General features: G+C 56.4%; 104 protein-coding genes, 1 tRNA gene, 5 pseudogenes and 1 riboswitch (1 of these 111 running past the window's edge). Of the genes and pseudogenes, 51 read left to right on the top strand and 59 right to left on the bottom strand.

All coding sequences use genetic code 11. The features are described from left to right. The 3 genes in view from ACI2JR_RS12015 to ACI2JR_RS12005 are tightly spaced (each overlapping or abutting the next) and all read left to right on the top strand, a layout consistent with a single transcriptional unit that may run on beyond the window. Positions 1 to 1,172, top strand: the 3' portion of a protein-coding gene (locus ACI2JR_RS12015; RefSeq protein ID WP_132725371.1) for a nucleoside permease. 112 nt of this gene lie to the left of the window's left edge; 1,172 of the gene's 1,284 nt are visible here — the last part of the coding sequence; its start codon lies off the left edge, out of view; its stop codon occupies positions 1,170 to 1,172. Beyond that, a complete protein-coding gene (locus ACI2JR_RS12010; RefSeq protein ID WP_132725373.1) occupies positions 1,169 to 2,176 on the top strand; it encodes an ADP-ribosylglycohydrolase family protein in 1,008 nt (335 codons plus the stop codon). Before ACI2JR_RS12015 ends, ACI2JR_RS12010 begins: the two co-directional genes overlap by 4 nt. Continuing rightward, a complete protein-coding gene (locus tag ACI2JR_RS12005; protein ID WP_132725374.1) occupies positions 2,170 to 3,123 on the top strand; it encodes a PfkB family carbohydrate kinase in 954 nt (317 codons plus the stop codon). The genes ACI2JR_RS12010 and ACI2JR_RS12005 overlap by 7 nt, the downstream gene beginning before the upstream one ends. On the opposite strand, the gene ACI2JR_RS12000 is transcribed toward ACI2JR_RS12005, so the two are convergent. The 3 genes from ACI2JR_RS12000 to thiM form a co-directional block, all read right to left on the bottom strand. Further along, entirely contained in the window at positions 3,097 to 3,843 is a 747-nt protein-coding gene (locus ACI2JR_RS12000) for a GntR family transcriptional regulator (RefSeq protein ID WP_132725376.1), read from the bottom strand. The genes ACI2JR_RS12005 and ACI2JR_RS12000 overlap by 27 nt on opposite strands. Before the next feature lie 91 nt (positions 3,844 to 3,934). After that, positions 3,935 to 4,735, bottom strand: a complete 801-nt coding sequence (gene thiD, locus ACI2JR_RS11995) for a bifunctional hydroxymethylpyrimidine kinase/phosphomethylpyrimidine kinase (protein WP_132725378.1) — start codon at positions 4,733 to 4,735, stop codon at positions 3,935 to 3,937. Beyond that, positions 4,732 to 5,508 (bottom strand): hydroxyethylthiazole kinase, encoded by a 777-nt coding sequence (thiM, locus tag ACI2JR_RS11990; RefSeq protein WP_462478640.1) that lies wholly within the window; start codon positions 5,506 to 5,508, stop codon positions 4,732 to 4,734. The genes thiD and thiM overlap by 4 nt, the downstream gene beginning before the upstream one ends. A gap of 34 nt (positions 5,509 to 5,542) precedes the next feature. Beyond that, a riboswitch (TPP riboswitch) is annotated at positions 5,543 to 5,639 on the bottom strand. A gap of 194 nt (positions 5,640 to 5,833) precedes the next feature. On the opposite strand from thiM, the gene ACI2JR_RS11985 reads away from it, so the two are divergent. After that, positions 5,834 to 6,256, top strand: coding sequence for a universal stress protein (locus ACI2JR_RS11985; RefSeq protein WP_132725382.1), 423 nt, complete (start codon positions 5,834 to 5,836; stop codon positions 6,254 to 6,256). On the opposite strand, the gene ACI2JR_RS11980 is transcribed toward ACI2JR_RS11985, so the two are convergent. Continuing rightward, positions 6,240 to 7,181 carry a LysR family transcriptional regulator gene (locus tag ACI2JR_RS11980; RefSeq protein WP_462478639.1) on the bottom strand — a complete coding sequence of 314 codons (942 nt, stop codon included), beginning with the start codon at positions 7,179 to 7,181 and terminating at the stop codon, positions 6,240 to 6,242. The genes ACI2JR_RS11985 and ACI2JR_RS11980 overlap by 17 nt on opposite strands. A gap of 124 nt (positions 7,182 to 7,305) precedes the next feature. Here ACI2JR_RS11980 and ACI2JR_RS11975 point away from each other — a divergent pair, with 124 nt between their 5' ends. Both ACI2JR_RS11975 and ACI2JR_RS11970 read left to right on the top strand, forming a co-directional pair. After that, positions 7,306 to 9,117, top strand: a complete 1,812-nt coding sequence (locus ACI2JR_RS11975) for an adenine deaminase (RefSeq protein ID WP_462478638.1) — start codon at positions 7,306 to 7,308, stop codon at positions 9,115 to 9,117. A gap of 2 nt (positions 9,118 to 9,119) precedes the next feature. Continuing rightward, complete coding sequence (locus ACI2JR_RS11970; RefSeq protein WP_462478637.1) at positions 9,120 to 10,463, top strand: NCS2 family permease; 1,344 nt, start codon at positions 9,120 to 9,122, stop codon at positions 10,461 to 10,463. On the opposite strand, the gene ACI2JR_RS11965 is transcribed toward ACI2JR_RS11970, so the two are convergent. Beyond that, complete coding sequence (locus ACI2JR_RS11965; protein WP_132725389.1) at positions 10,436 to 11,386, bottom strand: LysR family transcriptional regulator; 951 nt, start codon at positions 11,384 to 11,386, stop codon at positions 10,436 to 10,438. The two genes, ACI2JR_RS11970 and ACI2JR_RS11965, sit on opposite strands and share 28 nt — an antisense overlap. Before the next feature lie 188 nt (positions 11,387 to 11,574). Here ACI2JR_RS11965 and ACI2JR_RS11960 point away from each other — a divergent pair, with 188 nt between their 5' ends. Beyond that, positions 11,575 to 11,892 (top strand): RcnB family protein, encoded by a 318-nt coding sequence (locus ACI2JR_RS11960; RefSeq protein WP_132725391.1) that lies wholly within the window; start codon positions 11,575 to 11,577, stop codon positions 11,890 to 11,892. Positions 11,893 to 11,994: 102 nt separating this feature from the next. On the opposite strand, the gene apbC is transcribed toward ACI2JR_RS11960, so the two are convergent. Then, positions 11,995 to 13,104, bottom strand: a complete 1,110-nt coding sequence (apbC, locus tag ACI2JR_RS11955; RefSeq protein ID WP_132725393.1) for an iron-sulfur cluster carrier protein ApbC — start codon at positions 13,102 to 13,104, stop codon at positions 11,995 to 11,997. A 153-nt stretch (positions 13,105 to 13,257) separates the two neighbouring features. Here apbC and metG point away from each other — a divergent pair, with 153 nt between their 5' ends. Both metG and ACI2JR_RS11945 read left to right on the top strand, forming a co-directional pair. Further along, the gene (gene metG / locus ACI2JR_RS11950) at positions 13,258 to 15,291 is read left to right on the top strand and encodes a methionine--tRNA ligase (RefSeq protein WP_462478644.1); all 2,034 of its coding nucleotides are present in this window, start codon (positions 13,258 to 13,260) and stop codon (positions 15,289 to 15,291) included. Between the two features lie 167 nt (positions 15,292 to 15,458). Beyond that, positions 15,459 to 15,920, top strand: coding sequence for a YehR family lipoprotein (locus ACI2JR_RS11945; RefSeq protein ID WP_462478636.1), 462 nt, complete (start codon positions 15,459 to 15,461; stop codon positions 15,918 to 15,920). Between the two features lie 144 nt (positions 15,921 to 16,064). Here ACI2JR_RS11945 and ACI2JR_RS11940 read toward each other — a convergent pair whose 3' ends face one another. The 3 genes from ACI2JR_RS11940 to ACI2JR_RS11930 are packed head-to-tail and all read right to left on the bottom strand — an operon-like array spanning position 16,065 to position 18,987. After that, positions 16,065 to 16,532, bottom strand: coding sequence for a DUF1456 family protein (locus ACI2JR_RS11940; protein WP_462478635.1), 468 nt, complete (start codon positions 16,530 to 16,532; stop codon positions 16,065 to 16,067). 53 nt (positions 16,533 to 16,585) lie between these two features. Further along, positions 16,586 to 17,305 (bottom strand): two-component system response regulator BtsR, encoded by a 720-nt coding sequence (gene btsR, locus ACI2JR_RS11935; RefSeq protein WP_132725398.1) that lies wholly within the window; start codon positions 17,303 to 17,305, stop codon positions 16,586 to 16,588. Then, on the bottom strand, positions 17,299 to 18,987 hold the full coding sequence (locus ACI2JR_RS11930) for a sensor histidine kinase (protein WP_132725400.1): 1,689 nt from the start codon (positions 18,985 to 18,987) through the stop codon (positions 17,299 to 17,301). Before ACI2JR_RS11930 ends, btsR begins: the two co-directional genes overlap by 7 nt. 210 nt (positions 18,988 to 19,197) lie before the next feature. On the opposite strand from ACI2JR_RS11930, the gene ACI2JR_RS11925 reads away from it, so the two are divergent. Then, positions 19,198 to 19,929, top strand: a complete 732-nt coding sequence (locus tag ACI2JR_RS11925; protein WP_462478634.1) for a MerR family transcriptional regulator — start codon at positions 19,198 to 19,200, stop codon at positions 19,927 to 19,929. 59 nt (positions 19,930 to 19,988) lie between these two features. Continuing rightward, entirely contained in the window at positions 19,989 to 20,102 is a 114-nt protein-coding gene (locus tag ACI2JR_RS11920) for a protein YohO (protein WP_071844955.1), read from the top strand. On the opposite strand, the gene ACI2JR_RS11915 is transcribed toward ACI2JR_RS11920, so the two are convergent. The 5 genes from ACI2JR_RS11915 to bglX all read right to left on the bottom strand — a co-directional run bounded on the left by ACI2JR_RS11915 (position 20,077) and on the right by bglX (position 26,300). Next, positions 20,077 to 20,814, bottom strand: a complete 738-nt coding sequence (locus ACI2JR_RS11915; RefSeq protein WP_462478633.1) for an ABC transporter permease — start codon at positions 20,812 to 20,814, stop codon at positions 20,077 to 20,079. The two genes, ACI2JR_RS11920 and ACI2JR_RS11915, sit on opposite strands and share 26 nt — an antisense overlap. Further along, positions 20,798 to 21,745 (bottom strand): ABC transporter ATP-binding protein, encoded by a 948-nt coding sequence (locus tag ACI2JR_RS11910; protein WP_462478632.1) that lies wholly within the window; start codon positions 21,743 to 21,745, stop codon positions 20,798 to 20,800. Before ACI2JR_RS11910 ends, ACI2JR_RS11915 begins: the two co-directional genes overlap by 17 nt. After that, positions 21,738 to 22,895, bottom strand: coding sequence for an ABC transporter permease (locus ACI2JR_RS11905; RefSeq protein ID WP_462478631.1), 1,158 nt, complete (start codon positions 22,893 to 22,895; stop codon positions 21,738 to 21,740). Before ACI2JR_RS11905 ends, ACI2JR_RS11910 begins: the two co-directional genes overlap by 8 nt. Positions 22,896 to 22,902: 7 nt before the next feature. Then, positions 22,903 to 23,820: an ABC transporter substrate-binding protein gene (locus tag ACI2JR_RS11900; protein ID WP_462478630.1), complete on the bottom strand. Its 918-nt coding sequence runs from the start codon at positions 23,818 to 23,820 to the stop codon at positions 22,903 to 22,905. Positions 23,821 to 24,002: 182 nt separating this feature from the next. Next, positions 24,003 to 26,300 carry a beta-glucosidase BglX gene (gene bglX / locus ACI2JR_RS11895; RefSeq protein WP_462478629.1) on the bottom strand — a complete coding sequence of 766 codons (2,298 nt, stop codon included), beginning with the start codon at positions 26,298 to 26,300 and terminating at the stop codon, positions 24,003 to 24,005. A gap of 193 nt (positions 26,301 to 26,493) precedes the next feature. On the opposite strand from bglX, the gene dld reads away from it, so the two are divergent. Together dld and ACI2JR_RS11885 are read left to right on the top strand one after the other, a co-directional pair. Further along, positions 26,494 to 28,239, top strand: coding sequence for a D-lactate dehydrogenase (dld, locus tag ACI2JR_RS11890; RefSeq protein WP_132725411.1), 1,746 nt, complete (start codon positions 26,494 to 26,496; stop codon positions 28,237 to 28,239). Between the two features lie 86 nt (positions 28,240 to 28,325). Then, a complete protein-coding gene (locus ACI2JR_RS11885) occupies positions 28,326 to 28,880 on the top strand; it encodes a GNAT family N-acetyltransferase (protein ID WP_132725413.1) in 555 nt (184 codons plus the stop codon). A gap of 40 nt (positions 28,881 to 28,920) precedes the next feature. Here ACI2JR_RS11885 and pbpG read toward each other — a convergent pair whose 3' ends face one another. Further along, positions 28,921 to 29,868, bottom strand: coding sequence for a D-alanyl-D-alanine endopeptidase (pbpG, locus tag ACI2JR_RS11880; protein ID WP_462478628.1), 948 nt, complete (start codon positions 29,866 to 29,868; stop codon positions 28,921 to 28,923). A gap of 235 nt (positions 29,869 to 30,103) precedes the next feature. Beyond that, a complete protein-coding gene (locus tag ACI2JR_RS11875; protein WP_132725417.1) occupies positions 30,104 to 30,691 on the bottom strand; it encodes a Yip1 family protein in 588 nt (195 codons plus the stop codon). A 207-nt stretch (positions 30,692 to 30,898) separates the two neighbouring features. Between ACI2JR_RS11875 and ACI2JR_RS11870 the strand changes: the two genes are divergently transcribed. After that, on the top strand, positions 30,899 to 31,468 hold the full coding sequence (locus tag ACI2JR_RS11870) for a DedA family protein (RefSeq protein ID WP_132725419.1): 570 nt from the start codon (positions 30,899 to 30,901) through the stop codon (positions 31,466 to 31,468). 63 nt (positions 31,469 to 31,531) lie between these two features. Here the strand turns inward: ACI2JR_RS11870 and mdtQ are convergent, their stop codons facing one another. Further along, positions 31,532 to 32,971, bottom strand: coding sequence for a multidrug resistance outer membrane protein MdtQ (gene mdtQ, locus ACI2JR_RS11865; RefSeq protein WP_462478627.1), 1,440 nt, complete (start codon positions 32,969 to 32,971; stop codon positions 31,532 to 31,534). A 123-nt stretch (positions 32,972 to 33,094) separates the two neighbouring features. Here mdtQ and ACI2JR_RS11860 point away from each other — a divergent pair. After that, positions 33,095 to 33,828 (top strand): annotated as a pseudogene (locus tag ACI2JR_RS11860) (class I SAM-dependent methyltransferase). Positions 33,829 to 33,866: 38 nt separating this feature from the next. Here ACI2JR_RS11860 and ACI2JR_RS11855 read toward each other — a convergent pair. The 5 genes and pseudogenes from ACI2JR_RS11855 to ACI2JR_RS11835 all read right to left on the bottom strand — a co-directional run bounded on the left by ACI2JR_RS11855 (position 33,867) and on the right by ACI2JR_RS11835 (position 41,319). After that, positions 33,867 to 35,261 (bottom strand): glycoside hydrolase family 1 protein, encoded by a 1,395-nt coding sequence (locus tag ACI2JR_RS11855; protein ID WP_462478626.1) that lies wholly within the window; start codon positions 35,259 to 35,261, stop codon positions 33,867 to 33,869. A 15-nt stretch (positions 35,262 to 35,276) separates the two neighbouring features. Beyond that, positions 35,277 to 37,246: pseudogene (gene bglF / locus ACI2JR_RS11850) on the bottom strand (PTS beta-glucoside transporter subunit IIABC). Between the two features lie 33 nt (positions 37,247 to 37,279). Then, positions 37,280 to 38,113, bottom strand: coding sequence for a transcriptional antiterminator BglG (bglG, locus tag ACI2JR_RS11845; RefSeq protein ID WP_132725427.1), 834 nt, complete (start codon positions 38,111 to 38,113; stop codon positions 37,280 to 37,282). A 164-nt stretch (positions 38,114 to 38,277) separates the two neighbouring features. Beyond that, positions 38,278 to 39,957: a family 43 glycosylhydrolase gene (locus ACI2JR_RS11840; protein WP_462478625.1), complete on the bottom strand. Its 1,680-nt coding sequence runs from the start codon at positions 39,955 to 39,957 to the stop codon at positions 38,278 to 38,280. A 21-nt stretch (positions 39,958 to 39,978) separates the two neighbouring features. Then, positions 39,979 to 41,319, bottom strand: coding sequence for a glycoside-pentoside-hexuronide (GPH):cation symporter (locus ACI2JR_RS11835; protein ID WP_462478624.1), 1,341 nt, complete (start codon positions 41,317 to 41,319; stop codon positions 39,979 to 39,981). Between the two features lie 198 nt (positions 41,320 to 41,517). Between ACI2JR_RS11835 and ACI2JR_RS11830 the strand changes: the two genes are divergently transcribed. Further along, positions 41,518 to 42,378, top strand: coding sequence for a helix-turn-helix transcriptional regulator (locus ACI2JR_RS11830; protein WP_132725433.1), 861 nt, complete (start codon positions 41,518 to 41,520; stop codon positions 42,376 to 42,378). Positions 42,379 to 42,422: 44 nt separating this feature from the next. Here ACI2JR_RS11830 and ACI2JR_RS11825 read toward each other — a convergent pair whose 3' ends face one another. Both ACI2JR_RS11825 and dusC read right to left on the bottom strand, forming a co-directional pair. Next, positions 42,423 to 43,787: a carbohydrate porin gene (locus ACI2JR_RS11825; RefSeq protein ID WP_132725435.1), complete on the bottom strand. Its 1,365-nt coding sequence runs from the start codon at positions 43,785 to 43,787 to the stop codon at positions 42,423 to 42,425. Positions 43,788 to 44,142: 355 nt separating this feature from the next. After that, entirely contained in the window at positions 44,143 to 45,075 is a 933-nt protein-coding gene (dusC, locus tag ACI2JR_RS11820) for a tRNA dihydrouridine(16) synthase DusC (protein WP_462478623.1), read from the bottom strand. 365 nt (positions 45,076 to 45,440) lie between these two features. Between dusC and ACI2JR_RS11815 the strand changes: the two genes are divergently transcribed. The 4 genes from ACI2JR_RS11815 to sanA all read left to right on the top strand — a co-directional run bounded on the left by ACI2JR_RS11815 (position 45,441) and on the right by sanA (position 48,385). Continuing rightward, positions 45,441 to 45,848 (top strand): CidA/LrgA family protein, encoded by a 408-nt coding sequence (locus tag ACI2JR_RS11815; protein ID WP_132725438.1) that lies wholly within the window; start codon positions 45,441 to 45,443, stop codon positions 45,846 to 45,848. Next, positions 45,838 to 46,533, top strand: a complete 696-nt coding sequence (locus ACI2JR_RS11810; RefSeq protein ID WP_462478622.1) for a CidB/LrgB family autolysis modulator — start codon at positions 45,838 to 45,840, stop codon at positions 46,531 to 46,533. The genes ACI2JR_RS11815 and ACI2JR_RS11810 overlap by 11 nt, the downstream gene beginning before the upstream one ends. Before the next feature lie 127 nt (positions 46,534 to 46,660). Next, positions 46,661 to 47,545: a cytidine deaminase gene (cdd, locus tag ACI2JR_RS11805; protein WP_462478621.1), complete on the top strand. Its 885-nt coding sequence runs from the start codon at positions 46,661 to 46,663 to the stop codon at positions 47,543 to 47,545. Positions 47,546 to 47,671: 126 nt separating this feature from the next. Further along, the gene (gene sanA / locus ACI2JR_RS11800; protein ID WP_132725444.1) at positions 47,672 to 48,385 is read left to right on the top strand and encodes an outer membrane permeability protein SanA; all 714 of its coding nucleotides are present in this window, start codon (positions 47,672 to 47,674) and stop codon (positions 48,383 to 48,385) included. Between the two features lie 184 nt (positions 48,386 to 48,569). Here the strand turns inward: sanA and mglC are convergent, their stop codons facing one another. The 6 genes from mglC to folE all read right to left on the bottom strand — a co-directional run bounded on the left by mglC (position 48,570) and on the right by folE (position 55,608). Then, on the bottom strand, positions 48,570 to 49,580 hold the full coding sequence (gene mglC, locus ACI2JR_RS11795) for a galactose/methyl galactoside ABC transporter permease MglC (protein WP_132725447.1): 1,011 nt from the start codon (positions 49,578 to 49,580) through the stop codon (positions 48,570 to 48,572). A gap of 15 nt (positions 49,581 to 49,595) precedes the next feature. Beyond that, positions 49,596 to 51,116, bottom strand: a complete 1,521-nt coding sequence (gene mglA / locus ACI2JR_RS11790) for a galactose/methyl galactoside ABC transporter ATP-binding protein MglA (RefSeq protein WP_132725450.1) — start codon at positions 51,114 to 51,116, stop codon at positions 49,596 to 49,598. A 179-nt stretch (positions 51,117 to 51,295) separates the two neighbouring features. Beyond that, positions 51,296 to 52,294: a galactose/glucose ABC transporter substrate-binding protein MglB gene (gene mglB, locus ACI2JR_RS11785; protein WP_132725453.1), complete on the bottom strand. Its 999-nt coding sequence runs from the start codon at positions 52,292 to 52,294 to the stop codon at positions 51,296 to 51,298. A gap of 293 nt (positions 52,295 to 52,587) precedes the next feature. After that, complete coding sequence (galS, locus tag ACI2JR_RS11780; RefSeq protein ID WP_132725456.1) at positions 52,588 to 53,610, bottom strand: HTH-type transcriptional regulator GalS; 1,023 nt, start codon at positions 53,608 to 53,610, stop codon at positions 52,588 to 52,590. A 155-nt stretch (positions 53,611 to 53,765) separates the two neighbouring features. Next, entirely contained in the window at positions 53,766 to 54,923 is a 1,158-nt protein-coding gene (gene yeiB / locus ACI2JR_RS11775) for a DUF418 domain-containing protein YeiB (protein ID WP_462478620.1), read from the bottom strand. A gap of 16 nt (positions 54,924 to 54,939) precedes the next feature. Next, positions 54,940 to 55,608, bottom strand: coding sequence for a GTP cyclohydrolase I FolE (folE, locus tag ACI2JR_RS11770; protein ID WP_132725462.1), 669 nt, complete (start codon positions 55,606 to 55,608; stop codon positions 54,940 to 54,942). A 369-nt stretch (positions 55,609 to 55,977) separates the two neighbouring features. On the opposite strand from folE, the gene fghA reads away from it, so the two are divergent. Further along, on the top strand, positions 55,978 to 56,814 hold the full coding sequence (gene fghA, locus ACI2JR_RS11765) for an S-formylglutathione hydrolase (protein ID WP_132725464.1): 837 nt from the start codon (positions 55,978 to 55,980) through the stop codon (positions 56,812 to 56,814). A gap of 238 nt (positions 56,815 to 57,052) precedes the next feature. Continuing rightward, positions 57,053 to 59,035, top strand: coding sequence for a ligand-gated channel protein (locus tag ACI2JR_RS11760; protein ID WP_132725467.1), 1,983 nt, complete (start codon positions 57,053 to 57,055; stop codon positions 59,033 to 59,035). A gap of 360 nt (positions 59,036 to 59,395) precedes the next feature. Here the strand turns inward: ACI2JR_RS11760 and ACI2JR_RS11755 are convergent, their stop codons facing one another. Both ACI2JR_RS11755 and yieE read right to left on the bottom strand, forming a co-directional pair. Further along, positions 59,396 to 60,865 (bottom strand): amino acid permease, encoded by a 1,470-nt coding sequence (locus tag ACI2JR_RS11755; protein WP_132725470.1) that lies wholly within the window; start codon positions 60,863 to 60,865, stop codon positions 59,396 to 59,398. A 191-nt stretch (positions 60,866 to 61,056) separates the two neighbouring features. After that, positions 61,057 to 61,923: a DNA-binding transcriptional regulator YeiE gene (yieE, locus tag ACI2JR_RS11750; protein WP_132725473.1), complete on the bottom strand. Its 867-nt coding sequence runs from the start codon at positions 61,921 to 61,923 to the stop codon at positions 61,057 to 61,059. Between the two features lie 177 nt (positions 61,924 to 62,100). Here yieE and ACI2JR_RS11745 point away from each other — a divergent pair, with 177 nt between their 5' ends. Further along, on the top strand, positions 62,101 to 63,150 hold the full coding sequence (locus tag ACI2JR_RS11745; RefSeq protein WP_132725478.1) for a YeiH family protein: 1,050 nt from the start codon (positions 62,101 to 62,103) through the stop codon (positions 63,148 to 63,150). A gap of 93 nt (positions 63,151 to 63,243) precedes the next feature. Next, on the top strand, positions 63,244 to 64,101 hold the full coding sequence (gene nfo, locus ACI2JR_RS11740) for a deoxyribonuclease IV (protein WP_132725481.1): 858 nt from the start codon (positions 63,244 to 63,246) through the stop codon (positions 64,099 to 64,101). 105 nt (positions 64,102 to 64,206) lie between these two features. Here the strand turns inward: nfo and fruA are convergent, their stop codons facing one another. Genes fruA through fruB form a run of 3 tightly spaced genes read right to left on the bottom strand, consistent with a single transcriptional unit; the run spans position 64,207 to position 67,984 of the window. After that, positions 64,207 to 65,898 (bottom strand): PTS fructose transporter subunit IIBC, encoded by a 1,692-nt coding sequence (gene fruA, locus ACI2JR_RS11735; RefSeq protein ID WP_132725483.1) that lies wholly within the window; start codon positions 65,896 to 65,898, stop codon positions 64,207 to 64,209. 16 nt (positions 65,899 to 65,914) lie between these two features. Further along, positions 65,915 to 66,853, bottom strand: coding sequence for a 1-phosphofructokinase (gene fruK, locus ACI2JR_RS11730; RefSeq protein ID WP_132725485.1), 939 nt, complete (start codon positions 66,851 to 66,853; stop codon positions 65,915 to 65,917). Beyond that, positions 66,854 to 67,984, bottom strand: a complete 1,131-nt coding sequence (gene fruB, locus ACI2JR_RS11725; protein WP_132725488.1) for a fused PTS fructose transporter subunit IIA/HPr protein — start codon at positions 67,982 to 67,984, stop codon at positions 66,854 to 66,856. It lies immediately after the preceding gene. A gap of 330 nt (positions 67,985 to 68,314) precedes the next feature. On the opposite strand from fruB, the gene setB reads away from it, so the two are divergent. Continuing rightward, a complete protein-coding gene (setB, locus tag ACI2JR_RS11720) occupies positions 68,315 to 69,496 on the top strand; it encodes a sugar efflux transporter SetB (protein WP_132725490.1) in 1,182 nt (393 codons plus the stop codon). Here setB and ACI2JR_RS11715 read toward each other — a convergent pair. Continuing rightward, positions 69,493 to 69,747, bottom strand: a complete 255-nt coding sequence (locus ACI2JR_RS11715; RefSeq protein ID WP_132725492.1) for a YkgJ family cysteine cluster protein — start codon at positions 69,745 to 69,747, stop codon at positions 69,493 to 69,495. The genes setB and ACI2JR_RS11715 overlap by 4 nt on opposite strands. Before the next feature lie 149 nt (positions 69,748 to 69,896). Between ACI2JR_RS11715 and yeiP the strand changes: the two genes are divergently transcribed. Further along, positions 69,897 to 70,469, top strand: a complete 573-nt coding sequence (yeiP, locus tag ACI2JR_RS11710; protein WP_004864815.1) for an elongation factor P-like protein YeiP — start codon at positions 69,897 to 69,899, stop codon at positions 70,467 to 70,469. A 106-nt stretch (positions 70,470 to 70,575) separates the two neighbouring features. Here the strand turns inward: yeiP and uxuA are convergent, their stop codons facing one another. Next, on the bottom strand, positions 70,576 to 71,766 hold the full coding sequence (gene uxuA, locus ACI2JR_RS11705; protein WP_462478619.1) for a mannonate dehydratase: 1,191 nt from the start codon (positions 71,764 to 71,766) through the stop codon (positions 70,576 to 70,578). A 206-nt stretch (positions 71,767 to 71,972) separates the two neighbouring features. Between uxuA and ACI2JR_RS11700 the strand changes: the two genes are divergently transcribed. The 9 genes from ACI2JR_RS11700 (at position 71,973) to yejF (ending at position 83,632) form a co-directional block, all read left to right on the top strand. Then, positions 71,973 to 73,439 carry a mannitol dehydrogenase family protein gene (locus ACI2JR_RS11700; protein ID WP_462478618.1) on the top strand — a complete coding sequence of 489 codons (1,467 nt, stop codon included), beginning with the start codon at positions 71,973 to 71,975 and terminating at the stop codon, positions 73,437 to 73,439. A gap of 122 nt (positions 73,440 to 73,561) precedes the next feature. Beyond that, entirely contained in the window at positions 73,562 to 74,539 is a 978-nt protein-coding gene (locus ACI2JR_RS11695) for a CobW family GTP-binding protein (protein ID WP_462478617.1), read from the top strand. 42 nt (positions 74,540 to 74,581) lie between these two features. Then, positions 74,582 to 75,289, top strand: a complete 708-nt coding sequence (locus tag ACI2JR_RS11690) for a phosphatase PAP2 family protein (protein WP_132725502.1) — start codon at positions 74,582 to 74,584, stop codon at positions 75,287 to 75,289. Between the two features lie 425 nt (positions 75,290 to 75,714). Then, on the top strand, positions 75,715 to 76,287 hold the full coding sequence (mepS, locus tag ACI2JR_RS11685) for a bifunctional murein DD-endopeptidase/murein LD-carboxypeptidase (RefSeq protein ID WP_132725504.1): 573 nt from the start codon (positions 75,715 to 75,717) through the stop codon (positions 76,285 to 76,287). 186 nt (positions 76,288 to 76,473) lie between these two features. Next, positions 76,474 to 78,036 carry a cyclic di-GMP phosphodiesterase gene (locus ACI2JR_RS11680; protein ID WP_132725507.1) on the top strand — a complete coding sequence of 521 codons (1,563 nt, stop codon included), beginning with the start codon at positions 76,474 to 76,476 and terminating at the stop codon, positions 78,034 to 78,036. Positions 78,037 to 78,106: 70 nt separating this feature from the next. Beyond that, positions 78,107 to 79,912 (top strand): extracellular solute-binding protein, encoded by a 1,806-nt coding sequence (locus ACI2JR_RS11675; RefSeq protein ID WP_462478616.1) that lies wholly within the window; start codon positions 78,107 to 78,109, stop codon positions 79,910 to 79,912. 9 nt (positions 79,913 to 79,921) lie between these two features. Beyond that, positions 79,922 to 81,016, top strand: coding sequence for a microcin C ABC transporter permease YejB (locus ACI2JR_RS11670; protein WP_132725511.1), 1,095 nt, complete (start codon positions 79,922 to 79,924; stop codon positions 81,014 to 81,016). Continuing rightward, positions 81,016 to 82,041: a microcin C ABC transporter permease gene (locus ACI2JR_RS11665; protein ID WP_132725514.1), complete on the top strand. Its 1,026-nt coding sequence runs from the start codon at positions 81,016 to 81,018 to the stop codon at positions 82,039 to 82,041. The genes ACI2JR_RS11670 and ACI2JR_RS11665 overlap by 1 nt, the downstream gene beginning before the upstream one ends. A gap of 1 nt (position 82,042) precedes the next feature. Then, positions 82,043 to 83,632, top strand: coding sequence for a microcin C ABC transporter ATP-binding protein YejF (yejF, locus tag ACI2JR_RS11660; protein ID WP_132725516.1), 1,590 nt, complete (start codon positions 82,043 to 82,045; stop codon positions 83,630 to 83,632). Between the two features lie 3 nt (positions 83,633 to 83,635). Here the strand turns inward: yejF and ACI2JR_RS11655 are convergent, their stop codons facing one another. The 3 genes from ACI2JR_RS11655 to rsuA all read right to left on the bottom strand — a co-directional run bounded on the left by ACI2JR_RS11655 (position 83,636) and on the right by rsuA (position 86,224). Continuing rightward, positions 83,636 to 83,980, bottom strand: coding sequence for a YejG family protein (locus ACI2JR_RS11655; protein ID WP_132725518.1), 345 nt, complete (start codon positions 83,978 to 83,980; stop codon positions 83,636 to 83,638). A gap of 331 nt (positions 83,981 to 84,311) precedes the next feature. Further along, entirely contained in the window at positions 84,312 to 85,508 is a 1,197-nt protein-coding gene (locus tag ACI2JR_RS11650) for a Bcr/CflA family multidrug efflux MFS transporter (protein ID WP_462478615.1), read from the bottom strand. Beyond that, on the bottom strand, positions 85,505 to 86,224 hold the full coding sequence (rsuA, locus tag ACI2JR_RS11645) for a 16S rRNA pseudouridine(516) synthase RsuA (protein ID WP_132725523.1): 720 nt from the start codon (positions 86,222 to 86,224) through the stop codon (positions 85,505 to 85,507). The genes ACI2JR_RS11650 and rsuA overlap by 4 nt, the downstream gene beginning before the upstream one ends. Positions 86,225 to 86,371: 147 nt before the next feature. On the opposite strand from rsuA, the gene ACI2JR_RS11640 reads away from it, so the two are divergent. Together ACI2JR_RS11640 and rplY are read left to right on the top strand one after the other, a co-directional pair. Continuing rightward, complete coding sequence (locus ACI2JR_RS11640; protein ID WP_462478614.1) at positions 86,372 to 88,129, top strand: DEAD/DEAH box helicase; 1,758 nt, start codon at positions 86,372 to 86,374, stop codon at positions 88,127 to 88,129. Positions 88,130 to 88,266: 137 nt separating this feature from the next. Then, positions 88,267 to 88,551, top strand: a complete 285-nt coding sequence (gene rplY / locus ACI2JR_RS11635) for a 50S ribosomal protein L25 (RefSeq protein ID WP_132725528.1) — start codon at positions 88,267 to 88,269, stop codon at positions 88,549 to 88,551. Between the two features lie 56 nt (positions 88,552 to 88,607). Here rplY and ACI2JR_RS11630 read toward each other — a convergent pair whose 3' ends face one another. After that, positions 88,608 to 89,498 (bottom strand): LysR family transcriptional regulator, encoded by an 891-nt coding sequence (locus ACI2JR_RS11630; protein ID WP_132725531.1) that lies wholly within the window; start codon positions 89,496 to 89,498, stop codon positions 88,608 to 88,610. Between the two features lie 105 nt (positions 89,499 to 89,603). Here ACI2JR_RS11630 and ACI2JR_RS11625 point away from each other — a divergent pair, with 105 nt between their 5' ends. Beyond that, the gene (locus ACI2JR_RS11625; RefSeq protein ID WP_462478613.1) at positions 89,604 to 90,917 is read left to right on the top strand and encodes a serine hydrolase domain-containing protein; all 1,314 of its coding nucleotides are present in this window, start codon (positions 89,604 to 89,606) and stop codon (positions 90,915 to 90,917) included. 282 nt (positions 90,918 to 91,199) lie between these two features. Here ACI2JR_RS11625 and yejK read toward each other — a convergent pair whose 3' ends face one another. Further along, entirely contained in the window at positions 91,200 to 92,207 is a 1,008-nt protein-coding gene (gene yejK / locus ACI2JR_RS11620) for a nucleoid-associated protein YejK (RefSeq protein ID WP_132725535.1), read from the bottom strand. 189 nt (positions 92,208 to 92,396) lie between these two features. Here yejK and ACI2JR_RS11615 point away from each other — a divergent pair, with 189 nt between their 5' ends. The 3 genes from ACI2JR_RS11615 (at position 92,397) to ACI2JR_RS11605 (ending at position 94,558) form a co-directional block, all read left to right on the top strand. After that, on the top strand, positions 92,397 to 92,624 hold the full coding sequence (locus ACI2JR_RS11615) for a YejL family protein (protein ID WP_132725538.1): 228 nt from the start codon (positions 92,397 to 92,399) through the stop codon (positions 92,622 to 92,624). Between the two features lie 19 nt (positions 92,625 to 92,643). Beyond that, positions 92,644 to 94,404, top strand: a complete 1,761-nt coding sequence (gene yejM, locus ACI2JR_RS11610; RefSeq protein ID WP_132725541.1) for an LPS biosynthesis-modulating metalloenzyme YejM — start codon at positions 92,644 to 92,646, stop codon at positions 94,402 to 94,404. A gap of 77 nt (positions 94,405 to 94,481) precedes the next feature. Continuing rightward, positions 94,482 to 94,558, top strand: a tRNA-Pro gene (locus ACI2JR_RS11605). A gap of 100 nt (positions 94,559 to 94,658) precedes the next feature. Here ACI2JR_RS11605 and ACI2JR_RS11600 read toward each other — a convergent pair. Beyond that, a complete protein-coding gene (locus ACI2JR_RS11600; protein WP_462478612.1) occupies positions 94,659 to 95,045 on the bottom strand; it encodes a S24 family peptidase in 387 nt (128 codons plus the stop codon). Between the two features lie 79 nt (positions 95,046 to 95,124). Here ACI2JR_RS11600 and ACI2JR_RS11595 point away from each other — a divergent pair, with 79 nt between their 5' ends. Together ACI2JR_RS11595 and ACI2JR_RS11590 are read left to right on the top strand one after the other, a co-directional pair. Beyond that, on the top strand, positions 95,125 to 95,367 hold the full coding sequence (locus ACI2JR_RS11595) for a DinI family protein (RefSeq protein ID WP_462478611.1): 243 nt from the start codon (positions 95,125 to 95,127) through the stop codon (positions 95,365 to 95,367). Then, complete coding sequence (locus ACI2JR_RS11590; RefSeq protein WP_462478610.1) at positions 95,367 to 95,609, top strand: hypothetical protein; 243 nt, start codon at positions 95,367 to 95,369, stop codon at positions 95,607 to 95,609. Before ACI2JR_RS11595 ends, ACI2JR_RS11590 begins: the two co-directional genes overlap by 1 nt. A 130-nt stretch (positions 95,610 to 95,739) precedes the next feature. Here the strand turns inward: ACI2JR_RS11590 and ACI2JR_RS11585 are convergent, their stop codons facing one another. Beyond that, entirely contained in the window at positions 95,740 to 96,288 is a 549-nt protein-coding gene (locus tag ACI2JR_RS11585; protein WP_462478609.1) for a recombinase family protein, read from the bottom strand. Between the two features lie 90 nt (positions 96,289 to 96,378). Between ACI2JR_RS11585 and ACI2JR_RS11580 the strand changes: the two genes are divergently transcribed. Continuing rightward, positions 96,379 to 98,781 (top strand): TolB family protein, encoded by a 2,403-nt coding sequence (locus tag ACI2JR_RS11580; protein ID WP_462478608.1) that lies wholly within the window; start codon positions 96,379 to 96,381, stop codon positions 98,779 to 98,781. 396 nt (positions 98,782 to 99,177) lie between these two features. On the opposite strand, the gene ACI2JR_RS11575 is transcribed toward ACI2JR_RS11580, so the two are convergent. The 15 genes and pseudogenes from ACI2JR_RS11575 to ACI2JR_RS11505 form a co-directional block, all read right to left on the bottom strand. Further along, positions 99,178 to 100,005: a hypothetical protein gene (locus ACI2JR_RS11575; RefSeq protein ID WP_462478607.1), complete on the bottom strand. Its 828-nt coding sequence runs from the start codon at positions 100,003 to 100,005 to the stop codon at positions 99,178 to 99,180. A gap of 15 nt (positions 100,006 to 100,020) precedes the next feature. Then, complete coding sequence (locus ACI2JR_RS11570) at positions 100,021 to 102,039, bottom strand: hypothetical protein (protein ID WP_462478606.1); 2,019 nt, start codon at positions 102,037 to 102,039, stop codon at positions 100,021 to 100,023. Positions 102,040 to 102,116: 77 nt separating this feature from the next. After that, on the bottom strand, positions 102,117 to 102,443 hold the full coding sequence (locus tag ACI2JR_RS11565) for a phage tail assembly chaperone (protein WP_462478605.1): 327 nt from the start codon (positions 102,441 to 102,443) through the stop codon (positions 102,117 to 102,119). Positions 102,444 to 102,473: 30 nt separating this feature from the next. After that, positions 102,474 to 103,184, bottom strand: a complete 711-nt coding sequence (locus ACI2JR_RS11560) for an immunoglobulin domain-containing protein (RefSeq protein WP_462478604.1) — start codon at positions 103,182 to 103,184, stop codon at positions 102,474 to 102,476. A gap of 64 nt (positions 103,185 to 103,248) precedes the next feature. Further along, positions 103,249 to 103,596: a DUF3168 domain-containing protein gene (locus ACI2JR_RS11555; protein ID WP_462478603.1), complete on the bottom strand. Its 348-nt coding sequence runs from the start codon at positions 103,594 to 103,596 to the stop codon at positions 103,249 to 103,251. After that, positions 103,593 to 103,808: pseudogene (locus tag ACI2JR_RS11550) on the bottom strand (HK97-gp10 family putative phage morphogenesis protein); the annotation flags it as partial. The gene ACI2JR_RS11555 and the pseudogene ACI2JR_RS11550, both read right to left, overlap by 4 nt. After that, positions 103,808 to 104,782, bottom strand: a pseudogene (locus ACI2JR_RS11545) (DNA cytosine methyltransferase); the annotation flags it as partial. The pseudogenes ACI2JR_RS11545 and ACI2JR_RS11550, both read right to left, overlap by 1 nt. Continuing rightward, on the bottom strand, positions 104,775 to 105,719 hold the full coding sequence (locus tag ACI2JR_RS11540) for a phage N-6-adenine-methyltransferase (RefSeq protein WP_462478643.1): 945 nt from the start codon (positions 105,717 to 105,719) through the stop codon (positions 104,775 to 104,777). The pseudogene ACI2JR_RS11545 and the gene ACI2JR_RS11540, both read right to left, overlap by 8 nt. A 172-nt stretch (positions 105,720 to 105,891) precedes the next feature. Beyond that, positions 105,892 to 106,353 (bottom strand): hypothetical protein, encoded by a 462-nt coding sequence (locus tag ACI2JR_RS11535; RefSeq protein ID WP_462478602.1) that lies wholly within the window; start codon positions 106,351 to 106,353, stop codon positions 105,892 to 105,894. After that, on the bottom strand, positions 106,350 to 107,339 hold the full coding sequence (locus ACI2JR_RS11530; protein ID WP_462478601.1) for a conserved phage C-terminal domain-containing protein: 990 nt from the start codon (positions 107,337 to 107,339) through the stop codon (positions 106,350 to 106,352). The genes ACI2JR_RS11535 and ACI2JR_RS11530 overlap by 4 nt, the downstream gene beginning before the upstream one ends. Further along, a complete protein-coding gene (locus ACI2JR_RS11525; protein ID WP_462478600.1) occupies positions 107,336 to 107,638 on the bottom strand; it encodes a hypothetical protein in 303 nt (100 codons plus the stop codon). The genes ACI2JR_RS11530 and ACI2JR_RS11525 overlap by 4 nt, the downstream gene beginning before the upstream one ends. Continuing rightward, on the bottom strand, positions 107,631 to 107,807 hold the full coding sequence (locus tag ACI2JR_RS11520) for a DUF4222 domain-containing protein (protein ID WP_462478599.1): 177 nt from the start codon (positions 107,805 to 107,807) through the stop codon (positions 107,631 to 107,633). The genes ACI2JR_RS11525 and ACI2JR_RS11520 overlap by 8 nt, the downstream gene beginning before the upstream one ends. A gap of 172 nt (positions 107,808 to 107,979) precedes the next feature. Next, a complete protein-coding gene (locus ACI2JR_RS11515) occupies positions 107,980 to 108,528 on the bottom strand; it encodes a YmfL family putative regulatory protein (protein ID WP_462478598.1) in 549 nt (182 codons plus the stop codon). A 276-nt stretch (positions 108,529 to 108,804) separates the two neighbouring features. Then, positions 108,805 to 109,254 (bottom strand): hypothetical protein, encoded by a 450-nt coding sequence (locus ACI2JR_RS11510; RefSeq protein WP_462478597.1) that lies wholly within the window; start codon positions 109,252 to 109,254, stop codon positions 108,805 to 108,807. Between the two features lie 55 nt (positions 109,255 to 109,309). Then, positions 109,310 to 109,540, bottom strand: a complete 231-nt coding sequence (locus ACI2JR_RS11505) for a helix-turn-helix domain-containing protein (RefSeq protein WP_462478596.1) — start codon at positions 109,538 to 109,540, stop codon at positions 109,310 to 109,312. Between the two features lie 97 nt (positions 109,541 to 109,637). On the opposite strand from ACI2JR_RS11505, the gene ACI2JR_RS11500 reads away from it, so the two are divergent. The 7 genes and pseudogenes from ACI2JR_RS11500 to ACI2JR_RS11470 form a co-directional block, all read left to right on the top strand. Next, positions 109,638 to 110,270 (top strand): LexA family protein, encoded by a 633-nt coding sequence (locus ACI2JR_RS11500; RefSeq protein ID WP_462478595.1) that lies wholly within the window; start codon positions 109,638 to 109,640, stop codon positions 110,268 to 110,270. Positions 110,271 to 110,835: 565 nt separating this feature from the next. Further along, positions 110,836 to 110,931, top strand: a pseudogene (locus ACI2JR_RS11495) (hypothetical protein); the annotation flags it as partial. A 47-nt stretch (positions 110,932 to 110,978) separates the two neighbouring features. Next, positions 110,979 to 111,806: a YfdQ family protein gene (locus tag ACI2JR_RS11490; RefSeq protein WP_410135182.1), complete on the top strand. Its 828-nt coding sequence runs from the start codon at positions 110,979 to 110,981 to the stop codon at positions 111,804 to 111,806. Between the two features lie 128 nt (positions 111,807 to 111,934). Continuing rightward, the gene (locus ACI2JR_RS11485; protein ID WP_462478642.1) at positions 111,935 to 112,462 is read left to right on the top strand and encodes an HD family hydrolase; all 528 of its coding nucleotides are present in this window, start codon (positions 111,935 to 111,937) and stop codon (positions 112,460 to 112,462) included. Further along, positions 112,462 to 112,662: a hypothetical protein gene (locus ACI2JR_RS11480; protein ID WP_130948584.1), complete on the top strand. Its 201-nt coding sequence runs from the start codon at positions 112,462 to 112,464 to the stop codon at positions 112,660 to 112,662. The genes ACI2JR_RS11485 and ACI2JR_RS11480 overlap by 1 nt, the downstream gene beginning before the upstream one ends. Continuing rightward, a complete protein-coding gene (locus ACI2JR_RS11475) occupies positions 112,655 to 113,440 on the top strand; it encodes a ParB/RepB/Spo0J family partition protein (RefSeq protein ID WP_462478594.1) in 786 nt (261 codons plus the stop codon). Before ACI2JR_RS11480 ends, ACI2JR_RS11475 begins: the two co-directional genes overlap by 8 nt. Then, the coding region (locus ACI2JR_RS11470) for a hypothetical protein (RefSeq protein ID WP_462478593.1) at positions 113,437 to 113,843 on the top strand (407 nt) is incomplete at its 3' end. The genes ACI2JR_RS11475 and ACI2JR_RS11470, both read left to right, overlap by 4 nt.

Below are 113,843 nucleotides of genomic sequence, written 5' to 3'. Positions count from 1 at the left end.
AAATTGGCTGGTCGTATGCCTGTACCGCCATTGCGGCGATCCTTTCGCCGATCCTCGTCGGCTCGCTGACCGACCGCTTCTTCCCGGCGCAGAAAGTGCTGGCGGTGCTGATGTTCGCCGGGGCCATTTTGATGTATTTCGCCGCGCAACAGACCGCCTTCCACGGCTTCTTCCCGCTGCTGCTGGCCTACTCGCTGACCTACATGCCGACCATCGCCCTGACTAACAGCATCGCCTTTTCCCATGTGCCGGACGTCGAGCGCGACTTCCCGCGCATCCGGGTGATGGGCACCATTGGCTGGATTGGCTCCGGTCTGGTATGCGGTTTCCTGCCACAAATGCTGGGCTACAACGATATTTCCCCGACCAGCGTTCCCTTGCTGATCGCCGCCGCCAGCTCCGCGCTGCTGGGCGTTTTCGCGCTGTTCCTGCCGGATACCCCGCCAAAGAGCACCGGCAAACTGAACCTGAAAGTGATGCTCGGTCTGGACGCGCTGGTACTGCTGCGCGACAAAAACTTCCTCGTCTTTTTCTTCTGCTCGTTCCTGTTTGCGATGCCGCTGGCGTTCTACTACATCTTCGCCAACGGCTATCTGACCGAAGTCGGGATGCGCAACGCCACCGGCTGGATGACCCTCGGCCAGTTCTCCGAAATCTTCTTTATGCTGGCGCTGCCGTTCTTTACCAAGCGCTTTGGTATTAAAAAGGTATTATTACTTGGTCTGGTAACGGCAGCGATTCGCTACGGCTTTTTCGTCTATGGCGGCGCAGAGCATTACTTTACCTACGGCCTGCTTTTCCTCGGTATCCTGCTGCACGGGGTAAGCTACGATTTTTACTACGTGACCGCCTATATCTACGTTGACAAAAAAGCGCCGGTGCAAATGCGCAACGCCGCCCAGGGCCTGATCACCCTGTGCTGTCAGGGATTCGGCAGCCTGCTCGGCTATCGTCTTGGCGGCGTGATGATGGAAAAAATGTTCGCCTACCCGCAACCCGTGAACGGCCTGACCTTCAACTGGGCGGGAATGTGGACCTTCGGCGCCGTGATGATCGCGGTGATTGCCGTGCTGTTTATGCTGTTCTTCCGCGAATCGGATAGAGAAATTACCGCCATCCCCGTCGACGGCGACAAAGGCGACATGGCGATGACACATGAGGAAGTGAAATGAAACACCAAAGAATTCTTGGGGCTCTGTACGGCCAGGCGTTAGGCGATGCGATGGGGATGCCATCAGAGCTGTGGCCACGTACTCGCGTGAAAGCGCACTTTGGCTGGATTGACCGCTTTTTACCCGGCCCGGCGGAAAACAACGCCGCCTGCTACTTCAAACGGGCGGAGTTTACCGACGACACCTCGATGGCGCTGTGTCTGGCCGACGCGCTGATCGAATGCGAGGGCGAAATCGTCCCGGACGCGATCGGCCGCCATATTCTGGCGTGGGCGGAAGGCTTTGACGCATTCAACAAAAACGTACTTGGCCCGACCTCAAAAATTGCGTTGAACGCCATTCGCGATGGCCAACCGGTGAGCGCGCTGGAAAACAACGGCGTCACCAACGGCGCGGCGATGCGCGTCTCCCCGCTGGGCTGCATGCTGCCTGGTGCGGATCTGGACGCCTTTATTGACGCGGTTGCGCTGGCCTCCAGCCCGACGCACAAATCCGATCTGGCGATCGCCGGGGCGGTGGCTATCGGCTGGGCGGTTTCCCGGGCGATTGATGGCGCGAGCTGGCGCAACATTGTCGATGCGCTGCCCGCCGTCGCCCGCCGGGCCCAGGAAAAACGCGTCACCACCTTCAGCGCCTCTCTGGCGATGCGTATCGAGCTGGCGCTGAAAACGGTACGCGAGGCCAACGGGGTGGAGTCCGCCTGCGAGCGGCTTTATCAACTGGTCGGCGCCGGCACCAGCACGCTTGAATCCGTCGCCTGCGCGATCGCGATGGTCGAACTGGCGGGCACCGACCCAAACCGCTGCGCCATTCTGTGCGCCAACCTGGGCGGCGATACCGACACCATCGGCGCGATGGCCACCGCTATCTGCGGCGCGCTGCACGGCATTGACGCCATCGATCCGCCGTTGAAACAGGAGCTGGACGAGGTGAACCAGCTGGACTTTGACCGCTATGCCAGCGCCCTGCTGCGCTATCGCCACCAGCGGGAGGCACGATGCTGATCGACACACTAAGCCAGCTCCGTCAGCAGCGTCCGGTAACGGTCATCGGTTCAGCGGTCATTGACGTCATCGCCGACGCCTACGCTCTGCCCTGGCGCGGCTGCGATATCGAATTACAGCAGCAAAGCGTCAATATTGGCGGCTGCGCGCTGAACGTGGCGGTGGCGCTGAAACGCCTCGGCATCGACGCCTGCAACGCCCTGCCCCTCGGCCAGGGGATATGGGCGGATATTGTGCGCAACAACCTGAATCGTCAGGGCATTCACAGCATTATTGCCACTGACAAAGGCGATAACGGCTGGTGCCTGGCGCTGGTCGAACCGGATGGCGAACGCACCTTTATGTCCTTTACCGGCGTGGAAAACGCGTGGGATGACGACTGGCTGGCTCGTCTGCCGCGCACGGCGGGCAGTCTGGTCTATCTTTCCGGCTATCAGCTCACCGCCCCGTGCGCCGGGAAACTGATTAGCTGGCTGGAAACCTCCCCTGAGGTGACGGCGTTGATCGACTTCGGACCGCGTATTGCCGACGTCGCACCGACGATCTTCACCCGCATAATGGCCTGTCAGCCGATCGTCACGCTCAACCGTCAGGAAGCGGAAATTGTCGCCGGACAGCAGCAATTCCCGGCGGAGACGGAACAGCTGGGGAAAGCCTGGCTCGAACGCTGGAACGCGCCGCTGATTGTGCGTCAGGATAAAGACGGGGCGTGGTATTTCAGCGCGGCGGAATGCGGACAGGCGGCGGCCTTTCCCACGACGGTGGTCGATACCATTGGCGCTGGCGACAGCCACGCCGGCGGCGTACTGGCCGGATTAGCCGCCGGCTGGCCGCTGGCACAAGCGGTGACGCTGGGGAACGCGGTGGCATCGTGGGTGGTCAGCCACCGCGGCGGCGACTGCGCCCCCACCCGTGAAGCACTACTCCTCGCACACAAAGACGTATAAATCGCTGCGGCAGTAGCTGATGCTGTACTCAATCGGCCGCTGCTGCTGATCCAGCGCCACCTGTTTAATCACCAGCACCGGAATTTTGTCATCCATTTTAATGTGCGACTGAAACTCAGCGTCCGGCATCCGGGCGCTGACTCTTGAGCGCGTGCGCTGCGGGTAAATATGCTGGCTGCGGAAATAATCATACAAAGAAATACCGATATCTTCGGCGTCGGCGATCAGATGCGCCGGCACCCACGACTCTTCGATGGACACCGCCTCTTCATCGACATAGCGGATGCGCTTGAGCAAAAACACTTCGCTTTTCGGCTCCAGCGCCAGCTGTTCGGCCACTTCCTGCGGACATTCCACCACCCGCTTGTTCACCCATAGCGTGTCCGGTTTTTTACCGCGCAACACCACCTGCTGGGAAAATCCGCGCGCCTCTTTCAGCGAATATTCAAAGATGTTGTTGATTTGCGTGCCATAGCCGCGCGCACGGGTCACCACCCCTTCGTCTTCCAGCATCTGCATCGCCTTACGCACGGTGATGCGCGACACCCCCGTCAGCTGGCTGAGATCGCGCTCGCCGGGCAGGATATTGCCATGCTCAAGCCAACCGCTGCGCACCGCGTTTTTCACCGTTTCGGCGAATTTCAGGTACAGCGGCGTGTGATCGGCAGCGGCGATGCGCTCATTCAGTTGGGCGAGAAGCCGGGTATGCGCTTGTTCCATCTGTGGTTTTCCTGGCTGACAGTTTCAGCCATTATACGCTAAATCATTCAGGTTGCGCTCAGGCGGCAACCTGAAGTCTCACGCGTCCAGACTACCACCACGCGTGGAAATGATGCACCGGGCCGATACCGTGGCCGACCTCCAGTGAATCCGCCTGCGCCAGCGCCGCGGAGAGCCAGCTCTTGGCCTCGGCGACCGTCTGCCCCCAGTCGGCATAGCGCGGGCGCAGCGCCGCTAATGCCGCCGACAGCGTGCAGCCGGTGCCATGGGTATTTTTGGTGTTGACCCTCGGCGCGGTGAAACGCTGCTCGCCTTCGCGGGTAAACAGCCAGTCCGGGCTTTCAGCGTTAGTAAGATGCCCGCCTTTCATCAGCACCGCGCCGCAGCCCATCGCCAGCAGCGCGCGCCCCTGCTCCAGCATCTCTTTTTCACTCTGCGCATGCGGGGCATCGAGCAGCGCCGCCGCTTCCGGCAGATTCGGCGTGATCAGCGATACCCGCGGCAGCAGGCGCGTGCGTAACGTCGCCACCGCCGACGCTGACAGCAGCGGGTCGCCGCTTTTCGCCAGCATCACCGTATCCAGCACCACGTTGTCAATCTGATAGCGTGCCAGGCGCTCCGCCACGGCTTCAACAATATCCGTTTCCGCCAGCATGCCGATTTTGGTGGTATCGATGCGTACATCGCTGAACACCGAATCCAGCTGAGCGGCGACAAAATCGGGTTCGATGCGATACACCGACTGTACGCCGCGGGTGTTCTGCGCCACCAGGGCGGTGATCACCGAGCAGCCATAGGCGCCGAGCGCCGAGAAGGTTTTCAGATCGGCCTGGATCCCCGCGCCGCCGCTGGGATCGGTGCCGGCAATAGTTAAGGCATTGATGCGTTTCATGGTTTTATCTCCCCGTACAGGGCATCCAGCAGTGCCGGGGTAAAGCTCCCCGGGCCGCCCTGCCGCGCTGCCTGACCGCCCGCCTGTTTCATCAGGCCACAGGCGGCCGCGACGTTTTCCAGACGGTCCCCCGGCAGCGCGGCGCTGGCCGCCACGACCGCCGAGAGCGCGCAGCCGGTACCCACCACCCGGGTCATCAGGGGGTCGCCGCCGGTCACCATCCGCGTACGCTGCCCGTCGGTGACGTAATCCACCTCGCCGGTCACCGCGACAACGCTATTGAGCTGACGCGCCAGCGCCTGGGCGGCAGGAAGTGCCGCCGCTGCGGTATCGGTGGTATCGACGCCGCGTCCGCCGGCGCTCATACCGGCCAGCGCCATGATCTCGGAGGCGTTGCCGCGAATGGCGGCCGGGTGCAGTCTCAGCAGCTCATGGCAAAACTCAGTGCGCAGCGTTAATGCGCCGACCGCCACCGGATCCAGCGCCCACGGCTTACCCGCCCGCTGGGCGCTGTGTACCGCCGCCCGCATGGCGGTCGCCCGTTCGACAGTTAAGGTACCGACATTAATCAATAGCGCATCGGCGATGGCGGCAAACTGGCTCGCCTCTTGCGGATCGATAACCATCGCCGGCGAGGCGCCGATCGCCAGCAGCACGTTGGCGGTAAAGGTCTGCACCACATCATTGGTCATGCAGTGAACAAGGGGGGCGTGGCGGCGAAAGAGATGTTGCAGGTGCGCAATATGCGCGGGATTGAGTGGCTCAGCTTGCATCGTTTGCTCCAGCCAGGCGATGAAGAAGCAACGACCCGCTGGTCTCTGACTTCCCTACGCTGGCATTATCCAGATCAGGTATTACGGGTTTTTCTCAGCCTTCACCAGGAAGGGCACCCCGAGTCATCAAGAAGATATAAACATTCTCTGCTGGCAGGTTACGGGAAGCCGCATGCCAGCGCAAGCCATCTTGTGTCATCTCCCGCGCGACGTCTCCTGGCGCCTGGCCGGTTATCCATTTATCCGTTTGCTTTCATGCCCGAACGGGCACAAACTTAATCGCAGGGACCGGCGTTCGCGGTCACACCTATCTCGAGGTACGGCTATGCCCGTTTATCACCATGCCCTGGTGCTGATTAACAACAGCCTTGACGGCATACCGCTGTTGCGGCATGCGGCTAACATGGCGGAAGAGAACGCCATGCGCATCACCCTCGCCCATATCAGCACCGACTACCGGGCGTTGAACTATGTCTCCGATAGCCTGCTGGATGATAATGTCTCCCAGGAGGTGATTCAGGCAAAAGCGCTGCTCAACGCGCTGGCGGCCAGCGTCCCCCTGCCGGTGCAAACCCTGGCGCTGGTTACCGCCCGCCGTTTTGAGGATGTCGACGCCTGCGTACGCCAGCGGGGAATTGATTTGCTTATCGCCGGGCACCGCAACCGGCTGCTGGGGGTCATGGCTTCCCATTCGCTGGAGTATATTAATCACCTGACGGTCGATGTGCTGATCAAGCATCTCCCCTGAGCCGCGGATCGGCTTCGCGTAGCGAACTGAGCAGCAGCGCAAAACAGTTCTCAATCAGCGGCGGCAGCGCCTGCGGCCCGCGCATTAACGCCACGGTACGCGCCAACGCGGGCTGCTGCAGCTGGGCGATGGTCAGGCCAGGATCCTGCAGGTGGGTGGTATACAGCTCGGGCAGAATGGCGATCGCCAGCCGCGAGCGCACCAGGCCATACAGGGTTTCAATATAATCAACCTGATAACGCGTATTCAGCGTCAGGCGGTGGCTCTCCGCCAGCGCGCCCACCAGACGCTGAATATTGCCCTTCGAGAACACAGCAATATCGCGCCCGGCCAGCAGCTTCCACGGCAGGTGCGGCTGGTCGGCCAGCGGATCCTCGCAATGCAGCACTGCGACAAACGGATCTTCCCGCAGCGGATAGACCTGCAGCGCGTCAGGAAGCGAACTGTCGAGGGCGCCGATAGCAAAATCAATCTGTCCGCTTTGTAGCTCGCGCACCAGCGCATCGTTGGTCTGGTCGTGAAACTCGACCCGCAGGCGGGGAAAAGTCTGCGCCAGGGTCTGCGGCAGCAGGGGAAACAGCAGCGAGCTGACCGACGGCACCAGGCCAATCCGTACCGTGCCATCGCCGCCGGCGGCGACAATCTGCTGCATGTCATCAAACGCCAGCTGGGACACGCTCAGCACGCGACGAGCGTGCGGCAAAATCGCCGCCCCCAGATCGGTCAGCGTCACCGAAGAGGCCGTGCGGTTGACCAGCTTGCCGCCCAGCACCGTTTCAATTTGCCGCAGCGCGCTGCTCAGCGCCGGCTGGCTGATGGCCAGCCGGTTGGCGGTATCGGTGAAATGACGCAGCTGCGCCAGGGTGACAAAATACTGTAGCTGTTTCAGAGAAAGCGCGGGCAGGCGCTGCCACGGTTCGGTCATGGTGTTCTTCGCTAAGGGTAATCAGCCAGAATAACCCGAGCTTATCGGGTGATAAATTTATTCATCTGGGCAAACGTTTGCTGTCCACCTAGAGTATCGCCATTATCCTTGTGCCGGAGTTGTTATGTCCAGCAGTGCTGAAAACCGCCGCCGCGCCGTCCAGGCGGCCCGGGGCGAAGTCCCTTTTGACCTCTTACTGACCGGGGCGCAGATCGTCGACATGGTCACCGGCGAACTCCGCGCCGCCGATGTCGGCATCGTCGGCGAGATGATCGCCAGCGTGCATCCGCGCGGCAGCCGCAGCGATGCCCGGCAACAGCATGCGCTGGATGGCGCCTACCTGTCGCCGGGGCTAATGGATACCCATGTGCATCTCGAAAGCTCGCACCTGCCTCCCGAGCGCTACGCGGAAATCGTCCTCGCGCAGGGCACCACGGCGGTGTTCTGGGATCCGCATGAGCTGGCCAACGTCCTCGGGGTTGAGGGCGTGCGCTATGCGGTGGCCGCCAGCCGGAACCTGCCGCTGCAGGTGATGGTAGCCGCCCCCTCCAGCGTGCCGTCGACGCCGGGTCTGGAAATGTCCGGGGCGGATTTTGCCGGCGCCGAGATGGCGACCATGCTGGCATGGCCGGAAGTCCGCGGCGTCGCGGAAGTGATGGATATGTACGGCGTGCTGCACGGCAGCGAGCGCATGCAGGAGATTGTTCAGGCCGGCCTCGAGAGCGGCAAACTGATTGAAGGCCACGCCCGCGGCCTGAACGGCGCCGACCTGCAGGCCTACCTCGCCGCAGGGGTTACCTCCGATCATGAACTCACCTCCGCGGACGATGCGCTGGAAAAGCTGCGCGCCGGGCTGACCCTCGAGATTCGCGGCTCACATCCGTATCTGCTGCCGGATATCGTCAAGGCGCTGAAAACGCTGCCGCACCTCTCATCGCAAATCACCGTCTGCACCGACGATGTGCCGCCGGATATGCTGCTGGAAAAAGGCGGAATTATCGCCCTGCTCAACCAGCTGATTGAACACGGCCTGCCGGCCGCCGACGCCCTGCGCTTCGCGACTCTGAACGCCGCGATTCGCCTGCAGCGTAACGACGCAGGGCTGATTGCCGCCGGCCGCCGCGCCGACCTGGTGGTCTTTGATTCGCTGGAGAAACTACAGGCCCGTCGGGTCTACGTCGCCGGGCAGCTGATTGCCCGCGACGGCGCGCTTCTGCAGCCCATCATCGCCGCCGCGGGGGTCACCCCACCGCGCAATACGCTCCGCCTGACGCCGCTGGGCGCGGACGATTTTGTCCTGCGGGTCGAAGGGATTCGCCACGGCGTCGCCCGCCTGCGGCATATTCGCGGCGCGCGTTTTACACAGTGGGGAGAAGTCGAGGTACAGGTGCGCGACGGTAAAGTCCTGCTGCCCGACGGCTTCAGCCTGATTTGGGTTAAGCACCGTCACGGTCGCCATCAGGCCACTCCGCAAATCGCCCTGCTCGAAGGCTGGGGGGAGCTGCGCGGGGCCATTGCCACCAGCTACTCGCACGATTCGCATAACCTCGTGGTGCTCGGGCGCAACCCCGATGAGATGGCGCTCGCCGCCAACCGGCTGATTGCCTCCGGCGGCGGGATGGCCCTGTCCCGTCAGGGGGCCATTCTGGCCCACGTGGCGATGCCGATTGCCGGGATGCTTTCCGACCTGCCGGCGGTTGAGCTGGCCCGGCAGTTCCGCCAGCTGCGCGATCTCAGTGCGGAAATTGCCGACTGGGAGCCGCCGTATCGGGTATTTAAGGCCATCGAGGGAACCTGCCTCGCCTGTAACGCCGGACCGCATTTGACCGATTTAGGTTTGACCGACGGCACCACCCGTCAGATCGTTGAACCGCTGATAGACTGCCGGGAAACGCCGGAACCGACCCATCACAATAATCAACATCGGGGAGCCTGATCATGGCCGACAATACCCTTCAAACCGCCGCGCGAGGGAGCTGGCTGGAGCGGCGCTTTGCCCTGCGCGCGCGCGGCAGCACGCTCCGCACCGAGTGCCTCGCGGGCGTTACCGGCTTTCTCGCCGCCGCCTATCTGCTGGTGGTGATTCCCGGCCTGCTGGCGGTGGGCGGTATGGATAAAGGGGCGGCCACCACGGGGACGATTCTGGTGTTCGTCGCCGGAACGCTGCTGATGGCGTTTTACGCCAACCTGCCGTTTATCGTCGGCCCAGGCATCGGCGGTTCGGTGCTGGTTGGCGTGACTCTTGCCGGGAGCGAGGGGATCGGCTGGCAAATCGGCCTCGGCATCGCCTGCTGGTCCGGCATTCTGTTCTTCCTGTTAACCCGATTTGGCCTGCGCGAGGTGGTCACCCGCTCGGTGCCCCAGTCGATCAAGCTGGGACTCACCGCCTCCATCGGATTGTTTGTGGCGGTCCTCGGCTTTCGCAACGCCGGTCTGGTACTGGCTAACTCCAAAACCAACGCCCTGATGCTCGGTGACTTCCTTGCCCCCGGCGCGCTGGTGGCGCTGTGCGGCCTGTTTCTCGCCATTGCGCTGCAGGCGCGACGCATTCCGGGCGCGATTTTGTGGGCGATTCTGTTTGCCACTCTGGTGGGGATCCCGGCTGGCGTGACCAAACTGCCGGGCAGCCCGATCGATATGCCGCACTCGCTGGCGCCGGTTTTCGCGCAGATAGACATGCTGGGGGCGCTGAATATCGCCTTCCTGCCGTTCCTGTTCGTCTTTTTCGCCTCCGAGTTCTTCTCCACCATGGGGACGACGCTGGCAGTAGGCGGTGAAGCGGGCCTGCTGGACGAACAAGGCAACATGCCGTTGATCAACCGGCCGTTTATGGTCGACTCGATTGCCGCGGCCATCGGTCCGTGGCTGGGTATTCCGGCGGCTACCGCGCTGATTGAGTCATCCGCCGCGGCCGAAGCGGGCGGCAAAACCGGGCTAACGGCGCTGGCGGCGGCGGTCATGTTCCTGCTGATGCTGCTGTTTACCCCGGTTGCGCTGATGATCCCGAAAGAGGCCACCGCCCCGGCGCTGATCCTGATCGGCCTGAATATGTTCAGCGGCCTGCGCAAAGTCGATCTGGGCAATTTTACCGACGGGCTGCCGGTGTTGATGATGGTGATGATCACCCTGATTGCCAACAGCTTCGGTACCGGTATCGCCGGCGGGCTGCTGTTTTATATCGTGATTAAAGCCATTGCCGGCAAGTGGCGGGAAATCCCGCTGGGTTTGTGGATCCTCGCCGTTCCGCTGGTCTACTATTTCGCCACCCTGGTGAAGCACTGACCGCCCGATGGCTCATTGAGCGCATTGCCCTGCAACGCCTCGCAATGCGCTTTCACCTCTTCATACAGCAAACGCACCGCAGGAGACAGCTGCTTGCGGTGCGGGCAAATCATATTCAGCGGCACCCTGTCACCCAGGTAGCGCGGCAACAGCACCTGCAAGCGTCCGGCGCGAATATCATCGCTGACGTCCAGCCCGGACTTGTAGGCAAAGCCTTCTCCGGCAATCGCCAGCCGGCGGATCACTTCGGCGTCATCGCTGACTATCGCGCCGGAAACCTGAATGTGCTGAACTTCACCATTGAGGCTGAGCTGCCAGCGATCGAACTGCCTGCCGCGTAGCACGTACAGCAGCGCGTCATGTTGCGTCAGCGCCTCCAGAGTTTGCGGCTCGCCGTGTGCGGCAATCCACGCCGGGGAAGCCACCAGCACCCGCCGGTTTTCCGGGGCGACGGGAAGCGAAATAAACGAGGCATCGTCGTTGTCGCCATAGCGAAAGGCCACGTCTACCGGATCTTTAAACACATCGGTGCGATGGTCAGAAAAGAGGATCCGTAGTCTGAGCGCCGGGTGACGCTGGCGGAAAGCGCGAAAAACGGTCAGCAGTAGATTGCGCCCCAGATCGGAAGGTACCGCAATTTGCAAGGTGCCGTGGATCTCATCGTCCGGCTGCTGAATTTTTTGTAACCCGGCATGCAGCGTATCGAGCATCTGCGTGGCATAGGGTAGCCAGGTCTCCCCTTCGGGGGTCAGGCGCAAGCTGCGGGTCGAACGGGCAAAGAGGCGAATATTCAAGGTGGTCTCCAGGCGCTTAATCGCCGCGCTCACCTGCGCCGGCGGCTGCCCGGCCTCCCGCGCCGCGTCGCTGAAGCTGCCTAATGCCGCCGCGCGGACAAATAATGTCAGGTCTTCCAGTCTGAACATATTGACTCCCGAATCCCGATACCAGGATTGTTCCCAAAACAGGCGCTAGCCACCGAATCACGCCACCCGCGCCAGAGTTTTCTTACATTTTTCGCCAAACCAACGCTTGCCATTCCCGCCTTGCTTCAGGAATGATACGAGGCTGCGATTTTGTGTCCAGGATAATCCAGGATAATAACGAGGAAATTATGCGTAAAACAAAAATGATGCTTCTGGGCGTACTGTTGGCCGGCACCAGTAGCGTATGGGCGGCGTCCACCGGCGCTGTGCAAAAATACGAACTTGATGGCTTCACCGCCGACTTCACCCAGTTTCGCGTAGGCGATACCGTGCCGCCGCTGTATCTCACCCCGGAATACACCATTAAACAGTGGCAGCAGCGTAACCTGCCCGCGCCGGATGCCGGCACCCACTACACCTATATGGGCGGCAGCTACGTGCTGATCACCGATACCGAAGGTAAAATTGTCAAAATTTACGATGGCGAGATTTTCTATCAGCACTAATGGCTGACGGCACCTCGCCAGCAAGCGCCAACGAAAACGCCCTGTCCTTTTACTGTCCGGTCCGGCACAGCAAAGCACAGGGCGTGATGTCATCTGCGGGCGTTATACCGCGCGGAAGGCAATCTCACCGGGAATGACTTCCCCCTGCCAGTAGAGCTGGGCCGCCACGCGCCCCGCCAGCCGACGGTAAATTTCGGTGAACTCGCTCTCCGGACGGGCGACGACGGTCGGCTTACCGTTATCCAGATCTTCACGCAGATTGATGTGCAGCGGCAGCTGAGCCAGCAGCTGAGTATGATATTGCGCCGCCAGTTTCTCCGCGCCGCCGGTGCCGAAAATCGGCTCATGGTGGCCACAGTTGCTGCAGATATGCATACTCATGTTTTCCACGATGCCGAGGACCGGTACTTCCACTTTCTCAAACATCACGATGCCTTTTTTCGCATCGATCAGCGCGATGTCCTGCGGCGTGGTGACCACTATCGCTCCGGTGACCGGGATATTCTGCGCCAGCGTCAGCTGAATGTCGCCGGTGCCCGGCGGCATATCCAGCACCAGATAATCCAGATCCGGCCACAGCGTCTCCTGCAGCATCTGCAACAGCGCCTTGCTGGCCATCGGGCCACGCCACACCATCGCGTTATCGTCGGTCACCAGATAGCCGATCGAGTTCGTGGCGAGACCAAATTTGACGATCGGCGCCATGTGGGTGCCATCCGGCGAGGTCGGACGTTGATCTTCCGCCCCCAGCATGGTCGGCACCGACGGGCCGTAAATATCGGCATCGAGGATCCCCACCTTCGCCCCTTCCGCGGCCAGCGCCAGCGCGAGGTTAACCGCCGTCGATGATTTACCGACGCCGCCTTTGCCGGAGCTGACGGCAATAATATTTTTGACGCCGTTGACGCCCGGCTGGTTTTTCACCCGCTTCAGCGTGGCGATGCTGTGCGTCAGCTTCCAGTCGATCGCCTGGGCGCCGGTGATACGCAGCAGATCGGCGCTGCACTGCTCTTTTAAGTCCTCAAAGGCGCTGTGCCAGGCGAACGGCATCTGGATCTCGATATGCACGGTATCGTCCAGCCACGCGACGTGGTGCAGAGCTTTCAGCGCGGTGAGGTTATGCTTCAAAGTTGGGTGCTGGAAATTAGCCAACGTTCCGGCGACCATCGCACGTAGACGTTCGGGGGATTTGGCCTGGGATTGCGAATTCATCCCGACTCCTTTGTTGTTATGAGATGCTTTCAGTAATGATTGAGTTTATCACAGCTGAGGATTATCCATATATGGTCAGCCATTTATGGCGCACCCATTACCCTTTTGGTAATATCAAAAGCCCTTTTTACAACAGAAGATGTAATGCCCACTATGACTCAAGTCGCGAAGAAAATTCTGGTAACGTGCGCCCTGCCGTACGCCAACGGCTCAATCCACCTCGGCCACATGCTGGAGCACATCCAGGCTGATATCTGGGTCCGTTACCAGCGAATGCGCGGCAACGAGGTCAACTTCATCTGCGCAGACGACGCCCACGGCACGCCTATTATGCTGAAAGCTCAGCAGCTCGGCGTCTCTCCGGAGCAGATGATTGGCGAAATGAGTCAAGAGCACCAGACCGATTTTGCTGGCTTCGACATCAGCTACGATAACTACCACTCCACCCATAGCGAAGAGAACCGCGAGCTGTCGGAGCTTATCTACACGCGCCTGAAAGAGAACGGTTTTATCAAAAACCGCACCATCTCTCAGCTTTACGATCCGGAAAAAGGCATGTTCCTGCCGGACCGTTTCGTGAAAGGCACCTGTCCGAAGTGTAAATCGCCGGACCAGTATGGCGATAACTGTGAAGTGTGCGGCGCCACCTACAGCCCGACCGAGCTGATCGACCCGAAATCCGTGGTCTCCGGCGCGACCCCGGTGATGCGTGAATCCGAGCACTTCTTCTTCGACCTGCCGTCGTTTAGCGAAATGCTGCAGGCGTGGACCCGCAGCGGCGCGCTGCAGGAGCAGGTGGCGAACAAAATGCAGGAGTGGTTCGAGTCCGGTCTGCAGCAGTGGGACATCTCCCGCGACGCGCCTTACTTTGGCTTTGAAATTCCCAACGCGCCGGGGAAATACTTCTACGTCTGGCTGGACGCGCCGATCGGCTACATGGGCTCCTTCAAGAACCTGTGCGACAAGCGCGGCGATAGCGAAAGCTTCGACGCCTACTGGAAGAAAGATTCCGCCGCCGAGCTGTACCACTTTATCGGCAAAGATATCGTCTATTTCCACAGTCTGTTCTGGCCGGCGATGCTGGAAGGCAGCGGTTTCCGCAAGCCGACCAACCTGTTTGTTCACGGCTACGTGACCGTTAACGGCGCCAAGATGTCCAAATCACGCGGCACCTTTATCAAGGCCAGCACCTGGCTGAACCATTTCGATGCCGACAGCCTGCGTTACTACTACGCCGCGAAGCTCTCTTCGCGCATCGATGATATCGACCTGAACCTGGAAGATTTCATTCAGCGCGTCAACGCCGACATCGTCAACAAGGTGGTGAATCTGGCGTCGCGTAATGCGGGCTTTATCAACAAGCGTTTCGACGGCATGCTGGCGGCAGAACTGGCCGACCCGGCGCTGTACAAAACCTTTACCGATGCCGCAACCACCATCGGCGAAGCCTGGGAAAGCCGCGAGTTCGGCAAAGCCATCCGCGAGATTATGGCGTTGGCCGATGTGGCTAACCGCTACGTCGACGAGCAGGCGCCGTGGGTAGTGGCGAAACAGGAAGGCCGCGATGCCGACCTGCAGGCGATCTGCACCATGGGCCTGAATATGTTCCGCGTGCTGATGACCTGGCTGAAGCCGGTGCTGCCGGGCCTGAGCGCGCGCGCCGAAGCGTTCCTCAACTGCGAGCTGAGCTGGGACGCTATCCAGCAGCCGCTGCTGTCGCATAAGGTCAACGCCTTCAAGGCGCTGTACAACCGTATCGAAATGAAACAGGTTGAAGCGCTGGTCGACGCGTCGAAAGAAGAGGTGAAAGCCACCGCCGCGCCGGTAACCGGCCCGCTGGCGGATGACCCGATTCAGGACACCATCACCTTTGACGATTTCGCCAAAGTGGATATGCGTATCGCGCTGATTGAGAATGCCGAATTTGTCGACGGGTCGGACAAGCTGTTGCGTCTGAGCCTCGATCTGGGCGGCGAGAAGCGCAACGTCTTCTCCGGCATTCGTAGCGCCTACCCGGACCCGCAGGTGCTGATCGGCCGTCTGACGGTGATGGTGGCCAACCTGGCGCCGCGTAAAATGCGTTTCGGCATTTCGCAAGGGATGGTGATGGCGGCAGGTCCCGGTGGGAAGGATATCTTCCTGTTAAGCCCGGACAGCGGCGCCCAGCCTGGCCAGCAGGTGAAATAATCTCCGCATCAAGCGCTGCTCCGGCAGCGCTTTTTCTTTATCTATTCATTCCGATTCTCACTCCCCTACCTTTTCTGCGCGTTGCGCGCGACGGCAATCGTGATAATAATCAATCGGCATACCGTCTGATAAACGGTACTCCACTCATGACCAACATAAGGACTGTGATGAAACTTTACCGCAAGCTGGCGGCCGCTGTGGCGGTCTCCCTGCTGGTTGTCGGCCTCTCGGGCTGCGATAACCAAAAAGAAGAGAGCAAAACCTTCACCCGCACCGCCAACGGCGTCGATCTGAGTTTTACCTACCATTACGCGGGTGACAAAGTGCTGCGTCAGGATGCGAATAATACCATCCCCTATAAGAGCATCGGCGCCGCCAGTAAAGAACAGGCGCAGGCCTTGATCGAGCCGATGAGCAACGTTTATCACCATGTAAAAGGTGTAGAACAGCGCATCGATTATCAGGACAGCTATGCTCTGGAGCATCTCAGCGTTGATTTTACCCAGGCTCAGATTAGCGAACTGTGTAAGCTGCCGGGGTCGATGTTCACCAACTGCGCGCTCAAGGATATCTCGATGGCGGAGTCAGAAAAATTGCTCAAAGAGCAGGGGTTCCAGGAAGTGAAATAGCGCGCGGAGTATTCCCGGGTCGCGGCGTAAACGCCTTACCCGGGCTACACGGGGACAAAAAAATTGCGGCTGTCGCCGCCCGGCGCGGTCGTTGGAGCCCGGCTCAGCCAGGCGCCAGCCGGGACAGTTCAACGGGCGGCAAATTCAGGGCCTGGCGTGGATACGCTCGGTCAGCCCGCGGAGGAAATAGCGCAGGAACTGGTCGCCGCATTCGCGGAAATTCTTATGCTCCGGCGCGCGCATCATGGCGGTGATTTCCGGCATCGAGACGCGGAACTTCTGCTGGGTCAGGATGGCGAGAATATCATCGGTCTTCAGAGAGAAAGCGATACGCAGCTTTTTCAGCACGATATTGTTATTCACCCGGCGCTCAACCGCCAGCGGCGGCGCGGACTCATCTTTACCGCGTTTGTCATAAATCAGGCCATTGAGGAAAAGCGACAACATAATGTCCGGGCAGCGCTGAAAGCCCTCTTCATCTTCCTTTTTCAGCCACGGTACCAGCTGCTCTGCGCTGACGACGGCTTCGCCCAGCGCAAAAATACGCACCAGGTCGTTATTGTTAGTTTTCAGGGTGTAGCGCAGGCTACGTAGGATATCGTTACTGATCATAATGCCTTCATGATGAAAAATGCTGGCGCTAAGTCTATCACGATTCCGCCGTTTTACAGACCAATCGCCTCTTTCAGACTTTTTAAGTAACGACGGCTGACCGGCACCGTTTGTCCGGCCCGCATCAGCAGTTCCGCCTGGCCGTTTTCTTCGAGACGAATCTCTTTCAGGTGCGCCATATTCACCAGATACTGGCGGTGGCAGCGCAGCAGCGGCGTCCGGCTTTCGAGGGTGCGCAGGGTTAGTTCGGTGAATCCTTCCTTCCCTTCGCGATCGGTGACGTAAATCCCGCTCATCCGGCTGCTGACAAAGGCCACATCCTCCATCTGCAGCAGCCAGATGCGGCTATGGCCGGTACAGGGAATATATTTCAGCGCCTGCTGGGTATCGTCGAGCAGCGAGATATCCTGCAGGCTGCGCTCCTGGCGCAGGCGCGCCAGGGTTTTCTCCAGCCGCTTTGCTTCAATCGGTTTCAGCAAATAATCAAAGGCATGCTCTTCGAAGGCCTTCACCGCATACTCATCGAAAGCGGTGAGAAACACGATGTAAGGCCGATGTTCAGGATCGAGCATCCCGACCATTTCCAGCCCGCTGATGCGCGGCATCTGGATGTCGAGAAACAGCACGTCGGGGCGCAGCTTATGCACCGCGCCGATGGCTTCCACCGCGTTGGCGCATTCACCGACGATTTCGATATCGCTGGCTGACTCCAGCAAAACCCGCAAATTTTCTCGTGCCAGCGGTTCATCATCAACTATCAACACTTTTAACACGCATTCTCCTCCAGAGGCAGTCGCAGCGTGACGCGGGTAAAGCACTCCGCCTCACAGGTGACGGTAATGCCGCAGTCGGCGCCGAAGCGCGCCCGTAAACGCCTGTCCACCAGGCTCATTCCCAGCCCGCTGGCGTTGGGATTGTCCTGGTACAGTCCGGCATTATCTTCGATATCTAACTGCAGCCAGCGCTGGTGCTGGCTGGCGCGAATGGTAATTTCCCCCACGCCGAGATGCTGCGAGGTGCCGTGCTTAATCGCATTTTCCACAATCGGTTGCAGGGTAAACGCCGGCAGCTGATGGTGGGCCAGCGCGTCGGGCACCAGCATCTGAATCTGCAGATTGGCCTGGAAACGCGCTTTCTCAATCTGCAGATAGGCGTTCACATGTTCAATCTCATCCGCCAGGGTGACAATCTCCGACGGCCGTTTCAGGTTCTTACGGAAGAACGTCGACAGGTACTGCACCAGCTGCCCGGCCTGATCGCTGTCGCGGCGAATCACCGCTTTCAGGGTATTTAAGGCATTAAACAGGAAATGGGGGTTCACCTGGGCGTGCAGCAGTTTAATCTCCGACTGGGTCAGCAGCGCCTTTTGCCGCTCGTACTGCCCGGCGAGAATTTGCGCCGACAGCAGCTGGGCAATCCCTTCCCCCAGCGTGCGGTTGATAGAACTGAACAGGCGATTTTTGGCTTCATATAACTTAATGGTGCCGATGACCCGCTGGTTCTCGCCGCGCAGCGGGATCACCAGCGTCGACCCCAGCTTACAGTTGGGGTGAATCGAGCAGCGGTAAGGCACTTCATTACCGTCGGCGTAGACCACCTCCCCGCTATCAATCGCCTTTTGCGTATAGGACGAGGAGATCGGTTTGCCGGGCAGATGATGATCGTCGCCGATCCCGGTAAACGCTAACAGCTTGTTGCGGTCGGTTATCGCCACCGCGCCAATGTCCAGTTCCTGAATCAGAACCTGCGCCACCTTCATGCTGTTCTCTTCGTTAAACCCCTGGCGCAGGATCCCCTCCGTCGAAGCCGCAACCTTAAGCGCGGTGGCGGAAAAGGCCGAGGTGTATTTCTCGAACATCGCCCGCTTATCCAGCAGGATGCGCATAAACAGCGCCGCGCCGACGGTATTGGTCACCATCATCGGCGCGGCGATGCTTTGCACCAGGTGCAGCGCGTCGGCAAACGGGCGGGCGATCAGCAGAATAATCATCATCTGCACCAGCTCGGCAAAGAAGGTAATCGCGCCGGCGGTGAGCGGGCTGAAGACTTTATCCGGCCGTCCGCGCTTCACCAGCACGCTGTGCACCAGACCGCCAAGCAGCCCTTCGACAATTGTGGAAACCATGCAGCTTAATGCCGTCATGCCGCCGAGGGAGTAGCGATGCAGCCCGCCGGTGAGCCCCACCAGGCCGCCCACCACCGGGCCACCGAGCAGGCCGCCCATCACCGCGCCGATGGCGCGGGTATTGGCGATCGAGTCTTCGATATGCAGACCAAAGTAGGTCCCCATAATGCAGAAAATGGAGAAAGTGACATAGCACAGCAGCTTGTGCGGCAGGCGGACGGTGACCTGCATTAAGGGGATGAACAGCCGCGTCTTGCTCATCAGCCACGCGATGACCAAAAACACGCACATCTGCTGAAGCAGCAGCAACACCAGATCGAACTCGTACATACCCGCAGACCACGCTTCACTCGAAAGCGCGTAACATACACTGCCGGGTCCAAACTTTCTTTGAAGCACTACAAGAAAATCGCAAATGATGGTCACGATCACATTTATTGCCTGCGTCCCGGCGCCGTAAAGCACAAAAAACGAGCAAATATTTTACCTTCGGCAAACAGCTTCTACAGTTATAAGGGGAGCATCTGCGGGAGGGGATAAATGGCGCTTTATACGATCGGTGAAGTGGCTCAGCTCTGTGACATCAACCCCGTAACGTTACGCGCCTGGCAACGGCGCTATGGGCTACTCAAACCTCAGCGCACCGACGGCGGCCACCGTCTGTTTAACGAGCAGGAAATCGACCGCATCCGCGAAATTAAACGCTGGATTGATTCCGGGGTTCAGGTCAGTAAAGTCAAAACGCTGCTCAACGACGACGATCGTCAGGAGGAAGGTGGCTGGCGGGAACAGCAGGAGATCCTGCTGGCCTATCTCCACGACGGCAGCTACCATCGTTTACGCCTGTGGATCAAAGAGCGCAACCATAGTTACTCCGCGCAAACCCTGGTCAATCATCTGTTTGTTCCCCTGCGCCATCGCCTGCTCAGCCCTCAGCCGACGCTTATCGCGCTGCGCAGCATCCTCGACGGGATCCTCATCAGCCATATTGCGCACAGCCTCTCCAGCGCCTGGAAACGCCCGGGCAGCCACGCGCTGGTGGTCGGCTGGAACGTCAACGATACCACGCGGCTCTGGCTGGAAGGCTGGATTGCCTGTGAACAGGGCTGGCGGGTGGATATCCTCCCCCACTCGCTGGCGCAGATTCGCCCCGATCTTTTCCCCGACAGCACCCTACTGGTATGGTGCGGTGAAAACCCTAGCCCGGCTCAGCAGGAGCAGCTGCAGGCCTGGCAGCAGCAGGGGCAGGTGATCTGGCTAAATAGCAATTAATGTTTCATTAACACCTGAGCTTCACCGTATAATCCCTGCGTTAACATCAGGAGCCTATTATGAAGCCAGCGAAAATCGCGGTGATTACCCTTTTCTTATTTATGGCCATCGGTGGGATTAGCGGCGTGATGCTGGCCGGTTATTCCTTCATTGTTCGCGGCGGTGTCGGCTGATCCACTGGTTCAGCCGTTCAAACCCGCGATCGACGATAATCGCCGCCAGCGCCACCAGCAGCGCCCCTTGCAGCACATAGGCGGTGTTGAATCCGCTCAGGCCGATCACAATCGGCGTGCCGAGCGTGTTAGCTCCCACCGTTGAAGCAATAGTCGCGGTGCCGATATTGACGATCGTCGAAGTCCGAATGCCGGCCAGCATCACCGGTGCGGCCAGCGGCAGTTCCACTTTGACCAACCTCTGCCCGTCAGTCATCCCCATTCCCTGGGCGATACTCAGCACGCCTGGCGGTACCGCGCTCAGCCCGGCCAGCGTCCCCTGCAGTACCGGCAGCACCCCGTAGAGCGCCAGCGCGATCAGCGCGGGCTGCCAGCCAAATCCCATGACCGGTACGGCAATCGCCAGCACCGCCACCGGCGGAAAGGTTTGCCCCATCGCGGCAATGGTCTCCACCAGCGGACGAAACTCACGGCCTGCGGGACGCGTCACCGCGACTCCGGCGCCCACGCCAACCACCGTCGCCGCCAGGCTGGAAAGCCCTACCAGCCAGCAGTGGGCGAGAGTCAGCGAAAGAAAGCTTTCCTGCTGATAGACCGGGCGCGGCAGTTCGGGAAACAGGGCGCTGAAGAGCGGCGCGCTGTACGGCAGCGCCAGCAGGATGGCGATAAACAGCGCCAGCAGCCACAGCAGCGGATCACACAGTACTCTCACGCCGGACCTCCTCGCCCAACAGGTCGGCAAAATGCAGCGTCCCGCACGCTTCCCCCTGTTCATCCACCACCGGCAGCACTTCACGGCGCTGGGCGACAAACTGCGATAGCGCCTCGCGCAGGGTCATCGCCACGTTTAAGCTATCCCCGGCCAGCCGTTCGTCGCGGCGCAGATAGTCCCCGACGCCGCGCAGCGACAACAGCCGGACGCCCAGCTCGCTGCGGCCAAAGAAGGTCTGGACAAAGCCGTTGGCGGGTTCGAGCAGCATCTGCAGCGGCGCTCCCTGCTGCACCACCTCGCCGCCGTCCATCAGCACCAGATGGTCGGCCAGCCGCAGCGCTTCATCAATATCATGGGTTACCAGCACGATGGTACGCCCCAGCAGACGATGGATGCGGATCATCTCCTGCTGCAATGCTTCGCGGGTAACCGGGTCAAGGGCGCCGAACGGTTCGTCCATCAGCAGCACCTCCGGGTTTGCCGCCAGCGCCCGCGCCACCCCGACGCGCTGCTGCTGGCCGCCGGAAAGCTGGTGCGGATAGCGCGCCCGCAGCGTCGGTTCCAGCCCCAGCAGCGCCATCAGCTCATCAACGCGCGCGTCGATTTTCTGCCGGGGCCACTTTTGCAGCTGCGGGACGGTGGCGATATTCTGCGCCACCGTCCAGTGCGGAAACAGGCCAATGGACTGAATGGCATACCCCATCCGCCGTCGCAGAGCCAGCACCGGCTGCTGGCGAATATCCTGCCCGGCGAAACGGATCGTGCCGCCGTCATGCTCGACCAGCCGGTTGATCATCTTCAGCGTGGTCGATTTGCCCGAACCGGAGGTGCCGATAAGGACCGAGAATGCCCCCTCACGCAGGTGCAGGTTGAGATTTTTCACCGCCGGTAAGCCGGCAAAAGATTTAGTGACGCCGTCAAATTCAATCACCCGCCTCTCCTTTCAGGAATGCGCTCCAGAGCACAAACAGCGCATCGATCGCCACCGCAAGCGCAATCGTGGGGATCACCCCAAGCAGCACCAGATCCAGCGCGCTGCTTAACAGCCCCTGGAATACCAGCGCGCCAAATCCCCCGGCGCCGATCAAGGCCGCCACCACCGCCATGCCGACGGTTTGCACGCTCACCACCCGCAGACTGCGCAGCAGGACCGGTAGCGCCAGCGGCAGCTGCACGTTGTAGAACCGCTGAGCGCCGCTCATCCCCATTGCCGCCGCGCTCTCCAGCGCTTCACGCGGCACCTGCTGCAGCCCGGTCACCACCCCGCGCACCAGCGGCAGCAGGGCATACAGCACCAGCGCAATGAGCGCTGGCGTCATCCCGGTACCGGACACGCCGATCGCCGCCAGCTCGGGAAAATGGCGGGCGAGGCCGGCCAGCGGCGCGATCAGCAGGCCAAAGAGCGCGACCGAGGGAATGGTTTGAATAATATTGAGAAAGGTAAACACCGGCGCCTGCCAGCGCGGCCGGCGCCAGAGACCGATGCCCACCGGCAGGCCGATCAGCAGCCCCGGCAGCAGCGTGCCGAACAGCAGGATCACATGCTGGCGCAGGGCGTCATCGAACACCTCCTGACGGTTGGCGTACTCTTTCAACAGCGAGAGCTGATCCAGCGCGCCGGTCGCTAATAGCGCGCACGGAAGCAGCCAGATCTGCGCATTGAGCAGCCAGCGCCAGAGCGCCCGCGGGGTCAGGCGGCGGATAGCATCGCTGGCCATCAGCAGACACAGCGCCAGCGCCAGCCACAGGCCGCTCCCCGGCGAGGTACGCGCCAGCGGAGAACCGCTTTGCGCCAGCTGTACCGCCGCCTGCCCTGCCCCCCAGAACAACAGCGCCAGCAGCACATCGGCGCACAGAAAGGTCAGCAGAAGCGGCAGGCGACCGGGGCGCCAGCTGAGGATCAGCAGCAGTAGCGCCCCGCCGGCCTGCGCCGCCGTCAGCCACGGCCAGACCTGCCAAAGCCAGCGCCCTTCTCCGGACAGCAGGCGATTAGGCGCATAGTTGACGAAGGGTAACGCCACCACCAGCAGCAGTAAGCAGGCCAGCAGTAGCGATACGCGGTTATAACAACGAATAGCCACGGATAATCTACTTCAACAGCCCTTTTTGCTGCAGATAATCTGCGGCAACTTTTTTCGCATCCAGCCCTTCCACCGCAATACTGGCATTCAGCTGTTGCAGCGTTTTTTCATTGAGGCTGGCGAAGACCGGCTGCAGCCACTGCGCCATCTGCGGGTAGGCTTTCAGCACCGCCTCGCGCACCACCGGCGTCGGGGCGTAAATCGGCTGTACGCCCTGCGGATCGCTGAGCGTTTGCAGCCCCAGCGCCGCCACCGGCCCGTCGGTACCGTAGGCCATCGCCGCGTTGACGCCGGACGTTTGCTGCGCCGCCGCCTTGATGGTCACCGCCGTATCGCCGCCCGCCAGCGACAGCAGCTGGCTTTGATTCAGCTTGAAGTTGTAAGCCTTTTCAAAGGCCGGTAGCGCATCCGGGCGTTCGATAAATTCGGCGGAGGCCGCGAGCTTGAAGGTGCCGCCGTTTTGCAGATAGCGGCTAAGATCGGCCAGCGAAGTCAGATGATTTTTTTCCGCCAGCTCCTGACGCACGGCAATGGTCCAGGTATTGTTGGCCGGGGCGGGCGTCAGCCAGATAAGCTGATTCTTTTCGGCATCCAGCTTTTTGACCTTCTCATACCCCTGCTGCGCGTTTTTCCATGCCGGATCGTTCTCCTCTTTAAAGAAGAAAGCGCCGTTGCCGGTATATTCTGGATAGATGTCGAGTTCACCCGCCGTAATCGCCCCGCGCACCACCGGCGTGGTGCCCAGCTGGACCTTGTTGACGGTTTTCACCCCGTGACTCTCCAGCACCTGCAAAATAATATTGCCCAGCAGCGCCCCTTCAGTATCGATTTTTGAGCCCACTTTTACCGGCTCCGCCGCCTGCAGCGGCAGGCTTACCAGGGCAGCCAGCGCCAGCGCCCCGGTCAATTTTGTCGCAATCATCATCCTGCTTCCCTCATTATTTTGCGCTCCGTTTACAGGAGCTTAAGACAAAAGCGTAGTTCATCTGGCGGGATTTCGCGGCTCCGATGTCCGCAGAGAGAGGTAAGGAAGCCAGCCCCCCAGTCAGCACAACGCTGCCGGGGGGCTGGCGGGCGGCGGCGCGGCGGCCTCACCCGGGTGATGGATTACAGCAGTTCAAATTCGCTCTGCTTCACGCGGGCGGAATCAACGCCGATAAAGACGTTGAATTTACCCGGCTCGGCGTCGTACTTCATTTTCTGATTCCAGAACTTCAGCGCATCAATCTCAATCGGGAAAGTGACGGTTTGCGTCTCTCCCGGTTTGAGGGTCACGCGCCTGAAGCCGCGCAGCATTTTCACCGGACGGCTCATCGAGGCGGTCACATCCTGCAGATAGAGCTGAATCACCGTCGCCCCTTCGCGTTTACCGGTGTTGGTCACCTGCACGCTGGCGGTGACGCTGCCGTCTCGCGGCATGGTCGGCGCCGACATCTTCACGTCGGAGACGCTAAAGGTGGTGTAGCTCAGGCCGTAGCCAAACGGATACAGCGGGCCGTTGGCCTCATCGAAATAGCGGGAAGTGTATTTATTCGGTTTGTCGGCGTTGTACGGACGGCCGGTATTCAGGTGGCTGTAGTACACCGGGATCTGCCCCACCGAGCGCGGGAACGACATCGGCAGTTTCCCGGACGGGTTGGCGTCGCCAAACAGCACATCGGCAATGGCGTTGCCGCCTTCAGTACCGGCAAACCAGGTCTCCAGCATCGCGTCAGCCTGCTGGTCTTCTTGCACCAGCGCCAGCGGACGACCGTTCATCAGCACCAGCACCAGCGGTTTACCGGTGGCTTTCAGGGCGCTAATCAAATCTCGTTGGCTCTGCGGGAGGGTAATGTCGGTCCGGCTGGAGGCTTCATGGGCCATGCCCTGCGCCTCGCCGACCACGGCGACCACCACGTCGGACCGCTTCGCCGCCGCCACCGCTTCGTCGATCATCGCCTGCGGCGAACGCGGGTCAACCTGCACCGCTTTCTCATACAGATTAAGGAAATCAACAATGCCTTTATCATTGGTAACGTTAGCGCCGCGGGCATAAATCACTTTACCTTTGTCGCCCAACGCATCTTTAATACCGCTCAGCACCGTCACCGACTGATCCGCCACGCCCGCCGCCGACCAGCTGCCCATCATGTCGCGCTTGCTGTCGGCCAGCGGCCCGATCACCGCAATGGTGCCCGATTTTTTCAGCGGCAGCGTCTCGAGACGGTTCTTCAGCAGCACCAGGCTTTGCTGCGCGACTTCGCGCGCTTCTTTGCGATGCAGACGGCTTTCGGCGTTGGTATCCTGCGGGTCAGATCCCTTCGGCCCGAGGTGGCTGTACGGATCGTTAAACAGCCCCATATCATATTTGACGTTCAGGACGTGACGCGTCGCATCATCCAGCTCGGCCATCGTCACTTTGCCGGATTTGACCAGCCCCGGCAGATACTTGCTGTAGTACTCGTCGCTCATGCTCATGTTGATGCCCGACTTCAGCGCCACCCGCACCGCGTCTTGCGGATCGGATGCGACGCCGTGTTTGATCAGCTCTTTGATCGCGCCGTGGTCGGAAACGGTGATGCCTTTGAAGCCCCAGTCATCGCGCAGGACCTCTTTCAGCAGCCAGGCGTCGGAGGTGGTCGGCGTGCCGTTGAGCGAGTTCAGGGCGACCATCACCGCGCCGCTCCCGGCATCGAGACCCGCTTTATAGGGCGGCATATAGTCGTTGAACAGGCGTTGCGGGCTCATATCGACGGTGTTGTACTCTTTCCCGCCCTCCACCGCGCCGTAGGCGGCAAAGTGCTTCACGCTGGTCATCACCGAGTAACGATCCGCCGGGCTCTTGCCCTGCATCGACTCAACCATCGCCTGCCCCATCATGGTGGTCAGGTAGGTATCTTCGCCAAAGCCTTCCGACGCGCGGCCCCAGCGCGGATCGCGGGAGACATCCACCATCGGCGCCCAGGTCATATTGAGGCCGTCGTCGGCGGCTTCATAGGCCGAAATGCGGCCCACGGTATTCACCGCGTCGAGGTTAAACGAGGAGGCCAGGCCAAGGCTTATCGGAAATACGGTACGCTGACCATGGATCACGTCATAGGCGAAAAACAGGGGGATTTTCAAACGGCTGAGCTGCATGACCTGGTCCTGCATCACGCGGATATCCGGGCGGGTCACGGTATTAAAGATCGCCCCGACCTGCCCGTCTTTGATCATCTCGCGGATCGCTTCTTTCGGGTTATCCGGGCCGACGCTAATCAGCCTTAGCTGACCGATTTTTTCATCGACGGTCATTTTCTTCAGCAGTTCGCTGACGAACGCGTCTCGCGCCTGCGGCGTTAAGGGGTGGTTGCCGAACAGTTCATCCGCCAGCGCGGGTTGCAGCGCCAGACTCACGGCGACGCCTATAGTGCAGAGCCATTTCATTGTTATCTCTCTTCTCTCAGGCCGGGATTACGGCAAAACATAATAAAAACCGCAGTTTGCCATATATATAAACAAGACGCCTGCAGAATGCTAAGGTTCTTCTCTGATTTTTCGAAACATTGATGCCCACAATTGTCATACAAAGCGTTATGCTTAATCCTGATATTTTCGCTACCACCACAAGGAGTGGATCATGTCATCTGCAACACCATCGAATAATCCTGATTTTCTGGCGGAACTGGCAAGACTGGTTGGCTCCTCCCATCTGTTAACCGACCCGGCCAAAACGCAGCGTTATCGTAAGGGTTTCCGCTCCGGCCAGGGCGATGCTCTGGCGGTCGTTTTCCCGGGAACCCTGCTGGAACTTTGGCGCGTGCTGAGCGCCTGCGTCGACGCCGATAAAATCATTTTGATGCAGGCGGCAAACACCGGTCTGACCGAAGGCTCGACGCCCAGCGGCAATGATTATGACCGCGACATCGTGATCATCAGCACTTTGCGCCTCGATAAACTGCACCTGCTGGATAAAGGCGAACAGGTGCTGGCGTTCCCTGGCACCACGCTCTATTCGCTGGAAAAAGCGCTGAAACCGTTCGGCCGCGAGCCGCATTCGGTGATCGGCTCTTCCTGCATCGGCGCGTCGGTGATCGGCGGGATCTGCAACAACTCCGGCGGTTCGCTGGTGCAACGCGGCCCGGCCTACACCGAGATGTCGCTGTTCGCGCAGATTGACGAACACGGCAAGCTGCGGCTGGTTAACCATCTCGGTATTGACCTCGGCACCACGCCGGAACAGATCCTCAGCCGTCTCGACGACGATCGTATTAAAGATGAAGATGTGCAGCACGACGGTCGTCACGCCCATGACCATGATTACGTCACCCGCGTGCGCGACGTCAATGCCGATACCCCGGCGCGCTACAACGCCGACCCGGATCGCCTGTTTGAATCCTCCGGCTGCGCCGGCAAGCTGGCGGTTTTCGCCGCGCGTCTGGACACCTTTCCGGCGGAAAAGCGCCAGCAGGTCTTTTACATCGGCACCAATCAACCCGCGGTGCTGACGGAAATCCGTCGCCATATTCTCGCTGAATTTGCGCATCTGCCGGTGGCGGGCGAGTATATGCACCGCGATATTTACGATATCGCCGAACGCTACGGCAAAGACACCTTCCTGATGATCGATAAGCTCGGCACCGACAAAATGCCGTTCTTCTTCACCATGAAAGGCCGTACCGACGCCATGCTGGAGAAAGTGTCGCTGTTTAAGCCCCACTTTACCGACCGCTTCATGCAAAAGCTGGGGCACGTCTTCCCGGCGCACCTGCCGGAGCGCATGAAAAGCTGGCGCGATAAGTATGAGCATCACCTGCTGCTGAAAATGGCGGGCGATGGCATCGAAGAAGCTCAGGCATGGCTGACGGAATACTTCCGCGATGCCGAGGGCGATTTCTTTGCCTGCACGCCGGAAGAAGGCAGCAAGGCGTTTCTTCACCGCTTCGCCGCCGCGGGGGCCGCCATTCGTTACCAGGCTGTTCATGCCGATGAGGTGGAAGATATTCTGGCGCTGGATATCGCCCTGCGCCGCAACGACAGCGAATGGTTCGAGCATCTGCCGCCCGAGATCGACAGCCAGCTGGTCTATAAGCTCTACTATGGCCACTTTATGTGCCATGTCTTCCACCAGGATTACATCGTCAAGAAAGGGGTCGATGCCCACGCGTTGAAAGAGCAAATGCTGGCGCTGCTGAACGAACGCGGCGCGCAATACCCCGCCGAGCATAACGTCGGCCACCTGTATGAAGCGCCGGATAGCTTAAAACAGTTCTACCGTCAGAACGACCCGACCAACAGCATGAACCCAGGCCTCGGCAAAACCAGTAAGCACAAGTACTGGGGAGAGCGTCAGCAGAGCGAGAGCGACGTCCCTGAGCAGCAATAATCCAGGGTGACGCGGAGAGGGATTCTGTATTACGCTGCACGCCGGAGAAACGCATCTCCGGCAAACCAGGTTAAGGAGTCCCTCTCATGTCCGAAGCGGATATGTTACACGGCGCTGAATTAGAAATCCGCGAAGCCCTGCCCGATGACGCGCACGCCATCGCCGCGCTATACGTCTGGCACGTGCTGAATGGACGCGCCTCCTTTGAAGATATTCCCCCCACCGTCGACGAAATGCGCAAGCGGATCAAAACCGTGCGCGATAACGGGCTGCCGTGGTTGGTTGCGCTATGGCGCGGGACGATTGTCGGCTACTGCTACGCCACCTTTTACCGCCCGCGTCCGGCCTATCGCTACACCCTTGAGGAGTCGATTTATGTCGAATCCGGCATGGGCGGGCGCGGCATCGGCAGCGCCCTGCTGGCGCAGCTGATTGCAAAATGTGAACAGGGGCCGTGGCGGCAGATGCTGGCGATTATCGGCGACGGGCATAACAATGCCGGTTCGCTGGCGATCCACAAAAAATTTGGCTTTAGCGTGGCGGGTCAGCTGCGCAGCGTCGGGTATAAGATGGGGGACTGGCGGGATACCTTGATTATGCAGCGCCAGCTCGGTGAAGGCGACTTAACCATTCCGGAATAAAAACATCCCCCGCCCGCCTGCGCGAGTCGGGGGAGAGGCATTAATCGTTTTGCGCGGTCTGCGCGCCGCCTTTCAGCATGGCATCCGCCATCTGCGCTTCACGCTGCTTTTTATAGCTCAGCGCGGCGGCCGGAACCGGCATCACCTTCCCGGTCTCAACCCAGGTACGCAGGCGGCTGGCATCGGCAAAGTGGGTATATTTCCCGAAGGCGTCCATCACCACCAGCGCCACCGGGCGCTGATTAATCACCGTACGCATCACCAGGCAGTGGCCGGCGGCGTTGGTAAAGCCGGTTTTGGTCAGCTGAATATTCCAGTTATCGCGATATACCAGATGGTTGGTATTGCGGAACGGCAGCGTATAGGCCGGATGGGCAAAGGTCGCGGTATCTTCTTTCGTGGTGCTCAACTTGCCAATCAGCGGATATTGCTCGCTGGCAATCAGCAGCTTCGTCAGGTCACGGGCGGTGGAGACGTTATGAATCGACAGCCCCGTCGGCTCAACATAGCGGGTATGAGTCATCCCCAGCGCCTGGGCCTTGGCATTCATGGCGCGAATAAAGGCGTCATAGCCACCGGGATAATGGTGGGCAAGGCTCGCGGCGGCGCGGTTTTCCGAGGACATCAGCGCCAGCAGCAGCATGTCGTGGCGGCTGATTTGGCTGTTCAGGCGCACGCGCGAATAGATGCCTTTCATCTCTGGCGTATGGCTGATATCCACGCTCAGCATCTCGTCTAACGGCAGATGCGCATCCAGCACCACCATCGCGGTCATCACTTTGGTAATCGACGCAATGGGGCGGACCAGGTCCGGCTGGCTCTGGTAAACAATCTTTTTGCTGGCAAGATCGACGATCATCGCACTCCCGGAGGCTATCTCCGGCTGCGCGGCGGCAAGGGGCGCGGGGGTTTTGGCAATCGCCTGAGGCGCAAAAGGCACAGCCAGGAGCAACGTCAGGCTGAGCAAAGAAACTCGAAATTTCGGCATCGTGAACATTCTGAAAAGTATTTTTGCACGTGATTAACGTACGCTGCGACGCCGGGGAACAGGCGACGCTGGCAAAGCCTATCATAGCGCGCCATTACGGCACCTGACTAATAAGAATCGTGAACAAATGCTGCATTGCCGGCATAAATATCCATTTATGCCGGCAATAGATCAGTCCTGATCGCATTCCGCTTGCCGCCCCACCGGCGGGCGGCGTGAAGGGTGCCGGGTCTGGCTAGAAAAGGCGGTAGCCGTAGCCCCACAGGACCACGGTGATCGCCAGCAGGACTTCCAGCACCAGTACCCCGATGGCGAGGGTGGAGCTGGCAAAGCTAAGCCCCTCTTCTTTATTGATGCTCAGGAATGTCGGAATACCGAGGTACAGCAGATAGCCGGTGTAGAACAGAGCGACCGTCCCCACCAGCGCACACAGCCATACCAGCGGATAGAGCGCCACCAGCCCGCTAAGAAAAATCGGCGTCGCGACATAGCCCGCGAACACCATGCAGCGTTTTAGCGATGGCCGCTGCGGATAGCTTCTGGCCATCCACCAGATGATCCTCCCCATCACCGCCACGCCCGCCAGCATCACGGCGTAGAAGACCACCGCCAACGCCAGACCGGTTAACATCGACAGTTTTACCACGTTGCCATCGCCGAAGTTCCAGCCAAGCTGCGTGGTACCGATAAATGCGCAGATAACCGGAACCGCCGCCATGACCAGTACATGGTGCGTATAGTGGTGCGAAACGGTCTCGTTTTCGCTCTTGATAACGCTCATCTCTTGATTCGGATGAGAGAATAGTCCCCAGACATGGTTCATAGCGTCCCCCTTGTCACGGCCTCGTACAGCACTGATCCAAGTATAATTCACCCTGAGAGATTATTTTGTATACAGCAATAAAAATGCGCTTAACCGTGTTTGAAGCTGCAGGGTGTATGATTAATGGATTGATAATTGATACCTTTGATCATGCACGTTGCCGGAGAGACAGCGTGAAACAGGAAGGGTAAGGGAGTTTATCTTTGTATGGATATCAATAACCTGATTTCCCAATATGGCTACGCTGCGCTGGCGATCGGCAGCCTGGCGGAAGGCGAAACCGTCACCCTCCTTGGCGGCGTGGCGGCGCATCAGGGCTTATTAAAGTTTCCACTGGTGGTGATCTCGGTCGCGCTGGGCGGGATGATTGGCGACCAGCTGTTGTACCTGCTGGGCAGGCGCTTCGGCGGCCGGTTGCTGCGGCGCTTTTCCCGCCATCAGGCGCGGATTCATAAAGCACAGCGTATGATTCAGCGTCGCCCCTATCTGTTCGTGATTGGTACCCGTTTTATGTACGGCTTTCGGGTGATCGGGCCATTGCTGATCGGCGCCAGCCGCCTGCCGCCAAAAGTGTTCCTGCCGTTAAATATCCTCGGCGCGCTGGCCTGGGCGCTGTTATTCACCACCCTCGGCTATCTGGGCGGAGAAGCCATTGGGCCGTGGCTGCATCATCTTGATGGCCATCTGAAACACATTATCTGGCTGGGGCTGGCGATTGCGCTGGTGGTGGCCGCCCATTGGTGGTTCCGGCGCCGCGAGGCAAAAAAGAAAGAGTAGCCGCGACGGGCAAAGCGCACCGGGGTATCCCCGATGCGCTTATGAGCCGGTCTGCGCGGCGGTTTATTTTGTGGTCTGGTGGTAGCCGCCGCCCAGCGCGGAGGTCAGCTGTATACTGGCATCCAGCCACTGGCCTTGCAGGCGCAGCGCGGTAATGCGTTCCTGTAGCGCGGGCAGTCTGGCGAGGCTGACTCTCGCGCCCGGCAGAATCCCAGCTTTCATTCGCTGTTCGGCCAGATTCACCGTCCGCCGGGCATTTTTTTCGACCTGCAGCTGCTGCTGGTTTTTCTCCATCAGCGTCTCCACCTGACTGGCGGTCTTCGCCACCTGGTTCACCGCATCAACCACCGCTTTGTTGTACTTCGCTATCGACAGGTTATTCTGCGCGCTGGCAATATCCAGGTTGGCGTTGAGCCGGCCGCTATCAAAGACAGGCAGCGTTAGCCCGGCGGTAAGCCCCATCTGCTGCGCGGAGTGGCGGAACAGATCGCTCAGGTGCAGCGCATCCTGTTGCAGGAAAGCCATCAGGTTAATATCCGGATAGAACGCCGCTTTCGCCGCATCGACTTCGCTCAACGACGCCGCAATATACCAGTGCGCCTCCTGCAGATCCGGACGGCGCGCCAGCAGTTCATACCCCAGCTCTGTTGGCATCTGCGCGCTGACCGCCGGCAGAGTCGCCGGCTGCAGATTCAGCGCCTGGCTCTGGCTGTTGGTCAGCGCCATCAGGCGGGCTTCAATTTCTTTCATATGACCGGCAACATCGGCCAGCTGCTGATCGGTTTTGCTGACATTGATATCGTTCTCTGCCCCTTCGGCGGAGTTGGTGATCCCGCGCTGGTACAGCGCCTGGTCGACGCTGACGATATTATTTTGCTCAGCCTTCACCTGCTGCAGGACATCTTTCACCGCCGCTTCGGTCTGCCACTGCCAGTAAAGACGCGCCACGCTGCTGGCCAGTAGTTCGCGGGTTTGCGCCTGTTCGGCGATGTGCGCTTTGACCTCACCAATACGCGCTTTGACCAACGCGCGGTTTTTCCCCCACAGGTCCAGATCCCAACCCGCCGTCAGGCCAAAGGCGCCGTTGGTATACCACGGTCCGGTATTACCGTCGGTATCCGTCGCAAACGGCCCCATCAGCCCTTCTGCCGACATTTTCTGCCGTTCAACATTGGCGGAAAAATCCATCTCCGGCCCAAGACTGGCTTGCGACATGCGCGCCTGCGCTTCTGCCAGCTTAATACGCTGGTTGGCAATTTGCATATCCGGGGCATTGGCCAGGGCGCGTTGAATCAGGTTATTCAACTGTGGGTCACGGTATTCCTGCCACCAGTTGCTTTGCGGCCAGCCATTTTTAACGGCGGCGGGCAGATCCATAGAGACATGGGAGGCAGGGATCTGCTGCTGCGGCGGTTCCCCGATATCATGGGACGGCGCGCAGCCAACCAGAACAATGGCCAGGGGTAACCCAGCCAATACGCTTTTTCTGAGAGTAAAATTCATTGGATAGATCGGATGATTAAATAAGGCCGATTATAATAAGTGATATAAAATTAAGCCGTTAAGTAAAATGTGTGACTAAATACCCGGATAATTAAAAATAAACAAATCATTCATGGAGTGATAATGAGCCAGAATATTTACGATGATCCTGATTTTTTTGCAGGATATGCCACTCTCGACCGTTCGGTAAAAGGGCTGGACGGCGCGCCAGAATGGCCGGCGATTCAGCAGATGCTGCCGCCGTTATCCGGCCTGCGGGTTGTTGACCTCGGCTGCGGCTACGGATGGTTCTGCCGCTGGGCTCGTGAACAGGGGGCCGCGCAGATTAGCGGTCTGGATATTTCCCGCCGGATGCTCGATCGCGCGCGCGAAATGGGCCAGCACGACGGGATTGACTATCGCTGCGCGGATTTACAGACCCTGGCTCTCCCCGCCAACAGCTGCGAGCTGGTCTACAGTTCGCTGGCGCTGCATTACCTTCCCGACGTTGCCCCGCTGTTCGCCACGATTTATCAGGCGTTAACCCCGGGTGGGACGCTGGTATTTTCCGCCGAACACCCGATCTACACCGCCCCGCCGCGTCAGGGCTGGCAACAAGATGAAACCGGGCAAAAAGCTGGCCGGTGAGCCATTATCAACAGGAAGGCGAGCGTATCAGCAACTGGTTCGCCGACGGAGTGAAAAAACAGCATCGTAAGCTGGCGAGCTGGATAAACCTGCTGATTGCCGCGGGTTTCAGGATTGAGCATCTTGACGAATGGGGGCCAACGGCGGAACAAATCGCCGCCCAGCCGGGCCTTGATGAAGAGAAAGAACGGCCGATGATCTTTTTGCTGCGCGCCCGCAAACCGGCGTAAGCGGTGAGCGGCCCGGAGGACCCGGGCCGCCGGGGATATTACTCTGTTAAGCTGCCGCCATTGCTGGCAATCACCTCTTTGTACCAGTAGAAACTCTTCTTCTTACTCCGTGCCAGCATCCCGTCCCCCCGATCGTCACGATCGACGTAAATAAAGCCGTAACGCTTGGACATCTCCGCTTTTGAGGCGCTGACCAGATCGATAGGCCCCCAGCTGGTAAAGCCCATCAGCTCCACGCCATCTTCGATGGCTTCCCGCGCCTGTACCAGATGGTCGTTGAGGTAGCTGATGCGATAATCATCATTAATCGATCCGTCGGCCTCCAGCCGATCTTTCGCACCGAGACCATTTTCGACAATAAACAGCGGCTTTTGATAGCGATCCCACAGCACGTTGAGCAGCGTACGCAGGCCCAGAGGATCGATCTGCCAGCCCCATTCCGAGCTCGCCAGATGCGGGTTTGGCACCATGCTGAGAATATTACCCCGCGCCTGCTTATTGAGTTCCTCATCGGCGGTGACGCAGCCGGTCATGTAATAACTGAAAGAGATGAAGTCCACGGTCTCTTTCAGCGCGGCGCGATCGGCATCGGTTATCGTCACCTCGATCCCCTGGTCGCGGAAATAGCGCAGCATATAGCCGGGATAGCTGCCGCGACACTGGACGTCGCCGAAGAACTGCCAGCTGCGGTTCTGCTGCAGGGTTTCAAACACATCTTCCGGTTTACAGCTTAGCGGATACATTAAGCCGCCGAGCAGCATATTGCCGATTTTACCGTCAGGGACGATCTCATGGCAGGCTTTGACCGCCAGCGCGCTGGCCACCAGCTGGTGGTGTATCGCCTGGTAGACCGCCGCTTTGCTGCTGCCTTCCGGCAGGCCGACGCCGGTCATTGGCGCATGCAACGACATGTTGATTTCGTTAAAGGTCAGCCACAGCTTGACCCGCTCCTGATAGCGCGTGAACACCGTCCGCGCGTAGCGTTCGAAGAAGCCGATCGCCTCGCGGCTGCCCCAACCGCCGTAGTTTTTCACCAGCGCCCACGGCATTTCATAATGCGATAGGGTCACCAGCGGGGTGATGTTGTGCTGCGCCATTTCAGCAAACAGCCGATCGTAAAACGCCAGCCCGGCTTCGTTCGGTTCGGCATCGTCGCCGTTGGGGAAAATACGCGTCCAGGCAATCGACACCCGCAGACAGTTAAAGCCCATCTCCGCAAACAGACGGATATCTTCCGGGTAACGATGGTAAAAATCGATCGCGATATCTTTGATGCCGCTGTCGCCCGGAACACGCTCGACGACGTCGCCAAACACGCCGTGCGGCTGCACGTCCGAGGTCGATAATCCCTTGCCATCTTCCAGGTAAGCGCCTTCCACCTGGTTTGCCGCGGTCGCGCCGCCCCATAAAAAGGTCTGTGGGAATTTCTTCATCTTTCTCTCCTGTGATTAATGGCTTACGGACAACAGCGGCTGACCGGCATCGACCACGCTGGTGGAGACAATGTCGAGTGAACGATAATCGTCGCTGTTGCTGATAATAATCGGCGTCGCCAGGTCATAACCGGCGTCGAGAATGGCCTGACGGTCAAATTCAATCAGTAAATCACCGGCCTGTACCTTATCGCCTACCTGAACGTGGGCGGTAAAGGGCACGCCATCGAGCTTGACGGTGTCGATGCCGACGTGGATGAGCAGCTCAATGCCGCTATCGCTGAGTAGTCCAATCGCGTGTTTAGTCTCGAATAACGACGCCACCTCCCCGGAGAACGGCGCAACCACCTTGCCGGCGGCGGGAATAATCGCCACGCCCTGCCCCAGCAAACCGCTGGCGAAGGTGCTGTCAGGAACCTGATCCAGCGCCAGCACGGTGCCGGACATCGGAGCCAGAATCGCGTTTTCCGACACCACCGCGACCGGGACAGCCTTTGCCGCCGCGCCTCTGGCCGGCAGCCCGACGGCAAAGGTCAACGCGCAGGAGATAACCAGCGCGGCCACGATGCCAATCACCCCACCCCATACGGTGGCGTCAATCCCCTGCGGCGGGATCATCTGCGCCAGGGTGAAAATGTTGGCAAAACCGAAGGAGTAGACGTGGCTATCGCTAAGGCCGACGATAGCCCCGCCGATGGCGCCAGCGACGCAGCCAAAGATAAACGGACGGCGCAGCGGCAGATTCAGACCATAAATCGCCGGTTCAGTAATGCCAAAGATCCCGGCGGACACCGCCGAACCCGCCAGCACTTTTTGTCGCGCATCGCGGGTGCGCAGGAAGATCCCCAGCGCGGCCCCCACCTGGCCCATGACCGCGGGCAGCAGCATCGGCAGCATCGAATCATGTCCCAGTACCGTCAGGTTATTAATCATCAGCGGGATCAGCCCCCAGTGCAGGCCGAATATCACGCAAACCTGCCATAGCGCGCCCATCGCCGCCCCCGCCAGCCACGGCGCAACCGTGTAGATAATCTGGTAGCCGTGGGCCAGCAGCTGGCTTAGCCAGGTGGCCACCGGGCCAATCGCCAGGAAGGTCAGCGGGACCACCAGAGCAAGACAAATCAGCGGGGTGAAGAAGTTTTTCATCGATGAAGGCAGCAGAGCGTTACTTTTACGCTCCAGCCAGCAGCTGACCCATGAAGCGAGGATTATCGGGATCACTGAAGAGCTGTAGTTGATAAAGGTCACCGGTATACCGAGAAAGTACTCTGCCGCCGCCCCCGGCGCCTGGCTGGCGTCAAAGGCCTGAATCATCAGCGGGTGGGTTAACGCGCCGCCGATCACCATGGTAATAAACGGACTCCCGCCGAATTTTTTCCCGGCGGTATAGCCCAAAAACAGCGGGAAGAAAAAGAACAGCGCGTCGCTGGCGGCAAACCAGATTTTATAGGTCGCCTGCTGAGGCGCCAGCCAGCCGCAGACCACTGCCAGCGCCAGCAGCCCTTTGAGGATCCCCGAGGCCGCCAGTACGCCAATAAACGGAGTAAAAATACCGGAGACCACATCAATCACCTGGCCCAGGAGCGACGCTTTCTCGCCGCTTTCCGCCACCGGCTCGCTGTCGTCCGTCAGGCCCGCCTCGTGACGCACCGCCTGCCAGACGTCGTGGACGTGGTTGCCGATCACCACCTGGAACTGACCGCCGCTCTCCACCACCATGATCACGCCAGGGTTGGCTTTCAGCCCTTCGGCATCGGCTTTTTTATTCTCTTTGAGCTTAAAACGCAGCCGTGTAGCGCAGTGAACCAGACTCACAATATTCTCTTTGCCGCCTACCCGGCTAAGAATATCCTGCGCGAGTGCTTTATATTCCATGCTGTTTTCCTTACTTCCGCTGCCCGCAGGCAACCGTGACTGAGTGTAAAAATAAAAAAAACCCGAGAACAACGCCGGGTGGCGTCGCGCTCAGGTTTTGCCTGCCTAATGCAGTAACAATCCAGTAGTAATGCGAAGGGGATTTAGCGCCCTTCTTTTCTCACCCGTTCGATATGAATAGCGAGAAACATAATTTCTTCCGTCGTCAGCGAACGCTGATAGCTTTTCTGCAGATGACGAGCGACGGTTTCCGCACACTTCCACGCTTTGGCGTAGTTGTCTTTCACCGCGCTATGCAAAGTGATGTCATCATCTGCCACCACCGTGCGCGTTAGCATCCGCTGGGCGAAAAACTTCAGATGGGTGACAAAGCGCTGGTAGCTTAGCGACTCTTCGTCATAATTCAGCTGCAGCTGATACTTCACCAGCTGCAGGATTTCCTGCATCACCCGGGTCACGTGCATCACTTCCGGCATTTCGCTGTTGAGCTGTGCGGTCACCAGATGTAGCGCAATAAACCCGGCTTCATCTTCGGCAAGCTCAACGCCGAGCCGCCTGGCGATAATCGCCCGCGCTTCCTGACCCAGCTCAAACTCCTTCGGATAGAGCCGCTTAATGTCCCACAGCAGGACGTTGCGAATCGTCACCCCGTTCTTTTGCCGTTCAATGGCAAAGTGGCAGTGGTCGGTCAGGGTGATATACAGACTCTCCTGGAGCTTACCCAACCGCCCGCGCGCCAGCTCGATAATCCGATCGCAGGTGGTCATCACTTCTAACGGTATCTGACTGAGTAGTTCACCTAAACGGCCAACCAGTTCATCGCTCTGCAGCGCGAAGACCTTTTCAATTTTACTTTCATCCAGCGAGTCGCCGACGCGTTTCTGAAAGGCAAGCCCTCGCCCCATCACCACCTGTTCGCGTCGCTGCTCATCTAAAACAACCACCACATTATTATTAAGAACTTTGGCGATTTGCATATGAACCCCAGAAACAAAAAAACCTGACCCCCGACAAACGCCAGGAAATCAGGTTTTGCCTGCCGAAGCAGTAGCAATCCAACCCCCGCACTGTAGCAATTTCTTCCGCCGTCTCAACTAATGAAGCAGAAAAACGTGATACGGATCGCGACTAATCCGCTTATCTATGCCGGCTGCGGTAGCGAACGCTGCTCAAACGCGCGATATTCCAGCGAATAAAACGCCGCCTGCCGCCGGTGGTAGGCGGAATCCACGCAGCCAATACCGACAAACGCGCCGGTAAATTCGCCATAGCGACTATATTCATCGGAAAACAGGGCGGTGCTGTAGGCCTGGCCTATTGCATGAAAGGTCTGGTTGTCCGGCGACCAGAAAAACTGCGTCGACTTTCCGTCAATCGCCAGCCGCAGATAAACCGGGCCATCCACGCCAGCCACCGTTGCCAGATGATCTTCCCGCTTCAAGCCGTTATCGACATGGATGACATACAAGCGCGAGCGCTGTTGCCGGTCGTCGAAGGTTTTCTGCAGGAACAGATAGTTCATGTTGTCGTAGTACAGCACCAGCCCGGCGCCGTGCTGGAACACCTCGGGTTGAAAATCCATGCATGCCGTCAACGTGGCGTACACCGAGGTCAGCTTCCGCGCCAGCAGGCTGACGCGGTTCTCAGAACACAGCGACTCCTGACCGCGCAGCGCCAGATACCCCTGGTCGGGCGCATAGCGCGTAAAATCCGCGGCCGGAATGCGCGGCGCGTACCACCCGGGCGGCAGTACCTCCGCAGAAAAATCGACCCGCTCAACCCGCTCCGCCGCTTCATCAACCGTCGCCGACGGCCCCAGATCGACATATTCCTGCGCCAGATTGCCGCCCGCGTTCAGGCGCAGCCACCCCTCCGGCGTCCAGTGCATTTTTTGGAGCGCGGTCTCCCGCCCCAGCGTGCAGGCCAGTTCCGGAAGCAGCGGCCGGCCGCACAGGTGGGCCACAATAACATTCCCGTGCTCATCTTCGACGTAGCTGGCGTGACCGGATTTTTGCAGCGTCGATGCCGGGTTAAAACACTCACGCCGGAGATAATCTTTATCAAACGCCGAGGCGGATGTTTTATCGATATGCACCGGTTTTTGCAAATCGTCCGCCCGCGCGGAGGTTAGCAGCGGACTTTGCGGATCTTTTTGATAAGGACCCAGAATATGCTGCGCCCGCCCGAGGGTCACGCAGTGGCCGTAGCCGGTGCCGCCCTCGGCGCACATGATGTAATAATAACCATTGCGCCGGGTGATATGCGCCCCCTCCGCCATGCCATATACCCCCTGCCAGATACGCTGCGGATAGCAAACCGCCGCTTTCGCCTGCGGATCGTACTCCACGATGGAGATCGCCCCGGCATAGCCATCGCGGGTCTCCCAATCGACGGCGACAATCCACTTTCTGCCATCATCATCATGGAAAATGGAGGCGTCATAGCCCACGGAGTGGATATAGACCGGGTCGCTCCATGGACCGTTAATCTCCGCGGCGGTGACCAGATAGTTATCGACATCAAAATAGCGGCCATTCATGGCGTTCATGATGCCGTAAACCACGTAAAACAGCCGGTCGGCTTCACACCAGGTCAGACACGGCGCCCAGATACCTTTGGCGGAACGTAGCTTGCGCAGATCCAGAGTTTGCGGATCGTTCAACACGTGGCTGCGTAACGTCCAGTTCTCTAAATCGGTGGAGTGATAAACCGGAATGCCGGGGAACCATTCGAATGACGAAACGGCAATGTAATACTCATCGCCCCGCCGACAGATTGCCGGATCCGGATGAAAACCACGTAATACAGGATTTTTAATCATCAACTACGTCCTTTTAATAAATTATAACGCACCGGGTTTTTCCACCGCCGCCAGCGACCGATCGGATAAAGAATACCGGCGCATGACGATCGTCAGCGCCAGAACCAGCACCGCCGGTAATACGGTAAAAATTAATTTAATAGTCAGTATCGCCGCCTGCGGTTGCTGTGCCGCGCCGCCAATATAGCCACTCCATGACAATAGCCAGCCCATCAGCGCACCGCCGATCGCAATGCCTAATTTGATAGCAAAAAGGTTGGTTGAAAAAACGATGCCACTCATTTTCTTACCGGTATCTCGTTCAATTGCATCGACGACATCCGAGAGCATCGCCCATTGTAATGGCGTGGCCGCCAGTTGAATAAAATTAATCGCCATAACAAAAGCAAAAATAATCACTAACGATGAATGAGCAAAGAAATAGAGCGCGGCGAGTAATATCGCCTCCAGCAACATCGCCAGCTTAAACCCGCGAACTTTATCCATATCGCGAAATATATAAACCGAAAAAATCGTCCCGACTAACCCGGAAACAATTGACACGGTAATCATCACACTGCTCATGTCGCTACGTTGCAACACGTAATTGCAGAAGTAAATAATGATCCCCATTTTAAAGATAACCGCCACCAGATTGATGACGTTAAGCGTAAAGAGGATCCGCCAGTCCCGGTTTTTCAATAAAATACGTAGATCCTGCAACAGACTTCCGCGATTGGCGTCGATCGCCGCAATCGAGGTCTCTTTGGTCAGGAAGAAGCACAGATAAAACAAAATAATGCCCAGGCTACTAATCAGCACCATGGCATAAAAGTAGCCATGCTGGATATTCCCTTTCCCCAGCCACGCTACCGCCGGAAGCGCGGCCACGGAGACTAATAATCCTCCCGCTGAGCTCATGGCGAAGCGCCAGGATTGCAACGATACCCGCTCGACGGAGCTCTGGCTGATATTATTAATCATCGCGCAATAGGGAACATTAATGGCGCTATATAACAGCGACAGCAGGGTATAAGAACCGTAGGCATAAATCAGCTTGCCGGTATAGGAAAAATCAGGCGTATAAAAGGTCAACATGCACATTACGCCAAAAGGAATAGCAAACCACAGTAAATAAGGACGAAACTGGCCATATCTGGTTCGCGTGCGGTCAGTCACCGCCCCGATCCCCACATCAAAAAAGGCATCGATTACCCGGACGGCTAAAAACATCGTTCCCATATGTGCCGGTGACAAACCAAAAATATCCGTATAAAAATAGGCCATAAATAACATGATGGATGACCAGACCAAATTACAGGCGGTATCTCCAAGCCCATAGCCCATTTTCTGATACCAGTTTAACGGCATTATTCTGTTCATTGACGGTAACCCCATACAAGTAAAGGTTGTTGCTGCTGACAAGGCCATTGTAGGCCCATCGGCGCCGTCGATATGTATAAAGAGAGGATGGCTATATAATAAAAGTGAACCTGCCCTGTGATGGCTATCGCATTTACATTAAGAACGCTTTTTATTTTATTTGCCGATCGTCATATAGTATAAAAAAGGAGACGTTGTATGCATGATGACCCGGTCACCTATGAAAATATCATTACCCTGACGCAAGAACTCTACTACCTGCAGCAATATCAGCTCCCCGAGTATTCCGGCGATGATGTGAAGACGCATTTTCACTTTATGTATGAATTGATGTGGTTCGATCGTTCCTGTGGTTATTTTGGTATCAACGATCGCCAGATCCCGATAAAAAACGGCACGCTGATTTTCGTCCCGGCGCTGATCCCTCATGCGATGTACCTGCTTCCCGAGCGCAATCACAATCGCTATCTGTTCCAGTTTGAATTTGATTTTTTAAATCCGCTGGCCGTGAGCCATTTTTCCCGGCAAAAGGATCGCATCCGGGTTTTGTATCCGGATTCAGCGACCGGCGTGCAGCTGACGGCGCTTTTTGACTGGGCCGTCAGTCAGGGGAAGAAACCGGAGAATCAGGCGGTATTTTTGAAAAGCATCGCCCTGCTGATGGAGTTCGTGTTCTCCCTGCATCACGATGATGAGACCTTCCCCCATGCTCCCGGCAGCGGTTTTGTCAGCAGAGTGCGGCAATTATTGTATGAGATTGAAGAGAATAAGGCCTGGGAGACCACCACTCTGGAGGCGGCGCAGCGGTGCCAGGTGTCGAAGTCCTACTTTTCGCGCACGTTTAAGCAGCTGTTTAACATGACGTTCAAAGAGTATATTTTTCTCCGTAAGCTCAAGGTGGCGGTTCAGCTGCTGACCTCCAGCCAGCTAAAAATTGTCGATGTCGCCCAAAGCGCGGGCTTTACCGATAGCGCCTATTTCTGTTTACGCTTTCGCCAGCACCTCGGCTGTACGCCGCTGGAGTTTCGCGACCGTCTGAATAACCGGCACGTTGGATAGCATCCGCCCGTACGGCGGGCGGATGCCTGTCCGGCCTTCGCGGTTCAGAAGGTCACCACGGTTTTCCACTCGATAACCCAGGCATCCTGAGTCTGCGCCACACCGCCCGGGCGATGCCAGTACTGCAGGCCCGGCTGCAGCTCAAGCCACGACACCGGACGCAGGCGATAGTACAGTTCCGCATTCAGCGAATGGCCGGCCACCGGCTGGTAGTTCGCCGCAGAGTAGTCCGTCGCCCCGCTCATCTCGTTCATATACTGTTGGTTACGCGCGTAGTGGCTGCTCATATCCATCCAGGTCAGGCCAAAACCCAGCCAGTCTTGCGGGCGGGCGTCGAACAGGCCGCGATAGCGCATTGATGCGGCCACGGCGGTATGGATGTAGTTGCTGCGCCGATCGCTATAGCTGCCGCTCAGCGAGACGCTCATGCCCCGGTTCGCATCGTCGGCATGACGGGTGATCTGCTGATTCATCCCGCTGTACAGAAACCAGGTGCGGTTATGCTGGGCATATCCCTGCGGGTCGCTGGCCCCAGGACCGCCGGATTTTCCCGTATAAAGATCGCTCTGCGGCGCATTGGTAAAGAGTACCCCCAGGTTCCAGGCGCCGGGCAGCCCGCCGATCGTCGGTCGCGCTTCGATCTCGACCGGCAGCAGAATGCCTTTACTGCCTTTTGTCGACCAGCTCCACGCATGGCTGCGGGATGAGGCCTGCGGATTCTGCTCCATAACCCCGCCTTTCAGCGTCAGCGTGGGGGTCAGTTTATATTCAACGGTCGTCCCCCACGTATGCACATTCCAGTTATTCCAGGTCAGCGAATTGGCGGACTTACCGCCGCACTGTGAAAGCATCTGGAAATCGCAGGGGATAATCTGATCGAAGGTCTGGACCTTATTCATCATCCCGATACGCCAGGTCAGACGGCGGTCATCGAAGCTGCGGGCAAAGGTCAGCCAGCCGAGACGGGTAATGGACTGCCCTCCCCAGCTCTCCTGGGTCAAATCGTTAAAGTTGACGCGCGGATCCTGCAACCGCCGGGTGGTCAGATCATCGTTATGGTTGCGGTTAACGATATTGCCTTCAATCCGTGCGTCCGGGATCCCGGTCCAGCGTTCCAGATCCTGGTTAAAGGTCAAAGCAAACTGGTCAATATAGGCCAGATGTTTATCATGGTTATAGCCGCCGCCGGCGTTGTAGCCCATTTCATTGAGATAACCGAGATTATAATTAAACCCGTTATCTTCGAGGATCGGGCGAATTCCCAGCATATCGCCAAGCAATCCTTGTTGCGGTTTTTCAAAACCTAATACCGTACCGTTCCATTTTTCCGTTTCCGCAGCGAAAGCGCCGGGAACTAACAGCGAAAATGTCACCAGCAACAGGAGATGATTTATTTTCTTGTTGTGCATAAAGATATCCATTGTGACTGCGTAAAGGTAATAGCTGGCCCCAGGCAATAAAACCGCCCGTTTTTAGTCTTCATTTTTATTTTTGCAATAGCTGCCCGTCAGTCATCCAACTGCTTTATTAATGCAACCGACCTTAGCATAACTTATTGTTTTAAATCGTCATTTAACCCCTCAAAAATAAAAGGCAAAAAAAAACCTAAGCACTCCCGCCACGAATGACGGAAGTGCTTAGGTTTTGCCTGTAATCAGTAGCAACCCTGAATATAAGAACCCCCACAATATCACTCAGCGACAGAAATGCCCATCAGCAGACGCTCCCGGAGTAATAAAGTGTGAGCGGATTAACAATCTTTCCCTAATAGCGGGCAATAGCGGCGGCAATGTCCGCGGAGGTTTTCAAGGTGCGGATTTCATTAAATACCACCAGCGCTTCATGATATTCTTTACGCAAATAGCTGAGCCACTGTTTGATTCGTGCCACATGGTACAGTCCGGTATCGCCCTGTTTTTCCAGACGGGTATATTTTTGCAGCAGCGCAACGACCTGCGGCCACGGCATGCGCGGCTCGTTGTATTTTATCACCCGGCTTAAATTCGGCACGTTAAGCGCGCCGCGGCCAATCATCACCGAGTCGCAGCCGGTGGCCGCCAGGCAATCCTGCGCGCTTTGCCAGTCCCAGATTTCACCGTTGGCAATCACCGGAATCGACAGCCGCTGGCGGATTTCACCAATTGCCGCCCAGTTGATGCGTTCCGCTTTATACGCATCTTCTTTGGTACGCCCATGCACGACGAGCTCCGTCGCTCCGGCCTGCTGCACCGCATCAGCAATTTCAAACCGACGCGCCCCGCTGTCCCAGCCCAGACGGATTTTGACCGTCACCGGCAGATGGGCGGGTACCGCTTCGCGCATCGCCCTGGCGCCACGATAAATCAGCTCCGGGTCTTTGAGCAACGTCGCCCCGCCGCCGCTGCCGTTAACCAGCTTTGACGGACAGCCGCAGTTAAGATCGACGCCCCAGGAGCCCAGCTCTACCGCCCGCGCGGCGTTTTCCGCCAGCCACTGCGGGTACTGGCCGAGCAGTTGCACCCGCACGCGCGTACCGGAAGGCGTCCGGCTATGGTGATGAAGCTCCGGGCAGAGCCTGTAGAACGATTTTACCGGCAGCAGCTGATCCACCACGCGTAAAAACTCGGTGATGCACAGATCGTAATCATTCACTTCGGTCAGCAGCTCGCGCACCAGCGAATCGAGCACGCCTTCCATCGGCGCCAGTAAAACACGCATATCGTTATCCGGGAAAAAAAGAGGCGCTATGTTAACGCCTCTGCCTGCGGGTTAAAAGGGGCTTTAGCGAGAGATCAGGCCATCGTCTTGCCGGTCGGCTCACCGTGCTGTCTATCATTTCAATAGCCTGCCGACGGTTGAAAGCGGAAACCTGCTGCAAAGCCGTAAGATGATCTCTATGCTTTTATCATAGCTGGTCCAATCTGATGGTCGACAACGCGCGCAGGGAACACATTATCTACCGCGCCTGCGGGTGTTCCAGTTCCGTCGCTCTATTCCAGGTATGCGTAGAATTCATGATGTGATCGGTAGCACATTTCAAGGTTTAATTGTATGATGAATTCGGTTCATCAAGGGTTATTACCATGAGTAAATCGCTGAATATTATCTGGCAGTATCTACGGGCTTTTGTCCTGATCTATGCCTGTTTATACGCCGGGATTTTTATTGCCTCCCTGCTGCCGATGACTATCCCCGGCAGCATTATCGGGATGCTGATTTTGTTCGTTCTGCTGGCGCTGCAGATTATGCCGCCGAAATGGGTCAACCCCGGCTGTAACGTGCTGATTCGTTACATGGCGCTGCTGTTCGTGCCCATCGGCGTGGGCGTCATGCAATACTGGGATTTGCTGCGCGCGCAGCTGGGCCCGGTGGCGATCTCCTGCGCCATCAGTACACTGGTGGTTTTTTTGGTGGTGAGCTGGAGCTCGCACCTGGTCCACGGCGAACGTAAAGTGATCGGACAAAAAGAGGACATCAAAGATGATGCATGAAATCTGGTGGTCTTTGCCGCTGACGCTAATCGTTTTTTTCCTCGCCCGTAAGCTGGCCGCGCGGTTTAAATTCCCGCTGCTCAACCCGCTGCTGGTGGCGATGGTGGTAATCATCCCCTTTTTGCTCATCAGCGGAATCTCCTACGATCGCTATTTTCAGGGCAGCAAAATTCTCAACGACCTGCTTCAGCCGGCGGTCGTGGCGCTGGCCTTTCCCTTATACGAACAGTTGCACCAAATCCGCGCCCGCTGGAAATCGATCATTACGATCTGCTTTATCGGCAGCGTCGTGGCCATGATTACCGGAACCAGCGTTGCTCTGCTGATGGGGGCGACGCCGCAAATCGCCGCGTCGATTATGCCAAAATCGGTCACCACGCCCATTGCGATGGCGGTCAGCGGCAGCATTGGCGGTATTCCGGCGATCAGCGCGGTGTGCGTGATTTTCGTGGGTATTCTCGGGGCGGTATTCGGCCATACGCTGCTTAACCTGATGCGTATCCGCACCAAAGCCGCGCGCGGGCTGTCGATGGGTACCGCATCGCATGCGCTGGGCACCGCCCGCTGTGCGGAGCTGGATTATCAGGAAGGGGCGTTCAGCTCGCTGGCGCTGGTGCTCTGCGGGATTATTACTTCGCTGATCGCCCCCTTTTTGTTTCCGCTGGTGCTGGCGATAGTCGGATAAATGTGATTCAAATCACATTTATCAGTGCAACATAACAAAGTTGCATAAACAATGAGATATTAATCACATATACGAGCCATCACCGCCCGTACACTAGATTCCCATTACATTGTTATGAGGCAACGCCATGCACCCACGTTTTCAAGCTGCTCTTCCTCTCCTGGCGGCAGACCTGCAAGCGGCCATCGCCCCGATGCTGACCGACCCGCATTTTCCAGCACTGCTGGATGCCGGGCAGGTCACAGCGCTGCGCAACGCCACAGGGCTGGACGAAGACGCGCTGGCCTTTGCGCTGCTGCCGCTCGCCGCGGCCTGCGCGCGCGCCGACCTCTCCCATTTTAACGTTGGCGCCATCGCCCGCGGGATCAGCGGCAGCTGGTATTTCGGCGGTAACATGGAATTCCCCGGCGCAACCATGCAGCAAACCGTCCACGCGGAACAGAGTGCCATCAGCCATGCCTGGCTGCGCGGCGAAAAGTCCCTGCTGGCGATCACCGTCAACTACACCCCCTGCGGCCACTGCCGTCAGTTTATGAATGAGCTGAACAGCAGCCAGGTCCTGCGTATCCATCTGCCGGGCCGCGAGGCGCACTCCCTACAGCACTACCTGCCGGATGCTTTCGGCCCGAAGGATCTGGCGATCAAAACGCTGCTGATGGATGAGCAGGACCATGGTTTTCCGCTGACCGGCGATGCGCTGACCCAGGCGGCTATTCAGGCGGCCAACCGCTGCCATATGCCCTACAGCAACGCCCCTTCCGGCGTGGCGCTGGAGCTGAAAGACGGGACGATTTTCGCCGGCAGCTATGCGGAAAATGCCGCCTTTAACCCCACCCTGCCGCCGCTGCAGGGGGCGCTGAACCTGCTGAGTCTCAATGGATATGATTATCCGGATATTCAGCGCGCTATTCTTGCCGAGAAAGCCGATGCGCCGCTGATTCAGTGGGATGCGACCGCCGCCACGCTGAAAGCGTTAGGCTGTCACAGCATTGACCGCATTCTGCTCGCTTAAGCATCCTGCCATGCGGGTCTGCTGGCCCGCATTGTTGAAAATCCCCGCAATTAAACGATGGTTTCTTGCTCTTGCCCGGCGGGTAAAGTAGCCTGATAGCTCCATTGTCCACATTGAGTCAGGTGAATGTTAAAGCGTGTGTTATACAGCCTGTTAGTCCTGTTCGGCCTGCTGCTGTTGACCGTGCTGGGTCTTGACCGTTGGATGAGCTGGAAAACAGCCCCCTATATTTACGACGAGCTGCAGGATCTGCCCTACCGCCAGGTTGGGGTCGTGCTCGGTACCGCCAAGTATTATCGCACCGGGGTCATCAATCAATATTACCGCTACCGCATTCAGGGCGCGCTGAACGCCTACAATAGCGGGAAGGTGAACTATCTGCTGCTGAGCGGCGATAATGCGCTGCAAAGCTACAATGAGCCGATGACCATGCGCCGTGATTTGATTAAAGGCGGCGTCGATCCGGCAGATATCGTGCTCGATTACGCGGGTTTCCGCACCCTCGATTCCATTGTGCGGACGCGTAAAGTTTTCGATACCAACGACTTTATTATCATCACCCAGCGCTTCCACTGCGAGCGGGCGCTGTTTATCGCCCTGCATATGGGGATTCAGGCGCAGTGCTATGCGGTGCCTTCGCCGAAAGATATGTGGAATGTGCGCTTACGTGAGTTCGGCGCCCGTTTTGGCGCGCTGGCCGATCTGTATGTGTTCAAACGTGAGCCGCGTTTTTTAGGGCCGCTGATTCCCATTCCGACCTTGCAGGCGGTCCCGGAGGGGGCGCAGTCCTACCCAGCGGTAACGCCGGAGCAGCTGCTGGAATTGCAAAAAGAGAAGTGACAGGCCATAGAGAACGGCCGTTCCTCGATGCAGCCCGTGTCGACGGCGTCGCCGCTCGTTCCCCCGCAGCGCCATCTTTCGCGATAAAACGTTTAGCGAAGAGGCGCGTAACACAGAAATCGCCCCCATTGCGAAACATAAAAAAAGCCCGCGCGATCTGCGCGGGCCGGATGACAGCGGAATATTATTTCTTACGCGCGTATTTCAGGGAATCCAGCGCCACGGCGAAGATAATAATCGCCCCTTTAATAATATACTGCCAGTAAGGGTTTACGCCGATATAGGTCAGACCATAGTTGATGACGGTAAAGATGATAACCCCGGTCACCACCCCCAGCACCGTACCCACCCCGCCGCTGAACGATACGCCGCCGACGACGCAGGCCGCAATCGCGTCCAGCTCATACATAAAACCGAGGTTGTTGGTCGCAGAACCGATACGCCCGGCTTCCAGCAGGCCACCGAAGGCATAGAACACGCCGGACAGGGCATAAATCATCAGCAGGTTAAGCGCCACGTTAACGCCAGAAACCTTCGCCGCTTCCGGGTTGCCGCCGATGGCAAAAATGTTTTTGCCAAAACGGGTTTTATTCCACAGGATCCACACGAAGAACACCGCAATCAGCGCATAGAAAGTAATGTACGACAGGCGGAAAGTTCCCAGCGCCACAAACCCTTGGGCAAACTGAGAGAAGTGGCTGTCAAAGCCTGAAATCGGCGACGCTCCGACAAAATCGTAGTACAGGGAGTTGATCCCATAGACGATGATCATCGTACCGAGGGTGGTAATAAACGGCGTCACATTCAGATAAGCAATGATGATGCCGTTAATCAGACCAATCACCGCGCCAATGGCACAGACCAGCAGGATCACCAGCGGAATCGGCATCGTGGCCATATCCGGGAACACCTTGTTGGCGTTATCGACCGCCTGGAGCATAGTGGCGGCGATAACCGCCGCCAGCCCGACCTGGCGGCCGGCCGACAGGTCGGTACCCTGGGTCACAATCAGCCCGGCCACGCCGAGGGCGATAATAATACGTACCGAAGACTGGGTCAGGATGTTACTCAAGTTCAGCAGACTTAAGAACGTGGGGTCCTGGAAAATAATAATGGCCAGCAAAACCAAAAGAACGACGTAAATCCCACCTTCTTTCAGGTAAGTGAGAAAGCTTTTTTTATTTAACACACTCATGAGAAGCCCCTGCTCTTAAAGATGCAACGACGCAAGACGTAAAATTTCGTTTTGCGTAGTAGTTTTTGTCTCAACAATTCCGGCGACAAGACCATTGCTCATTACCAGAATACGGTCGGTAATACCCAGCAGCTCCGGCATCTCGGAGGAGATAATGATGATTCCTTTATTTTTCTTAGCCAGCTCGGCAATCAGCTGATAGATTTCGAACTTCGCGCCGACGTCAATCCCGCGCGTCGGTTCATCAAGCATCAGTATCTCCGGCTGGGTTAATAACCAGCGCCCGATAATCACCTTCTGCTGGTTACCACCGGACAACGAACCAATTTGCGTATGCTGCCCTGGCGTTTTCACGCGCATCGAGTCAATCACCCATTGGGTATCGCTTTTCATACGTGAGTTATCTAACAAGCCAACCCTGTTCTTATATTTCTTAATATTGGAGATCAGCGAGTTAAAGCCGATATCCAGATAGGCATAAATCCCGGTAGAACGTCGTTCTTCGGTGACTAAGGCAAAACCATGGTTAATCGCTTCATTGGCGCTATGATTATTAATCTTCTTGCCATGCAGCGTGATTGTGCCGCCTGATTTTTCGCGGATGCCGAAAATCGTCTCAACGATATCGGTACGCTTCGCCCCCATCAGCCCGGCGATCCCGAGAATTTCGCCCTTGTGCAGATCGAAAGAGACATCGCGAATCGACGGCTGACGCAGTGAAGTCAGGTTGCGAACCTCAAGAATCACTTCACCCGGTTTGTTTTGCCGATCCGGGAAGCGCTGGTTCAGCGAACGGCCAACCATCATCGAGATGATCTTGTCCATATCCAGCCCTTCCAGCGGCTGGGTGGCAATCCACTGACCATCGCGCAGAATGGTAATTTCATCGCACAGCTGGAAAATTTCTTCCATCTTATGTGAGATATAGACAATACCGCAGCCGCGCTCTTTCAGCTTACGGATAATCTTAAACAGGTGATTGACCTCTTTTTCCGTCAATGACGAAGTGGGCTCATCCATAATGACGATTTTCGCGTCATAGGAAAATGCCTTAGCGATTTCAATCATCTGCATTTGTGAAACTGACAGGGTGCCAACGCGCGCCCGCGGATCGATATCAATATCCAGTTCGTCAAAGATGCCTTTGGTATCGCGATACATTTTATCCTGATCGACAAACATGCCTTTGGTGGGGTAACGCCCCAGCCACATGTTGTCCATCACCGAACGTTGCAATACCAGGTTTAACTCCTGATGAACCATTGAAATACCGTTTTCCAACGCTTCTTTCGCGGAATGGAAATCGATCTCTTGTCCCTGGAAAAGAATACTACCGGAATCCTTTTGATAGATCCCAAAAAGACATTTTAATAATGTTGATTTACCCGCGCCGTTCTCTCCCATTAATGCATGAATAGAATGAGGACGGACTTTCAGATTGACATTATCGAGTGCCTTGACGCCAGGAAACGACTTGTTGATATTGCTCATTTCCAACAAGAATTCGCCTGACCGTTCGCTATTATTGCTGACCATAGTTATACCTGGCTGCGTTCATGCACACCCCGCCCGGCGAATAAACGCACGGCCAGAGTCTGGTTCTGTATCAGGAATAATCGGGCGGGGCTACGCATTATATTTCAGATTGCATCAGCGGTAGCTTTCAGCAACCCGAAATAATTACGGGTATCATCCCCCCGCCCGTAACTCAATAATTATTTACCGATAAACTGGCTGAGATTGTCTTTATCTACGCCAACATAAGGCACGCGGACGATTTTATTATCAATCTTCCAGTTTGTGCCTGCGGCCGCTTCTTTACCTTCTGCCAGGTTTTTCGCCAGATCGAAAGTGGCTTTCGCCTGGTTGTTAGCATCGTTCAGCACGGTGCCGGCCATCGCACCGGATTTAACCAGCGCCAGCGCTTCAGGCAGGGCGTCGACGCCAAATACCGGAATGCTGCTCTTATTGTGGGCCTTCAGCGCTTCAACTGCGCCCATCGCCATCGCATCGTTGTTAGCAATGACAACTTCAATTTTGTTGGCGTTCGGTCCGGACAGCCACGCATCCATCTTATCTTTCGCCTGAGCGGTATCCCACATAGCGGTGTCCAGCTGCAGCTGCTGAGTCTTCAGACCTTTGTCATTCAGCTCTTTGATAACGTAGGTGGTACGCGCTTCAGCGTCCGGGTGGCCCGGTTCGCCTTTCAGCAGCACATACTGAATCTGACCATCTTTATTCAGATCCCAGCCGGCGTTAGCTTTCCAGTGTTTCGCGATCAGGTCGCCCTGAATAATCCCGGACTCTTTGGAGTCGGTACCGACATAATAAGCTTTGTCATAGCTGTCCAGCGCTTTGCGGGAAGGCTCTTTGTTAAAGAACACCACCGGTACGTTCTGGCCGCGCGCTTTATCAATAACGGTACCCGCTGCTGCCGGGTCAACCAGGTTGATCGCCAGTGCTTTCACCCCTTTAGCCAGCAGAACGTCAATCTGATCGTTCTGTTTAGACTGGTCGTTCTGTGAGTCATTCATCAGCAGCTGGACGTCCGGCGCCGATTTACCGTCTTTCTCGATTGCCTTGCGCACCACCGACATAAAGTTGTCGTCATATTTATAAATGGTTACGCCGATGCGGGTATCAGCTGCGTGTGCCGCGGCGCCAAATAACATGCTAGCCATAACAGCAGACAGGGTTAACACCTTCTTATTCATGGAATCTCCGGTTTTATTATGTAGGGCCGTTGGTGTGAAAATAGCTGGCGGGGATTTGTTACATTAAAGTTACCGCACAACAACGTTCACGACTGTAAGTTCTGTCTTCCGTGTAGGGTAACGCTCCAGAAATACGACTTTATTAAGCGTTTAGCGCCTTGTTCCTACGCTAAAAGTGATTAATCACCGTGACATAGTGGTTCAGACTGGTAAACGAGGCCATCATAATCAGTTGAATGTTAATATACTGTGAATTTACTCACAGATTGAAAGCGGTTACATAGAGCGCATAATCAGTTAGTGATCGGCCCCGCAATTTGCCGCTGCATCACCGAATGACGACGCACCAGCGTCGGCATAAAGCAGTGGCGCGCATCGCTATCCAGCTTGCCCGCCGCCCCCAGCAGGGCCAGCTCCGTCGCCAGTTTCGCCATCGACATAACCGGATAGCGCACCGTCGTTAGCTGCGGGTCGGTGTAACGGGCAATCGGGATATCATCAAAGCCAATCAGGGAAAGATGCTGCGGGACGACAATGCCGTTATCTTTCAGCGTTGTCAGCGCCCCTGCCGCCATACTGTCGTTATAGGCGAAAACGGCGGTCAGGCCCAGGTTACGCCCCAGCAGCTCGACCATGGCCGCCTCCCCTCCCTGCATATCCGGCGATCCGCAACCGACCCAGCTATCCGGGGCCATAATGCCGTGTTCCTGTAACGCTTTGAACCACCCTTCCCGGCGCAGGTCGTCATCTTCAATACCGTGATTAGAAGAGAGATAGCCGATGCGCTGGTGACCATGATTGAGCAGCATGCGCGTCGCCATCAGCGCGCCGCTGACGTTATCCAGCCCCACGCAGCGATGGGCGTAGCCCGGTACGATGCGATTAATCAGCACCATCCCGGGAATATGCTGCATAAAATCGCCCAGTTCCTCATCGCTTAGCGCCTTGGAATGGACAATCAGCGCCGAGCAGCGCTGGCGAATCAGCACTTCAATGGCGTTACGCTCTTTTTCCGCCTCATGATAGCTGTTGCCGATCAGCACATACTTCTGGTGCTGCTGGGCGACGGTATCGACCGCTTTGACCAGCGCGCCGAAGAAGGCATCCGACACATCCATCACCACCACGCCAATCGTGTCGCTGACCTGCGTCGCCAGCGCCTGCGCATTGGCATTCGGCCGGTAGCCCAGCTGCGCTACCGCTTTCATTACATTTTCCCGCGTATCCGGGCTCACCAGTGCACTGTTGTTAAGCACCCGCGAAACGGTAGCGACGGAAACGCCCGCCTGACGGGCGACATCACGAATGGTGATCATGCTCACCGACCTTAAGAGAATTGCAATACGTCACACCCACCTCCTGTGTTCAGCAAGGAGGCTATTCTGGCAGCGACGCGGGGCATGCTACGTGAGTGATGTCACAAGCCTGGAAACGGTTACATTCATTTTGTTAACGATTGTGATCAAGATCGTTATCTGGATGTGTTTTTCAATGAGGTCCCTGACGCACGCAGGGTTAACTGACGCCATAGCCATTCAACCGGCCCCTGGCGGAAATGGCGCAGCCAGAACCAGGAAAAGATGAGATTGACCGCCCAGACCGGGATGACGAAGGCTAACAGCTGCAGGCGGTCAAACTTCATAAACAGGCCGAAACGGTAGAAAATCGTGGTGCAAATGAGGGTCTGTAGCAGGTAGTTGGTTAACGCCATCCGCCCGACGCAGGCAATCGCGCCCACCAGCCGCAGTCTGCACAGCTGTGGCCAGAAGCCCCACGCCAGCGAGGCGTAGCCAATCGTTTGTAGCGGCGCACCCAGCTCGCGCGGCGCCTGTAACAGGAAAGCACACCAGCGCGGGTCCCAGGCGAGATGCCACTGCGCCAGAATCGCCGGCAGGTTGACCGCCATTCCGCCGACAATCAGCAGCGCACCGGTACGCCGATAATGGCTAAGGCTGAACTGCCCTTTTAACCAGCCGCTGCGCATCAGGGCCGCGCCCATCAGCATCATCCCCGCCAGCTGCCAGCCGTACTGCGCGCCGAGCGCCAGCAGGTTAGCGGATAACATATCGGCGCGATTGCTCACGGCCTCCATACCGCCGTTCAGCTTCCAGTATTGCTCATACTGTAAGCTGGCGACATCAGGGACCCACGAACGGTTCGGCGCCCCGCCGGAAATCACCCCCAGCAGCACCAGCACCGCCACGCCGATGACATACAGGATGACGCCGGTATTAAACAGCGATTTGATGTGATGCGCATCGCGCACCATCCGCCAGGCCACCAGACCGACTAATGCATAGGCCAGCAGAATATCGCCATCCCAGAAAAACAGGCCGTGAATAAAGCCCAGCAGCGCCAGCAGCGTCAGACGCGACTGGATCCAGCGCTTGCCGCGCGGCAGCAGGAGCTGAAGCCCGGCGCCAAACAGCAAGGCAAATAGCGTGAGAAATTTGACCTGCGCCAGCAGATCGAGAATCGCCCAGGTCCAGGCGTCGCTGAGAGTAAAGCTCCCGGCCCATGCCGGGTTGAGATAAGCGGCCTTCGGCAAGCCGAAGGCGCTGATATTCACTAGCAGGATACCGAGGATAGCAACGCCGCGGACAAAGTCCAGCGTGACATTTCGCTCCATGTAACCTGCTCCGTTTTTAGTTGTGGTGACGGACGGCGCGCAGGAACTCCTGGCGGGTATTCTGACTGGATTTAAACAAGCCGCCCAATGAGGTGGTGGTGGTCGCACTGGTGGCGTCACGGATGCCGCGCGCCTTCACGCAGTAATGCACCGCATCAATGGACACCGCCACGTTGCTGGTACCCAGCAGCGTCTGCAGCGCGGTTAAAATCTGCTGCGTCAGTCGCTCCTGCACCTGCGGGCGCTGGGAGAAGAACTGCACGATGCGGTTGATTTTCGACAGGCCAATCACCGAATCTTTCGGAATATAGGCCACCGTCGCCTTACCATCGATGGTGACAAAGTGGTGTTCGCAGGTGCTGGTCAGCGTGATATCACGCACGGTCACCATTTCATCCACCTGCATCTTGTTTTCGATAACGGTGATTTTTGGGAACCTGGCGTAATCCAGCCCGGAAAAGATCTCGTCGACATACATTTTGGCGATACGATGCGGCGTTTCCATCAGGCTGTCATCAGATAGATCAAGATTCAGCAGTTGCATAATCTCGGTCATGTGTCCGGCAATCAGACGCTTGCGAGTTTCATTATCAATTTCTTGTACTGGCGGACGCAGCGGCGTCTCCAGCCCACGAGCGACCAGCGCTTCATGAACGAGTATGGCTTCTTTACTCAGTGCTGACATTTAGGTTCTCCTGCAGGTGTGGCGCTCTTTGCTCTTCTGCGGGCAAAGTTTGCATTCATTGTGCGTGAGGTGGCGCACATAATCCAGTAGCCGAAACGATAATTGTTGAAATTTGCGTTAGCTATTGATATCTCGCGACGGCTTCCGCGTACCGCTTATCAATGATGCAACGCCGCCCATCGCCACGCCTTATACACTACCGTGGCTGAACGCCATCTCGCCTCACATGGCAGCAGCCGGCATGTTGGCTAAAAGTTGCATTAATGATGCAATAGGTTCATCAAAGGAGAAAGTGAAAGTTGCTCACGGGCGCATGAAATATCTGTATTATGGCTTATTACGTGCACTTATCTTCCTGAGGAGCCCGGCATGGAATTGCTTGAAGAGCATCGCTGTTACGAAGGTCGGCAGCAACGCTGGCGACACGACTCCAGTACCCTGAACTGTTCAATGACGTTCAGCATCTTTTTACCGCCGTTGCGCACAGACACTCCGCCGCCGGTTCTCTACTGGCTATCAGGGTTGACCTGCAACGATGAAAATTTTACCACCAAGGCCGGCGCACAGCGCATTGCCGCAGAGCTGGGCATTGCGCTGGTGATGCCGGATACCAGCCCGCGCGGCGATAGCGTCGCCGATGACGCCGGTTACGACCTGGGTAAAGGCGCCGGGTTCTATCTTAACGCCACCCAGGCGCCGTGGTCCGCACACTACCGGATGTATGACTATCTTCGCGATGAACTCCCGCAGCTTATTGGCAGCCAGTTTAACGTCGGTGAGCGCTGCGCTATCAGCGGCCACTCCATGGGCGGACACGGCGCGCTGATCATGGCGTTGAAAAACCCGGGCCGTTTCGTCAGCGTATCGGCCTTCGCGCCCATCGTGAATCCCGCGCAGGTGCCATGGGGGCAGAAAGCGTTCAGCGCCTATCTGGGCGCCGATGAGTCGACATGGCAGGCGTGGGATAGCTGCGCATTAATGCAGGCCAGCCAGGGGACCGACGCCATCCCCACCCTGATCGATCAAGGCGATAACGACACCTTCCTCGCCCTGCAGCTGCAGCCGGCGGTCCTCGCCGAGGTCGCCCGGCAAAAAGACTGGCCGTTAACCCTGAGAATTCAGCCCGGCTACGATCACAGCTACTATTTCATCGCCTCCTTTATCGAAGACCATCTGCGTTTTCACGCCAGACACCTCATCAAATGAAACAGGAGGGCTGAGTCCCTCCATCTTTACATCTCCCTATCTTTTTGAATTTAGGCTCATTTAATCTCTCGCCAAGTAAATACAAATGATTTCAATTATCATTAATGTTTACAAAATAACATTTTTTTGTACAATCCCTCCTTCTTCTCTCCATCATTCAGAGTTCTTACAAGACAAATAAATACGGTTCTCAGGGTTAGCCCGATGGAGATTTATTCATTTGAAATGGAATGTAAAAATGACTATACCTCGCATTAAGGTACTTGCCGCCGCCATATGCGCAGCCGCGACTCCGCAGCTTGTTCACGCAGCCGATGAAACGATGGTCATTACGGCTACGGGCTTTGAGCAGAAAATTCAGAATGCGCCCGCCTCTATCTCTGTTATCAGCAAACAGCAGATTGAAGATAAGGCCTACCGCGACGTCACCGACGCGCTGAAAGATGTCCCCGGCGTGGTGGTCACGGGCGGCGGCAGCAGCAGCGATATCAGCATCCGCGGCATGTCCTCCCAGTACACCCTGTTCCTCGTCAACGGTAAGCGCGTCAGCACCCGCAGCACCCGCCCGAACAGCGATAACTCCGGGATCGAACAGGGCTGGCTGCCGCCGCTGGAGTCCATCGAGCGCATCGAAGTCATCCGCGGGCCGATGTCTTCGCTCTATGGCTCCGATGCCATGGGCGGCGTGATTAACATCATTACCAAAAAAGTGTCCAATACCAAAGCCTGGACAGGGTCGCTGCATGGCGACGCGACTTTCCAGGAAAACAACGATTCCGGCGACCTGTTCCAGACCAACGTCTACGCTTCCGGCCCGCTGATTGACGGCCTGCTGGGGGCAAAAGTGACGGGTCTGCTCTCACGCCGAGCGGAAGATAAAATCGAAAACGGCTTCAACGAGCAGAAAATGCGCAACGGCGGCGTGACGCTGAACTTCACCCCCGATGACCAAAACGACTTCGATTTCGATTACGCGCGTGAACTGCAGGACCGCAACAGCACCCCGGGGATGTCAATGGCTGAGGAGAGCTGCCGCGGCAATGTCTGTACGCCCAATAGCAAAAGCGAATCCCGCTATGAACACACCACCTATTCTCTGACCCATAGCGGTTATTACGACGACTTCAACACCACCAGCTACGCCCAGCAGGAAGAGACCAACAACCCCGGGCGTAAGATGAAATCGTACAATACGACCTTTAACAACCAGAACCAGGTCTTCCTTGGCGATCACACCCTGACGCTGGGCGGACAGTATCGTTATGAGAAACTGAGCGATAAAGGTAACCAGCTGGAGGCCGCCGACGGCCTGAGCAAACTGACCCGCTGGAGCTGGGCGCTGTTTGCTGAAGATGAGTGGGCCATGACCGAAAGCTTTACGCTGACCGGCGGTCTGCGCATGGATAAAGACGAAAACTACGGCACCAACTGGACGCCGCGCGGCTACGGCGTCTGGCATCTTGCCGAGCAGTGGACGTTGAAAGGCGGCGTTTCCGCGGGCTACCGCGCGCCGGATCTGCGTCAGTCTTCCGCCAGCTGGGGCCAGGTGACCGGCGGCGGCCGCCTTGACGGCATTATCGTCGGCAACCCCGATCTGAAGCCGGAAAAGAGCCTGAGCGAAGAGATTGCCCTGCTGTGGGATAACAACGACAACCTGAACGCCGGCGTCACGCTGTTCAACACCGACTTTAAAAACAAGATCACCGAAGTACGTCGCTGTGAGAGCAAGGCCGACCCGGCCTGCACCATCGGTAATACCAGCTATGACTTCGTCAGCGATCGCGTCAACGTCGATAAAGCCAATATGCGCGGCGTGGAATCGACCTTCGGCTGGAAGATCACCCGCGACCTGAACTGGACGGCGAACTACACCTATACCCAGTCAGAGCAGAAGAGCGGCCAGTTCTCTGGTAAGCCGTTGAACAAAATGCCGAAAAATATGTTCAACACCACTCTGGACTGGCAGGCCACGCCGGACGTCGGTTTCTGGAGCCGCCTGAACTTCCGCGGCAAAACCTCCGAGTATCTGAGCCGTACCTCCATGGCGAAGGGGACCCCGTCCTATACTCAGGTGGATCTCGGCTTGCGCTACAACGCCAACAAAAACCTGCTGGTTTCCGCCGGGGTGTATAACGTTCTCGATAAGCAGATTGATTACGATACCTACGATACGGTACTGGATGGCCGCCGTTATACCGTGGGCCTGACCTACAGTTTCTGATCAGCCGGTGATGAAAAAGCCCCGCTTAAGCGGAATGTCGATCGGTTAAAGATCGGTTGAGCGCGCCTGCGGCCAGGTAAGAATCCGTAATCTCACAGAGATTACGGATTTTTTTATGCCGCTCAGCCAGCTTTTCAACACCTCTGGCAGGCGAGCCTGCCCTCTTTTTTACGGTGGTTTGGGCCAGGCATATCGTTGTGGTACGTTGCGGGATATTTACAGCATGAGCGAAGAAACCTGCGTTCACCCAAACTACCGTTGTCCGCATCACGTCAGCTGACGATCGCCCATAAAAAAATGCTGGCCACCTTAAGTGACCAGCATTACGGTTAACGAGACTTTATTGGTCGGGCGATAACGCTACTGCTTAAAGCGCTGCGGGAATTTCATCTCGCTGTAACGTACGAAACGGGTGCCTTTTGCCAGCTTATAGCCAAACCAGATCACCAGGAACAGCGGGATACCGATATAGGTTGCGGCTACCCCGCCCCAGTCGATGGTATCTTTCAGGAACGCTTCGTAGTTCTGGCCCAGGGTAATAATCAGGCACAGTACGAAGGCAAAAATCGGCCCCAGCGGGAAGAACCCCGATCGATACGGCAGATTGTTCAGATCGTTCCCCTGCAGCACATAGCCGCGACGGAAACGATAATGACTGATGGCAATCCCCAGCCAGGCGATAAAGCCGGTCATCCCGGAGGTATTGAGCAGCCACAGGTACACGGTCTGGTTACCAAACATCGAGCTCAGGAAGCACAGCGCGGCAATCACCGTGGTGGCATACAGCGCATTCCGCGGTACGCCGCCTTTCGACAGCTTCGAGAAGATACGCGGCGCTTTCCCGTCACAGGCCAGAGTATAGAGCATACGCGTTGAGGCATACATCCCCGAGTTACCCGCCGACAGCACCGCCGTCAGGATCACCGCGTTCATAATTGCCGCCGCCGACAGCAGGCCAGCATGCTGGAACACCAGCGTGAACGGGCTGACGGAAATATCTTTCACATCGTTACGCAGCAGGCTTGGGTCGGTATAAGGAATGATCAGGCTGATGATCAAAATCGCGAACACATAGAACAGCAGGATACGCCAGAACACCTGGCGCACCGCGCGTGGAATATTCTTTTCCGGGTTCTCGGATTCACCCGCCGCGATACCGATAAGCTCGGTGCCCTGGAACGAGAAGCCGACGATCATCGCCACGCCAATCATCGCCGAGAAGCCACCGGCAAACGGCGCATCATTAATGGCCCAGTTGCTCCAGCCCGCAGGCTGTGCGCCTTTAAAGATACCGACGATCATCATTACGCCGACAATAATAAAGATGATGACGGTGGCCACTTTGATCAGCGAGAACCAATATTCCGCTTCACCAAAGCCTTTTACCGAGATCCAGTTCAGCAGGAACATAATGCCGAGGAACAGCGCGCTCCAGATCCAGCCGGGAGTATCCGGGAACCAGTAGCTCATCACCAGCTGCGATGCCACCAGATCGACGGCGATCGTCACCGCCCAGTTGTACCAGTAGTTCCAGCCCAGCGCGAAGCCAAAGCCTTCCTCGACATAGTTCTGACCGTAGGTAGCAAAGGAACCGGACACCGGCATATAGGCCGCCAGTTCGCCAAGGCTGGTCATCAGGAAATAGACCATCAGACCGATCAGAATATAAGAAAGCAGCGCGCCGCCGGGGCCTGCCTGAGAAATTGTCGCCCCAGAGGCAACGAAAAGACCTGTACCGATGGAACCGCCAATCGCGATCATGGTCAAGTGGCGCGCCTTCAATTCACGGCGTAGGCCGGGCGCTTCTGTGGTTTTAGTATCCGAAACCATGTGAAAATGCTATCCATCCAAAAAACGAGGCGCGATTGTAGCAGACGATCCGGGTTCCATCCGGTACAAATGCGAAGTTATAAGAGAGCTTCATGATCGAGCATGGATTATTAGTAAAGCACTAATCCGCGGAAATGCCAGCCTTTATCCCCTGCCCGCTCGCGACAACCAGGCTGTTGAATTTACAGTGTTTACACCTGACAGTAGTGCAGAAAGCGCTGTAATGCCTTGGAAATATGTTTCTGTCGATGGTGGATGCGCCACAAGGTGCGGGTCAAATTGGGCAGCGGGACCGCCAGCTCAACCAGCGAGCCGACCTCCAGCTGTTCAGCGATGACCCGACGGGAGAGGCAGCTGATGCCAAGACCGTGGCGCACGGCATGTTTGATGGCCTCCGAATTGCCTAACTCCATACCAAGATGGAACGCCGGCAAATGCGAGAGCAACAGATAGTCAACGATTTCACGCGTGCCGGAGCCGTGCTCACGCAGGATCCACGGCGCTTCCGCCAGCCGCTGCAGCGTCACCTCTCCCGCCAGCAGCGGCGAATCCGGCGCCGCAAACACCACCAGCTCATCTTCCAGCCACGGTTCGGCAATGATATCCGCCGCGTGACAGGGCCCCTCGATCAGCCCGATGTCCACGCGCAGATCGGCCACCGCATTGATTACGTCCTGGCTATTTCCCACGCTCAGCTCCAGCGGCAGATCGGGGAAATCACGGCGATAGTGGGCGATAATTTCCGGCAGAATATAGTTACCGATGGTACTGCTGGCTGATACGCGAATCGCGCCGTTGTCGCCGTGAAACAGCTGTTCGATTTCCACCGCCCGTTCGAGCAGCGCCAGCGCCCGCGGATAAAGCAGACGCCCGTGCTCATTGACGACCAGCCGTTTACCGACGCGGTCAAACAGCTGCACCCCCAGCTGCCCTTCCAGATCGGTCAACGCCGCGCTGACCGCAGATTGCGAAAGCGCCAGCATTTGTGACGCCTGAGTGGTGGAACCGCTCTTGAGAACTTCAGCAAAAACTTCCAGCTGACGTAGCGTGATATGCATAACCCATCCTGCCTGTATATCCAATGTGGCTTGCCGACACCCCGTCGCGCTCCGTGAATCGCGCGCTGAACCACGGGAATGCTCGTATACCACTTATTACGATTAATTATAAATATATAATCAATTTTATATTTAGACCAGCAGGTCGTAACCTTTCCGCAGACAAAGGAGAAGGTTATGACAGCACTCACTTTACCGACAAAACATCGCACGGTGTGGCATTTTATCCCAGGACTGGCGCTGACCGCCGTGCTTACCGGCGCAGCTCTCTGGGCGGGTAGCTTTCCCGCGATTGCCGGCGCCGGCTTCAGCGCCCTGACGCTGGCCATCTTATTTGGGATGGTCATCGGAAATACGCTTTACCCGCAAATCTGGCAGCCGTGCGACGGCGGCGTGATCTTTGCCAGGCAGCACTTATTACGCCTGGGCATTATTTTATACGGCTTTCGCCTGACATTCGCCCAGATTGCCGATGTCGGCGTCAGCGGGATCGCCATTGACGTTCTGACGCTGACCAGCACCTTTTTCATCGCCTGCTACCTTGGGCAGAAGGTCTTCGGTCTCGACAAACATACCAGCTGGCTGATTGGCGCCGGCAGCAGCATCTGCGGCGCGGCGGCGATTCTGGCGACCGAACCGGTGGTGAAAGCGGAGGCCAGTAAAGTCACCGTCGCGGTGGCAACGGTGGTGATTTTCGGTACCCTGGCCATCTTCCTCTATCCGGCGATGTATCCGCTGCTGGCGCACTGGTTCACGCCGGAGGCCTATGGCATCTATATGGGGTCGACGATGCATGAAGTCGCGCAGGTGGTCGCTGCCGGGCACGCCATCAGTCCGGATGCTGAGAACGCCGCGGTGATTGCGAAAATGCTGCGTGTGATGATGCTGGCGCCGTTCCTGCTGTTCATGGCCGCCCGGGTAAAACAGCTGGCGCCGGAAGGCCAGGGGCAAAAAAGTAAAATCACCATTCCGTGGTTTGCCATCCTGTTCATTCTGGTGGCGGTATTCAACTCTTTCCACCTGCTGCCAGAACCGGTTGTCGACATGCTGGTGACGCTCGATACCGTGCTGCTGGCCATGGCGATGGCGGCGCTGGGACTGACCACTCACGTCAGCGCGCTGAAAAAAGCCGGCGCCAAACCGCTGCTGATGGCACTGATGTTGTTCGTCTGGCTGATTATCGGCGGCGGCGCCATCAACCTGGTGATTCACAGCATGCTGGCCTGATCGGCAGCAGATTGACGGCATCATTCGTTGATGTCACTCTGCAGTTAAGCCGCTATTATTACTTTCCCCCCAGCGGCTTAACTGGAGTTTTTTATGAAATACATTGGAGCGCACGTCAGTGCCTCAGGCGGGCTGGCCAATGCCGCCATTCGCGCCGCCGAAATCAAGGCCACCGCTTTCGCGCTGTTCACCAAGAACCAACGCCAATGGCGCGCCGCCCCGCTGACCGAAGAGACCATTGCTGAATTTAAAGCCGCCTGCGAAAAATATCACTTTGCCCCCGGGCAAATCTTGCCGCACGACAGCTACCTGATAAACCTCGGCCACCCGGTAGAAGAAGCGCTGGAAAAATCCCGCGACGCCTTTATTGATGAACTGAGCCGCTGCCAGCAGCTCGGGCTGACGTTGCTGAATTTCCATCCGGGCAGTCACCTGCAGCAGATACCGGAAGAGGAGTGCCTGGCGCGGATCGCCGAGTCGATTAACATTGCGCTGGCCAAAACCGAAGGCGTCACCGCGGTGATCGAAAATACCGCCGGTCAGGGCAGCAACCTCGGATTCCGCTTTGAACACCTCGCCGCCATCATCGACGGGGTGGAAGATAAATCCCGCGTCGGGGTGTGCATTGATACCTGCCACGCCTTCGCCGCCGGGTACGATCTGCGCAGCGCCGAAGAGTGTGAGAAAACCTTCGCCGATTTCGAGCGGATCGTCGGCTTCAGGTACCTGCGCGGTATGCATCTCAACGATGCGAAAAGCGCCTTCGGCAGCCGCGTTGACCGCCACCACAGCCTGGGAGAGGGTAATATCGGCCACGATGCTTTCCGCTGGATCATGCAGGACAGCCGCTTCGACGGTATTCCGCTGATTCTGGAAACCATCAATCCGGATATCTGGGCGGAAGAAATTGCCTGGCTACGGGCGCAGCAGACCGAAGCCGTCTCGGCCTGACGCCGCTTGCCAGCGGGTAAATCCGCCTGGCCATTATCCAGAATCGCTGACCAGCAGATCAAAAAAGGGCCGATAATTCGGCCCTTTTGCTTAACGCGCTCTGACTCAGGCGGCTTTTTCTGCCGTCTGCCCTTCCGGGCGTTTCACCACCGCGTAGGAGAGACCGGCCACCAGGGTACCGACGACAATCGCCAGCAGATAACCCAGCACTGGCGTAATCGCGCCAGGAATCAGCAGGACGAACAGGCCGCCGTGCGGCGCCATCAGTTTCGCGCCCACCGCCATCGAGATGGCCCCGGTCACCGCGCCGCCCACGATACAGCAGGGCAGGACGCGCATCGGGTCACGGGCCGCGAACGGAATTGCCCCTTCGGAGATAAAGCACAGCCCCAGAACCAGCGCCGCTTTACCGCCTTCACGTTGACCTTTATCGAACTTATTACGGGCGACCAGCGTGGCGATCCCCATTGCCAGCGGCGGCACCATACCGGCCGCCATAATCGCCGCCATCGGTGCGTAGGTCTGGGTACTCAGCAGGCCGACGCCGAAGGCATACGCCGCTTTGTTCACCGGTCCCCCCATATCGGTACACATCATCGCCCCGAGGATTGCCCCCAGCAGCACCGCGTTCGCCGTCCCCATAGTTTGCAGCCAGTGGGTCAGGCCTTCGAGGATAGCGGCAACCGGTTTACCGATCAGGTAGATCATCGCCAGACCAACGATCAGGCTGGAAACCAGCGGAATGATCAGAATCGGTTTCAGCGCTTCCATGCTCGGCGGCAGTTTTAATTTGGTGCTGATCAACTTAGCCACATAACCGGCCAGGAAACCGGCGATAATCCCGCCGATAAAGCCGGAACCGCCGCTGACGGCCAGCATACCGCCGATAAGGCCCGGGGTCAGACCCGGACGGTCAGCGATGGAGAAGGCAATAAAGCCCGCCAGCACCGGCACCATCAGAGCAAAGGCCGAGCCGCCGCCAATCTGCATCAGCGCGGCCGCCAGCGTGTCTTTCACTTCAAAAGCTTTAATACCAAACGCGAAGGACAGCGCGATACACAACCCGCCGGCAACCACCATCGGCAGCATATAAGAAACGCCGGTCAGCAGGTGACGATAGGCGCCGCCGCCCTCTTTCTTAGCAGAATCGGCCTGCTGACCGCTCTGCCCGGAAGGCTGATACGGTTTCGCTTCCGCGACGGCTTTATCCAGCTCCTGCGCGGTTTTCTTCAGCGCCAGGCCCGTAGTAGTGCGGTACATCGGCTTACCGGCAAATTTCGCCAGATCGACCTCAATATCGGCGGCGACAATGACCAAATCCGCCTGCGCCACTTCTTCCGGCGTGATCGCGTTTCCGGCGCCGACCGAGCCGCGGGTTTCCACTTTCACCCACCAGCCGCGTTTTTTGGCTTCGGTTTCGATCGCTTCAGCCGCCATAAAGGTGTGCGCAACCCCGGTCGGACAGGCGGTCACCGCCACAATGCGTTTGGCGCCGCCGGTAGCAACCGGGGCGGCGGCCGTTACCGGCGCCACGTACGGCGCGGCATGACCTTTTGCTTCGCTCAGAAACAGTTCAGGATGAGCAACCGCGCGATTAATATCGCCGAGGTAGACCTGTTTGCCATTCAGCGCGCTATCAGCCGGCAGGGCTGAACCGAGCACGATCGCCAGTTCGGCATCGTTCGGATTATCAGTCAGTTCAAGATGCGCTTGATGCGCTGCGGTACTCAGCAGGGTTTTCGCCATATAGGCGCGCGCCTGTCCGAGTCCGGCATCAATAATCAGCAGCGTTTTCATTATGCCTCTCCTGCTGTCAATTAAAGGGTTTTAAGTCGACACGCGCCATCATGGCGGCCAACTGGGTACGATCGGTAATACCAACATTGCTCTGGCTGACCGCCAGCGCGGCAACGGCGGTCGCCAGGCGCAGCGTATGCTCGCTGGATTCACGCATCAGCAGGCCGTAAATCAGGCCGCCAACCATTGAATCCCCGGCACCGACGGTGCTGACCACCTCCACTGAAGGCGGTTTCGCAATCCATTCGCCAGAGGCGTTAACCCACAGCGCGCCTTCTTCGCCCAGCGAGATAACCACGTGGGCAATCCCCTGCTCGCGCAGCGCATGGGCGGCGTCAATCACGTCTTTCATTTCCGGCAGCTTACGACCCGCCCAAATCTCCAGCTCGCGGCGATTCGGCTTCACCAGCCACGGCGCGGCTTTCAGACCGGCAACCAGCGCTTCGCGGCTGCTGTCGAAAATGATGCACGGGCACTGGCTACGCAGGCGAACCATCCAGTCGGTAAAGGCTTCCGGGCTGACGCCGGACGGCAGGCTGCCGCTGACGCAAACCATGTCGAACTGACCCAGCCAGCTCAGGGAATCGTTGACGAAACGCTCCCAGTCAGCGGCCGTCACTTCAAAACCTGAGAAGTTAAAGTCAGTGACTTCGCCATCTTTTTCCGTCAGCTTCACGTTGATACGGGTACGGCCCTGCACCACCTGAAAGCGGTTGGCAATACCCAGTTCGCTGAACAGCTGCTGAAAACCATCCTGGTTATCTTTGCCGAGAAAACCGCCGACGGTGACGTCGATACCGAGATCTTTCAGTACCTTCGCGACGTTGATGCCTTTACCGGCAGCATGCAGACCGGTGGTCCGCACCAGGTTCACTTCCCCGCGTTCAATATCCGGAGTGAAGCCCACCAGATCATAGGCCGGGTTTAAAGTAATCGTTGCTACACGTCTGCTCATTTATGCGCCCTCCCCAAGGCCTGCGGCGATCGCTTCGCCAATCGCATCCAGCGCTTGTTGCGCATCTTCACCCTGCGCGGTAAAGCGCAGACGGTGACCTTTCTTCACACCCAGCGCCACGACTTTCATCAGGCTGCGACCGTTTGCCGGCTTGCCGGAACCGTCCAGATTGGTGACGGTAATGTCGCTGGAAAATTGTTTAATGGTATTCACCAGCATAGTGCCTGGACGCGCATGCAGCCCGTGCTCATTGCGCACCACAAACTCGGCGCTGAGCACGTCTTCAGCGATGGCGTCATCACTGGTCAGCAGCGCCAGCAGCGTGGCGCCGTCGGCCTTCAGCAGGCGGTCAGCTTTTTTATCAATCAGCAGATTGCTCAGGCGGTTCAGCACCGCGGTAGGCTGTTCATCCGCCATCGCGACGGTGATCAGCAGCGATACCGGCTGCTCATCGGCGGTAAAGGCATTCGCGGCACGGCTAACCGCGATGGCGCTGCGCAGGTTGCCTTCCGCGCTGTCGTTCAGCCAGATCCCCTGCCCGAGGTTCAGCGGTTTATCATTGATGGCGCGGCTGACAAAGGCGGCGTCGACGGCGCCGGCCTCTTTCAGACGCGCGGCGTTCAGCGCCTGTAAGGTCAGCAGGTCGCTGGCGGCAATATCGAGGCTCAGCGTTTCATTATCCAGTTTCAGCGCTTCGCTCTGCTTTTCACCCATCAGCAGGGCGCGCAGCTCTTCCGCGGTGGTCGCTGACTTAAGCTGTTCCGCAACGGAATCATCGCTAAGCACGTGGGTCAGCTGACGCAGTAGTCCCAGATGTTCATCGGAGCTGGCGGCGATGCCGATCGCCACGTACGCGGTCTGCCCTTCTCCCCAGGTCACGCCCTGCGGAAACTGATAAACCTGAACGCCGGTTTTCAGCACCCGATCGCGCGTGTCGGTGGTCCCGTGCGGGATGGCAATACCGTTGCCGAGGAAGGTGGAGGTCTGCTGCTCGCGCGCCAGCATCCCGTTAACGTAGCCTTCCGCCACGTTGCCCGCGCTGACCAGCGCGGCAGCAACCTGACGAATCGCCTCTTCTTTATTACCGGCCTGCTGACCGGGATGAATATCCTGCACAGATAACTGGAACATGGTTCTCCTCTCCTGCTGAATTGAATCGTTTCAGCTACTTTGAGAAAAAAGGCGTCATCTTGCTGCGAAAGAAACGGCGGATGACGCTGAAACGTTTCAATGAGTCTGTACCTTTCTTACCCACCGCGCAAGATCTGTTAGCAACCTGATAACAGAAATTAGAGATGCCGCACATTTTTGCTGAAGCCAGACGCCAACTTTCAGCCCGGCGTCAGCTTTTGCTGAACATGCTATTTTGAAACTGCTTTTTGATTTTTCATACCATACTACTGTTCATTTTCTGACGGGCGGCGTAAACTCCGCAGCTCCAGCCATCACAGATAACCGCACATGCAAAACAGTAGCGCCGCCCTCCCTCGACGCGGCTTCGATTTCACCTCTTCCGCCTTCCTGATCGTCGCCTTCCTGACCGGAATGGCCGGGGCCTTGCAAACGCCGACCCTGAGTCTGTTTTTGAGCAATGAAGTGCATGTGCGCCCGGCGATGGTCGGTTTCTTTTTTACCGGCAGCGCGGTCATCGGCATTGCGGTGAGTCAGTTTCTCGCCGGCCGCTCGGATCGTCAGGGCGACCGTAAACGGCTGATCGTCTTTTGCTGCCTGTTAGGGGTCCTGGCCTGCCTGCTGTTTGCCTGGAACCGCAACTACTTTATTCTGCTCTTCGTCGGCGTCTTCCTCAGCAGCTTCGGCTCCACCGCCAACCCGCAGATGTTCGCCCTTGCCCGCGAGCATGCGGATAAGACCGGCCGGGAAGCGGTGATGTTCAGCTCCATTCTGCGCGCCCAGGTTTCTCTGGCGTGGGTTATCGGGCCGCCGCTGGCCTACGCGCTGGCGATGGGATTCGGCTTTACCGTGATGTATCTCTGCGCCGCGCTGGCCTTCGTGATCTGCGGGGCGATGGTGTGGTTGTTCCTGCCGGGTATGCGCAAAGAGAAAAAAGCCGACGTCGGTCATCTGGAAGCGCCGCGCACCAACCGCCGCGATGCGCTGCTGCTGTTCAGCGTCTGTACATTAATGTGGGGCATCAACAGTCTGTACATCATTAATATGCCGCTGTATGTCATTAATGAACTGCATCTGTCAGAGAAGCTGGCCGGAGTGATGATGGGCACCGCCGCCGGGCTCGAAATCCCGACGATGCTGATCGCGGGCTATTATGCCAGACGTTTCGGCAAGCGTTTCCTGATGCGTCTTGCCTCCGCCGCTGGGCTGCTGTTTTACATCGGTATGCTGCTGGTGCATACGCCCGCTTTGCTGCTGGCGATGCAGGCGCTGAATGCGATCTTTATCGGTATTCTGGCGGGAATTGGCATGCTCTATTTCCAGGACCTGATGCCGGGCCAGGCCGGAGCGGCGACCACCCTGTACACGAATACCACCCGCGTCGGCTGGATTATCGCCGGCTCACTGGCTGGCGTGGTGGCGGAGATCTGGAACTATCATGCGGTGTTCTGGATTGCGCTCGGCATGGCCGCGGTCGCCCAGCTTTGTCTGTGGCGAATTAAAGACGTTTAAGGCGCGGTACTCGCTTCCAGCTCAATCAGATAGGTCATCGCCTCGTCACGGCTGGTGGCGCACATTTCCAAAACCGGCTGCAGGCTGGCGCAGACTTTAGGTCTTAACGGTGACTCAAAAATGTTGCACAGGTTATTTTCGGAAAGCTGAACACAGCGTGTGTTCGCGGGCTTGCCGTTCGGCATTCCGGGGATCGGTGATGAGATAGATGGGGCGATACAGCAGGCACCGCAATCGATACGACATTCCATAAATGACTCTCTTGATGATGCGGTTCTCGGCACAGCCTAAACGTTTTATCAGGAGATAGCAAAACTCGCGAATTCCGCTTGCCTGAAAGGCCCGGCGCGAGTAGTTTTACGCGATATTTTTTGAACCGTTAAGCGACAGGATTACTGCAATGCCAAGAGCGAATGAAATTAAAAAAGGTATGGTGCTGAATTACAACGGCAAGCTGCTGATTGTGAAAAATATAGATATTCAGTCACCGAGCGCCCGTGGCGCAGCGACGCTGTACAAAATGCGTTTCTCTGACGTGCGTACCGGTCTGAAAGTGGAAGAACGCTTCAAGGGCGACGATATCGTCGACACCGTGACCCTGACCCGTCGTTTCGTTGACTTCTCGTATGTCGACGGCAACGAATACGTGTTTATGGATAAAGAAGACTATACGCCGTATACCTTCACCAAAGAGCAGATTGAAGAAGAACTGCTGTTCATACCGGAAGGCGGCATGCCGGATATGCAGGTTCTGACCTGGGACGGCCAGCTGCTGGCGCTGGAACTGCCGCAGACCGTAGATCTGGAAATCGTTGAAACCGCACCGGGCATCAAAGGCGCGTCGGCAAGCTCCCGCACCAAACCGGCCACCCTGAGCACCGGTCTGGTGATTCAGGTTCCGGAATACCTGACGACCGGCGAAAAAATTCGCATCCATATCGAAGAAAGCCGTTATATGGGCCGCGCGGACTAGCCGCCCACCTTCCCGGCTGACGGCGCCAGCGCCCTCACCTTGCGATCCGGGGAAAGCCAACAAAAAAGGACAGCTTGAGGCTGTCCTTTTTACCTTTCTGCCGGGATTACAGCAGTTCCGGGTACTTCGTCATCTTCAGCGCCAGCTCAACGCCGCGCACTTCCGCCATCCCCTTCAGACGACCGATGGCCGAATATCCCGGGTTGGTTTTCTTACGCAAATCGTCCAGCATCTGGTGACCATGATCCGGACGGAACGGAATCGGGCGCAGATCGCCGGCGCGTTTACGCCGCAGCTCTTCGCTGAGAATCGCATTCACCACCGCCACCATATTCACGTCGCCACCGAGATGCGCCGCTTCATGGAAGGTTTTCGGGTTCTCTTCACGGCAGGTCGAACGCAGATGGGTGAAGTGGATCCGATCGCCGAAGGTTTCGACCATTTTCACCAGATCGTTATCGGCGCGCACCCCGTAAGAGCCGGTGCACATGGTAAAGCCGTTGTTAATACTATCCACGGTCTCTTTCAGCCACTGCATATCGTCGATAGTCGACACAATGCGCGGCAGGCCGAGGATCGGACGCGGCGGATCGTCCGGGTGAACGGCCAGCCGCACGCCCACCTCTTCACAGACCGGCACGATAGCGCGCAGAAAGACGGCCATATTTTCACGCAGCTGCGCTTTATCAATATGGTCATATTCCGCCAGGCGTGCGCGGAACTGATCGAGGGTATAGCCCTCTTCCGCTCCCGGCAGGCCGGCAATAATATTGCGGGTCAGCTTGTCGATTTCCGTCGAGCTCATCGCGGCGAAGTAGGCCTGCGCCTGGCGCTGTTCGTCCGCGCTGTAATCCGCTTCTGCGCCAGGACGCTGGAGGATATGGAGTTCAAAGGCGGCAAAAGCGATATGATCAAAACGCAGCGCTTTCGAACCATCCGGCAGCAGGTATTCCAGGTCGGTACGCGTCCAGTCGAGAATCGGCATGAAGTTATAGCAAACGGTATCAATCCCGCAGGCCGCAAGGTTGCGAATGCTCTGCTGATAGTTGGCAATCCAGGTCGCATACTGCCCGCTATGGGTCTTGATCTCTTCGTGTACCGGAATACTTTCCACTACCGACCACGTCAGCCCTTTTTCCGCCAGCAGCGCCTGACGCTGTTTAATTTCGTCAACCGGCCAGACCTGGCCGTTAGGAATATGGTGCAGCGCGGTGACCACCCCCGTTGCGCCAGCCTGTCGTACATCATCAAGCGATACCGGATCGTTCGGCCCGTACCAACGCCAGGTTTGTTCCATCGCTATGCCCTCTTAAAGTTGTTATACCAATAATGCGAACATCAATGACGACTACCATACAGGCTTCTTGCAAAGGATCAAATTGTCCCGCTGAATTGATTGATCCAGCTCACACTAACTGGATAAATATGGCTCACCAATTTAATTTGCTATCATATAACTTTACACTGGCAATGTTAATTATTGGTTAATCAGGTGTGTGAATAATGACGACTATTGCAACAGCCACGCTACCAGAGAGCGTGCAGCTTCCTCAGTATGATCGCAGTCAGCTGCGTTCGCGTATTGTGCACTTCGGTTTTGGCGCCTTTCATCGCGCGCACCAGGCATTGCTCACCGATCGGGTGCTGAACGCCAGCGGCGGAGACTGGGGGATTTGTGAGATTAGTCTGTTCAGCGGCGATCGGCTGATGAGCCAACTCCGCCAGCAGGATCACCTGTTCACCGTGCTGGAAAAAGGCGCTCGCGGCAACCAGCCGATCGTGGTTGGCGCAGTTCATGAATGCCTGAATGCGAAACTGGACTCTCTGCCGGCGATCATCGAAAAGTTTTGCGAACCGCAGGTCGCTATCGTCTCGTTGACCATCACCGAGAAGGGCTACTGTATCGACCCCGCTACCGGTTTACTGGATCTGACGCAGCCGCGCATTATTCACGATCTGGAAAATCCCACGCTGCCACAGTCGGTACCGGGTATTCTGGTTGAAGCGCTGACCCGCCGCCGCGAACGGGGCCTGTCGCCGTTTACCGTGCTCTCCTGCGATAATATTCCTGACAATGGTCACGTGGTGAAAAACGCCGTTCTCGGGATGGCGGAAAAACGCAGCCCTGAGCTGGCGCAGTGGATTGCCGAACGGGTCAGCTTCCCGGGCACCATGGTTGACCGCATCGTTCCCGCCGCCACCGACGAGTCGCTGGCCGAAATCAGCGCCGCTCTCGGCGTCGACGACCCCTGTGCGATTAGCTGCGAGCCCTTTATTCAGTGGGTCGTCGAAGATAATTTCGTCGCCGGCCGCCCGGCGTGGGAAACCGTCGGCGTGCAGATGACCGATAACGTCCTGCCGTGGGAACAGATGAAGCTGCGGATGCTTAACGGCAGCCACTCTTTCCTTGCCTGGCTCGGTTACCTGGCCGGTCATGCGCATATCAGCGACTGCATGCAGGATGAGGTTCTGCGCACCGCCGCACGCCGGCTGATGCTGGACGAACAGGCCCCGACGCTGACGATTGCCGGCGTTGACCTCAGCGCCTATGCCGACAGCCTGATCGAACGCTTTCGCAACCCGGCGTTAAAACATCGGACCTGGCAGATTGCCATGGACGGCAGCCAGAAGCTCCCGCAGCGTATGCTCGACGGTATCCGCATCCACCTTGAACGCGGTAGCCGCTGGCCGCTGCTGGCGCTCGGCGTCGCCGGCTGGATGCGCTACGTCAGCGGTATCGATGACGCAGGACAACCAATTGATATTCGTGACCCGCTGGCAGAGAAGATCCAGGCCCTCGTCGCCGGCAGCGATGAAGCGGAACGCGTGAATGCTCTGCTGACTCTGGAAGAGATCTTTGGCAGCGACCTGCCGCGCAATGCGCAGTTTGTGGCGGCCATCAGCGCGGCGTGGCGTCAGATCGCCACCCTCGGCGCCCGTCAGGCCATCGCGGCGGCGCTGGAGGCTTAACAATTTCTGCTATTTTTGCGGACAGAACCCTTTTCTGTCCGCCGTAACCCTTCTCTTTTCGCCCTTTTTTCGTCAGGATAGTGCAAACTGTTACAACATTACATTTTCATCCTGGAGAAAAAGTGACCAAAACAAACTTGATCACGGGCTTTCTCGGCAGCGGTAAGACGACCTCGATTCTTCATCTGCTGGCCCATAAGCCTGCAAATGAACAATGGGCCGTGCTGGTTAATGAGTTTGGCGAGGTGGGCATCGATGGCGCCCTGCTGGCCGATAGCGGCGCATTGCTCAAAGAAATTCCCGGCGGCTGCATGTGCTGTGTCAACGGTCTGCCGATGCAGGTTGGGCTGAATACCTTATTGCGCCAGGGGAAACCCGATCGCTTGCTGATTGAACCTACCGGGCTCGGCCATCCCAAACAGATCCTCGATATTCTGACCGCCGCCGTCTACGAGCCGTGGATCGATCTGCGGGCGACGCTGTGCGTCCTGGATCCCCGCCAGCTGCTGGATGATAACGTTGTCGCTAATGATAACTTTCGCGATCAGCTGGCTGCCGCCGACGTCATTATCAGCAACAAGGCTGACCGGATGACGGCAGAAAGCGAACGGGCGTTTAGCGCCTGGTGGCAGGAGCAGGCGGGCGGTCGTCTGCAGGTCAGCGCGACGCAGGGCAATATTGACCCGGCCCTGCTGGATTTACCGCGTCTTAACGTCACTCCGCTGGCGGCCAGCGCAGAACATGCGCATCGTCACGAGCAGAAAAAAGGGCTGGCCGCGCTGAATTTACCGGCCCACCAGCGCTGGCGTCGGAGCCTGAACAGCGGCCAGGGTTACCAGGCCTGCGGCTGGATTTTTGACGCCGATACCACGTTTGATACCATTGGCCTGCTCGAATGGGCTCGCCTGGCGCCGGTTGGCCGGGTGAAAGGCGTGCTGCGGATTCCTGAAGGCCTGGTGCGTATCAACCGTCAGGTGCTCGACCTGCATATCGAAACGCAAAACGTGGCGCCCCCGGATAGCCGCATTGAACTGATTACGGAATCTGAGGCGGACTGGAATGCGTTACAAACCTCTTTGTTGAAACTTCGTTTAAGTTAGGGCGGTTATGTTTTCAGCCGTTTTACACAACTCGCGACCGTTATGATTAAAAACCGAATTCCCCTGATCCTGCTGCTCAACGCCGCAGGTTTCGCACTTTTTTTCTCGTGGTATCTGCCGGCTAACCATGGTTTCTGGTTCCCGCTGGATTCCACCATTTTCCACTTCTTTAACCAGGGAGTGGGAAAGAGTCACGCCTATGCCTGGCTGCTGGCAATCATCAATAATCGCGCCTTCGACGCCTGTTCTCTGCTGGCTATGGGCTGCCTGATGTTGAGCTTCTGGTTGAAAGAGCAAAGCGCCGGACGCCGCCGAATCGTCATTATCGGCCTGGTGATGCTGCTGTCCGCGGTCATTATTAACCAGCTGGCTCAGCACCTGATGCCGGTTAAACGCGCCAGCCCTTCTCTTTCGTTCAGCGGGATTGTTAAAGTCAGCGATGTCGTCTCCTTCCCGACCAAAGATGCCTCGAAAGACAGCTTCCCGGGCGATCATGGGATGATGCTGCTGATATTCGCCGCCTTCATGTGGCGCTATTTTGGCCGTCGCGCATTTGCCATCGCGCTGGCTATTTTTGTCATTTTCGCCTTCCCTCGGGTAATGATTGGCGCCCACTGGTTTACCGATATTGCCGTTGGCTCATTGACCGCCCTGCTGATTGGCGCGCCCTGGGTTCTGTTGACGCCGTTAAGCGATAAACTGATTGCGTGGTTTGATCGTACGTTGCCCGCTGGAAGACAGAAAAATTAATCTTTCTGCTACATCCTGTTAAACATATCCATAAGGGATCGTTCTCGGTCCCTTTTTTTATTGGCGGCCTCTTTTTTGCCTGCCGTCTTCTTTTTGTCACATTAATCAGCTTACAAATGAAGTAATTGCATATTTTTTACCCATAATTGCCGCTATTTTGCCCTTTCCCGATGATTCACTTTTAGACGCAAAATTTCTTATAAGAAATCTCGCAAAACCGCTCGCCATCCCCCGGTTGATAGGGTAATCTCGTTCTCGTTTTGCCTTTCCAGCAACGTCAATCCGGCGCGAAATAAATTTGTGCGTTACCGCACATATTTATGTTTAAGGAATTGTCTCATTGCTGCCAGGTATTTAGGCTCTACCACGTTTGGCATTTTTTATAACGACATTGTCGTTAAGGACAACAAGGGAAAACAAACAACATGGTCAAATCTCAGCCGATTTTGAGATATATCTTGCGGGTCGTTCCCGCGATTGCAGTAGCAGTTTTGCTTTCTGCCTGTAGTTCGACAAGCCATACCGCAAAGAATATGCATTCTGAGACGCATGCTGTGGGTAGTGAAGATTTATCATCACTGCAAGCCTCTCAGGATGAATTTGAAACAATGGTCAGCAATCTGGACGTTAAGTCCCGTTTAATGGACCAGTATGCGAGCTGGAAAGGCGTGCGTTACCGTCTTGGCGGCAGCACCCGGAAGGGGATCGATTGTTCTGCATTCGTGCAGCGTACCTTCCGTGAACAGTTTGGTCTGGAACTGCCGCGCTCCACTTCTGAGCAGCAGGATTCCGGCAAGTCAATTTCACGTTCTCAACTGCGTACAGGCGATTTAGTCCTGTTCCGGGCGGGTTCCACTGGTCGTCACGTCGGCATTTATATCGGCAACAACCAGTTCGTACATGCTTCCACCAGCAGCGGTGTGACCATCTCCAGCATGAACGAACCGTACTGGAAAAAGCGCTATAACGAAGCGCGTCGGGTTCTGAGCCGCTCGTAATCTCTTCTGCCGTCAGTTTTCCCTTGGCTGACGCGCAGGAATTAAAAAACACTGCCGCGGCAGTGTTTTTTTTTGCCCATTTACATCTCAACGCCGCAATATAAGCTATGTCTTGTAGTGGAGGTAGAGAAAGTGTTTTCTATCAACCCATTGGCGTGACTCATTAATACGGACTGACAATAGCCTATGCTGACCCGTTACCTCTCCCCCCGGCGTAATATCTGGCTGACCAGCATACTCATCGGAGTCATCGTCGCCCTGCTGGCCGGTAGCATTCAGTTTATGGTGATTTACCACAACCGCTCCGAACGTTTTGACAGCATCATCAACAATGTCGATATCTACCTGACGGAATACTTCGGCGAACTGAATAAGACGGTTGCCAGCCTGCAGCCCATGGTCGATCGCGACTGTGCCGACGTTTTAGCGGATCTGACCGCGCGGGCGGCCTTCAGCCCGAACGTTCGCGCCTTTCTGCTGGTAAAAGATGGCCGCGCTTTTTGTTCCTCCGCTACCGGTCCCATGAATACCCCGCTGGTCCAGTTAATTCCACACCTCAATCTCAATAAACCGATCGATATGCGGCTGCTGCAGGGGACGCCAATGATGCCGCAGAGCGCCGCCCTCGCAATGTGGGTACGTAGCCCGCACGGCGGCAACGATGGCATCTTCGTGTCGATTAATACCAACCTGACGCCCTATATTCTCTATTCCGCCCGCCAGAACGACTTCAGCGGTATTGCGCTGGTGGTGAATAACGTTATCCTCTCCACCTTAAAAAATAGCCCTGTTAATCCGCAGACAATCCTCGTCAAGCCGATTCGCGAGGTGCAAATCAAAGGGCTACCGCTGAAGGTTTATCTCTACGCAAACAGCTGGCTGTCGGAAAACACGCAGTTTGCGCTGCTGTTGGGCGTAGTGTGCGGCCTGCTGGCCGGACTGGTGGGATACTACGTCCTGACGATGAAGTCCGATCCGCGTAAAGCCATCCAGATGGGGATAAAGAACCATCAGTTCTACATTGTCTATCAGCCGGTGGTCAAAGCCGACACCCTGCAGATTAGCGGCGTTGAAGTTCTGATGCGCTGGCGCCATCCGGTGGCCGGTGAAATCCCGCCCGACGTGTTTATTAATCTTGCTGAAACGCAGGAAATGATCGTGCCCCTCACGCACCATCTGCTCGCGCTGATCGCCCGCGATGCGCCAACGCTGCAAACGATTCTGCCCGCCGGGAGCAAGCTGGGCCTGAATATTTCGCCGGCCCATCTGCATACCGACGGTTTCCGCCACGATATGCGGCAGTTCGCCGCCGCCCTGCCGGCCGACCACTTCAGCGTGGTACTGGAAATTACCGAGCGCGCGATGATCGATAAACACAAGTCGCTGGCGATCTTCGACTGGCTGCATGAGCTGGGCTTCGAAATTGCGATTGACGATTTCGGCACCGGGCATAGCGCGCTGATTTATCTTGAACGTTATAACTTCGACTTCCTGAAAATCGACCGCGGCTTCGTCCAGGCCATCGGCACCGAAACCGTCACCTCACCGGTGCTCGACGCGGTGCTGACGCTGAGCCGTCGCCTGCAGCTGATGACCGTCGCAGAAGGTGTGGAAACGCCGGAACAGGCAGAATGGTTACGCAAACATGGCGTTCACTATCTGCAGGGTTACTGGCTGAGCCGGCCTTTGCCTCTGGAAACGCTGGTTGCCGCCCATGCCCAACCGGCGAAATACTTTGCGGCCCGCTGAGTATCCCTTATGATGCCAGTCTACAGGCAGGAGCATACCGGGCCTGCCCACGGAGGATAATCGTCTGGTTATGTTTGCACGCATCTGCCTGATATTACTGACTCTGCTGAGCCTGAATAGCCAGGCGCAAATGATTAAAGAGAGCACCACTTTCGCCATCATAGGCGAGCCGAAATACCGCGTCGATTTTGACCATTTCGATTACGCTAATCCTGCGGCGCCGAAAGGGGGCGCGATCGTCATTGCCGCCATTGGCACCTTTGATAACTTCAACCGCTACGCGCTGCGCGGCAACCCAGGAGTGCGTACCGATGCGCTGTACGATACCCTGTTCACCACTTCCGATGACGAGCCGGGCAGCTATTACCCGCTCATTGCCGAACGCACGCGCTACGCCGACGACTTCTCATGGATGGAGATAACCCTCAACCCACGCGCGCGCTTTCATGATGGCAGCCCGATAACCGCCGCCGACGTCGCCTTTACCTTCCACAAATTTATGACCGAAGGGGTGCCCCAGTTCCGCCTGTTCTACAAAGGGACCACCGTCGAAGCCATCGCGCCGCTCACCGTACGCATCACCCTCGCGCAGCCGGGTAAAGAGAACATGCTGAGTCTGCTCTCCCTGCCGGTGATGCCGGAGAAATTCTGGCGCCAGCATAAGCTCAGCGATCCGCTCTCCGCCCCGCCGCTGGCCAGCGGGCCTTACCGTATTACCGACTGGCGGATGGGCCAGTACATCGTTTATTCGCGGGTCAAGGACTACTGGGCGGCCGATCTGCCGGTTAACCGCGGGCGCTGGAATTTCGACACCCTGCGTTACGACTACTATCTCGATGATAACGTCGCCTTTGAAGCCTTTAAGGCTGGCGCCGTCGACCGCCGTGAAGAGACCATTGCCAAAAACTGGGCCACCCGCTACGTAGGACGCAACTTTGACCACGGCTACATCGTCAAAGACCAGTATCAAAATACCTCGGCCCAGGATACCCAATGGCTGGCCTTTAATATCCAGCGCCCGGTTTTTGCCGACCGTCAGGTCCGCGAGGCGATCACCCTCGCCTTTGATTTCGAGTGGATGAACAAGGCGCTGTTTTACAGCGCCTACAGCCGCGCGAACAGTTACTTTCAGAACACCGAATATGCGGCCCGTCACGCTCCCGATGCCGATGAACTCGCGCTGCTGACGCCGCTGAAAAACGATCTGCCGCCGGAGGTCTTCAGCGACATCTACCAGCCGCCGCGCTCCCGCGGCGATGGTTTCGATCGGGGCAACCTGCTGCAGGCGGATGCGCTGCTTAATCAGGCGGGATGGGTCGTCAAAAACCAGCGCCGGGTGAATGCCAGAAGCGGCAAACCGCTGCGCTTTGAGCTGCTGCTGCCTTCCGGGGGCAACGATCGCTGGGTGCTTCCGTTCCAGCATAATCTGCAGCGCCTGGGTATCACCATGGATATTCGTCAGGTCGATAACTCTCAATACAGCAACCGCCGCCGCAGCCGGGATTACGATATGATGCCCAGCGTCTGGCGCGCGACGCCCTGGCCCGGGACTGACCTGCAGATCTCCTGGGACTCGTCATATATTCATTCAAGCTACAACGCGCCGGGAGTTCAAAGCCCGGCGGTGGATAAACTGATTGCCGGGATCATTCGCTGGCAGGGTAACCAGCAGAAACTTCTCCCTTTGGGGCGCGCGCTGGACCGGGTCCTCACCTGGAACTACTACATGCTGCCGATGTGGTATATGGCGCAGGATCGGACCGCGTACTGGAACAAGTTCTCCTTCCCGCAAACGCGCCCCATCTACTCATCCGGTTTTGACACCTGGTGGTATGACGTTAACAAAGCGGCAAAACTGCCCGCGGACAGACGGTAAGGAATGACGATGGGCGCATACCTGCTCCGCCGGTTGCTTCTGATAATCCCCACCCTGTGGGCGATCATCACGATCAACTTTTTTATTGTCCAGATAGCCCCCGGCGGCCCGGTCGATCAGGCCATTGCGGCAATTGAGTTTGGCGATCGCGGCGGCTTGCCGGGCGCCGGAGAGAGCGGTATGGCCGCCAGCCACGCCCGTACCGGCGTCGGCAACGTCAGCGAAGGCCATTATCGCGGCGGACGCGGCCTCGATCCGGAAGTGATTGCCGAGATTACTCACCGCTATGGCTTCGATAAACCGCTTCATCAGCGCTACCTGAAAATGCTCGGCGATTACCTGCGCTTCGATTTTGGCGACAGCCTTTTCCGCAGCGCCTCGGTATTACAGCTGATCAAAAACAGTATGCCGGTCTCCATCACCCTCGGGCTGTGGAGCACCTTAATTATCTACCTGGTCTCGATCCCGCTCGGGATCCGCAAGGCCGTCAACAACGGCAGCCAGTTCGATATCTGGAGCAGTACGCTGATTATTATCGGCTATGCCATCCCGGCGTTCCTGTTCGCCATTATCCTGATCGTCATCTTCGCCGGTGGCAGCTACTTTGACCTGTTTCCGCTACGCGGGCTGGTGTCAGCCAACTTCGACAGCCTGCCGTGGTATCAGAAGATCCTCGATTATCTCTGGCATATCACCCTGCCGGTGCTGGCAACGGTTATCGGCGGCTTTGCGGCCCTCACCATGCTGACCAAAAACAGCTTTCTCGATGAGATCCGCAAACAATACGTGGTGACCGCCCGCGCCAAAGGGGTGAGTGAGCAGCAAATTTTATGGGGACACGTGTTCCGCAATGCCATGCTGCTGGTCATCGCTGGCTTCCCGGCGATGTTTATCAGCATGTTCTTTACCGGCTCATTGCTCATCGAGGTGATGTTCTCTCTTAATGGCCTGGGGCTGCTGGGCTATGAGGCGACCGTTTCCCGCGATTATCCGGTGATGTTCGGCACGTTGTATATCTTTACCTTGATCGGCCTGCTGCTGAATATTGTCAGCGATCTGTGCTACACGCTGGTCGATCCTCGCATCGATTTTGAGGGCCGCTGATGTCATTTCTGAGTCCCGTCAATCAGGCCCGCTGGGCGCGCTTTCGCCACAATCGTCGCGGCTACCTGGCGCTATGGCTGTTTGCGATTCTCTTTGTTTGTAGCCTGTGCGCGGAGCTTATTGCCAATGACCGCCCGCTGCTGGTGCAGTATCGCGGCAGCCTGTACGTTCCGGCATTGAAAAATTATAGCGAGAAGACCTTTGGCGGCGACTTCGCCACCGCCGCCGACTACCAGGATCCGTGGCTGCAAAAGCAGCTGGACGCTCACGGCTGGGTGCTGTGGGCACCGGTCCGCTTCGGCGCCACCAGCATCAACTTCGCCACCGATAGCCCTTTCCCGTCGCCGCCATCGGCGAAAAACTGGCTGGGCACCGATGCCAACGGGGGAGATGTGCTGGCCCGCATTTTATACGGTACGCGGATTTCGATTCTGTTCGGCCTGCTGCTGACCTTTTTCTCCAGCGTGCTGGGAGTGCTGGCGGGGGCGGTTCAGGGCTACTACGGCGGCAGGCTCGATCTGTGGGGACAGCGGTTTATTGAAGTGTGGTCAGGCATGCCGACCCTGTTCCTGATTATCCTGCTCTCCAGCGTCGTCCAGCCGGGCTTCTGGTGGCTGCTGGTTATTACCGTACTGTTTGGCTGGATGACGCTGGTGGGCGTGGTACGCGCTGAGTTTCTGCGTACCCGTAACTATGACTATATTCGCGCCGCCCAGGCGCTGGGCGTCAGCGACCGGCATATTATCCTGCGCCATATGCTGCCCAACGCCATGGTCGCCACCCTGACCTTCCTGCCGTTTATTCTGTGCAGCTCCATCACCACCCTGACCTCGCTGGATTTTCTCGGCTTCGGCCTGCCGCTCGGCTCGCCATCGCTTGGCGAACTGCTGCTGCAGGGGAAAAACAATCTGCAGGCGCCGTGGCTGGGCATCGCCGCCTTTCTGTCGGTCGCGGTACTGTTAACGTTATTGATTTTCATTGGTGAAGCCGTCCGCGACGCCTTCGACCCCGGCAAGGCGGTATAACATGACGCAGCCACTGTTAGAAATAGACAACCTTTCCATCGCCTTCAGTCAGCAAGGGGAAACGACGACCGTCGTCAGCGAGCTGTCGCTGCGCATTGCCGCGGGCGAGACCCTGGCGCTGGTGGGTGAGTCCGGCTCCGGGAAAAGCGTCTCCGCGCTCTCGGTGCTGCGCCTGCTTCCCTCGCCGCCGGTCAGCTACCCGGGCGGGGACATCCGTTTTCACGGCCAGTCGCTGCTGCATGCCGATGAGCGTACCTTGAGCAAAGTCCGCGGCAACCGTATTGCGATGATTTTCCAGGAACCGATGGTGTCGCTCAATCCGCTGCATACCCTGGAAAAGCAGCTCTATGAGGTGCTGTCGTTGCATCGCGGTATGCGCCGGGAAGCCGCCCGCGGGGAAATAGTGAACTGCCTGGATCGGGTAGGGATCCGTCATCCCCTACGCCGGCTGGCGGACTATCCGCACCAGCTGTCCGGCGGCGAGCGCCAGCGGGTGATGATCGCTATGGCCCTGCTCACCCGTCCGGAGCTGTTGATTGCCGACGAACCCACCACCGCGCTGGATGTCTCCGTGCAGGCGCAAATTCTGCAGCTTTTACGCGAGCTGAAAAACGAGCTGAATATGGGGCTGCTGTTTATCACCCATAACTTAAGCATCGTCCGCCAGCTAGCAGACCGCGTCGCGGTGATGCAAAACGGTCGCTGCGTCGAGCAAAACGACTGTCGCACGCTGTTCTCCGCCCCCGAACACCCCTATACCCGTCGGCTGCTGGACAGCGAACCCTGCGGCCTGCCAATCCCGCTGGCCGCAGATGCCCCGCTGTTGCTCAACGCCACCGATCTCAGCGTCGCTTTTCCGGTTCGCAAAGGGATCCTCCGCCGGGTGGTCGATCGTAATCGGGTGGTCAATGCGCTCAGCTTTCAGCTGCGCGCGGGTGAAACGCTGGGGCTGGTGGGCGAGTCCGGATCAGGAAAAAGCACCACCGGGCTGGCGCTGCTGCGCCTGATCGCCTCTGAGGGGTCCATCGCCTTCGATGGCCTGCCGCTGCAGGGACGCAGCCGCCGGCAGATGCTGCCGCTGCGCCGCCGGATGCAGGTGGTGTTTCAGGATCCCAATTCGTCGCTGAATCCCCGGCTGAACGTATTGCAGATTATTGAAGAAGGGCTGCGGGTCCACCAGCCCACGCTCACGCCGGCCGCCCGTGAACAGGCGGTCATTCAGGTGATGCAGGAGGTCGGGCTCGACCCGCAAACCCGCCATCGCTACCCGGCGGCGTTTTCCGGCGGTCAGCGTCAGCGTATTGCAATTGCCCGGGCGCTGATCGTCAAACCGCAGCTGATTGTCCTCGATGAACCGACCTCATCGCTGGACAAGACCGTACAAGCGCAAATTCTGACCCTGCTGAAAGCATTACAGCAAAAGCATCAGCTGGCCTATATTTTTATCAGCCATGATTTGCGCGTTGTGCGCACGGTATGTCATCAGGTGATGGTGCTGCGGCAGGGGGAAGTTATCGAGCAGGGAGAGTGCGAACGCGTCTTTACCGCTCCGCAACAGGAGTATACCCGCCAGCTTCTGGCGCTGAGCTGACGGTCAGAATGGATTGTTACCCGAGAAAGGTTCAGCTATCGCCACGCCGAAGTTTTTCAGCCGGCAGGTGGCCGCAAACTCATCCTGCAGATTCACGAACAGACACGGCTCCCCTTCGCACTCCACGATGGAGCAGTCGACTTCGATGTCGCTAAGCGCCTGGCTGAGCGTATGCATGACCGGCCACGCTTTCTCACCGTCCGGGCTGAGTAATTTCAACGCCACGAGGCTGTTTTCGCTCTGCGCGCCGTTTTGCGGAATCGGTTCAACTCTTGAACCCGCAAAACCGGCCAGCCAGCGATAGCTCTGCGGCAGACGGTGTACGATAGAGAGTTGTTGTGTATTCACTTAGTTTCCCCGGAAGCAAAGTACTTCACAATAAATTTACATCAATATTAACACACTGTTGACAAATAGTCCTGCATCCGCATAGAAAACGCTTACACCCGCATGGCGCCAGGGTTAACGGCTTATTATCCAGAACTTTATAGTTACGCTGCGGAAACAGATCGGGGCTATATGTACCCGTTTCTGTGATCCAAAACAACTTTTTTATCGCAACAATGCGACTTTTTATACTAATTTATTTTACATAAAAGAAACAAGTTACAGAACCCTGAAGCCCATCGCGGTTGATGTGCATCAAAAAAGGGGCGGAAATCGCCCCCCGGAAGGTGTATTAATGGGCGATTTTTCGCCGCCGGCTGGCATAGAGATAGAAAAGAATCGAGCTGCTGGCGCAAAACGCGATGGAAATAAGCATTGGCCAGGCGGTGGTAAAGGTCGCCATCGACAGCAAGGCGCCGATAATCGCCCCGATACCAAAGCGGAAAGTTCCCGCCAGCGAAGAGGCGGTACCCGCCATGTGCGGAAACTCATCGAGGATAACCGCCATGCCGTTGGAGGAGACCATCGATACGCAGCCGACAAATGCCGCGACTCCCACCACCAGCGCCCAGAATCCGACATCCAGCAGCGCGCAAACCACCATCCATACCGCCATCACAAACTGAATCCACAGCCCGGCGCGGAACATATTCAGCGCCCCTACCCGGCGCACAAAGCGGCTGTTAATGATGGTCATGATGAACAGGAAGACAATGTTCAGCGCAAAATAGTAACCAAAGTGCTGCGGGGAGACGTGGTTAATATTGATGTACACAAACGGACCGGCGCTGAGAAATGAGAACATCCCGGCGAAGCTGAAGCCGCTCGCCAGCATATAGCTCAACACCCGCTTATGGCGGAACAGGGTCGCGAAGTTACCGAGCGTGGTGCGCATGCGAAACTTTTGCCGCCGTTCAACCGGCAGCGTTTCGCTGATGAAGAACGCAATCATCGCCGAGGCCAGCAGCGCCGCCAGCGCGAGGATCCAGAAAATAGCGTGCCAGCTGAACCATACCAACACGGCGCCGCCCACCATTGGCGCCACCAGCGGGGCAATGGTGGTGACCAGCATGACGAACGACATCATGCGCGAAAACTCTTCCTTCGGATAGATGTCGCGCATCAGGGCGTTGATCACCACGCTCGCCGCCGCCGCCGCCAGGCCATGGAAGAAACGCATACTAATCAGCATCTCGATGGTCTGCGATAGCGCGCAGGCCACCGCCGCCGCGGCAAAAATCAACGTTCCCCCGAGGATCACCGGCTTACGGCCGATGCTGTCGGCCATCGGGCCATACAGCAGCTGACCTAACGCAAAGCCCAGAATATAGGTACTGAGCGTCATCTGCGCGCTGCCGTCCGGCACATTAAACTGTGCCGAGATCACCGGCAGCGCCGGGAGATACATATCAATTGACAGGGGCATCAACATGGCCAGCAGGCCAAGAATAAACACAATCCCTAATGAAGAATTCTGCTTTGCCGTCACGTTTTACTCCGCGCATGCTGGAGGCCAACGCTGGCGATCTCGTCTTCCGTCAACGGGCGATATTCGCCAGGCTCCAGAGATTCATCCAGCATAATGTCGCCAATACGTTCACGATGCAGGCCGACTACGTGGTTCCCCACCGCCGCGAACATCCGTTTCACCTGATGGTAACGCCCTTCACTGATGGTCAGGCGGACTTCCGTCGGCGTCAGCACTTCAAGGCGCGCAGGTTTGGTCAGCTCTTTTTCGTTATGCAGCTGAATTCCTTTGGCAAACCGTTCGGCCGTTTGCTCATCCACCGGGTTTTCCAGCGACACCAGATAGGTTTTCTCGCAGTGGTGGCGCGGGGAGGTAATGCGGTGCGACCACTGCCCGTCATCGGTCATCAGCACCAGCCCGGTGGTGTCGATATCCAGCCGGCCGGCGGCATGCAGTTTGTGCGCCACCGGCACATCGAGGAAATAGAGCACCGTCGGATGGTCAGGATCGTCGGTAGAGCACACGTATCCCTGCGGCTTGTTGAGCATAAAGTAGCGCGGGCCGTTCTGCTGGGTCAGCGGATTACCGTCATACTCCACGTCGTGCTCCGGCAGGAGCTTGAACGAGGCGTCTTTCACGATTTCGCCGTCCACGAGAACGCGGCTGCTGCGGATTTCACGCCCGGCAATAGCCCGACTGACGCCAAGTTGCTGAGCGATAAACTTATCAAGTCGCATGAGATTTTTTTAGCCTGTAATAATGCTGGAGCGGGCAAACGCCCGAAAAAGAAGAAGTTCATTGGCTAGTATAACGGGCTCTTAACGCCACTCAAGGGAAAAGATTCGTGGCATACTATTTGCGAGTTAATTAACGCCAGTAAATCCATGACTTTTACATTACGCCCCTACCAAAAAGAGGCGGTCGACGCCACCTTAGCCTGGTTTCGCCGCCACCATGAACCCGCAGCTATCGTTCTGCCCACCGGCGCCGGTAAAAGCCTGGTCATCGCTGAACTGGCGCGCCTGGCGCGCGGCCGCGTGCTGGTGCTGGCGCACGTCAAAGAGCTGGTCGCGCAGAACCACGCGAAGTATTGCGCCCTCGGCCTGCAGGCGGATATCTTCGCCGCCGGGCTGAAACGCAAGGAGAGCCACGGTAAAGTGGTGTTTGGCAGCGTGCAGTCGGTGGCGCGTAATCTTGAACAGTTTCAGGGGGAGTTTTCGCTGCTGATTGTCGATGAGTGCCACCGCATCAGCGATGACGACGACAGCCAGTACCAGCAAATTATCAGCCATTTACAGCAGGTTAACCCTCAGCTGCGCCTGCTCGGCCTGACCGCCACGCCGTTCCGGCTGGGCAAAGGCTGGATCTACCAGTTTCATTATCACGGCATGGTGCGCGGTGACGAGAAGGCGCTGTTTCGCGACTGTATTTATGAGCTGCCGCTGCGCTATATGATTAAGCACGGCTATCTGACGCCCCCGGAACGCCTCGATATGCCGGTGGTACAGTATGATTTCAGCCGCCTTCAGCCGCAGAGCAACGGCCTGTTTAGCGCAGCCGACCTCAACCTTGAGCTGAAAAAGCAGCGGCGCATTACGCCACACATTGTCAGCCAGATCGTCGAGTTTGCAAAGGCGCGTAAAGGGGTGATGATTTTTGCCTCCACGGTGGAGCACGCGCGGGAAATTAGCGGCCTGCTCCCCGCCGGCGAAGCGGAACTGATTACCGGGGAAACGCCCGGGCCGCAGCGCGACCGGATCATCGAAGCCTTTAAAGCGCAGCAGTATCGTTATCTGGTGAACGTTGCGGTGCTGACCACCGGGTTCGACGCGCCGCACGTCGATCTGATCGCCATCCTGCGCCCCACCGAGTCGGTCAGTCTGTATCAGCAGATCGTCGGCCGCGGCCTGCGCCTCGCGCCGGGGAAAACCGATTGCCTGATTCTCGACTATGCCGGCAATCCTCACGACCTTTACGCCCCGGAAGTCGGCGCCCCTAAGGGCAAGAGCGACAACGTCCCGGTGCAGGTCTTCTGCCCGGCCTGCGGTTTCGCCAATACCTTCTGGGGTAAAACCACTGCCGACGGTACGCTGATCGAACATTTTGGCCGCCGCTGCCAGGGCTGGTTTGAGGATGATGACGGCCATCGCGAACAGTGCGATTTTCGTTTTCGCTTTAAGAACTGCCCGCAGTGTCATGCGGAGAATGACATTGCCGCCCGCCGCTGCCGCGAGTGCGACACCATTCTGGTGGACCCCGATGATATGCTGAAGGCGGCGCTGAAGCTCAAAGATGCGCTGGTGCTGCGCTGTAGCGGCATGGACCTGCAGCACGGCGCCGACGATAAGGGTCCGTGGCTAAAAATCACCTATTACGATGAGGACGGCGCCGACGTCAGCGAACGCTTCCGCTTACAGACGCCCGCCCAGCGCACCGCGTTTGAACAGCTGTTTATTCGCCCGCATACCCGTACGCCGGGCGTGCCGCTGCGCTGGATAACGCCTGCCGACATTCTCGCCCAGCAGCCGCTGCTCCGCCATCCGGACTTCGTCGTCGCGCGCATGAAGGGGCAATACTGGCAGGTACGTGAGAAAGTGTTCGACTATCAGGGACGTTTCCGACGGGCCAATGAACTGCGTTAATCGCCTTTGCGGCTGAGGTTTTGATTGCTGTCAGGGCCATAGGTGGATATAATGCCGCCCGCTTTTGCATTCGCAAAGCAGATCATCTGCCTGCTGCTGGGTCGCCTGTAGCAGGATTTAAATATAGAGAGACATCAATGTTTACTATCGACGCAGAAGTACGTAAAGAGCAGGGTAAGGGTGCGAGCCGCCGCCTGCGTGCAGCTAACAAATTCCCGGCCATCATCTATGGCGGCGAAGCTGCTCCGGTAGCAATTGAGCTGGACCAGGACAAAGTGTGGAACATTCAGACCAAAGCTGAGTTCTACGGTGAAGTTCTGACCATCGTTATCGATGGTAAAGAAGAAAAAGTTAAAGTTCAGGCTGTTCAGCGTCACGCGTTCAAGCCAAAACTGACTCACATCGACTTCGTTCGCGCTTAATCGCGATACAACGTTGAGTGGCAAACGCCCCGGTCCGCAAGGTCCGGGGCGTTTTGTTATGCGCTTCGCTCCCACAGCTGAGGGGCAAAATCGATCGCCTCGCCCAGCGTCCGGTGTTTATTCATCCCCGGCAGCCACAGCATCACCATCGTGACGTTCAGACCCTGGCTACCCACCTCAGTCGCAATCTCCTTCACTCCAGCCCAGTCGGCGGCCTGGAAATGATCGGGCAAGAATCCCCACCCCTGCCCCTGCTGTAACGCATGACGCAACAGCGCTTTCTCATTCATATACAGCGTATGCCCTGAGATCTGCACCCGTCGGGCGATTTGCTCATCAGCGCGACGATGCATCACCAGCTGCGGCACCAAAGACAGATTGAGTAGCGTCAGCGGACGCGCGCAGTCGGCGAACAGCCGTTCTGCGGCATAAAAACCCAGGTCAACGACGCCCAGCGCCCGCCACTCCATCTCGCTGCCGAGCGTGCGGTTATTGGCCTGGCAAATGGCCATATCGGCTTCCCCCGCGGCCAGCGCCTGCTCCGCCTCCCACCGCGACGCGCTCCAGCAGCTCAGCCGCAGCTGACGCCGGGCCAGCGTGTCCGCCAGCGCGCAGAGAAACCGCCGGGGCACAAACGGATCGTAGACTACCCGTAGCGCCTGACACGCCGTGCGCGGCAGCGTCTGCGCAAACGATTCAAACGCCTGGGCCTGGCGCAGCAGTAAATGCGCCTGGCGAAATAGCTGCTCCCCTTCGGCGGTTAACGCCAGGCTGCGGCCTGCGCGCAGAAACAGCGTGTATCCCAACGCATCTTCCAGATAATCCAGCAGATCACGCAGCGTGGTGCGGTCTTTGCCTAGGCGAATGGCGGCCCGCGACAGGCTGCCCGTCTCGGCAATGGTGGCAAAGGCCTCAATCTGGGCAAAGGAGTAGTGTAGCGTTGTCATCTCATCTTTTCCTTCGGGGGAAAATCCCCCATAGGCTGATTTTAGCCTGTCAGGAACGGTTTATATACTGCGGGCCTGCTCGTTATTGCTAATAAGGAATCTCTGATGACAAAGATAAAAAGCGCAAAACCGTTGGCCCTGGCGCTGATGCTGGCGATATTCCCCGCCGTGAGCATCGCGCAACCGCAGTCGCAGGCGTCATGCGGCGGCGTGATGCTGGATGTCTGCCCCACGCCGTTTGACCAAACGCTGCCGGACAAAAAAGAGATGCTCAACTGGGATCGGTCCGATCGCGTTATCGGGTTTCGTAACGACTATCGTAACTATCGCGGCGATGTCTTCCATCACGGTACCCCGGTAGCGCTACAGCAGGCAGACCAGCCGCTGACCGATGTCAGCTATACGCTAAACGGTCACACCTGGAACCTGCAGGATTATCTGAAGCGCCAGAATGTCACCGGTTTTCTGGTGCTGAAAGAGGGCAAAATTGCCTATAAATACCTTGGCGCCGGCAATACCGACACCACGCTGTGGACGTCGCGTTCGGTGGGTAAAGCGGTGGTCTCGACGTTAGTGGGTATCGCGATTCAGCAAGGTAAAATCCGTACGCTGGATGACCGGGTCACCGATTATGAAGCCGATCTGAAAGGCACGGCCTGGGATGGCGTCACCCTCCGTCAGCTGATTCAGCACACCTCCGGCGTCGAATGGAATGAAGACTACACCAACCCGCAGTCCCATTTCGCCCGCCTGACCCAGTGCGAGGCGCATCCGGGCGCCTACGATTGCGTACGCAAGATTGTCGCCTCCCTGCAACGCGCGCATCCGGCCGGCGAGCAGTGGTCCTACTCTTCCGGCGGCGCGTGGCTGCTGGGAGATGTGCTGGAGCGCGCCACCGGAATGCCGCTTGCCGCATGGCTGGAACAAACCCTGTGGCAGCCGGGTGGAATGGCCCACGATGGCGTCTGGCATGCCTATCAGCAGGGCAAACATGACGTCGGCGCTCATGGCTTCAACGCCACCCTGGAAGACTGGGGCCGCTTCGGTGAATTTGTCGCCCGCGACGGACGCCTGCCCAACGGTAAACGACTGGTTCCCGACGGTTGGTTTGACCAATCCTCCGCCTGGAGCACTGCGCTGAACTCCGTCTCGCCGGCGCACCCGGAGGGAATTTATGGCTATCAATGGTGGAACAATGCGATACCTCAAAACGCCAAAAACGTTGCGCCCACCCCGCAGGAAGGGTTGAAAGGGTCGCTGTGGGCGCTGGGTATCTATGGTCAGGTGATCATGGTCAACCGCGCGGAACATCTGGTGATTGTGCAGTGGTCAACCTGGCCGCAGGCTGAGCCTTCATTTACTGCCCAGCCGCTGGAAGCGGCGCTGATGTATAGCGCCATCGCCCAAAAGCTACGCTAAGCGTGACCGCTCCTTGCGCCGCCCGGGGCAAGGAGCGATGCCGCGTTCAGCCCCCCGGTGCAACAACAAAAAACGTACAAATCGCCGCAAAACAGGCCGTTGTTCAACGAGCGGCCGCGCTGATTTGGCCTGGGCTATCATAACCCATAGCCCCGACAGTGCCGTCGCGCTGATCGATGACCTGGTGGATGAGGCGCAGCTGGCGCAGTGCGGGATTAAGACGCGCCGCGCCGGTGTTCGCTACAGGGCAACCCCCCCAGCCGAAGCTGAGGGTGTTCGCGATCAGCTCCCGCCGGAGGTTCGGCGCTGAAGCTGATCGCGCAGGTTGGGCGGCGTGCCTTTGATAGTCAGGGTATCCGTCGCCGGATCCCAGAACACCCGCTCGCCCAGCAGCATGGCATCGAAGTTAATCGTTAACCCGCCGCCGCTACCGGCAAACTTAGTCAGCTGTCGTAGCGTGCTGCGATCCGCCGGGAAGCTCTCTTCCAGCTCATACCCTTGTTCTGCGGTAAACGCCTGGAAACTCTTCTCACTCACTCCGGCAAGCTCTTTGGATAAGGATTCCAGCTCAATCTCCTCCCCGGCCTGCAGCTGTTCGTTGCAGTAGGCGTAAACCTGCTGGCGCACGTTCTGTCGCTCGGATTTGTCCAGCTGCGCGTCGGAAGTAAAATCATCCACCGCCTGCAGCAGGCCGCGGTTCTGTGCTTTGGCGTTCAGCCCTTCGCTGGCGCCGAGGAAATCCATGAAGAAATCGGCCACTTTCCGCCCGACCCGGCCTTTCAAAAAGGTCAGGTAGCGGGTCGATTCCGGGTTGGTTTCCCACTCGGTTAAATCAATACGCGCCACGATGTCGGCATGATTGATATCCAGATAGTGGGTGGAGCTGATATCCAGATCTTCATTAACGCGCATGCTACTTAAGTTATTCAGCACCGCCACCAGCAGGTACTCTACCGCCAGGTAGCGATACTGACAGAACAGCACGATACCGCCTTCGGCGAAAGGATATTTCGCCAGCTCGTCGCGCAGACGGCCGGTTGCCGCACGGCTGAACGGGAGAAACGCTTCTTCTCCCTGACGCTGCTGGCGCAGAGCCTGCGCCAGCTCGCTCTCTTCGTTAAACAGGCCGTAGGCTTTGTTTTTTGCGCTATAGACCCGATGCAGCTCGGCCATCATCTCCACGACCGTCGCATTCGGTTCCAGCAAGGAATCGCGCAGCACCAGTTCCAGGTTTTGTTCATCACGTTTAATTAACTGATGCAGGGCAATCTGGTCGATATCCAGACTCATGTTAAACTCTCCTTTTAGACCGGGCGGTATTCAACCACCGCCGGGACGGCGACGCAACCGTCGCGTGACTCCGCAACGACCAGAGACTCGCGATCCTGCGCGCTTTTGCGCCGTGGCGAAAAAATGCGGAAAAAAAGCTGCTGCTACGGTAATATGTTGCCCTTTCACGAACAAACAGATTTTGAGTTTATGCCGCAATTATCCCGCTATAGTGATGAACACGTCGAACAGCTGCTCAGCGAGCTGACCCACGTGCTGGAAACACACAAAGCCCCCGTTGACCTTTCACTGATGGTGCTGGGCAATATGGTGACCAACCTGATCAATAGCAGCGTCGCGCCGGCGCAGCGTCAGGCGATCGCCCGTTCTTTTGCCCAGGCTTTGCAGTCTTCGATCAACGACGATCCGGCGCACTAAGGATAACCAACAACTGTATATGGTGACTCTTCGTCAGCCCTACCGAGAAAAAATCTCCCAGATGGTCAGCTGGGGGCACTGGTTCGCCCTGTTCAACATAGTGTTGGCCATGGTGCTCGGCAGCCGCTATCTTTTTGTCGCCGACTGGCCAACGACGCTGGGCGGACGTATCTTCTCGTACGTCAGCCTCGTTGGTCACTTCAGCTTTCTGGTGTTCACCAGCTATGTACTGATTCTTTTCCCGCTGACCTTTATTGTCATATCGCAACGATTAATGCGCTTCCTGTCGGTCATTCTGGCGACCGCGGGGATGACGCTCCTGCTGATTGATAGCGAAGTTTTTACCCGTTTCCACCTGCATCTTAACCCGATTGTCTGGGAACTGGTGATCAACCCCGATCAGAACGAGATGGCGCGCGACTGGCAGCTGATGTTTATCAGCGTGCCGGTTATCTTCCTGCTGGAAATGCTCTTTGCCACCTGGAGCTGGCAGAAGCTGCGCAGCCTGACGCGTCGCCGCCGCTATGTCCGGCCGATTGCCTGGTTTTTCTTTCTCTCTTTTATCAGCAGCCACCTGATCTATATCTGGGCGGATGCGAATTTCTATCGCCCGATTACCATGCAGCGAGCGAATCTGCCGCTCTCCTATCCGATGACGGCACGCCGTTTCCTCGAGAAACACGGCCTGCTTGACGCGCAGGACTATCAGCGTCGTCTGGTAGAACAAGGCGCGCCGGAAGCGGTCTCCGTCGAGTATCCGCTGAGTCCCCTGCGTTATCGCGACCTCGGCGCCGGCTATAACGTGCTGCTGATCACCGTCGATAACCTGAACTATTCGCGCTTTGAGAAGAACATGCCGGAGCTGGCCGGTTTTGCCAAAGAAAGCGTCAACTTCACCCAGCATATGAGCTCCGGCAATACCACGGATAACGGCATTTTTGGCCTGTTCTACGGGATTTCACCGGGCTATATGGATGGCGTCCTGTCGGCCCGTATTCCGGCGGCGCTGATTACCGCCCTGAACCAGCAGGGCTATCAGCTGGGACTGTTCTCCTCCGACGGCTTCAGCAGCCCGCTCTATCGCCAGGCGCTGCTGTCTGATTTCTCCCTGCCAGGGGCGAAAACGCAAAGCGATGAACAAACGGCAAGCCAGTGGATTAGCTGGCTGAACCGCTACGCGCAGGATGAAAACCGTTGGTTCTCGTGGATTTCACTCAATGGCACGACCCTGGATAACGGCCAGCAGCAAAACTTTGTCCGCCGCTATAGCCGCGCCGCGGGCGATGTCGATACGCAAATCGGCCGGGTGCTGAGCACCCTGCGTGACGCGGGCAAACTCGACAATACCGTAGTGATCGTTACCGCCGGTCACGGTATGCCGCTGAATCCACGCCATGGGCAGTTTGAGTGGTCACGGGATCAGCTGCAGGTGCCGCTGGTGATTCACTGGCCGGGCATCCCGGCGCAGAACATCGCCGCGCTGACCGATAACAAAGATGTGATGACGACCCTGATGCAGCGTCTGCTGCACGTCTCCACCCCTGCCAACGAATATTCGCAGGGTGAAGATCTGTTCAGCCCGGCGCGCCGCCGCAGCTGGGTCACCGCGGCAAACGGCGATACGCTGGCCGTCACTTCGCCAGAGTCCACCGTGGTGCTAAACCACAACGGGACCTACAGTACCTGGAACAGCGAAGGCAAGAAGATCGATAACCGCAAACCTCAGCTCAGCCTGCTGCTGCAGATCCTGACGGATGAAAAACGCTTCATCGCTAACTGATTGATTAATTATGAATCAATCAGCCGTTTCCCGGCTTGCATTCGGTCGGGGAACGGGTAATATTATCCCCCACGCGTCGGCACGTAGCGCAGCCTGGTAGCGCACCGTCATGGGGTGTCGGGGGTCGGAGGTTCAAATCCTCTCGTGCCGACCAAAAAACCCAGAGAAACCAGCCTTTTAAGGCTGGTTTTTTTATGCCTGTTTTTCGCACGGGGAGTTAATGGGGTGAAATGGGGGTGAAACCCCGTCGAAATTCACATCACCGGGTTATCGTCAAACTCACCAATTCGGGCATCATTGATGATGTAAGTAACCACCCCAAATACTGCTGGCGGTTTGTCATCGAAATCATCCCTCGGTAGTTCCTCCCTTTTTCCGGTTAGCAGATTCTCAAGATGTTGATCGGGCATTGTCCTGTAGCGTTTTAACTTAAATTCGCCATCCATCGCACAGACAAGCAGCGACCCATCACATGGGCTTAGTGATGCATCGATGACCAGTAATGCTCCCTGGATGATCCCTGCCCGATAGTAGGTGCTCCCTGCACGCATAAAATAGGTCGCGGCAGGATGGCGAATAAACTTCTCATCAAGGGAAATCCTCTGTTCTTCAAAATCTTTTGCTGGGGATGGAAAGGCCATGACATTGACTCCTCGGCTTGACACTGTACACAAACACAGTATATATACTGTATATAAACACAGTAAAGAGGGGAAGGAAATGTTTGTGGAACTGATTTATGACAAAAGAAACTTTGAAGGACTGACCGGGGCAAAAGAGACAATTACGGCTGAATTAACTAAGCGTGTTCACAGGATTTTTCCCGATGCCGATGTACGTGTAAAACCGATGATGACCTTACCTGCGATCAACACCGATGCCAGTAAGCACGAAAAGGAGCAAATCAGCCGGATTGTCCAGGAGATGTTTGAAGAGGCGGATATGTGGATGATGGAGGAGTAATGGACATTGCGAATGTGATTATCTCAGGGGTACGGATCTACTTACCACCAGACAATAAACTACCGTCACCATCTCCAGATATGATGACATTTGCTATTGTCCGGGATCCTGGACTGATTTCTGATTACCTGCTGATGGTGCATAAAAATGGACGTTGGGAACTGGCCACTCCAAATTTTTACGAGGAAACCGAACAAGCCATATTGGCAGCTGTGAAAATCGGTGAAAAAGTTTGGCAGTAGTTTCCACGTTTAAGAGCTTTCCGGGCTTCTTCAGCAAACGAGGCACCAGTAAAATATCTATGGCTGTCCTCTGCCTATGCAGCCATTGATCACCTACGTGCTCTTGCATACGGTTCGTAGATGATCATCCTTACCCAGCAGGGAAATACTTATAAATTGTCTTCACCCCTACCCCGATCACGTCGGCCACCTGCTGCCGGGTCGCGCCGTTCTCCAACATTCTGCGACTTCGTTCCACGACTTCTTCGGTCATTACCCTGCGGCGGCCTCCGACTCTCCCCTGCTCTCTCGCAGCGGCTAAACCGGCACGGGTACGCTCGATGATCAGCTCGCGCTCCATTTCCGCCAGTGCGCTCATGACGTGGAAGAAAAAGCGCCCTGCTGGCGTCGAAGTGTCGATCGAGTCGGTCAGGCTGCGGAAATTCACCCCGCGCGCCTGCAACTCTGACACGAGCGTAATCAGATCGCGGACACTGCGCCCCAACCTGTCCAGCTTCCAGACCACCAGCACATCCCCCGGTTTTAGCCGGCGCAGCGCGCGTTTTAACCCCGGCCGCCGGGCATTTTTCCCACTCGCTGTGTCTTCGAATATCTGCTCACATTCTGCGCGAATGAGGGCGTTTTTCTGTAAATCGAGGTTTTGCTCCCCGGTAGACACCCGAGCATAGCCAATCAGCATGTTGTAACCCTTTGAAATAGCTGATTGTAAAAAGCTCCAAACATTCGCACAAACCCTCGTTTAGGCGAACGCTATTTTTTGGAGCAAAACATGGCCCTTAATCCGCCACTCGGGAACACCTCTCCGGAGGTGCTGCTCGATAACGCCAAACGTCTGGATGAACTGGTGAACGGGCCTGCGGCTACCGTTCCCGACCGCGCCGACGTCCCGCTGGACTCCTGGCGCCAGATTATGGCGATGGTCGCCGCGGCTATCATTGAGGCACAAAACAGCATCACCGCCATTGGCCTGCCGTTTACCACCCTGGCGGAAGCTCAGGTCGCCGCCGATGACGGGAAAATCCCGGATGGGGCGGTAACGTGGGTTCGTAGCTCCGATGGTAGTTCGCTGGCTGATGAGTATATGAACGTAGGTGGCACGCTGACGGCTACCGGGCGGAAGATGCTGTCGTATGACTCTCTGAAAAATCTCATGCCATTAAATGACAAAACAATATTTCTGGCATCAGATACGGGGGGCGGAGATTTTCCGTTTGCGGAAAATTATGATCGATTAGGACTGGATGCTAATAGCGATGTGATTTTTTACTGGAAGGGGAAGGATTTTACAACGCTGCTGAACTGGTCTTTTCCGTTTGTAGGCACAAAGGAATTTAATCTGAATGGCATGGCGGTATCTGACCGCAATATTCTGGATGAGGAAGATAAGGAGAACATCGAGGTTCTGAGTCATGTTCGTTTATTTAAAACGATGGATTCAGAAAATTATCCCTTTGCCGAATCGTTTGATTACATCGCGAAAGATTACATGGAAAATATGATGTGGGCCCTTCGTGGCAATGTCTATTTCAATTACATGAAGTGCTTCTATCGAGAAATTGATGTTGCGAAACTTTCCGTTAATGGTGTGTCGCTTGACGTCAACGCCATATTGCCAGCTGAGGATGCTAAAAACCTTACCCGTCTGAGTAATGCCTCTCAGTTTCAGGATAGCTCTGCATTTCCGTTTAACCCGACTGCATGGACTGTTTTAGATAAAAACCGTGATGTGATTTTCCGGGCCGAAGACTACTGGAAAGCGCTTGAAGATATTAAGGAGTTGCAGGACGAACTGGCTAAGTTGTCACCGCAGACTAACCCACTATTGCCGTTCGCCGATGTAACGTCAGGTTATTCTCAGATTTTTGCGTATAACTCTGAGACTGGAAAACAGGTGCAGGTTACGAACGGTGAGAGCAACGAGACAGCGCCTCGGCCCGATGGTGCCGACCGTATCGTCTGGCAGTCTGATCGCGCCGACCCGCCGCCGGGCGCACTGTTTTACGCCCGGCTGCCGGAAATGACGCCGCATGCGTATATTGCGCGTAAAAAAATCGTGGGATGGGGCCATTCGTTCATTAACAACGGCGCATTCTTCAACAGACTGCGTGCTTTGACAGGCATACCACTGTACAACTTCGGGCTGGCCGGGCAAACCAGTGACGCCATAGCAGCACGTCAGGGGGGCGCTCCGGCGTACTATGCGCCAGTAGGAGGATCAATCCCGGCGAGCGGCGCGGTGACATTGACACCTTCGCTGCCTGGCCCTTGCCGCTCCCTTGCGGCGCCTGTTGCGCTGAAATGCAACCTGGCTGGGGTGGATGGTGTATTCGCCTGGGATGGCACTAGCGCGGTATTCACCCGTGATACTGCCGGCGATGCTGTCCCTGTATCGGTGCAAACGCCTTTATTTGTTTATCCGATAACAACCGTGAATGTCAGCGGAAGCATCGCATCCGGCACGCAGTTTGATCTGCACGACGAGTGTATAAATATCTTCTGGATTGGGCGTAATAATTTAAGCCAGACAGACCTGATTATGGAAAACCTTGTTTCCATGGTCGAGTATGTAAAAAATATCGGTCTGAAAATAGTTATTCTTGCAGATTTTAACTCTTCCGGAGAGCCAGCCGGATCAACTGGGTTTAATCAGATGACAGAGTTAAACCGGAGATACAAAGAAGCATATCCGGAATTTTACTGCGAAATTAACGGAGTGGATAACCAGACGTTTAGTTTTTCCACATCAAACCTGAACGTACTGGCGTCCTCTATGTTTGGGATGGCCCCAACAGCCGTTTCCGGGGCCTCGCCGTCGGCCATCGCGCTCTATGTGCGCGGGCGACAATATGCCCTCGCATCTCAACTGGCGCCACTGTTCGATGGTGGCCCGCATCAGTTTGCTGTTGAATGCGAAATTAGCGCAGACAATACGCAGCAGCGAATCTACGTCTATCTCGACCAGGTGCAGGTATATTCATCAGGGTGGCAGTCTGTAGCGACAACAGTACCGGCAGCACCGACGTATCGCTATATCGGTACATCCGGTGCTTTCCCGGTAGCATGGACTGGCAGTTTTTACCGTTACCGGAAAGATGACCTGACCGCGACGGACAAAACAACCGCAGAAATTTTGGCTGATGATGTGGAGGTGGCGGGAACGCGATTCTCGTAGGAAAAATAATACATATCATGAGGCGGTAAAACTGCATGATCCTGAAAATTAATCCGTGAAAAAGCAAAAAACCCCCTGGGCAGGCACACCCTGGGGGGAAACTAGATCGACATTATTGCTGTGTGTACGTCTTTGCGCACAGCTCATACTCTAAGAAAAATCCTATGTGTGCCAGCGGTATTTTTCTGGTCAGAGCAGAAACACCGGTAGCGGCTATCAACGCGACCTGCTGCTGCAGTTCTGACATCGTTATGTAGCGCGGCGTTTTGTATTGCATTAAAATGCATAGAATTATGTATGCCAAAATGGCGAAGTTATGCATGGTGCGTAAATGATCGATTGAGTAATTTTGGGATGTATCAATGGTCACCAAAAGCACTTGATGACCATTGATTATTAGTTGAAGCGGGAGTGATTACGAGAATAATCCAGAGCAACAATATCAGCCGGATTTAAATCCGAGTTACTCATGTCATAAACAGCATTTCTGTAAACAGTCGCAACCGTACCACCAGAAGCACTACCGAATGAACCGCTGAAAAGTTGTGTCTTTGTAAACCCGCCAGGGTATGCAGCCGAGGGAGTCATTGCCTTTTCAACCACCGGCACCCCATTGACAAAAAGCTGACTCTTAACCTGCGTATCGCTGACTTTATAGGCATACATCGCCACCTGCGTGACTGTCCCGAGCGCAGCTCTCACGGCAGTATCCACACCGCCAGAACCGTCCCATGATGCCCCCCACGCCTGAAACTGCATATTGTTCAGATTGCCCTCTGCATTACTGTTTGCCAGGATTGCAGAAAGGGTCGTTGCACTCGCCGGACCACTGCCGACGGAAAATAACGCGCACTGGCGAGCCGAATGCTGCGGGTCATATCCCGTTACCGGGATTTTGAATGTCAGGGTGATTAACTGTTTTGTGCATGACGCGGGTAAAATGGCGCTGGCGGGAAGCAGGATCCGGTCAAGGAAATTTCCCGCGGCCTTAATTCCGCCACCGTCATAACTCATCGCATTGCCAGCTGTTGCGGCGTCATCCGTGTAGCACAGGTTTTTTATGGTAGCGGCAGCTGGATAGCCCCCGGTTTTGTTACCGCCAGGCCAGGTGCGGCCAAAATCCAGCAACAGGCGACACGCATCGTTAATAGCCGCATCGCGATACAGATATTCACCACTCGCCAGAGTGACATTCCCACGCTTTTCAAAAGGACCTGCTGTCATGTTTATTACTCCTGATTACAGCCAGCCATTGCTGACCATGAACTGATGAACGAAAATTGCGTTGACCTCTGTGCCGACAAACAGCGCATTCGGGCGCAGACTCTGGCTGGGATGCAGGGTGTCCTGCCGCAGTGACGTTGGGGTGATGCCATTGGCGATATCTTCAACATCCTGGGGGGAGTCCGGGTTGTAGTGGTTTTTGAAATTCTGCAACAGGTCAACGCCGTCAATTTCACAGTAGTTCCCGGGGTAGAGTCGCTTCAGCTCTGAGTTCAGGTACATGACCTGTGAATGCCCGTTTGTGCCGATTACTTCGCTGGCCATCGGGAATTCAGGCAGCACAACAAAGCGCCGGTTCTGCCGTGTCAGCCTGTCAGTGATGGCCTTCATGTCACTGAGGATCTGCATGATGGACGAGGCGTTATTTCTGCCAATCCACAGGATATTGACCGCTTCGCGGTGCTGGTCGTAGCGGGTCGCCAGCGGAATATCGCCGATTTCGCGCGTGGTATAGGGGTAAACCTCCAATGGCGTCGGCCCGGTGACACTAACTGCGCTGCCGGAGTCTGAGCGGGTGAATATCATCTCCGTCCCGGTCCAGTTAATAACGCCAGCAACACCGGCCAGGGAACATTTCAGGCCGTCTTCTGCAGCAACATCGCCAACAATCTGCAGTGGCCCAGGTTGCGCTGGCGTTAGTGTCACATCGCCAGTCGCAGGGATGACACCGCCTGCAGGCTGGTAGTTTTTGGTATACGCACCGTTCCTGAGTGCAATCGCGACAGACGTCGCGCCGGAGCGCCCGAAGTTGTAGGCGGGATATCCGGTCAACTGGCTGAGCTTTAAACTGAATGAGGTGTTATTCCCGATGAAGGAATGACCCCAGAGCGCGAGCGTTTTACGTCCGTATTCTGAAACGGGCAGCCAGGCATTGTATGGACACATGATTTCTCCGGCGACGGCATCTGATGAGGGGGAATTAAAAATGAAATAGTCGGATTCGTTACGGAAGTTAGTGAAGTCGGTATCTGTGGCAAATACAGTCATTCTGGCGGTGCGGGTGTTCAGCACCTTGAGGTTTTTGTCATCAACGAATACGCGGAAGTCGTTTTCTGTCTTTGGATACGTCTCCCCATCTTCTGACAGGCCGCTGATAATGCGGTTGTTCTCATCCAGTATGCCGGACACGAGCACGCTGCCTTCAAATTCGGATGCGTCCGCTAAATACGACTGATATGGCACGCCACCAACAATCAGGCTGTCAACATCTATGATTCGGGCCAGCAGTGAGCCTAGTGTCACATTCTTAAAGAATGCCCGGTCACCAATCCAGCCCATCAGCCAGCGGAGATTTTCCGACACTAACGCGCTGTCAAATAGCGCCCCGGCGTACTCATCTGAATCGAGGTAATCGACGTTATCAACGCTTTTGACAGGTATACCGTTGATAGTGACCTGCCCGGCCTCAATCTCTTCGACCTCAGCCTTCGCGGCGGTCAAATTTCCCGTCACGACGAGATTCTTTAACCACAAAACATCCGTTATCCACTTCCACAACCAGCGTCCGGCACTGTCCATCCCTGCCGAATCGATGCCAGAACCCTCATACTCATCGTCGGAAATGTATGTGAGCAGTTCCAGCAGTTTTAACAGCGGTTCTACGGACTCCTGAGAAAGCATTTTCCGCCCGGTTGCTGTCAGTGTCCCGGCAATATTTTTGTACTCGTCGGCCAGTTCAGTGTCATCGATACTGCGGACCCAGGTCACTGCCCCTTCGGGGATTTTTCCATCTGCTACAGCGGTCTGGGCATCATCAAGTGTGTTAAACGGCAACCCGATAGCTGTGATGCTGTTCTGCGCGTCGGTAATGGCCGCGAAAACCTTCTCCATAATCAGCCGCCATGAGTCCAGCGGCACCCCGCCGCGGTCTTCCACCGTGGCCGCTGGCCCGCTAATCAGCCGATCGGCCCGCTTGACGTTATCCATAAAAATTTCGGGGTCAGTGGTCTGCCCCACGGGTGGAACATAGGCCATGTTTTTTGCTCCAAAAAATAGCGTTCGCCTAAACGAGGGTTTAAGCGAAAAAGGTTAATCGGGGATTTAAAGGGGTTTTAAGCGACGTTGCCGGGGTAGGTAGCGTCGTCGTACTGATAGAAAATTTCTTTATATTCCGGGGCAGTGATCTGGCAGTTCCCATCACCAACTGGCGCTATATCCTGAACTATCCCATGACGGGCGCCCTTCTCGCTGTCACAGAACAGCAACCGCGGTGGATCAATATCAGGGTCATCCATAACCCAGTCTTCCGGGTGCAGATCGTCGTTATACGGTACTGTGAGGGTAACTTCGGCATTATCCCACTCTGGAACGGTAACTGATTTTTTGCGAAAACCCGCCATTGGGGCCAGCGCCAGCGCTTTAAGATTCGGTTTTGCCATTGAGTTAATCGCCGGTTTCCCGGCGCTCCATTAATTCACAGCGACAGTGCAGTCAGATGAGGTGATAACGTTCGGCGGCGTGGCGGAGTCAGTCACAATACAGGAATAAACCCCAGCATCGCCCGCTACAGCGCTAGCTTTATTGAAGGTGGCGCTCGTTTGCCCGCTGACAGTTGCGCTACCTTTTTTCCAGACGTAGCTATAAGGAGCAGTACCACCTGCAGCAACGACACTTAGCGTAAGCGGACTACCTGCAGTCACTGTTTCTGTGACCGGTAGATCGCTGCTGAACGCCAGGACCCCGGAGGCATCAATGTTACTCGGCTTACCTTTCAGACGAAGCGAGAACGTAGCGGCCACGACGCCGTTTGTCTGGGCATCCCAGGTATGCTGGCGCACTTCAGCACGCATCAGAAAACCGTTTCCAGACGGAAATATAACCTTGAAGCCATAGACCCCGTCGTTATCATAAGCAGCACGCAGGGTATCCTGTGCCGGGTTGCGGTAGAAATTACCCGATAACGACATTTCTGATGGGGCCGGTAGTCCGTTGATGTTGTCCGTTTCATCAGAACACAGCGCTGTCACGTCGATATCGTTTTTCTGGCCGGCGGTGAAGCTGGCCTGCTTAAGGGTGCAGCTCAGATTGAGCCAGGTCGCCGTGTTCAGTTCATCCGCTGTGATCGGCACTGAAGAAATCATGACTACCGTTTTTTGTGCGCGTTCAAATAGTGCTGACATTTCAGCCTCCATACTCCATAAATGAAAAAACCGCCAGTCGGCGGTCGGGTTTGATTTGATTCAGTCAGGCAGTAACCGTTATTTCCAGGGTTGCCCGATAAAGATGGGTTGTCGTGTCATAGCCCGGAATCCGGGTTACTTCGGTCGGAGAGAGATCTTCCAGGCGGGATAGTGCCTCCGCTCTTATGGCCCGCGCTTCGTCGTTTGTTTCGGCCCAGACGTCAATCTGAATATGAAGTGTCGATTCTGCCTGGCCGCAGAGCACGTCCCCGGATACATCGGTGGGTATCGAGAAGATGACATAAGGGGCAGGTACGGCTGGCAAGTCATCATTACCCAGGGGCACGACATAGGGATAAACCCGCCCGCCGACCAGCGTCGCCAGCAGAGGATATATATCGTCTTCCGTCATTTACTCAGTACCTCATCAATAGCGGTATTCATTCGGTTCATTGCAACCTGAGCGGCCTCCTCCATGCGGGTATCGAATGCAGGACGAACAAAGGGATGCGCTGGCGCAGTGGATGTTCCCAACTCAACAAAGTGCCAGTAAAATGCGTTGCGTTTATCGCCTGCCTTCATGGTGTTGTCGCTATTACCGGTACGCGGGTTCACACCGCGGATAACGCCAGCGCATAACCGTGGGTTTTGGTGATGGTTTGCAGGGGATCGGCCAGCGACTGTCCGCGGAAGCAATCATATTTACCGTGTGTTGTGGTGTGGTTGCATTTGACGATGAACGGATTATCACTTTCGACGACAAACCGCTGGATGCCGCGCGCTATCCGTTTCAACGTGTTAATGGCCAGCGGCTTTTTACGATCAAATATCGATGGTGCAGGAATAGACCAGTCTATACACTCAGCAGCTGTCCGCCATGGTGCCAAATTTCCGGATTTAACTGCTGCAGATTTAGGGTCACCGTGAGTGACTCCCGGCCAGGCAATGGGTTTATCGTCACAACGCATCAACATGAAGAATCGCTTGCGGATCGTCGGAGCACCATAATCACTGGCACGCAGTTCGCGATATTCTACCTTATACCCGAGGCCTGCAATCAGTCGTTTGGCTTGTTTGCCATCCGGGGAGATACCGAGAAATTCGCAACATTCGTACAGAGCCGGGTGATCCGCAGGTATACCAGTGGAAAGCATTCCAACAAATGCCAGGAAGGTTTCACCAGAACGCTCAGGATCAGGACGCATCTCACATGAAAGCAGCGGGCCCCACGTTTTAAATTCTTCAACATTTTCGAGAGCCATTACACGAGGGCGAACATCCAATGCCCAGCGAACAGATACCCAAGCCAGCCCACGAATCTCACGTTTTACCGGTTTACTGCCGCGCGCCTTTGAATAGTGGGTACAATCCGGGCTGAACCATGCAAACCCGACAGCCTTTCCACCTGTCGCAGCGGCAGGGTCAACGTCAAAAACGTTTTCACAATAATGAAGCGTGTCCGGGTGATTCGTCCGGTGCATGGCCACGGCGTTTTCGTCGTGGTTAATGGCAATATCAACGCTGCGGCCGATCGCCATTTCTATCCCGGTAGATGCCCCACCGCCGCCAGCAAAATTATCAACAATCAACTCACGCATGGCTCACCCCTTGCATGCTTTCTACCAGTCCACCAGCAACAGTGATGATCTCGCTGGTGGGCATACGCTCCAGCCACAGCTGGTTAATTTGCGCCATCAGCTTGTTTTGCTGGGATGGCTCCAGTCCTTCGGATCCTTCTACCTGTCGAAACACAAGCCCTACCTCCAGTGGCCAGATACGCGATTCCGTCTCTGGTAATTGCGCAGGCGTTGCGACTGGTTCCACTGCCGCCAGCTGCGACACTGCCTGTGCTGGAGTATTGCCAACAGCAAAATGCGCCAGCGTCATGAACGCTTGTCCTTTCTTTTCCAGATCCGCACGGTGGATATAGCCGAACCGCTCCCCGCGCCAGGCCTTATCAAACACGACAATGGCACCCGCAAAAAAAGCGCTGGTGGGCTTTTGCTTATCATCGGCAGGGATAAACCACTTCGGCAGGTCGAAGCCAATGCGCCCACGAATAAAACAAACATGATCGGCGTCTTCCGGCCACCATGTTTCGCTCGGTGCTGCTTTGATGAGAAATACATAGCGCCCGCCCTTCTCACGCTGCGCTGAAGCGTAATTCATGATGTGCGTCATGCCGGTTATCGCCTGCTTTTCGTGGTACTGGGAGCGGCTATACGGTGGGTTGCCAAAGCCAGCACCGCCAAGTTCTTCCAGACGAGCGGACCAATCTTGCATCAGCGCGTTGTCTTCGGGGGTGAACCATGCCGGGCATTTTGCGTTGCTATCGTCAGCAAACAGGTCCAGTACCAGCGGTCCAAACATTGCGTTAACGCCCCAAAACAGCAGATCAGGCGTGCGCCACTGATCACCAACGTCTTTCAAATAATGCGCACTGCTCTGACGCAACTCTTCAAGCACCAGACAATAGGTGCTTTTTGTTTTAATTACCGGCAGCCCTTCAACTGTCGTCATCTCCTGTTCTTCCATCACAATTTACCCCTCTGCTGGTCGGCGCTAACCAGCAACCGAAGAAATCGATAGCGCTTTTCAAAATGAATAAAATCGCTATTGAACGCTGAATACTGGAACCGAAAGGCACAATCCTCTTTCCACCACCGTTTCCAGTAATGAAGGCGGTAATGCCGACAAAAAGCGCGGTTTAATCGATGCACAGGTCACCCCCACAGTAATTTCCGGCAAGGTGGGTTATTCCGCTGGTATTCGCCCCACTTTTGGCATTGCGTACACACTGATTTTTCATCCGCATATAACGCTCTCTGGATTTAACACTGCAGTTTGAATCGCACAGCTGCTGCCAGACCGTCGCCGCCCGTCGGAAGTAGCGCCGGCTTTCCAGGCTCCTCGCCACCAGTTCCAGATTGCGCATTGCTTCGGAGGTATCCTCTGCCTGGTTTTGGTCATTTCCGTCAGGGTTACAGGCGACACGATAACGAAATACACTCGACGTTTCGGTACTCGCCAGACGGCCCTCGTAATACAGGCGGTGTACCGCGTTCTTCACTGACATGGGGTTGCACTGAGGGAAGGCTGCAATTATGTCCCGCATCATCACCCCAGGGTTTTTCTCGATAAACTCGAATGCCGATTTCGCAATAATCATCCCCGGAACCCCGCTGGAATTGTATTTTGTACCGGGCCAACTGAATTGATATCTCGTGGCCTGTTTTTGTCCCATGCCTCTCTCGGCGGCCGGCCTTTAGCATCCCAACGGATAGCGCTTTGCAGATAGCCTTCGAATTTTTTCGGGCCAAAGAGCGTCTCAGGACGCATGTACTGGTATTGCTCGTCGTTTTCATGCCAGTGCTCATGCTTCAGATCGATAACCAGCTTCAGGTCGCTGACGGCATGTCCATCGCGTAGTCGGGCACGGATGTTTTCCAGGGAGGATTTTGATTTCTGGAAACGGGAACCACTGACCTGGTTTAAATGGGCCAGAACTTCGATCGCATGATCGGTAATAACCACTTCAGGATCCGGCTTATCGTCGGGATCCGCAGGAACCCGACAAGAGGGTTTTGAATTACCCTGTGTATTCTCCTGTGTAGTCTCTGTGTAATCTCCTGTAGGAAAGTTTGCGGGATCCCCACCAGCTTGTTCGTGGGAGTCGCCCATACTTGTTTGCGGTGTTTCCGCATTCTTGTTTGCGGCTTTACCGCAATCTAGTTTGCGGGGATGCACCGATCCAGATTGCGGCGTTTCCACATTCTGGAGATTCCGCACTCTGGTTTTATCCTGGCTGGCCTTTTTGCCTGGTTTTGTAGTCTCTACCAGCAGAGCTTCTAGCCGTTCCGCGTTAATGCGGTAGTGCATGGTCGCCGGCACCCCGCGGCGGTCCTCTTCCAGGACACCCAACGCTACAAGACGCTTACGGGCGGTTTCTTGCTCATCCCGCGATAGTGCTGTTTCACTGAAAATGTCTGCCTGTGTTTTGTACATCCAACCGCCATCCATGCGGTTATGCCAATAAACCATCTGAGACAAAAATACAGCGGCGACCGGGCCAGCCTTAACTTTCCCGACTTTCAGTTTTGCAAAGGCAGGGTTATAAGCAATTGGGCGATCAAGTAATTGAATCAACGTACTCATGATCCATTCCTTAATTCGCGAGGAACGGTTATGACATATCCACTTGAAGAGCTGCCAAACTGCAGACCGTAGTTATTTTTCCTAATGAATCCATTCTCAACCAAATAGTTGATTGAATTGATAAAATCTGATGATGAGCAGCAGCACACCTCAACAAATTTTTTGTCAAAAATAAGCTTTTCACGCCCTCCGTCAAGGCTGCCACTGATATGGATATAAACCATAATCAACCTGTGCAAAGGGGATTCAAAGGGAAAATCAAAGGCAATGTTTGATTCGTTAATCTCATGATTATTCATTATTTTCCCCTATTTCTTTGAACTTTCGTTGAAACTGATCGAGCGGGCTAAAGCACTCGTGGGGATAGCCTTCTCGCAGATAGATAACGCGGCGTGTCTTAGGCTCCCAACGGATGACTCTGACGGTTTTTCCGTAGTGATCTTTGAACTGCCGGTTAACTTCTCGCATAACGCCTTAGCCCTCCGGTTAAAGACCCCCACAACTCCGCGCGCCCTACTGTGGTTACATTCGACCCACTTTCCGCATACCATGCGTTCATACCGAAACGACGAAACACCCGGGATCGGGTACATCCGTAGTTGCGGTAAGTGAGGATTTACGATTAAATTGCTCATGCGGATCATTTCTCCATACACGTAGAGTTATTCGCCACGGCCCCCGGAGCTGCACACTCGCGGGGGTCACTCGTTTCTGGCAGACAATAAACACGAGAAATCAGGTTGAGGAACGTCATCAGCGTGACCCGGAACTGGTAGGCGATATCATTCAGGCTTTGCCACTCGCAATGAGTAACAATCCCGTCATCGATATATTCCCGATAGGCGCTAACCAGTTTGCCAAGCTGACCAACCAGCTCTGCCAGCTTCAAACCAATCTCTTCGTTCTCGTCTTCATGAGCCACGCCAGATACATGAATCCCGTTGTCGGTTTCACGCGAAAAAACATCGGCAATGTAGCTAACGCCTGCTGCCTTTTGCAGGACCATTGCCCAGCCCATAGGGAATATCTGATCTCCACCAACACGCAGCCGGTTAAAGAGCGCGTCCTGTGTGGTATCCAGAATCTCTGCAGCTTCGATATAGCCACCAGGTAACGCAGCTATGGTTTTACGAATTGCAGCCACCAGCCATGCTGGCTGCTTTTCGACTTTCCAGTGTTGTTCATTCATTGTTCAATGCCTCTGTTGGTGCTGAACCTTCCTTCGGATATTCTTGGTTTTCCACGACTAAGAACCGAAGGAGGTTCAACATGACTTTGCAATCGGTGTACGTTTCAATTAAAAATTCCCTCATGGCGAGTTACGCAAATACCTACCGGGAGGAAGTCGGGTATTGGCTACAGAACCTGATTGCAGCCCGTTCGATCCAACTCACCAGACTTTATGCGGCCATCCGCCAGTACAAACTTGAAAATCCAGAACTCAATCTGAACAGCCGGGAAGCGATCATTCATTTGCTTCATGCCCACTCTGGGGTTGTGTTTTTATCCCTTGAAAATATTCCCGCTTCTCTTGCTCTGAAACTCCTGGGTTCGTGTTTAGCCAGTCAACCGGTAGCGGCCAACGATGAGTTTCTGAAATCTGAAGAGTCAATGAATCAATGGATTGACGGAAATCGTGAACTGATTGCTCAATCTCACGAAGCAGGCGAAGGTCTTCCTGAGTTTCGTTGGAATGATCTGCCGAGCGAATTATTTCCGGGCTTGAAAGGTAAGTAATTTTTACCTGGATGGTTTCCAGCGGCTTTTTCAGTTCATCTGCCAGCCTGCGCAGACAATTTACGATCTCATACAAGCCATCGGTTTTTACACCGGCTGAATCTGCTACACGGTTCAGCCAGATTCTTAACTCTTCCGGTGATAAATCACCTGCATTGATGTAAGGTTGCTTCTTCATCGTTTCCTCACCTGACTTAACCCCCACGGCTTACCCCTTATCTCTGTGGTTTCTGTTACACCCCTGAAGAGTTATCGTTCTGATTAGCACCCTCGCCATAGAGCAACCAATGAGGATCGCAATGCAGGGCTGAAGACAATTCGATGATGTAACGGGGCCTCTTTGTTAAACCCGCCTCGATCGCTTGTAATGACTGCTGGGTCATTCCGACCAATTCAGCCAATTGCGCTTGTGAGAGATTCATCTCTTCACGTTTATTCTTTAACCTTTGAGAAATTGATTCCATAATACCTCCACAGTTTTATCTGTATTTTTAAACAGATACTACTGTTTGTCAATCACAGTTTAAACTGTGACCATGAGGCCATGGGAATGGAGGAGCTATGAGCCTTGCAGAACGCGTAAAGCAAAAAAGAATCGAACTTGGTCTTACTCAAGAGCAAGCAGCTGAAAAGGCAGGAATAAGGCAGCAATCATGGGCCAGCATTGAGGATGGAAAAACTAAAAAGCCACGCAACATTGTAGGAATAAGCAAAGCTCTTCAGTGCGACCCAACATGGTTGATGAACGGTGGGCCTTTCATGGCTCTTGCCGATGTGAATTCAAGGAAAGTACCTTTGATCAGTTACGTCCAGGCTGGGGCATTAGCAGAAAAACACCCTATTGATGCATTTGATGGTAGCTTCGAATACATCATGACAGACCTTGATATTTCTGAGTTTACTTTTGCACTAAGGATAGAAGGTGATTCAATGGAGCCTGACTTTAAAGAAGGCGACATTATCATTGTTGATCCTGAGTTAGAGCCTGTTCCGGGAGAGTTTGTTGTTGCTAAAAATGGTGATAATGAGGCTACTTTTAAAAAGTACCGTCCTACATTTACCGATATTACAGGCCGCCAGCAATATGAACTGGTCCCCCTTAATGACGACTATCCCACCATTAATAGCTCTGAACGCCCGTTAAAAATTATCGGCGTAATGGTCGAACATAGAATTTACAGGCGAAAAAGATAAATCCTTCCTCACATGAACCGGCATACGCCGGTTTTTTTACGTCTTTAGTTTCATAAAAAAAACAATGAATTACAGTTTTTATAGTTAACATCATAACTTAATACAGTTTTTGCTGTTGACGAATTAACAGTTTTATCTGTATTATTAATCCATCAACAGCGAACAGGCAGGACGCCCACGAAGTAGCCGCCCGGGGCATACGAAGGCCGGGATGATTCGCAGGCACGAAAAAAGCGCCCCATAGGACGCTTCGCTCTTTAACAATCTGGATATCCCAACAACTTAACGAGGTCTTGGTACTGGCCTTGGTTTAGGCGGAATTTGGCTGTCTGGCCTTGGGCCCTCGTGAACATGTTCAATTTTATTGCTCATACCGAGTCCTTCTTTTTATTTTCCAGGTTGAGGTGGTCTTGGTCTGGGTGGAACATGAAATGGCTCAACGGGTCTACTCATCTTTGGATTTTTCCTCTTTTCTTTCGACTGGGTATCCGCCGGCGAACCAGGACAATATAGATTCCAGTCGAGTCATGCTTTTCTCTATTTCAAGGTCGAAGTAAAGGCAGGTAACCGCGGTGGCAAACTCACGATCCTGCAGGAAGACCAGGGCAACCTGTTTAACCTGGCGGGCGATCCGGATGGAAAGCTACGGGCGGCCAAGTAAGCCGCGATTGATCTGCTCTTTTTAACCGTAAATTTTAAGGAAAACCTATGTCACAATTGAATGGCGAGGCCATCGACAGAATTCAGGAGCTGACTCTTGCTGCAGTCCATACTCTGGATCTGAAAACTACCCACTGCCCTACCGTTATGTTGCCCTCCGGCTACGGCATTGAAAGCATTGAGCGCTTCAATCTCAACCGCTTCCGTTTCCGTGGTTCCCTGGAAACAACCAGCATTGCTGATTTCGTGCGTTACTCAGTTGGCTATGCCGTTGCTGATACTCCAGCCCGCTGTTTTATCGACGCTGAGAGCATGTCTGCTCGTGCTGTGTTTAACATCGGCTCTCTGGATCAACCCGGCCATGCAGACAACGTAGCATCTATTCGACTCAAGAAAACAGCACCTTTACGGGCGTTGCTCGCGATAAATGGTGACCGCCTGAGCCAGAAACAAATCGCCGAATGGCTCGAAGACTGGAGCGATTTCCTGCTGGCCTTCGATGCTGACGGTGAAACCATGGAAATATCCAAAGCTGCGCAAGCTGTTCGACGGGTGACGATCCAGCAAACGAATCAGGCCGATCACGAAGATGGTGATTTCGCTGGTAAAAAATCTTTGATGCAAAGTATTGAAGCGAGCAGCAAAGATGTTATGCCGGTGGCGTTCGAATTTAAGTGCATTCCTTACGAAGGCCTGGGCGAGCGCCGCTTTAGTCTTCGTAACAGCCTGCTAAAAAGTGGCGACCCAGTTTTTGTACTGCGGATCGTACAACTTGAAGCTCAGGAAGAAGAAATGGCTAACGAATTCCGTGATTTGTTGGTCGCTCAGTTCGATAGCAAGCCGGTAGAAACTTTTATCGGCAATTTCAAAGCCTGATTGCTCAGCCTTAAATCCCCGCAGGTCCGGGGATTTATTGAAGCGTAATCCCTTTATTTATCGCCAATGGCGAGGGATTTTTACACCCAAAAATCAGCGCTGTGCAGGCGTAAAGTATGGAGAAAAAAATGAGCTTTATTCAAACCCTTTCAGGCAAACATTTTAACTATCTCAATATCCGGCAAGACGCGATTGAGATCGAGGATATTGCAACCGCCCTCTCGCATATCTGCCGATTTGCCGGCCACCTGCCAGATTTCTATAGCGTTGGACAACACAGCGTATTAACGAGCCTACTGGTACCCCAGGAATTTGCGCTTGAGGCGCTGCTGCATGATGCCGCCGAGGCTTATTTGCAGGATATCCCGGCGCCACTTAAACGCCTGCTCCCTGACTACCGCGCCATGGAGCATCGAGTTGATGCAGCTATTCGTCAGAAATTTGGCCTGCCGGCTGAACAGCATCCGACCGTTAAATATGCCGACCTGGTGATGCTGGCCAGCGAACGTCGTGACTTTGAGATCGACGACGGCACTGTCTGGCCCATGCTCGAAGGCATTATTCCGACGGATCAATTCGTTATTAATCCGGTTCGCCCAGGCCAGGCCTACGGGATGTTCATGAACCGCTTCCACCAGCTGATGGAGCGGCGCTAATGGCACATATGAAAGTTAAAGAACTTGTCGCTGCAGCTTACGCTGCGGCACCCGATCTACCACCGGAAAAAGCAGAGTTAATCCGCAATATCGCTTCACGGCTGGATGTAACGTTCATCGCCCTTACCGAAGCAATGGACCAAAACACTGCGCAGGCTGCAGTGTTAGCAGGCCTTAATGGGGTGAAAAACCATGGCTAAAGACTCAAAGCTTGTATACGGCGCCAGTGGCAAAACGAACGTTTTAACGTTCGAACCTGAAAACCTACACCTGGTCACTGATAAGGCCCACCCGCTCTACGATGAACGTATCCACCTGTCGATTAACGAAGCAATGGTGCTGAATATCATGGATCAGGGAGTGCTTGAGCCGATCATCGTCTGGAAAGACCCGGAAAGTGGCCTGTCCTGCGTGGTTGATGGCCGTCAGCGTGTACGCCATACCCTGGAAGCCAACAAGCGCCTGGTGAAAGAGGGAAAAACTCCGCTGCTGGTTCCAGCAGTCGCTAAGCGCGGATCGGCTGCTCGCATGGCTCAGGCGATGGTTAGCGCAAACGAAATCCGCCAGTCCGATACACCGCTGGGCCGCGCGAAGAAAATGGCCGATGCGCTGGAACGAGGACACGATGAGCAAGACCTGGCGCTGATGTTCGGCTGTAGCGTGCAGACTGTACGCGCAACACTGTCCCTACTTGATGCCACCCAGGCCGTTAAAGATGCCGTTGAGGCCGGTTCCGTCACTGTTACCCAGGCTCGTCAGCTGGCATCGCTTAAACCCGAAGAGCAGCGGGAGAAGGTAGCAGAAATCGAAGCGGCGACCGCAGGCACTACCGGCCATGAAAAAGCCCGCCGGCAGCGCCAGGTTCTCGGTGAAACAAAGCCACGCATCAAATCACGCAAAGAAATAATAAAAGCCCTCGAAGGTGCCAGTGGTGAATACGCTGATGCATTGCGCTGGGTGCTCGGGGAGGCTGTATGAAAATCACACTACAGGCAGTAAACGAGCTCATCGCCTCCCTGGAGAGCGCAGGCGAGCTGTCAATCAAAGAGCGGAAGTATCTGGATCTGGCGAAGTCGTATGCGTTCAAGGAAGAGGAAAGTATGGCTCAGGCGCTAACGTTCGAGAAATGTCGTGAGCTTTCAGGCTGCCCGGCTGGCGTAGACCTGCAGGACTGGGTGAAGCAGCTGGCTGCGGAGAACGTGGGGCTGAATTCATACATTGAAGCCGAGTGCTTTGTGTTCAAATGCCACGACGTTGAGCCTATTGATGCAATGGAATACAAACCGGAAACCCCCGCCACCGATAGCATCTATGCCGGGATTAAGGCTGATGGTCGCGCAGAGGGTATCAACTTTGCAGCAAGCCGCCTTGCAGCCGCTTT

The sequence above is a fragment of the Klebsiella sp. NPDC088457 genome, from assembly GCF_044900465.1.
In the GTDB taxonomy this organism is placed as follows: Bacteria; Pseudomonadota; Gammaproteobacteria; order Enterobacterales; family Enterobacteriaceae; genus Klebsiella.
The sequence above is the reverse complement of the archived record's forward strand: the minus strand, read 5'-3'. Positions and strand labels throughout refer to the sequence as shown.

Bases quoted from the DNA above. Each gene is read 5' to 3' on its own strand.
- ACI2JR_RS11525 (WP_462478600.1), bottom strand. From the start codon at position 107,638: ATGAATAATCATGAGATTAACGAATCAAACATTGCCTTTGATTTTCCC.
- rsuA (WP_132725523.1), bottom strand. From the start codon at position 86,224: ATGCGACTTGATAAGTTTATCGCTCAGCAACTTGGCGTCAGTCGGGCT.
- ACI2JR_RS11490 (WP_410135182.1), top strand. From the start codon at position 110,979: ATGTCACAATTGAATGGCGAGGCCATCGACAGAATTCAGGAGCTGACT.
- ACI2JR_RS11515 (WP_462478598.1), bottom strand. From the start codon at position 108,528: ATGAATGAACAACACTGGAAAGTCGAAAAGCAGCCAGCATGGCTGGTG.
- ACI2JR_RS11855 (WP_462478626.1), bottom strand. From the start codon at position 35,261: ATGAAGAAATTCCCACAGACCTTTTTATGGGGCGGCGCGACCGCGGCA.
- fghA (WP_132725464.1), top strand. From the start codon at position 55,978: ATGGAATTGCTTGAAGAGCATCGCTGTTACGAAGGTCGGCAGCAACGC.
- dusC (WP_462478623.1), bottom strand. From the start codon at position 45,075: ATGCGTGTTTTACTGGCGCCGATGGAAGGCGTGCTCGATTCGCTGGTG.
- ACI2JR_RS11945 (WP_462478636.1), top strand. From the start codon at position 15,459: ATGAAACTTTACCGCAAGCTGGCGGCCGCTGTGGCGGTCTCCCTGCTG.
- fruK (WP_132725485.1), bottom strand. From the start codon at position 66,853: ATGAGCAGACGTGTAGCAACGATTACTTTAAACCCGGCCTATGATCTG.
- mepS (WP_132725504.1), top strand. From the start codon at position 75,715: ATGGTCAAATCTCAGCCGATTTTGAGATATATCTTGCGGGTCGTTCCC.
- thiM (WP_462478640.1), bottom strand. From the start codon at position 5,508: ATGCAAGCTGAGCCACTCAATCCCGCGCATATTGCGCACCTGCAACAT.
- setB (WP_132725490.1), top strand. From the start codon at position 68,315: ATGCAAAACAGTAGCGCCGCCCTCCCTCGACGCGGCTTCGATTTCACC.
- ACI2JR_RS11575 (WP_462478607.1), bottom strand. From the start codon at position 100,005: ATGACAGCAGGTCCTTTTGAAAAGCGTGGGAATGTCACTCTGGCGAGT.
- ACI2JR_RS11840 (WP_462478625.1), bottom strand. From the start codon at position 39,957: ATGATTAAAAATCCTGTATTACGTGGTTTTCATCCGGATCCGGCAATC.
- mglA (WP_132725450.1), bottom strand. From the start codon at position 51,116: ATGGTCAGCAATAATAGCGAACGGTCAGGCGAATTCTTGTTGGAAATG.
- ACI2JR_RS11510 (WP_462478597.1), bottom strand. From the start codon at position 109,254: ATGAAGAAGCAACCTTACATCAATGCAGGTGATTTATCACCGGAAGAG.
- ACI2JR_RS12000 (WP_132725376.1), bottom strand. From the start codon at position 3,843: ATGGAACAAGCGCATACCCGGCTTCTCGCCCAACTGAATGAGCGCATC.
- ACI2JR_RS11920 (WP_071844955.1), top strand. From the start codon at position 19,989: ATGAAGCCAGCGAAAATCGCGGTGATTACCCTTTTCTTATTTATGGCC.
- ACI2JR_RS12005 (WP_132725374.1), top strand. From the start codon at position 2,170: ATGCTGATCGACACACTAAGCCAGCTCCGTCAGCAGCGTCCGGTAACG.
- ACI2JR_RS11475 (WP_462478594.1), top strand. From the start codon at position 112,655: ATGGCTAAAGACTCAAAGCTTGTATACGGCGCCAGTGGCAAAACGAAC.
- ACI2JR_RS11975 (WP_462478638.1), top strand. From the start codon at position 7,306: ATGTCCAGCAGTGCTGAAAACCGCCGCCGCGCCGTCCAGGCGGCCCGG.
- yieE (WP_132725473.1), bottom strand. From the start codon at position 61,923: ATGCATATCACGCTACGTCAGCTGGAAGTTTTTGCTGAAGTTCTCAAG.
- uxuA (WP_462478619.1), bottom strand. From the start codon at position 71,766: ATGGAACAAACCTGGCGTTGGTACGGGCCGAACGATCCGGTATCGCTT.
- ACI2JR_RS11600 (WP_462478612.1), bottom strand. From the start codon at position 95,045: ATGGCCTTTCCATCCCCAGCAAAAGATTTTGAAGAACAGAGGATTTCC.
- ACI2JR_RS11535 (WP_462478602.1), bottom strand. From the start codon at position 106,353: ATGATTATTGCGAAATCGGCATTCGAGTTTATCGAGAAAAACCCTGGG.
- dld (WP_132725411.1), top strand. From the start codon at position 26,494: ATGTCATCTGCAACACCATCGAATAATCCTGATTTTCTGGCGGAACTG.
- cdd (WP_462478621.1), top strand. From the start codon at position 46,661: ATGCACCCACGTTTTCAAGCTGCTCTTCCTCTCCTGGCGGCAGACCTG.
- ACI2JR_RS11960 (WP_132725391.1), top strand. From the start codon at position 11,575: ATGCGTAAAACAAAAATGATGCTTCTGGGCGTACTGTTGGCCGGCACC.
- ACI2JR_RS11970 (WP_462478637.1), top strand. From the start codon at position 9,120: ATGGCCGACAATACCCTTCAAACCGCCGCGCGAGGGAGCTGGCTGGAG.
- fruA (WP_132725483.1), bottom strand. From the start codon at position 65,898: ATGAAAACGCTGCTGATTATTGATGCCGGACTCGGACAGGCGCGCGCC.
- ACI2JR_RS12010 (WP_132725373.1), top strand. From the start codon at position 1,169: ATGAAACACCAAAGAATTCTTGGGGCTCTGTACGGCCAGGCGTTAGGC.
- ACI2JR_RS11930 (WP_132725400.1), bottom strand. From the start codon at position 18,987: ATGTACGAGTTCGATCTGGTGTTGCTGCTGCTTCAGCAGATGTGCGTG.
- ACI2JR_RS11875 (WP_132725417.1), bottom strand. From the start codon at position 30,691: ATGAACCATGTCTGGGGACTATTCTCTCATCCGAATCAAGAGATGAGC.
- ACI2JR_RS11505 (WP_462478596.1), bottom strand. From the start codon at position 109,540: ATGGAATCAATTTCTCAAAGGTTAAAGAATAAACGTGAAGAGATGAAT.
- bglG (WP_132725427.1), bottom strand. From the start codon at position 38,113: ATGCAAATCGCCAAAGTTCTTAATAATAATGTGGTGGTTGTTTTAGAT.
- ACI2JR_RS11670 (WP_132725511.1), top strand. From the start codon at position 79,922: ATGGGCGCATACCTGCTCCGCCGGTTGCTTCTGATAATCCCCACCCTG.
- ACI2JR_RS11590 (WP_462478610.1), top strand. From the start codon at position 95,367: ATGGACATTGCGAATGTGATTATCTCAGGGGTACGGATCTACTTACCA.
- ACI2JR_RS11870 (WP_132725419.1), top strand. From the start codon at position 30,899: ATGGATATCAATAACCTGATTTCCCAATATGGCTACGCTGCGCTGGCG.
- mglB (WP_132725453.1), bottom strand. From the start codon at position 52,294: ATGAATAAGAAGGTGTTAACCCTGTCTGCTGTTATGGCTAGCATGTTA.
- ACI2JR_RS11480 (WP_130948584.1), top strand. From the start codon at position 112,462: ATGGCACATATGAAAGTTAAAGAACTTGTCGCTGCAGCTTACGCTGCG.
- fruB (WP_132725488.1), bottom strand. From the start codon at position 67,984: ATGTTCCAGTTATCTGTGCAGGATATTCATCCCGGTCAGCAGGCCGGT.
- ACI2JR_RS11615 (WP_132725538.1), top strand. From the start codon at position 92,397: ATGCCGCAATTATCCCGCTATAGTGATGAACACGTCGAACAGCTGCTC.
- yejM (WP_132725541.1), top strand. From the start codon at position 92,644: ATGGTGACTCTTCGTCAGCCCTACCGAGAAAAAATCTCCCAGATGGTC.
- sanA (WP_132725444.1), top strand. From the start codon at position 47,672: ATGTTAAAGCGTGTGTTATACAGCCTGTTAGTCCTGTTCGGCCTGCTG.
- ACI2JR_RS11485 (WP_462478642.1), top strand. From the start codon at position 111,935: ATGAGCTTTATTCAAACCCTTTCAGGCAAACATTTTAACTATCTCAAT.
- ACI2JR_RS11595 (WP_462478611.1), top strand. From the start codon at position 95,125: ATGTTTGTGGAACTGATTTATGACAAAAGAAACTTTGAAGGACTGACC.
- ACI2JR_RS11585 (WP_462478609.1), bottom strand. From the start codon at position 96,288: ATGCTGATTGGCTATGCTCGGGTGTCTACCGGGGAGCAAAACCTCGAT.
- nfo (WP_132725481.1), top strand. From the start codon at position 63,244: ATGAAATACATTGGAGCGCACGTCAGTGCCTCAGGCGGGCTGGCCAAT.
- ACI2JR_RS11760 (WP_132725467.1), top strand. From the start codon at position 57,053: ATGACTATACCTCGCATTAAGGTACTTGCCGCCGCCATATGCGCAGCC.
- ACI2JR_RS11825 (WP_132725435.1), bottom strand. From the start codon at position 43,787: ATGCACAACAAGAAAATAAATCATCTCCTGTTGCTGGTGACATTTTCG.
- yejF (WP_132725516.1), top strand. From the start codon at position 82,043: ATGACGCAGCCACTGTTAGAAATAGACAACCTTTCCATCGCCTTCAGT.
- ACI2JR_RS11940 (WP_462478635.1), bottom strand. From the start codon at position 16,532: ATGATCAGTAACGATATCCTACGTAGCCTGCGCTACACCCTGAAAACT.
- ACI2JR_RS11815 (WP_132725438.1), top strand. From the start codon at position 45,441: ATGAGTAAATCGCTGAATATTATCTGGCAGTATCTACGGGCTTTTGTC.
- ACI2JR_RS11745 (WP_132725478.1), top strand. From the start codon at position 62,101: ATGACAGCACTCACTTTACCGACAAAACATCGCACGGTGTGGCATTTT.
- ACI2JR_RS11540 (WP_462478643.1), bottom strand. From the start codon at position 105,719: ATGGAAGAACAGGAGATGACGACAGTTGAAGGGCTGCCGGTAATTAAA.
- ACI2JR_RS11570 (WP_462478606.1), bottom strand. From the start codon at position 102,039: ATGGCCTATGTTCCACCCGTGGGGCAGACCACTGACCCCGAAATTTTT.
- ACI2JR_RS11565 (WP_462478605.1), bottom strand. From the start codon at position 102,443: ATGGCAAAACCGAATCTTAAAGCGCTGGCGCTGGCCCCAATGGCGGGT.
- ACI2JR_RS11630 (WP_132725531.1), bottom strand. From the start codon at position 89,498: ATGACAACGCTACACTACTCCTTTGCCCAGATTGAGGCCTTTGCCACC.
- folE (WP_132725462.1), bottom strand. From the start codon at position 55,608: ATGTCAGCACTGAGTAAAGAAGCCATACTCGTTCATGAAGCGCTGGTC.
- yeiB (WP_462478620.1), bottom strand. From the start codon at position 54,923: ATGGAGCGAAATGTCACGCTGGACTTTGTCCGCGGCGTTGCTATCCTC.
- ACI2JR_RS11500 (WP_462478595.1), top strand. From the start codon at position 109,638: ATGAGCCTTGCAGAACGCGTAAAGCAAAAAAGAATCGAACTTGGTCTT.
- ACI2JR_RS11700 (WP_462478618.1), top strand. From the start codon at position 71,973: ATGACGACTATTGCAACAGCCACGCTACCAGAGAGCGTGCAGCTTCCT.
- apbC (WP_132725393.1), bottom strand. From the start codon at position 13,104: ATGAATTCGCAATCCCAGGCCAAATCCCCCGAACGTCTACGTGCGATG.
- ACI2JR_RS11965 (WP_132725389.1), bottom strand. From the start codon at position 11,386: ATGTTCAGACTGGAAGACCTGACATTATTTGTCCGCGCGGCGGCATTA.
- yeiP (WP_004864815.1), top strand. From the start codon at position 69,897: ATGCCAAGAGCGAATGAAATTAAAAAAGGTATGGTGCTGAATTACAAC.
- ACI2JR_RS11835 (WP_462478624.1), bottom strand. From the start codon at position 41,319: ATGAACAGAATAATGCCGTTAAACTGGTATCAGAAAATGGGCTATGGG.
- metG (WP_462478644.1), top strand. From the start codon at position 13,258: ATGACTCAAGTCGCGAAGAAAATTCTGGTAACGTGCGCCCTGCCGTAC.
- bglX (WP_462478629.1), bottom strand. From the start codon at position 26,300: ATGAAATGGCTCTGCACTATAGGCGTCGCCGTGAGTCTGGCGCTGCAA.
- galS (WP_132725456.1), bottom strand. From the start codon at position 53,610: ATGATCACCATTCGTGATGTCGCCCGTCAGGCGGGCGTTTCCGTCGCT.
- ACI2JR_RS11640 (WP_462478614.1), top strand. From the start codon at position 86,372: ATGACTTTTACATTACGCCCCTACCAAAAAGAGGCGGTCGACGCCACC.
- pbpG (WP_462478628.1), bottom strand. From the start codon at position 29,868: ATGCCGAAATTTCGAGTTTCTTTGCTCAGCCTGACGTTGCTCCTGGCT.
- ACI2JR_RS11675 (WP_462478616.1), top strand. From the start codon at position 78,107: ATGTTTGCACGCATCTGCCTGATATTACTGACTCTGCTGAGCCTGAAT.
- mglC (WP_132725447.1), bottom strand. From the start codon at position 49,580: ATGAGTGTGTTAAATAAAAAAAGCTTTCTCACTTACCTGAAAGAAGGT.
- ACI2JR_RS11625 (WP_462478613.1), top strand. From the start codon at position 89,604: ATGACAAAGATAAAAAGCGCAAAACCGTTGGCCCTGGCGCTGATGCTG.
- ACI2JR_RS11580 (WP_462478608.1), top strand. From the start codon at position 96,379: ATGGCCCTTAATCCGCCACTCGGGAACACCTCTCCGGAGGTGCTGCTC.
- yejK (WP_132725535.1), bottom strand. From the start codon at position 92,207: ATGAGTCTGGATATCGACCAGATTGCCCTGCATCAGTTAATTAAACGT.
- ACI2JR_RS11690 (WP_132725502.1), top strand. From the start codon at position 74,582: ATGATTAAAAACCGAATTCCCCTGATCCTGCTGCTCAACGCCGCAGGT.
- ACI2JR_RS11755 (WP_132725470.1), bottom strand. From the start codon at position 60,865: ATGGTTTCGGATACTAAAACCACAGAAGCGCCCGGCCTACGCCGTGAA.
- ACI2JR_RS11530 (WP_462478601.1), bottom strand. From the start codon at position 107,339: ATGAGTACGTTGATTCAATTACTTGATCGCCCAATTGCTTATAACCCT.
- ACI2JR_RS11715 (WP_132725492.1), bottom strand. From the start codon at position 69,747: ATGGAATGTCGTATCGATTGCGGTGCCTGCTGTATCGCCCCATCTATC.
- ACI2JR_RS11980 (WP_462478639.1), bottom strand. From the start codon at position 7,181: ATGACCGAACCGTGGCAGCGCCTGCCCGCGCTTTCTCTGAAACAGCTA.
- ACI2JR_RS11885 (WP_132725413.1), top strand. From the start codon at position 28,326: ATGTCCGAAGCGGATATGTTACACGGCGCTGAATTAGAAATCCGCGAA.
- ACI2JR_RS11520 (WP_462478599.1), bottom strand. From the start codon at position 107,807: ATGCGAGAAGTTAACCGGCAGTTCAAAGATCACTACGGAAAAACCGTC.
- thiD (WP_132725378.1), bottom strand. From the start codon at position 4,735: ATGAAACGCATCAATGCCTTAACTATTGCCGGCACCGATCCCAGCGGC.
- ACI2JR_RS11555 (WP_462478603.1), bottom strand. From the start codon at position 103,596: ATGACGGAAGACGATATATATCCTCTGCTGGCGACGCTGGTCGGCGGG.
- ACI2JR_RS11665 (WP_132725514.1), top strand. From the start codon at position 81,016: ATGTCATTTCTGAGTCCCGTCAATCAGGCCCGCTGGGCGCGCTTTCGC.
- mdtQ (WP_462478627.1), bottom strand. From the start codon at position 32,971: ATGAATTTTACTCTCAGAAAAAGCGTATTGGCTGGGTTACCCCTGGCC.
- ACI2JR_RS11810 (WP_462478622.1), top strand. From the start codon at position 45,838: ATGATGCATGAAATCTGGTGGTCTTTGCCGCTGACGCTAATCGTTTTT.
- ACI2JR_RS11925 (WP_462478634.1), top strand. From the start codon at position 19,198: ATGGCGCTTTATACGATCGGTGAAGTGGCTCAGCTCTGTGACATCAAC.
- ACI2JR_RS11830 (WP_132725433.1), top strand. From the start codon at position 41,518: ATGCATGATGACCCGGTCACCTATGAAAATATCATTACCCTGACGCAA.
- ACI2JR_RS11680 (WP_132725507.1), top strand. From the start codon at position 76,474: ATGCTGACCCGTTACCTCTCCCCCCGGCGTAATATCTGGCTGACCAGC.
- ACI2JR_RS11560 (WP_462478604.1), bottom strand. From the start codon at position 103,184: ATGTCAGCACTATTTGAACGCGCACAAAAAACGGTAGTCATGATTTCT.
- ACI2JR_RS11985 (WP_132725382.1), top strand. From the start codon at position 5,834: ATGCCCGTTTATCACCATGCCCTGGTGCTGATTAACAACAGCCTTGAC.
- rplY (WP_132725528.1), top strand. From the start codon at position 88,267: ATGTTTACTATCGACGCAGAAGTACGTAAAGAGCAGGGTAAGGGTGCG.
- ACI2JR_RS11900 (WP_462478630.1), bottom strand. From the start codon at position 23,820: ATGATGATTGCGACAAAATTGACCGGGGCGCTGGCGCTGGCTGCCCTG.